85 protein-coding genes (1 of these 85 cut by a window edge) are annotated in these 84,511 nt (G+C 52.5%); 46 read left to right on the top strand and 39 right to left on the bottom strand.

What is annotated here, in order from left to right:
• The first annotated feature begins 179 nt into the window (after positions 1–179).
• The 3 genes from AB7038_RS14835 to AB7038_RS14825 all read left to right on the top strand — a co-directional run bounded on the left by AB7038_RS14835 (position 180) and on the right by AB7038_RS14825 (position 2,704).
• A complete protein-coding gene (locus tag AB7038_RS14835) occupies positions 180–965 on the top strand; it encodes an endonuclease/exonuclease/phosphatase family protein (RefSeq protein ID WP_072872340.1) in 786 nt (261 codons plus the stop codon).
• Positions 966–1,106: 141 nt separating this feature from the next.
• Positions 1,107–2,294: an NAD(P)/FAD-dependent oxidoreductase gene (locus AB7038_RS14830; protein ID WP_004236210.1), complete on the top strand. Its 1,188-nt coding sequence runs from the start codon at positions 1,107–1,109 to the stop codon at positions 2,292–2,294.
• Between the two features lie 14 nt (positions 2,295–2,308).
• Positions 2,309–2,704 (top strand): hypothetical protein, encoded by a 396-nt coding sequence (locus tag AB7038_RS14825; RefSeq protein ID WP_369453577.1) that lies wholly within the window; start codon positions 2,309–2,311, stop codon positions 2,702–2,704.
• Between the two features lie 70 nt (positions 2,705–2,774).
• Here the strand turns inward: AB7038_RS14825 and AB7038_RS14820 are convergent, their stop codons facing one another.
• Entirely contained in the window at positions 2,775–4,136 is a 1,362-nt protein-coding gene (locus AB7038_RS14820) for an amino acid permease (RefSeq protein WP_369453576.1), read from the bottom strand.
• Positions 4,137–4,285: 149 nt separating this feature from the next.
• Here AB7038_RS14820 and queE point away from each other — a divergent pair, with 149 nt between their 5' ends.
• On the top strand, positions 4,286–4,957 hold the full coding sequence (queE, locus tag AB7038_RS14815) for a 7-carboxy-7-deazaguanine synthase QueE (protein ID WP_337153022.1): 672 nt from the start codon (positions 4,286–4,288) through the stop codon (positions 4,955–4,957).
• Here the strand turns inward: queE and queD are convergent, their stop codons facing one another.
• Complete coding sequence (gene queD / locus AB7038_RS14810) at positions 4,958–5,320, bottom strand: 6-carboxytetrahydropterin synthase QueD (protein ID WP_369453575.1); 363 nt, start codon at positions 5,318–5,320, stop codon at positions 4,958–4,960.
• A gap of 201 nt (positions 5,321–5,521) precedes the next feature.
• Here queD and AB7038_RS14805 point away from each other — a divergent pair, with 201 nt between their 5' ends.
• From AB7038_RS14805 to truD, 5 genes are all read left to right on the top strand, one after another.
• Positions 5,522–7,300, top strand: a complete 1,779-nt coding sequence (locus tag AB7038_RS14805; protein WP_369453574.1) for a diflavin oxidoreductase — start codon at positions 5,522–5,524, stop codon at positions 7,298–7,300.
• Positions 7,301–7,381: 81 nt separating this feature from the next.
• Positions 7,382–7,696, top strand: coding sequence for a cell division protein FtsB (gene ftsB, locus AB7038_RS14800; protein ID WP_036408495.1), 315 nt, complete (start codon positions 7,382–7,384; stop codon positions 7,694–7,696).
• 26 nt (positions 7,697–7,722) lie between these two features.
• Entirely contained in the window at positions 7,723–8,499 is a 777-nt protein-coding gene (ispD, locus tag AB7038_RS14795; protein ID WP_368890136.1) for a 2-C-methyl-D-erythritol 4-phosphate cytidylyltransferase, read from the top strand.
• Positions 8,499–8,978, top strand: a complete 480-nt coding sequence (gene ispF, locus AB7038_RS14790; protein ID WP_025154391.1) for a 2-C-methyl-D-erythritol 2,4-cyclodiphosphate synthase — start codon at positions 8,499–8,501, stop codon at positions 8,976–8,978. Before ispD ends, ispF begins: the two co-directional genes overlap by 1 nt.
• On the top strand, positions 8,975–10,021 hold the full coding sequence (gene truD / locus AB7038_RS14785) for a tRNA pseudouridine(13) synthase TruD (RefSeq protein WP_369453573.1): 1,047 nt from the start codon (positions 8,975–8,977) through the stop codon (positions 10,019–10,021). Before ispF ends, truD begins: the two co-directional genes overlap by 4 nt.
• Positions 10,022–10,083: 62 nt before the next feature.
• Here the strand turns inward: truD and AB7038_RS14780 are convergent, their stop codons facing one another.
• Positions 10,084–10,479 carry a DUF5329 domain-containing protein gene (locus tag AB7038_RS14780; protein ID WP_072872331.1) on the bottom strand — a complete coding sequence of 132 codons (396 nt, stop codon included), beginning with the start codon at positions 10,477–10,479 and terminating at the stop codon, positions 10,084–10,086.
• A 165-nt stretch (positions 10,480–10,644) separates the two neighbouring features.
• Between AB7038_RS14780 and surE the strand changes: the two genes are divergently transcribed.
• From surE to rpoS, 4 genes are all read left to right on the top strand, one after another.
• On the top strand, positions 10,645–11,406 hold the full coding sequence (gene surE / locus AB7038_RS14775) for a 5'/3'-nucleotidase SurE (RefSeq protein WP_024472854.1): 762 nt from the start codon (positions 10,645–10,647) through the stop codon (positions 11,404–11,406).
• Positions 11,403–12,029 (top strand): protein-L-isoaspartate(D-aspartate) O-methyltransferase, encoded by a 627-nt coding sequence (locus AB7038_RS14770; protein ID WP_004236198.1) that lies wholly within the window; start codon positions 11,403–11,405, stop codon positions 12,027–12,029. The genes surE and AB7038_RS14770 overlap by 4 nt, the downstream gene beginning before the upstream one ends.
• Positions 12,030–12,170: 141 nt before the next feature.
• Positions 12,171–13,292, top strand: a complete 1,122-nt coding sequence (gene nlpD / locus AB7038_RS14765; protein WP_108655443.1) for a murein hydrolase activator NlpD — start codon at positions 12,171–12,173, stop codon at positions 13,290–13,292.
• 49 nt (positions 13,293–13,341) lie between these two features.
• Positions 13,342–14,334 (top strand): RNA polymerase sigma factor RpoS, encoded by a 993-nt coding sequence (gene rpoS, locus AB7038_RS14760; RefSeq protein WP_108655442.1) that lies wholly within the window; start codon positions 13,342–13,344, stop codon positions 14,332–14,334.
• 91 nt (positions 14,335–14,425) lie between these two features.
• Here the strand turns inward: rpoS and mutS are convergent, their stop codons facing one another.
• Together mutS and AB7038_RS14750 are read right to left on the bottom strand one after the other, a co-directional pair.
• Positions 14,426–16,987 carry a DNA mismatch repair protein MutS gene (mutS, locus tag AB7038_RS14755; RefSeq protein ID WP_368890053.1) on the bottom strand — a complete coding sequence of 854 codons (2,562 nt, stop codon included), beginning with the start codon at positions 16,985–16,987 and terminating at the stop codon, positions 14,426–14,428.
• A gap of 404 nt (positions 16,988–17,391) precedes the next feature.
• Positions 17,392–17,844 carry a hypothetical protein gene (locus tag AB7038_RS14750; protein WP_369453572.1) on the bottom strand — a complete coding sequence of 151 codons (453 nt, stop codon included), beginning with the start codon at positions 17,842–17,844 and terminating at the stop codon, positions 17,392–17,394.
• Between the two features lie 343 nt (positions 17,845–18,187).
• Here AB7038_RS14750 and AB7038_RS14745 point away from each other — a divergent pair, with 343 nt between their 5' ends.
• From AB7038_RS14745 to AB7038_RS14735, 3 genes are read left to right on the top strand one after another with little or no spacing between them, the layout of a single operon-like run.
• A complete protein-coding gene (locus AB7038_RS14745) occupies positions 18,188–19,183 on the top strand; it encodes a hypothetical protein (RefSeq protein WP_368890055.1) in 996 nt (331 codons plus the stop codon).
• Positions 19,183–20,325 carry a BamA/TamA family outer membrane protein gene (locus tag AB7038_RS14740; protein WP_369453571.1) on the top strand — a complete coding sequence of 381 codons (1,143 nt, stop codon included), beginning with the start codon at positions 19,183–19,185 and terminating at the stop codon, positions 20,323–20,325. Before AB7038_RS14745 ends, AB7038_RS14740 begins: the two co-directional genes overlap by 1 nt.
• Positions 20,325–21,476: a DUF4056 domain-containing protein gene (locus tag AB7038_RS14735; RefSeq protein ID WP_369453570.1), complete on the top strand. Its 1,152-nt coding sequence runs from the start codon at positions 20,325–20,327 to the stop codon at positions 21,474–21,476. The genes AB7038_RS14740 and AB7038_RS14735 overlap by 1 nt, the downstream gene beginning before the upstream one ends.
• Here the strand turns inward: AB7038_RS14735 and AB7038_RS14730 are convergent.
• The 5 genes from AB7038_RS14730 to AB7038_RS14710 form a co-directional block, all read right to left on the bottom strand.
• Positions 21,456–21,935 (bottom strand): GNAT family N-acetyltransferase, encoded by a 480-nt coding sequence (locus AB7038_RS14730; protein WP_072872323.1) that lies wholly within the window; start codon positions 21,933–21,935, stop codon positions 21,456–21,458. The two genes, AB7038_RS14735 and AB7038_RS14730, sit on opposite strands and share 21 nt — an antisense overlap.
• Before the next feature lie 82 nt (positions 21,936–22,017).
• Positions 22,018–23,076, bottom strand: coding sequence for a hypothetical protein (locus tag AB7038_RS14725; RefSeq protein WP_369453569.1), 1,059 nt, complete (start codon positions 23,074–23,076; stop codon positions 22,018–22,020).
• Entirely contained in the window at positions 23,073–24,056 is a 984-nt protein-coding gene (locus AB7038_RS14720) for a hypothetical protein (protein WP_369453568.1), read from the bottom strand. The genes AB7038_RS14725 and AB7038_RS14720 overlap by 4 nt, the downstream gene beginning before the upstream one ends.
• 112 nt (positions 24,057–24,168) lie before the next feature.
• Entirely contained in the window at positions 24,169–25,641 is a 1,473-nt protein-coding gene (locus AB7038_RS14715; protein ID WP_004236182.1) for an anion permease, read from the bottom strand.
• Positions 25,642–25,834: 193 nt separating this feature from the next.
• A complete protein-coding gene (locus AB7038_RS14710) occupies positions 25,835–26,773 on the bottom strand; it encodes a helix-turn-helix domain-containing protein (RefSeq protein WP_369453567.1) in 939 nt (312 codons plus the stop codon).
• A gap of 79 nt (positions 26,774–26,852) precedes the next feature.
• Between AB7038_RS14710 and AB7038_RS14705 the strand changes: the two genes are divergently transcribed.
• Positions 26,853–27,449 carry a TetR/AcrR family transcriptional regulator gene (locus tag AB7038_RS14705; protein ID WP_349419130.1) on the top strand — a complete coding sequence of 199 codons (597 nt, stop codon included), beginning with the start codon at positions 26,853–26,855 and terminating at the stop codon, positions 27,447–27,449.
• 24 nt (positions 27,450–27,473) lie between these two features.
• Here the strand turns inward: AB7038_RS14705 and AB7038_RS14700 are convergent, their stop codons facing one another.
• Together AB7038_RS14700 and AB7038_RS14695 are read right to left on the bottom strand one after the other, a co-directional pair.
• A complete protein-coding gene (locus tag AB7038_RS14700) occupies positions 27,474–27,974 on the bottom strand; it encodes an alpha/beta fold hydrolase (RefSeq protein WP_369453566.1) in 501 nt (166 codons plus the stop codon).
• On the bottom strand, positions 27,974–28,327 hold the full coding sequence (locus AB7038_RS14695; protein WP_369453565.1) for a hypothetical protein: 354 nt from the start codon (positions 28,325–28,327) through the stop codon (positions 27,974–27,976). Before AB7038_RS14695 ends, AB7038_RS14700 begins: the two co-directional genes overlap by 1 nt.
• Positions 28,328–28,712: 385 nt before the next feature.
• On the opposite strand from AB7038_RS14695, the gene AB7038_RS14690 reads away from it, so the two are divergent.
• From AB7038_RS14690 to AB7038_RS14670, 5 genes are all read left to right on the top strand, one after another.
• Complete coding sequence (locus tag AB7038_RS14690) at positions 28,713–29,606, top strand: hypothetical protein (protein ID WP_072872345.1); 894 nt, start codon at positions 28,713–28,715, stop codon at positions 29,604–29,606.
• A 511-nt stretch (positions 29,607–30,117) separates the two neighbouring features.
• Positions 30,118–31,416, top strand: coding sequence for a dicarboxylate/amino acid:cation symporter (locus AB7038_RS14685; protein WP_368890063.1), 1,299 nt, complete (start codon positions 30,118–30,120; stop codon positions 31,414–31,416).
• A gap of 444 nt (positions 31,417–31,860) precedes the next feature.
• Positions 31,861–33,519: a fumarate hydratase gene (locus AB7038_RS14680; protein ID WP_025154353.1), complete on the top strand. Its 1,659-nt coding sequence runs from the start codon at positions 31,861–31,863 to the stop codon at positions 33,517–33,519.
• Between the two features lie 26 nt (positions 33,520–33,545).
• Complete coding sequence (cobO, locus tag AB7038_RS14675) at positions 33,546–34,136, top strand: cob(I)yrinic acid a,c-diamide adenosyltransferase (RefSeq protein ID WP_024472838.1); 591 nt, start codon at positions 33,546–33,548, stop codon at positions 34,134–34,136.
• Between the two features lie 173 nt (positions 34,137–34,309).
• Positions 34,310–35,062 (top strand): M48 family metalloprotease, encoded by a 753-nt coding sequence (locus AB7038_RS14670; RefSeq protein WP_368890064.1) that lies wholly within the window; start codon positions 34,310–34,312, stop codon positions 35,060–35,062.
• Positions 35,063–35,106: 44 nt separating this feature from the next.
• Here the strand turns inward: AB7038_RS14670 and AB7038_RS14665 are convergent, their stop codons facing one another.
• The 22 genes from AB7038_RS14665 to AB7038_RS14560 are packed head-to-tail and all read right to left on the bottom strand — an operon-like array spanning position 35,107 to position 53,315.
• The gene (locus AB7038_RS14665) at positions 35,107–36,018 is read right to left on the bottom strand and encodes a LysR substrate-binding domain-containing protein (protein WP_004236170.1); all 912 of its coding nucleotides are present in this window, start codon (positions 36,016–36,018) and stop codon (positions 35,107–35,109) included.
• A gap of 31 nt (positions 36,019–36,049) precedes the next feature.
• The gene (gene cobT / locus AB7038_RS14660; RefSeq protein WP_369453564.1) at positions 36,050–37,111 is read right to left on the bottom strand and encodes a nicotinate-nucleotide--dimethylbenzimidazole phosphoribosyltransferase; all 1,062 of its coding nucleotides are present in this window, start codon (positions 37,109–37,111) and stop codon (positions 36,050–36,052) included.
• Positions 37,112–37,141: 30 nt separating this feature from the next.
• On the bottom strand, positions 37,142–37,768 hold the full coding sequence (cobC, locus tag AB7038_RS14655; RefSeq protein ID WP_368890066.1) for an alpha-ribazole phosphatase: 627 nt from the start codon (positions 37,766–37,768) through the stop codon (positions 37,142–37,144).
• 4 nt (positions 37,769–37,772) lie between these two features.
• Positions 37,773–38,540 (bottom strand): adenosylcobinamide-GDP ribazoletransferase, encoded by a 768-nt coding sequence (cobS, locus tag AB7038_RS14650; protein WP_186850090.1) that lies wholly within the window; start codon positions 38,538–38,540, stop codon positions 37,773–37,775.
• Positions 38,537–39,082: a bifunctional adenosylcobinamide kinase/adenosylcobinamide-phosphate guanylyltransferase gene (cobU, locus tag AB7038_RS14645; RefSeq protein WP_004236166.1), complete on the bottom strand. Its 546-nt coding sequence runs from the start codon at positions 39,080–39,082 to the stop codon at positions 38,537–38,539. Before cobU ends, cobS begins: the two co-directional genes overlap by 4 nt.
• The gene (locus AB7038_RS14640; RefSeq protein WP_368890067.1) at positions 39,079–40,614 is read right to left on the bottom strand and encodes a cobyric acid synthase; all 1,536 of its coding nucleotides are present in this window, start codon (positions 40,612–40,614) and stop codon (positions 39,079–39,081) included. The genes cobU and AB7038_RS14640 overlap by 4 nt, the downstream gene beginning before the upstream one ends.
• Complete coding sequence (locus AB7038_RS14635; protein ID WP_369453563.1) at positions 40,611–41,459, bottom strand: ATP-binding cassette domain-containing protein; 849 nt, start codon at positions 41,457–41,459, stop codon at positions 40,611–40,613. Before AB7038_RS14635 ends, AB7038_RS14640 begins: the two co-directional genes overlap by 4 nt.
• Entirely contained in the window at positions 41,456–42,133 is a 678-nt protein-coding gene (locus AB7038_RS14630) for an energy-coupling factor ABC transporter transmembrane protein (RefSeq protein WP_072872308.1), read from the bottom strand. Before AB7038_RS14630 ends, AB7038_RS14635 begins: the two co-directional genes overlap by 4 nt.
• Positions 42,120–42,398: an energy-coupling factor ABC transporter substrate-binding protein gene (locus tag AB7038_RS14625; protein WP_024472830.1), complete on the bottom strand. Its 279-nt coding sequence runs from the start codon at positions 42,396–42,398 to the stop codon at positions 42,120–42,122. Before AB7038_RS14625 ends, AB7038_RS14630 begins: the two co-directional genes overlap by 14 nt.
• Entirely contained in the window at positions 42,395–43,129 is a 735-nt protein-coding gene (locus tag AB7038_RS14620; RefSeq protein WP_214179289.1) for an energy-coupling factor ABC transporter permease, read from the bottom strand. The genes AB7038_RS14625 and AB7038_RS14620 overlap by 4 nt, the downstream gene beginning before the upstream one ends.
• 15 nt (positions 43,130–43,144) lie before the next feature.
• Positions 43,145–43,870 carry a cobalt-factor II C(20)-methyltransferase gene (locus AB7038_RS14615; protein ID WP_368890069.1) on the bottom strand — a complete coding sequence of 242 codons (726 nt, stop codon included), beginning with the start codon at positions 43,868–43,870 and terminating at the stop codon, positions 43,145–43,147.
• Between the two features lie 9 nt (positions 43,871–43,879).
• Positions 43,880–44,662 (bottom strand): sirohydrochlorin cobaltochelatase, encoded by a 783-nt coding sequence (gene cbiK, locus AB7038_RS14610; RefSeq protein WP_368890070.1) that lies wholly within the window; start codon positions 44,660–44,662, stop codon positions 43,880–43,882.
• A 17-nt stretch (positions 44,663–44,679) separates the two neighbouring features.
• Positions 44,680–45,468, bottom strand: coding sequence for a cobalt-precorrin-6A reductase (locus AB7038_RS14605; protein ID WP_368890071.1), 789 nt, complete (start codon positions 45,466–45,468; stop codon positions 44,680–44,682).
• Complete coding sequence (locus tag AB7038_RS14600; RefSeq protein ID WP_072872304.1) at positions 45,465–46,190, bottom strand: precorrin-3B C(17)-methyltransferase; 726 nt, start codon at positions 46,188–46,190, stop codon at positions 45,465–45,467. The genes AB7038_RS14605 and AB7038_RS14600 overlap by 4 nt, the downstream gene beginning before the upstream one ends.
• Positions 46,184–47,251, bottom strand: coding sequence for a cobalt-precorrin 5A hydrolase (locus AB7038_RS14595; RefSeq protein ID WP_369453562.1), 1,068 nt, complete (start codon positions 47,249–47,251; stop codon positions 46,184–46,186). Before AB7038_RS14595 ends, AB7038_RS14600 begins: the two co-directional genes overlap by 7 nt.
• Positions 47,226–48,005, bottom strand: a complete 780-nt coding sequence (locus tag AB7038_RS14590) for a cobalt-precorrin-4 methyltransferase (protein ID WP_036408525.1) — start codon at positions 48,003–48,005, stop codon at positions 47,226–47,228. Before AB7038_RS14590 ends, AB7038_RS14595 begins: the two co-directional genes overlap by 26 nt.
• Positions 47,998–48,567 (bottom strand): decarboxylating cobalt-precorrin-6B (C(15))-methyltransferase, encoded by a 570-nt coding sequence (locus tag AB7038_RS14585; RefSeq protein ID WP_004239024.1) that lies wholly within the window; start codon positions 48,565–48,567, stop codon positions 47,998–48,000. Before AB7038_RS14585 ends, AB7038_RS14590 begins: the two co-directional genes overlap by 8 nt.
• Positions 48,567–49,178, bottom strand: a complete 612-nt coding sequence (locus AB7038_RS14580; RefSeq protein ID WP_368890073.1) for a cobalt-precorrin-7 (C(5))-methyltransferase — start codon at positions 49,176–49,178, stop codon at positions 48,567–48,569. Before AB7038_RS14580 ends, AB7038_RS14585 begins: the two co-directional genes overlap by 1 nt.
• Positions 49,175–50,332 carry a cobalt-precorrin-5B (C(1))-methyltransferase CbiD gene (cbiD, locus tag AB7038_RS14575; protein ID WP_369453561.1) on the bottom strand — a complete coding sequence of 386 codons (1,158 nt, stop codon included), beginning with the start codon at positions 50,330–50,332 and terminating at the stop codon, positions 49,175–49,177. The genes AB7038_RS14580 and cbiD overlap by 4 nt, the downstream gene beginning before the upstream one ends.
• A gap of 2 nt (positions 50,333–50,334) precedes the next feature.
• Positions 50,335–50,964 carry a cobalt-precorrin-8 methylmutase gene (locus AB7038_RS14570; RefSeq protein WP_004239019.1) on the bottom strand — a complete coding sequence of 210 codons (630 nt, stop codon included), beginning with the start codon at positions 50,962–50,964 and terminating at the stop codon, positions 50,335–50,337.
• A 9-nt stretch (positions 50,965–50,973) separates the two neighbouring features.
• Entirely contained in the window at positions 50,974–51,933 is a 960-nt protein-coding gene (gene cbiB, locus AB7038_RS14565) for an adenosylcobinamide-phosphate synthase CbiB (RefSeq protein ID WP_349419142.1), read from the bottom strand.
• Positions 51,930–53,315 (bottom strand): cobyrinate a,c-diamide synthase, encoded by a 1,386-nt coding sequence (locus tag AB7038_RS14560; protein ID WP_369453560.1) that lies wholly within the window; start codon positions 53,313–53,315, stop codon positions 51,930–51,932. Before AB7038_RS14560 ends, cbiB begins: the two co-directional genes overlap by 4 nt.
• A gap of 778 nt (positions 53,316–54,093) precedes the next feature.
• Between AB7038_RS14560 and cobA the strand changes: the two genes are divergently transcribed.
• The 11 genes from cobA (at position 54,094) to AB7038_RS14505 (ending at position 66,323) form a co-directional block, all read left to right on the top strand.
• Complete coding sequence (gene cobA, locus AB7038_RS14555; RefSeq protein ID WP_004236137.1) at positions 54,094–54,879, top strand: uroporphyrinogen-III C-methyltransferase; 786 nt, start codon at positions 54,094–54,096, stop codon at positions 54,877–54,879.
• Between the two features lie 63 nt (positions 54,880–54,942).
• Positions 54,943–56,025 carry a threonine-phosphate decarboxylase CobD gene (gene cobD, locus AB7038_RS14550; protein ID WP_369453578.1) on the top strand — a complete coding sequence of 361 codons (1,083 nt, stop codon included), beginning with the start codon at positions 54,943–54,945 and terminating at the stop codon, positions 56,023–56,025.
• Entirely contained in the window at positions 56,018–56,878 is an 861-nt protein-coding gene (locus AB7038_RS14545) for a GHMP family kinase ATP-binding protein (RefSeq protein ID WP_368890078.1), read from the top strand. The genes cobD and AB7038_RS14545 overlap by 8 nt, the downstream gene beginning before the upstream one ends.
• Before the next feature lie 369 nt (positions 56,879–57,247).
• Positions 57,248–57,904 carry a bifunctional precorrin-2 dehydrogenase/sirohydrochlorin ferrochelatase gene (locus AB7038_RS14540; RefSeq protein WP_368890079.1) on the top strand — a complete coding sequence of 219 codons (657 nt, stop codon included), beginning with the start codon at positions 57,248–57,250 and terminating at the stop codon, positions 57,902–57,904.
• A 658-nt stretch (positions 57,905–58,562) separates the two neighbouring features.
• Positions 58,563–59,003 (top strand): methylaspartate mutase subunit S, encoded by a 441-nt coding sequence (gene glmS, locus AB7038_RS14535; RefSeq protein ID WP_072872295.1) that lies wholly within the window; start codon positions 58,563–58,565, stop codon positions 59,001–59,003.
• Entirely contained in the window at positions 59,003–60,394 is a 1,392-nt protein-coding gene (glmL, locus tag AB7038_RS14530) for a methylaspartate mutase accessory protein GlmL (RefSeq protein WP_368890080.1), read from the top strand. The genes glmS and glmL overlap by 1 nt, the downstream gene beginning before the upstream one ends.
• A gap of 21 nt (positions 60,395–60,415) precedes the next feature.
• Positions 60,416–61,861 (top strand): methylaspartate mutase subunit E, encoded by a 1,446-nt coding sequence (locus AB7038_RS14525; RefSeq protein WP_004236125.1) that lies wholly within the window; start codon positions 60,416–60,418, stop codon positions 61,859–61,861.
• Complete coding sequence (locus tag AB7038_RS14520) at positions 61,861–63,102, top strand: methylaspartate ammonia-lyase (RefSeq protein ID WP_046892013.1); 1,242 nt, start codon at positions 61,861–61,863, stop codon at positions 63,100–63,102. The genes AB7038_RS14525 and AB7038_RS14520 overlap by 1 nt, the downstream gene beginning before the upstream one ends.
• Before the next feature lie 9 nt (positions 63,103–63,111).
• The gene (locus AB7038_RS14515) at positions 63,112–64,485 is read left to right on the top strand and encodes an acyclic terpene utilization AtuA family protein (protein ID WP_072872294.1); all 1,374 of its coding nucleotides are present in this window, start codon (positions 63,112–63,114) and stop codon (positions 64,483–64,485) included.
• Positions 64,482–64,799 carry a DUF4387 domain-containing protein gene (locus tag AB7038_RS14510; protein ID WP_004236121.1) on the top strand — a complete coding sequence of 106 codons (318 nt, stop codon included), beginning with the start codon at positions 64,482–64,484 and terminating at the stop codon, positions 64,797–64,799. The genes AB7038_RS14515 and AB7038_RS14510 overlap by 4 nt, the downstream gene beginning before the upstream one ends.
• Before the next feature lie 231 nt (positions 64,800–65,030).
• Entirely contained in the window at positions 65,031–66,323 is a 1,293-nt protein-coding gene (locus AB7038_RS14505; protein ID WP_186850103.1) for a dicarboxylate/amino acid:cation symporter, read from the top strand.
• Between the two features lie 128 nt (positions 66,324–66,451).
• On the opposite strand, the gene nirD is transcribed toward AB7038_RS14505, so the two are convergent.
• From nirD to AB7038_RS14480, 5 genes are all read right to left on the bottom strand, one after another.
• The gene (nirD, locus tag AB7038_RS14500; RefSeq protein ID WP_004239010.1) at positions 66,452–66,787 is read right to left on the bottom strand and encodes a nitrite reductase small subunit NirD; all 336 of its coding nucleotides are present in this window, start codon (positions 66,785–66,787) and stop codon (positions 66,452–66,454) included.
• Between the two features lie 2 nt (positions 66,788–66,789).
• The gene (nirB, locus tag AB7038_RS14495) at positions 66,790–69,330 is read right to left on the bottom strand and encodes a nitrite reductase large subunit NirB (RefSeq protein ID WP_369453559.1); all 2,541 of its coding nucleotides are present in this window, start codon (positions 69,328–69,330) and stop codon (positions 66,790–66,792) included.
• A 306-nt stretch (positions 69,331–69,636) separates the two neighbouring features.
• The gene (locus tag AB7038_RS14490) at positions 69,637–70,911 is read right to left on the bottom strand and encodes an MFS transporter (protein ID WP_337153050.1); all 1,275 of its coding nucleotides are present in this window, start codon (positions 70,909–70,911) and stop codon (positions 69,637–69,639) included.
• A gap of 84 nt (positions 70,912–70,995) precedes the next feature.
• Positions 70,996–71,970, bottom strand: coding sequence for a sugar phosphate isomerase/epimerase family protein (locus tag AB7038_RS14485; protein ID WP_369453558.1), 975 nt, complete (start codon positions 71,968–71,970; stop codon positions 70,996–70,998).
• A gap of 17 nt (positions 71,971–71,987) precedes the next feature.
• On the bottom strand, positions 71,988–72,698 hold the full coding sequence (locus tag AB7038_RS14480; RefSeq protein WP_369453557.1) for a UTRA domain-containing protein: 711 nt from the start codon (positions 72,696–72,698) through the stop codon (positions 71,988–71,990).
• Between the two features lie 426 nt (positions 72,699–73,124).
• Here AB7038_RS14480 and eutS point away from each other — a divergent pair, with 426 nt between their 5' ends.
• The 13 genes from eutS to AB7038_RS14415 form a co-directional block, all read left to right on the top strand.
• Positions 73,125–73,460 carry an ethanolamine utilization microcompartment protein EutS gene (gene eutS, locus AB7038_RS14475; RefSeq protein WP_004236109.1) on the top strand — a complete coding sequence of 112 codons (336 nt, stop codon included), beginning with the start codon at positions 73,125–73,127 and terminating at the stop codon, positions 73,458–73,460.
• 27 nt (positions 73,461–73,487) lie between these two features.
• Positions 73,488–73,934, top strand: a complete 447-nt coding sequence (gene eutP / locus AB7038_RS14470) for a EutP/PduV family microcompartment system protein (RefSeq protein WP_369453556.1) — start codon at positions 73,488–73,490, stop codon at positions 73,932–73,934.
• 12 nt (positions 73,935–73,946) lie between these two features.
• Positions 73,947–74,711: an ethanolamine utilization acetate kinase EutQ gene (gene eutQ / locus AB7038_RS14465; protein ID WP_369453555.1), complete on the top strand. Its 765-nt coding sequence runs from the start codon at positions 73,947–73,949 to the stop codon at positions 74,709–74,711.
• Between the two features lie 11 nt (positions 74,712–74,722).
• Positions 74,723–75,568, top strand: a complete 846-nt coding sequence (gene eutT / locus AB7038_RS14460; protein WP_004239002.1) for an ethanolamine utilization cob(I)yrinic acid a,c-diamide adenosyltransferase EutT — start codon at positions 74,723–74,725, stop codon at positions 75,566–75,568.
• Entirely contained in the window at positions 75,558–76,580 is a 1,023-nt protein-coding gene (pta, locus tag AB7038_RS14455) for a phosphate acetyltransferase (RefSeq protein WP_369453554.1), read from the top strand. The genes eutT and pta overlap by 11 nt, the downstream gene beginning before the upstream one ends.
• Positions 76,581–76,618: 38 nt before the next feature.
• Positions 76,619–76,912, top strand: coding sequence for an ethanolamine utilization microcompartment protein EutM (eutM, locus tag AB7038_RS14450; RefSeq protein ID WP_004236103.1), 294 nt, complete (start codon positions 76,619–76,621; stop codon positions 76,910–76,912).
• Positions 76,913–77,056: 144 nt separating this feature from the next.
• The gene (eutN, locus tag AB7038_RS14445) at positions 77,057–77,344 is read left to right on the top strand and encodes an ethanolamine utilization microcompartment protein EutN (RefSeq protein WP_004236102.1); all 288 of its coding nucleotides are present in this window, start codon (positions 77,057–77,059) and stop codon (positions 77,342–77,344) included.
• 38 nt (positions 77,345–77,382) lie between these two features.
• A complete protein-coding gene (locus AB7038_RS14440) occupies positions 77,383–78,819 on the top strand; it encodes an aldehyde dehydrogenase family protein (protein ID WP_025154312.1) in 1,437 nt (478 codons plus the stop codon).
• A gap of 98 nt (positions 78,820–78,917) precedes the next feature.
• Positions 78,918–79,763: an ethanolamine utilization protein EutJ gene (eutJ, locus tag AB7038_RS14435; RefSeq protein ID WP_024472808.1), complete on the top strand. Its 846-nt coding sequence runs from the start codon at positions 78,918–78,920 to the stop codon at positions 79,761–79,763.
• The gene (locus tag AB7038_RS14430; protein WP_072872282.1) at positions 79,753–80,955 is read left to right on the top strand and encodes an iron-containing alcohol dehydrogenase; all 1,203 of its coding nucleotides are present in this window, start codon (positions 79,753–79,755) and stop codon (positions 80,953–80,955) included. The genes eutJ and AB7038_RS14430 overlap by 11 nt, the downstream gene beginning before the upstream one ends.
• Positions 80,956–81,003: 48 nt before the next feature.
• The gene (gene eutH, locus AB7038_RS14425; RefSeq protein ID WP_369453553.1) at positions 81,004–82,269 is read left to right on the top strand and encodes an ethanolamine utilization protein EutH; all 1,266 of its coding nucleotides are present in this window, start codon (positions 81,004–81,006) and stop codon (positions 82,267–82,269) included.
• 2 nt (positions 82,270–82,271) lie between these two features.
• Complete coding sequence (gene eutA, locus AB7038_RS14420; RefSeq protein ID WP_004238997.1) at positions 82,272–83,690, top strand: ethanolamine ammonia-lyase reactivating factor EutA; 1,419 nt, start codon at positions 82,272–82,274, stop codon at positions 83,688–83,690.
• Between the two features lie 11 nt (positions 83,691–83,701).
• On the top strand, positions 83,702–84,511 hold the 5' portion of the coding sequence (locus tag AB7038_RS14415) for an ethanolamine ammonia-lyase subunit EutB (protein ID WP_004236092.1). It continues 552 nt past the right edge of the window; the window shows 810 of its 1,362 coding nt (coding positions 1–810); the start codon lies at positions 83,702–83,704; its stop codon lies off the right edge, out of view.

Genomic DNA, 84,511 nt, shown 5'->3' with positions numbered 1-84,511 from the left:
TGTGAGAGTAGGGAACCGCCAGGTTATTATTAAGTGAAGAAGCCACCCTTTGGGTGGCTTTTTTGCGTTTGGGGAAAGAAAAAATATTTTTCGCCTGAATACGTGTTCTGAACCGGATAGCATGAATCAAAGTTTGCTAAGATAGTGATGGACAGAAGCAAACAGTATCGGGGTCATCGTTGAAAGAGAAAAAAAACTGGTCCGTCCGGTATGTCGCAGGGCATCCGGCACGACAAATCCGTCCCATGTCGGCTGATATGCTGGGTAACGGATTACCGGTTGGTTTACCATTATCTGCACCGGAACAAACTATCCGCGTTGTGGTCTGGAATATCTATAAGCAACAGCGTCCTGACTGGCGCAAAACCCTTGATCGCATTTTACATGACACTCAGTTGGTCCTGCTTCAGGAAGCACAGCCCTCTCCTGAGCTGGTCAGTCTGGCCGGAAAACACCAGCTGGTTGCTGATCAGGTTCCCGCGCTGCATTTTCAGCAGCATCCTTCCGGTGTGATGACACTGGCAACCTCTCATCCAATCTATTGCTGCCCGTTGCAGCAGAAAGAACCTTTATTGCGCCTGCCGAAATCCGCGTTAGTGACGGTATATCCTCTGCCGGACGGACGTCAGCTGATGGTGATTAATGTCCATGCTATTAATTTCAGTTTTGGTGTGGATGTTTACCGGCGCCAGCTGAATACAGTCGGTTCTCAGATCCGCTGCCATATCGGACCGGTGATCCTCGGTGGTGATTTTAATGCCTGGAGCCGGCAGCGCATGAATGCCCTGAAACGTTTTGCCCGTGCGCAGGGCCTGAAAGAAGTGATTTTTCCGCATGATATCCGGACTAAAGCATTTGGCCACCCGCTGGATTACCTGTTTTATCGCGGATTTAAACTGATTTTATCGGACGTTATGCAGACAGATGCTTCAGACCATCATCCTTTGATAGCAGAATTTCAATAACTCGGTTTGTATCAAAAAAATAATATATAAGTATAGATTATATAAGTAAGAATGATTAACTAACTGCTATAGTTAATTCCGTGTTGATGTTGTGTGTCATTTATTTAATTTTAATGTTAAATAATTAACCGGAGAAACTAAATGCAGCGTATTGTTATTGTTGGCGGCGGCGCCGGCGGCACGATGGTCGCAAATATTCTGACCAGAAAGCTGTTAAATGATATTTATCAGAAGAAAGTGGAAGTCGTCCTGATTTCAGACAGTGAATGGCACTATTATAAACCTGCGTTTATGTATGTGGCCTTTAATCTGTATCTGAAAGAGGAATTACGGAAGTCACAACGCTCTCTGCTTCGCCCCGAAATTCAGTTTATTCATGACCGTGTTGAGCATTTTGATTTTGCATCACAGACGCTGCAGGGTAAAAGCGGCACCAAATACGGATATGACTACCTGGTGATCGCGACCGGTTGTCAGCCGAGACCGGATCGGATCTCCGGAATGAAAGAAGCCGCCGATCATTTCTATCAGTATCAACCTGCCCGCCAGCTGGCTGAAAAGCTGGCAAAATTCGAAAAAGGCCGGATTTTTATTACGGTTTCTTTCCCGAATACCCCGAATGTTCCTCACCAGTGCGGTATAGCACCGATGGAAACCACGCTGATGCTGGATGATTATTTCCGTCAGCGCCGTGTCCGTCAGGATATCGAAATCGTTTATACCTATCCGACAGTATCTCAGTTATTACGTAACTGCCTGTTTATGCAGAAAGATGTTTGTGAAGTCCTGCCGGCGGTCTTTCAGGAACGTAATATTCAGGCTCAGCGTGGTTTTACGCTGGAGCGTGTCTGCCCTGAAAAGAAAATTGCGTATTCCAAAGAAGGGGAAGAGCAGCCGTTTGATCTGCTGATAGGTACGCCGCCGATTTCTGCGGTGGAATCGGTACGCAATACCGGATTATCCGACGGTGACCCGGAAGAGGGCTGGCTGCCGACAGATCCGGAAACGTTGCAGGTGTACGGGCTGAAAAACGTGTATGTCCTCGGGGATACCGTGGATCTGCCGATCAGTAAAGCTGCGGGCAGCTGCCATAACCAGTCAACTGTCGTGGTGGATAATATTATCGGCGAGATGCGTTTCGGCTATACCACCGCCATTTATGACGGACGGGTTCAGGCTGTCGCGCAGATGGGGCTGAATGCGGGGATGCCGCTCCAGTATGATTATAAGCATGATGTGTTACCGACACCGGCGACAAAGCTGGGTGGCCTGCTGCGTACCGGTTTTAACCGCGGGCTGTACTGGTCAACCGTTCGCGGCCTGGTATAACGGAGGAAACTGCAATGTCTGCAACAGAACAGATGAATGAACAGACTGCTGTGCCACAGCCTGAATTATCCGCACAAACAGCGGAAAAACTGGCGGTATTAATGCAGCTGAACCGCTTTGATAATGTGATTGATCTGCTGTCTCTGGTCTCGGATCTGGTCGATATTATCGGCAAGAATGAGGTCAATAAACTGGCGGATAATGCGGAATCGGGTATCGCATTATTGTGGGAAAGCGGGCTGGCGCTGAACAAGGCCAAAATGGAAATGATGTACAGTGATGAAAAGTACAATTTCCGCAATACCTATAAATTACTGAAAGATCAGGACACGCTCAAAGGCATCAATATGGTGCTCAGAACGTTACAGATTATGGGTTCCCGTATTCAGCGTATCGACAGCGAACCCTGATACCGGACATAAAAAAAACCGGGTGTTTTATTCACCCGGTTTCGTGTTTTCAGAGCAGTAAACAGTCTGTTTATACCCGTTTTTTAACACCGGCAAAATAACCGACAGTCAGAATTACCACCCAGGCAATCCCCACCATCAGTGCCACACGTGTATCCGGGAAGTAACCCAGAAGGGCGATCACAAAGACCATAAAGGTGATGGTCAGAGCGGGCGCAACCGGCCACATCGGTACCGGGAATTTCAGGGTTTTGACCTCTTCCGGCTTCATCTGACGGCGCATTGCCACCTGAGATAACAGGATCATCAGCCAGACCCAGACGGTCGCGAAGGTTGCGATAGAGGCAATAATAATGAAGATTTTTTCCGGGATCAGGTAGTTAAGCACCACGCCGACCAGCAGAACCGCACTCATCACCAGAACTGTCATCCACGGCACACCGTTTTTGGTGAGCTTCATAAAAGACTTCGGTGCCTGATCTTCCTGCGCCATGCCGTACATCATCCGGCCTGCACCGAAGATATCACTGTTAATCGCAGAAACGGCGGCGGTGATCACCACCAGGTTCAGAATATTAGCCGCGTAAGAGATGTTCAGTTTCTCGAAAATTTGCACAAACGGGCTGCCGTTATGGCCGATCTGGTTCCACGGGAAGATACACATCAGAATAAACAGTGTCAGCACATAGAACAGCAGAATACGCAGTGGTACTGCGTTGATCGCTTTCGGAATGGTTTTTTCCGGGTTCTGTGCTTCACTGGCGGTGATGCCGATAACTTCAATACCGCCAAAGGCGAACATCACAATGGCCAGTGAGGCTATCACCCCGCTTATTCCGTTCGGCATAAAGCCGCCGAATTCCCATAAGTTACTGATACCGGTAGGATGTGCGGTTTCCTGGCCGAAGCCGAACAGCATAATCGCGGCACCGCCGACAATCATGGCGATAATCGCGGTTACTTTGACAATCGAGAGCCAGAACTCCATTTCCCCGAATATCTTCACGTGACATAAATTCAGCGCGCCTATGAAACAGACAATGCCCAGCACCCAGATCCACTGATCGACATCCGGGAACCAGAGTTTCATATAGAAGCCGAAGGCGGTAACGTCCGCGAGACAGACAATCAGCATTTCAAAAACATAGTTCCAGCCGGTGAGGAACCCGGCGAGCGGCCCCATATAATGGCTGGCATATTGTGAAAATGAACCCGGTACCGGATGGTGGACTGCCATTTCGCCCAGCGCACGCATCACCATAAAGACTGCCGCACCCCCGATAAGGTAGGCCAGCAGAACAGCAGGACCCGCCTGCTCAATAGAGGCTGCCGAGCCGTAAAACAGGCCGGTGCCTATCGCCGATCCGAGTGCCATAAAGCGGATGTGCCGCCCTGTAAGCCCCCGTCGTAGCGCCGTATTATTTTCTTTCATGTAATTAATCCTGTCGCTGTCATGATTAGCAGCGTTTTTACTGATGTGAAACGCGGTCAGAGTCAACCCGGTACTTTAACATAAAGAGTCATGCTGACGGGATAATTATCTGCAATAATACGGTCTTAAACGTAAGGAACAGATGAGTGATGCAATACCCTATTAACGAAATCTTTCAGACATTGCAGGGCGAAGGGGTTTTTACCGGCGTTCCGGCGATTTTTGTCCGCTTACAGCGCTGTCCGGTCGGGTGCAGCTGGTGTGATACCAAACATACCTGGGAACAGTTACCGGAAAAAGCCTGTTCAGCAGAAGATATGATGAACAAAGCAGAGGAGGACGACCGCTGGGCCTCTCTGGATGCAGACAGCATTATTATGCAGTTTGAGGCGAAAGGTTATACAGCCCGCCATGTTGTGATCACCGGCGGTGAACCGTGCTTATACGATTTGCGACCGCTGACGGCGGTGCTCGAAGCGCGGGGTTATCAGTGCCAGATTGAAACCAGCGGTACACAACCGGTGCAGTGCAGTGAGAAGACCTGGGTGACCGTTTCCCCGAAAGTGAATATGCGCGGTGGTTATGATGTGCTGACACCTTCACTGCTGCGGGCTGATGAGGTGAAACATCCGGTCGGGCGGCAGCGGGATATTGATGAACTGGATTTACTGCTGGCGAAACTGCCGGGGGATAAACAGCCGGTGGTGGCGTTGCAGCCGATCAGTCAGAAACCGGCTGCCACTGCTCTCTGCATTGAGACCTGCATCGCGCGTAACTGGCGTTTCTCGATGCAGACTCATAAATATCTTAATATTGCCTGATTATTCACCGCGGTAAATACAGCCTGCGGTACAGGTCTCTTTGACCAGCACGGCACTCAGCATCGGCAGCAGTGGTTTGGTCTGCTGCCAGATCCACTCTGCGAGTACTTCACTGGTCGGGTTCTCCAGCCCCAGGATCTCATTGAGGTAGTGATGATCCAGACGGTCATAAATCGGTTTAAACGCCTGTTTGACCTCAGCAAAGTCGATCAGCCAGCCGGTATGTGCATCCACCTCACCACTCAGCTCCAGACGGACAAGAAAGGAATGCCCGTGCAGACGCCCGCATTTATGGCCTTCCGGTACGTGCGGCAGGTGGTGGGCGGCTTCAAACTGGAACTCTTTAAAAATCGTGGTGGTCATAACACTCTCCGGAAAAATGACGATACAGCGGTAGAAAAGCGTCATTTTACGCAATATTCAGTGAAAATGTTACCCGAAAACAGCAAAGCGACCGATAAATGACAGAATCTTTCCTGCTATTTGTCCATCGACAAATCCTGCGCTTTTCTCTATGTTGGAACGTCAGAATAATAACGGATACACTCATTTACCGGGTTTACTATGACATCGCCGACCACAACCTCTCAGCTCTCCGCGCCCGACTGGCAGCATCTGCAACCCTTACTTGACAAACTGACACCGCAACAGCTGAATTGGTTATCGGCCTGGTGCCGGGAACGGGCAGCGGCAATGCCGTCTGCGCCGGGACGGGAACCGGCGGATATTCTGCTGATCGCCGCATCCCAGACCGGTAACGCCCGGCGTGTGGCAGAATCCCTGCGGGATCAGTTGTTCAGCGCGCAGCGGGCGGTACGGCTGGTGAATGCAGGGAATATCTCATTGACTGAATTTCCTGAATCCGCGCTGGTGGTACTTATCTGTGCGACCACCGGAGATGGTGATGCGCCGGAAGATGCGCTGCCGCTGTTTCATTTCCTGCGTTCCGTTCAGGCACCGTCACTGGCCGGTATCCGCTATGCGGTACTGGCGCTGGGCAACCGGGCGTATCCGCAGTTTTGTCAGGCCGGAAAGAATTTTGATAACCGCCTGCATGCCCTCGGGGCGCAGCGGATCCTGCCGCGTGCGGAAGCAGATAGTGATTATCAGGTTACTGCAGATAACTGGATCTCTCAGTTGCTCTCTGAGCTGCTGACCCTGACACCGCCGGCAGATGAAGAAAGGCTCAGCCATCTCACTCACAATACGGTGGTGCAGATTGATTCACAGCCGCATCAGCGTGATAAACCACAGTCTGCGGTTCTGCGCCGCGCTGTGCGCCTGACCGCACCGGAATCGGAAAAGCATGTCTGTCAGATTGTGCTGGATATCTGCGGCACCGGGTTGCGGTATCAGACCGGTGATGCGCTGGGTGTGTATCCGGAAAACAGTCCGGAACTGGTCAGTGAGCTGCTGGGGCTGCTCTGGTTTGACGGTACTGAGCGCGTCACGCTGAAAGGAAAATCGTATTCTTTGCGTAACGCCCTGCTGACGCAGTGTGAGCTGACCATCAACAGCGCACCAGTTGTGGCGGCTTACGCCCGCCTCAGTAATGCGCCGGAACTGCTGGATATGATTGCGGATCCGCAGCAACTGGTATCGTACGCACAGCGCCGGCCGGTGGCGGACATGGTTCGTGAGTTTGCAGTGCAGACCTCTGCACAAGCCTGGGTGGATTGCCTGCCTCCGCTGATGCCGCGCCTTTACTCTATTTCCTCGTCGCCGCTGATCTCGCCGGATGAGGTGCATCTGACTGCCGGGGTGGTGGAGTTCCGGACTGACGGGCGCACCCGCTACGGTGCGGCAACCCGTTACCTGACTCATCAGTTACAGCCCGGGGATACGGTTGCCTGTTTTGTTGAACATAATGACCACTTCCGCCTGCCGGATGACCCGGAAAAACCGGTGATTATGATAGGTCCGGGCACCGGTATTGCACCGTTCCGTGCGTTTCTTCAGCAGCGTGCAGCTCAGCAATCCGGCGGAAAAAACTGGCTGATTACCGGCAATCCGCATGAAAAAAGTGATTTTCTGTATGAGACAGAGCTGAAAGACTTTGTGCGTCAGGGCGTGCTGACGGAACTGACAACTGCCTGGTCACGGGATCAGCCGCAGAAGATTTATGTGCAGGATAAGCTGTCTGAAATGCGGGAAACTGTCTGGCGCTGGCTGGAGCAGGGCGCACACATTTATGTGTGCGGGGATGCTTTCCGGATGGCAAAAGATACGGATGCCGCATTACTGGATATTATCCGCAGTGAAGGGGCGATGTCCGCAGAAGAGGCACAGGTTTTTCTGAACGGATTACGGACAACAAAGCGTTATCAGCGGGATGTTTACTGATCTTCTGTCCGAATAACGGACGGAACAGTAGCATCTGCGCCGATCTTATGGGAAGATTAGCCGATCTTTTCGGGGGCGGTGATGGGTAAACTGACGCTATTACTTTTAGTTATTCTGGGCTGGCTGCAATATTCATTGTGGTTAGGGAAAAACGGTATTCACGACTATGTACAGGTCAGTGAAGATGTTGCTGCATCAGAACAGGTAAATGCGAAGCTCAAAGCCCGTAACGAACAGCTGTTTGCTGAGATCGGCGATCTGAATGACGGGCTTGAGGCCATCGAAGAGCGCGGACGCAGTGAATTAGGCATGATCAAGCCCGGCGAAAGCTTTTACCGGGTCCTGTCCGAAAAACGGACACAGCAGAACGCGCAGTCACAAAGTCGCAGTAACTAATCTCTATGACAATACATTCTTCCGCAATGACCGGCGCACAACCGGCACCGGACTTATCCGGTATTTCTGATGATACTCCGGTCACGGCGCTGATCCCGGCTGCCGGTACCGGTACCCGCATGCAGTGCGAATGCCCCAAGCAATACCTGACAATCGCCGGAAAAACCATTCTGGAACATACCTTAGCTATTCTGCTGGAACACCCGCGCATCACACAGGTGGTCGTGGCGCTGCATCCGCAGGATACAGTTTTCAGTACATTACCGGTCGCGCGGCATCCCCGGATCCGCACTGTCACCGGCGGTGGTGAGCGCGCGGATTCTGTCCTCGCGGGTCTCGATTATCTCGCTGATCATACTCCGGAAAACAGCTGGGTGCTGGTGCATGACGCTGCGCGTCCTTGCCTGCAACTGACGGATCTGAACCGGCTGCTGGCCGTGATGTCAGACACACAGACAGATAACCGTGTGCAGGGGGCGATTCTGGCCTCACCGGTACGCGATACCATGAAGCGGGGTGTGGCATCTGCCGGATATACCGGTATTGATCACACTGTTGAGCGCACACAGCTGTGGCACGCCCTGACTCCGCAATTTTTCCCGCTTCATCTGCTGCGCACCTGTCTGCAGCAGGCGCTGTCTCAGCAGGCGGTGATTACTGATGAAGCCTCCGCACTGGAGTTTTGCGGCTATCAGCCGTTGCTGGTGCCCGGCCGCGCGGACAATATTAAAGTCACACAGCCGGAAGATCTCGCACTTGCCGGGTTCTACCTGTCCAATAACAATAAGGAACAGACAACATGATGAGAATCGGACACGGTTTTGATGTTCATGCCTTCGGCGGCGAAGGCCCGATTGTGATTGCGGGCGTCCGCATTCCTTACGAACAGGGATTACTGGCGCATTCCGACGGCGATGTCGCTCTGCATGCGGCCACCGATGCATTGCTGGGGGCGGCGGCGCTGGGGGATATCGGTAAATTATTCCCGGATACTGATCCTGCCTATAAAGGCGCGGACAGCCGTGTGCTGCTGCGTGAGGCTTTCCGCCGTATTCAGGAGAAAGGCTACAGACTGGGCAACCTGGATGTCACCATTATCGCCCAGGCACCGAAAATGCTGCCGCATATCCCGCAGATGCGGGTGAATCTGGCGGAAGATCTGCAGTGTCATATGGATGACATCAATGTGAAAGCCACCACCACCGAGAAACTGGGTTTCACCGGCCGCAAAGAAGGGATCGCCTGCGAGGCGGTGGCGCTGCTTGTGAAGGTTGAAGCATGAGTCTCCCGGTCAGTTATTTCCACGGTAAACCGGCAGCCACCGGCGTGCTGAAAGCACAGCCGGAAGATTTTCTGGTGCAGGAAGATTTGGGGTTTGAACCGGACGGTGACGGCGAACATGTGATGGTCCGTATCCGCAAAACCGGCTGTAACACGCGGTTTGTGGCGGAAGAACTGGCTAAATTTGCGAAAATCGCCGCCCGTGCTGTCAGCTACGCCGGGCTGAAAGATCGCCATGCGGTCACCGAACAGTGGTTCTGCCTGCAGATGCCGGGAAAAGAAACACCGGATTTCACACAGATGTCGCTTGAAGGCTGCGAAGTTCTGGCGGTTAACCGCCAGAAACGCAAATTACGGATCGGCGCACTGAAAGGTAATCAGTTTACTATTGTGCTGCGCCGGATCAGCGATCGTGCCGCGACAGAACAGCGTCTGCAGCAGATTGCACAGGCAGGGGTGCCGAATTATTTCGGTGAGCAGCGTTTCGGGCGCAACGGTCAGAATCTGCATTTCGCGCAGCGCTGGGCTGACGGCGAAATCAGTGTGAAAGATCGCAGCAAACGCGGTTTTTATCTCTCCGCTGCCCGCAGTGCGATGTTTAACGCGGTGGCAGATGCCCGCCTGACACAGCAGCTTCAGGCAACCGCATTGCAGGGTGATGCGGTACAACTCGCCGGGCGCGGCAGCTGGTTTGCGGTTCAGGCGGATGAACTGCCGGATGTGCAGCAGCGCCTGAATAACCGTGAACTGCGTATTACCGCACCGTTACCGGGTAAGGGCGATTTAGGCTCTCAGGATGCGGCGCTGGCGTTTGAAACGGAACAACTGGCACCATGGCAGACGCTGTGGCAACTGGCGGCGAAAGAAGGGGCGGATAGTGCCCGTCGTGCGCTGATGCTGTATCCGGAACATTTCGCATCTGAATGGATGGATGACGAAACTGTCCGTTTATCGTTCTTCCTGCCGGCCGGCAGTTTCGCCACCAGCGTTATCCGCGAAATTATTGAGCTGGAAGCAGACCAGGCGGCAGAATTCAGCGAATAATCAACTGACTGATTAACATAAAAAAGGGGCGGAATAATTTCCGCCCCTTTTTTAATCTTTTTTTATTCAGATTTTGCCGCGGCGGCTTTGTCTGTTTCCGCCAGCAATTCAGTCAGATACACTTTGGCATCCACCGGATCTTTGCCCGGCAGTTTTACCTGATACGGTGTACCGCTGATGGAGGAGCCCGATGCGACCTTATCCACAAACTGCTCTGCGGTGTTCAGCCGTTTTTTCGTTTTGCTTAATTTCAGGCGCAGATGCGATTCCGCCTCGGCGGCATTATGCTCACTGCCGTTGCGGATAAAAATCAGCTGTTCCTGCTGCCCGACGGCAGTCAGCAGATTCTCCACTCTGGTCTCTTCCTGAGGTGACAGCGCAAATGCCTCTGACACCAGAAGCAGTCCGGCAGTCAGTGCGGTGAACAGGGTTGCAGTGATTCGTTTACAGATAGCCATGCAGAAATCCTTTCGGTGATAAATAACAATAGCAGTATCATGCAGCTGAATATGGAAAAAGCAATCAGACTAAATCTGTTATAACCCTTTTTTATCGCGGCTAACTTGATAAAATAGTTTTCTGTCGTAATAAACGAGCTGCTACTGATAAAAAAGGATACCGTTGTGCTGCGAATTCTGGTGAGTAATGATGACGGCGTCAGTGCGCCGGGGATCCGGACATTGTCTGAGGCGCTGCGGCGTACTTACCATGTGCAGGTGGTTGCGCCTGATCGCAACCGCAGCGGGGCATCCAACGCGCTGACACTCGATCGCCCGCTGCGCACGGTAGTACATGAGAACGGCGATATTGCGCTGGTGGAAGGCACGCCGACGGATTGTGTCTATATCGGCGCTAATCTGCTGATGCGCCCGCGTCCGGAAATTGTGGTTTCCGGGATTAACTGCGGTCCGAACCTCGGGGATGATGTGATTTACTCCGGTACGGTTGCGGCGGCAATGGAAGGGCGTCACCTGGGATTACCGGCGATTGCGGTCTCTCTGAACGGCGAAACGCATTATGATACGGCGGCGGAAATTACCTGCCGTCTGCTGACCATGTTGCAGCAGGTGCCGTTACGGGCCGGTAATATTCTGAACGTGAATGTGCCGGATGTCCCGCTCAGTGAGATCAAAGGGATGAAAGTGACCCGCTGCGGAACGCGCCGGGCACCGGATGTGGTCTACACACAGATGGATCCGAAAGGAAATCCGCTGTACTGGCTCGGCCCTCCGGGGGAAAAACTGGATACCGGGCCGGATACCGATTTCGCGGCGGTGGATGCAGGTTATGTCTCTGTCACGCCGCTGCATGTTGATCTGACCGCCTACAGCGTGCAGGAAAAATTAGAAGACTGGTTACAAAAAGCAGGGGTGATACAGGAATGATCCGCCGGGTGGTACAGGATCTGATTACACAGTTACGTCAGGCCGGGATCCGCGATGAACGTCTGTTACAGGCGATGGCGGCTGTCCCGCGGGAGAATTTTGTCGATGAAGCGCTGACACACAAAGCTTACGACAACACTGCGCTGCCGATCGGCTACGGGCAGACCATCTCCCAGCCGTTTATGGTGGCTAAGATGACAGAACTGCTGGACCCGGCTCCGCAGGCGCATGTGCTGGAAATCGGCACCGGCTCCGGCTATCAGACGGCGATCCTCGCACACCTTGCGGCGCATGTTTACTCTGTTGAGCGGGTCAAAGGATTACAGTGGCATGCCAAACGCCGCTTTAAACAGCTTGATCTGCATAATATTTCCACCCGTCACGGTGACGGCTGGGAAGGCTGGCCGTCCCGTGGCCCGTTTGACGGCATTATTGTCACCGCTGCGGCCAGTGATATCCCGCCGGCGCTGCTCAGTCAGCTGGCGGATAACGGCCGGATGGTGATACCGGTGGGGGAACAGCAGCAGATGCTCAAACTGATCCGCCGCCGGGGCAATGATTTTCATACCCAATCGATCGGAACAGTCCGGTTTGTTCCTCTGATTCACGGCGATCTGGGATAAAAATGGCTATTTTGGTAACAAGACTTTTTCATTTCGCTTAGTATCTGTTTTAATAATACAATCCTGCCATGTGGCCTGCGGCCGCGTGGTGACTTTCTGATTGTCAGTTTTCGCACTATTTCCAGTTTCGGGAGAAGGAATATGAACTCAAGAAACCCTATGAAAACAATACGATGGGTTGCAATTGGGTCACTGATGAGCACGGTTCTGGCCGGATGCTCAACGCCGTATCATGCCGCACCAATCAGCAGTGTGGACGAAAGCAGCAGTGCACCGGTAATGACAGCAGGCAATGATAACAACAGTACATCTGTGTCCACACCGATGCCGGTACGTCCTCAGCTCAGTTCTGCCAATAACACACAGCCGGTCAGCCGGAGTGTGCAGCAGCCGCGTTCTGCCGGTGTGCAGACCAGCAGCGATGGCCGGATTCAGTACAACCGTAATTATGATGCGATCCCGAAAGGCAGTTACAGCGGAAATACCTACACGGTTCAGCGCGGTGATACATTATTTTACATCGCTTATATCTCCGGATCTGACTTCCGCGAACTGGCATCACAGAACAATATTCCTGAGCCGTACAGCCTGAACGAAGGGCAGGTGATTCGGTTAAGCAACGGCGGCGGCAACAATGTTGCACCGGTCAGCAGTGGCACTCAGGTCGCAACAAATAGGAATACTCCGCAAAACGGGGTGGTTGATTCTCAACCAACTAATGCGTATTCTGAATCTTCAGGCGCTAAACCGGCCGGCGGTAAGATGCTCTCATCTCAGGTCACCGCACAGGCAAAAGCGAATAACGGCACTGCTGCCACCACAGCGGCAACAACTGCAGCCGTTACCGCTCCGGCAACAACAACCAGCGCGCCTGTCGCCGTAAATAGTGGTTCCTTTAAATGGGGCTGGCCAGCGGAAGGCAAAGTCATTTCCAACTACACAGGACCTACCAGCGGTAACCGGGGTATTGATATCGGTGGTACACGTGGACAGCCTGTTTTTGCTTCAGCGCCGGGTAAAGTGGTGTATACCGGTAATGCGTTACGCGGCTACGGCAATCTGGTCATCATCAAGCACAATGATGATTTCCTGACAGCCTACGCGCATAACGATTCCATCCTGGTTAAAGATCAGCAGGACGTCGCAGCTGGTCAGAAAATTGCCACGATGGGCAGCAGCGGAACCACATCTGTAAGATTACACTTTGAAATTCGTTACAAGGGAAAATCAGTCAACCCGCTGCAGTACTTACCGCAGCGATAAACGGCAGAACAGCTTGTTCTGCCTGAATTATCGGGGTAGGAGCAAGCTGATGAGCCGTAATCCACTGAACGCTAACGAGTTATACGACGAAGATTTTGCCGCTGAGCAGGCTGAAGATGAAGAGCTGTTTGATGAGAAACAGCTGGCGGAGGAGAGTGAATCTGACGATCCCGGCCCGGACATTGAGTTCGTGCAGAGTGTCAGCCAGCGTGTCCTGGATGCTACACAGCTTTATCTTGGTGAGATAGGCTTTTCACCACTGCTCAGCGCAGAAGAAGAAGTCTTTTTTGCACGGCGCGCCCTGCGGGGTGATACCGCAGCGCGCCAGCGTATGATTGAAAGTAACCTCCGTCTGGTGGTTAAAATTTCCCGCCGCTACAGTAATCGCGGGCTGGCGCTGCTTGATCTGATCGAAGAGGGTAATCTCGGGCTGATCCGCGCGGTGGAGAAATTTGATCCGGAGAAAGGCTTCCGTTTTTCTACCTATGCAACATGGTGGATCCGTCAGACTATTGAACGGGCTATCATGAACCAGACCCGCACCATCCGTCTCCCTATCCATATTGTCAAAGAACTGAATGTCTATCTGCGCACCGCCCGTGAACTGGCACAAAAGCTGGATCATGAGCCGACAGCGGAAGAAATTGCCGAACAGCTGGATAAACCGGTGGATGATGTCAGCCGTATGCTGCGTCTGAATGAGCGCATCACCTCAGTGGATATCCCTGTGGGGGCGGATTCCGATAAGGCACTGCTGGATATTCTGTCTGATGAAAATGATGTCACGCCGGAGAACCGGCTGCAGGACAACAACATGCAGCAGAGCATTGTGAAATGGCTGTATGAACTGAATCCGAAGCAGCGGGAAGTATTGGCGCGCCGTTTTGGTTTGCTGGGCTATGAGGCGGAGACACTGGAAGATGTCGGACGCGAGATTGGTTTAACCCGCGAACGTGTGCGGCAGATTCAGGTGGAAGGTTTACGCCGCCTGAAAGATATCCTGCACAACCACGGGTTGTGTGAGAATTCACTGTTTAACTGAGTGATCCGTAAAACAGCGTTCTCAGGGCAGTTATAAATATGATTCATGCAAAAGGGGGGAATAAATTCCCCCCTTTTCTTTTGTCCGGCTGTCAGAGCATCTCTTTCAGGCGATAGAGCCAGTCCAGCGCCTGACGCGGTGTCAGTGAATCCGGGTTAATGCCCGCCAGCGCATCCAGTGCCGGGGCCGCTTCCTCCGGTGCATCCAGCAGATTCATTTGCGGTGTTTCCACATGGCTTGCCGTCGCATTCAGTGACAGCGATTCCAGCTCGCGCAGTTTCTGCTTCGCGCGTTTAATCACATCACGCGGCACCCCGGCGAGCAGTGCCACTGCGAGGCCGTAACTTTTACTGGCCGCGCCATCCTGCACGCTGTGCATAAAGGCAATGGTATCGCCGTGCTCAACTGCATCCAGATGGATATTGGCCACGCCTTCGAGTTTTTCCGGCAGCGTGGTCAGCTCGAAATAGTGGGTAGCGAACAGTGTCAGTGCTTTGATACGGTTTGCCAGACTTTCCGCACAGGCCCAGGCCAGAGATAAACCATCATAGGTGGATGTGCCGCGCCCGATTTCATCCATCAGTACCAGGCTCTGTTCCGTGGCGTTATGCAGGATATTGGCGGTTTCGGTCATTTCCACCATAAAGGTGGAGCGGCCGGAAGCGAGATCATCCGATGCCCCGACGCGGGTGAAAATCCGATCCACCGGGCCGATAACGGCTTTTTCTGCCGGCACAAAACTGCCGATATACGCGAGCAGTGCGATAAGCGCAGTCTGCCGCATATAGGTACTTTTACCGCCCATGTTCGGGCCGGTGATAATCAGCAGGCGGCGCTGTGGTGACATTGTCAGCGGGTTAGCGATAAACGGCTCTGTCAGTACATGTTCGACAACCGGGTGACGACCGCCGGTGATCTGAATACCGACTTTATCCGTCAGCTGCGGACAGGTGTAATTGAGGGTTTCCGCGCGCTCGGCCAGGTTGGTGAGCACATCCAGTTCCGCGAGAGTGTCCGAACTGAGCTGCAGAGCTTCCAGGTGAGGGAGCAGCAGATCAAACAGCTCATCATAAAGCGCTTTTTCAATCGCCAGTGCTTTGCTCTTGGAGGTCAGAACTTTATCTTCATACTCTTTCAGTTCCGGAATGATATAGCGCTCGGCATTTTTCAGCGTCTGGCGGCGGACGTAATGGATCGGTACCAGATGGCTCTGTCCGCGGCTGACCTGAATATAGTAACCGTGGACACCATTAAACCCGACTTTCAGTGTATCGATACCGAGTTTTTCCCGCTCGCGGATTTCCAGTTTGTCGAGATAATCACTGGCACCGTCCGCCAGGGCACGCCACTCATCCAGTTCCTCATTGTAGCCAGGGGCAATCACACCGCCGTCACGCACCAGTACCGGCGGCGCTTCAACAACGGCCCGCTCCAGCAGAGCCTGTAATTCATCAAACTGTCCTATACGCTGTTGCAGTGTCTGAATATACGGATCAGATACCGCACTCAGCTGTGCCTGAATATCCGGATACTGTGAAAAAGCATGGCGCATCCGCGCCAGGTCACGCGGACGGGCGGTACGCAGCGCCAGGCGCGCCAGCACCCGTTCCAGATCGCCAATCTGGCGCAGAACAGGCTGTAAATCCGGGCTGATTTCCATCAGCGCGGCAATCGCCTGCTGGCGGTTGGCGAGCACCGCTCTGTCACGCAGCGGGGAGTGCAGCCAGCGCTTGAGCATCCGGCTGCCCATCGGGGTTACACACAGATCCAGTACGGACGACAGAGTATTTTCGGTGCCGCCGCTGAGGTTCTGGGTGATTTCCAGATTGCGGCGTGTGGCCGCATCCAGAATCACATTTTCCTGAAGGTTTTCCAATGTCACACTGCGGATGTGCGGCAGTGAGGTGCGCTGGGTATCTTTGACATATTGCAGAAGACATCCGGCGGCCTGTAAGGCCAGCGGAGCATTTTCCACACCGAAGCCGTGCAAATCCCGGGTGCCGAACTGTAATGTCAGCTGCTGACGGGCAGTTTCGAGCTCAAATTCCCATAACGGACGGCGGCGCAGCCCTTTCTGATTCTGAATAATGGCGAAATCCGCCATATCTTCCGGATAGAGCAGTTCCGCCGGGCGGGTGCGCTGTAATTCCGCCGCCATCGCGTCTTTATCTTCTAACTGGAGGATACGGAAACGGCCGGACGTGATATCCAGAGTGGCGTAACCAAAGCCGCGCGCATCCTGCCAGACAGCGGCGAGCAGATTATCCTGACGCTCCTGTAGCAGGGCTTCATCACTGACCGTTCCCGGCGTGACGATGCGGATCACTTTGCGCTCCACCGGGCCTTTGCTGGTGGCCGGATCGCCGATTTGCTCACAGATGGCAACCGACTCCCCGAGCTGAACCAGTTTTGCCAGATATCCCTCAACCGCATGGTGCGGCACTCCGGCCATCGGGATCGGCTGACCGGCGGTCTGGCCGCGTTTGGTCAGTGAAATATCCAGTAACTGTGCTGCCCGTTTGGCATCATCAAAGAACAGCTCATAGAAGTCACCCATCCGGTAAAACATCAGAATATCCGGATGCTGAGCCTTGAGCCGGAAATACTGCTGCATCATGGGTGTATGGGAGTCAAAGTTTTGGTTGTCAGTCATAGGGATTCTGTTAACACACTGAAAGAGTTGCGGTTTATCAACTGTCCGCCCCGGGTACAGTCTTCATTAATGTACCTAAAATAACACAGATTATGATGAAAGAGGGGATTCCTTCCTGCACCACGGTGAATTATTGAAAAGGGTGGAGGAAGATCGCAAAACCGGGGAAAAGATGAGAAAGTCACGCGAAAAGCCGCGCAATATACGTTTACGCGGCTTCACCATTCTGTGTTGTTCTGTTCCCTGAACAAGCACATCAGGTTTATACAAACAGATACTGCTGAGAACTTAATGTACTTTATTGAATTATATTTTAAATGTTAATTAAACATCCGGAGTAATGATTTATATCTGTCTTTAATGTTATCCGGTTGAATTCAATAACTATTACTGGGCTGTTTTTATTATTCCTCAGTTACAACAATTGACGTTACGGTATATTTACCATTTGCATCTTCACCACCCTGGTAATAATACAGACGTCCTTCGATAAAGAAGAAGTTAAAGTTTTTACGGTCATCGATAACATAGTCAAATTCAAATCTGCTGACCAATCCGAGTGTTGTGGTTGAATAAACTTCCATAGTTTTGCCGGCTAAGTCAACCGCACAAATATAAGTGGTGGCAGTCACATCATCATACGCAGCCTGGATAATGTCATAATAACGACCAAAGTTTTTACTGAGGACACTTTCGCCCAGTGTACCGTTTTTATAGACAGGCTTAATCAGGTAATTTCCGCTTTCATCTTCTGCCAGAAGAAACGTTTTATTGCCAACATTATAGATAACTGTCTGCGGATAAATATGACCTAACTCACCTTTGTCAACCATCGTTAATTTTACTTTACGAGCCATAATATTACTCCTTTGATATTAATCGCACTCCGATGTGGTGCGGTTATAGTTATAAGGAAATGGCATGGTATCCGCAATATTGAAAGTTAATGATGTTATTATTTAAATTATGCAATCTAATATAAAATATATAGCATTACTATGCAGGAAATATTGTTCCCTGTATAAATTACATCATCTGTGAGTATTTTTCTGATGGTAACGCTTGGTTACTGTATCCATTGGTAATAATAACGTTACACACATAGCAATTATTGCTTATTATCGCACGTAAAGTCCGGAATTTATCAAAATTAGCCGTTAGAATTCATCACCATTTAATTATACGAAACCGGCTTATATTATGTTACGCCCGATATTCCATACTCTGATTATTACCGGCTCACTGAGCCTGAGCGCTTTTTCTTATGCTGACGGCCCGTCATTATCATTAAGTGTCAGTCAGTCCGGCGGCACTGTACAGAATGAAGATGGCTCTCTTGATGCCACCCGTCCTTCTGAATCCAAATCCCGTATTCTGCCTATCTGGGGTGATGAAGCCCGTGCCCGTGGTTATGATATTCCCGAGCCGTTTGGTGTCGGTTATAACTATATGAATCTGCGGCAGGATATTGTTGTGGATAAAATCGGTTTTATTATGCCGAAAAACCCTGAAACGGCGAGTGCATTATCCGTTGATGCCGGTCATACACGGGAAAAAAGTGAAACCCATATGCTGAAAGTGGATTCCTGGATTTTCCCGTTTATGAATGTGTACGGTTTATACGGGAAAACCAAAGGGAAATCTCACACTATTCTGAATGGCGGGGCCTTTGATCTCGGGTTTACAAAACTGCCGCTGGAATTCCTGGAAGGACAGCCGTTCGATTTGGATTTCGAAGGTAAAACGTATGGTGCCGGTATGACACTGGCCGGCGGATATAATCAGTTTTTCGGAACCGTTGATCTTAACTACACCAAAACCAATCTGGATATCCTCGACGGGGATATTAAAGCACTGGTGATTTCCCCGCGTATCGGTTATGAATTTGTCTTTTCACCATTAATCGCCGGTCAGGGAAATACCAAGTTACAGGTCTGGACCGGGGCCATGTATCAGGATATTACCCAGCGTTTTAAAGGGGATATCAGCGGACTGAGTTTACCGGGACAATTCCAGGATTTTGTGAATGCGCTGGATGATCCGGGAATGAAATTCGATGTTGAACAGCATCTTGCCCATAAATGGAGCAACCTGGTCGGTGCCCGGTTAGAAGTGACCCGCAATTTTAATATAATCTCAGAAGTGGGCTTTAATAATCGTAACAGTTTCTTTATTTCCGGAGAATTCCGTTTTTAATGATATTTCGTTATTGCGCCGCCGGGCTGGCATTTGCCGGTCTGGTGGCGGTTCACACAGCAAAGGCCGGTTATTTACCCTCACGGGAACAAATTGATGATGCACTGGCCGGACTGGGCAGTAATAATCAGTTTGATCGCAGCAAAACCATCGACTGGGGGGTATTACCCGGGCCGTTTTATACCCCTGAACTGGAATTGGGTGTCGGGGTGGCGCTGGTCGGCATGTATCAGGCGGATAGTGATCCTGACAGTAAAATATCCACTTTATCCCTCAGTGGTTTTGCCTCCTCAACCGGGGCCTTCGGGCTTAATCTGAATAATTACACCTATCTGGACAATGATAACTGGCGTTTTTATCTCAGCGGCACAATTAATAACGTGCCGACGGATTACTGGGGAAAAGGGTATCAGGCCGGGCGCGTCAAAGATCATTTCGGTGAATATAAGTCACAGCAACTGCGGCTGACACCGTCACTGCTGCGCCGTGTGGCGGATGATACCTATCTGGGGGTAGGCTGGGATTTCAGTACACTGAATGCTGCCTCGCCGGATAAACCGTTCAGCCGCTATATGGATGAGCATGACTATGACCGGCATGCGGTCAGTTCCGGAGTCAGCGCCACCTTCAGTTATGACAGCCGGGACTTCCTGCCGAATGCCCGTCAGGGGCAGGCGCTGGATCTGCGTTATACCTGGTATGCGCCGTCACTCGGCAGTGATACGCGGTTTAATACCACCGAGATTCAGTACAACTATTATTATCCGCTGGATGATAAAACGGTGCTGGCGTTTGATAACTACGCGCGGTTTGCATCCGGAGATGTGCCGTGGGATCAGTACTCCCGTCTGGGTAACGGGCGGCAGATGCGCGGGTATTACGATGGACGTTATCAGGATAATCATGTCTTTGCCTCACAGGTGGAATACCGGCGCAAACTGAACTGGCGGCACGGTATTGTGCTCTGGGCCGGCGGCGGGACGATGAGTGAGAGTGCGCGTCATCTCTGCGGCGGTCACTGGCTGCCGAACGTCGGTGTGGGATACCGTTTTGAATTCAAACCACGGATGAATGTGCGGCTCGATTTTGGTGTCGGGAAGCAGAGCAGCGGTTTTTATTTCCAGGTCGGGGAAGCATTCTGATGCGGGCATTTATCAGCGCAATTCTCATGATGGTGCTGTTATCCGGCTGCCAGAGCCGGATGACCGACGTGCCGGTTATCCGTGCCGGCCTTTCTCCGCAAACCACGGAAGCGGCGGCTCAGGTATTTCCGGTTGCAGATGATGTAAGTGCACCTGACGGGCTGCGTCCCTGCTGCGCATTTGGTTATGATCTGCGGGCAAAGCTGGGGCCGGTTCCGGTGCCGTTTTACACCATCGGCAATGTGCTGACCGCCGGTGATTTGGGGGAGCATGTCTACAATGACAGCTTCTGGTTTGGCGTGGCAGAAGTTATCGGCCTGAGTAATGAAAACCTCGGGATCATCTATTCCCGCCACGGCGGATTTATCGATATTGCCCATGTACGGGATACCGCTGATTACACTTATTACCTGTTCACACAAATCTATCCGCACCTCGGTGAGGCCCGGATGCTGACGCTGTCGGATGAACTGTCTTCCCGCCGTATTCAGTTCCGCCGTTTTACCCCGCCGCAGGATCCGGCAGAGCGCTATACCCTGAGTGTGTATCTGGCCGCGTGGCTCGCGTTTCGCCTGGCGGCATGGCATGAAATTGCCCAATGGTATGGCTATCACTCGGTTCCCGGTTTTTCTGAGGAAATTTCGGCATTTACCCCGGAAGATCTCTATTCCAACCTGCTGGGTGCGCGCCTTGCCATCACCTTGCTGTTACAGGGGCACGGCGGGTCAGTCGCTGATTTTAACCGGGGTATGGAGGGTATTCTTCCGCAGGCACTGGCACAACTGGATGCACAGCCCGCCGCTGTCACCCGGCAGATGTTTGACAGTATCGACGGGCTCTGGTGGGATAAACGGCAGCGGGTACCGGAGAAGTTTCTGGTGCTGCGCCGGGATTACAGTGTGAGTGATGACCGGCTGCCATCACTGCCAGCGCAGGAAACCGCCGCCGGAGCGCGGCTGGCATTACCTCAGTACTACCGGGGCTGGTCTCTGGCGGATTTGGCATCCTTTGAGCTGTGGCGGACTAATTCTCCCGGAAATCTGCCGGTGACCGCACTGCCGTTTACCGAAGCGGATTTTCCGGCACTGACAGCACATGCGGCGGCTGAGGATAAAAAAACAGCGCCGGTGTCAGTGCAGCGAAATCAGTAACAGCGGGAGAACCCGGCCGGGCAGGGATTCCGACGGTGTTTCCCCGATACGGATAGCCCCCTGGCGGATATAAAATGCCTCCGCATTCGGGTCGGCATCCACCAGAAGTGCGCTGATACACTGTGTCCGGGCGGAGGAAACCGCCCACTGGTACAGTGCGCTGCCGATCCCCTGATGCAGATAATCCGGATGCACAAAGAGTTTGGAGAGTTTTCCGTTCTCTTCCTGGCGGTTGATGGTCAGCTGCACAACACCGGCGATTTTGCCGTTAATTCGTGCGGTCATCAGCCGCGAACGGTCAAAATCAGCGGAGGTAATGGTCAGTTCATCCCGGCAGGTCGCCATAAAGGTCTCATCATATCCCCAGTGCTGTTTTGAGCGCAGGCACAGACGGGTCAGATACTCCGCTTCATCACGCTGAGGCGGGGCGAGTAAAAAAACGGGTGCTTCTGTGGTCATAACGATCGAATCCGTGATTTTGCTGAGACGAATAATAATAGCAGATCAAATGTCAGGCTGCGTAAGCCGGCGGTGTGTTATTTCACCGCAGACGGATGTCATTTTGTACCGGGGTTATCAGCGCGGAAAAGCTGAACGGCTGGTTGTGCATCTGCCCGGTATTACAGTGACGCAGAAAGCGCGATTCCCTGAGCGGCAGCAGATCCGGACGGCCGTGACAGCCCAGCGTCTGTAACTGACCCGGCCAGTGTTTGGCTGCCAGTTTCAGGTGTTCTGCCGGGTCACCGGCGATCAGATTAAAACCGTACGGCAGCCAGTGTGCCGGTTCAAATTTCCTCTGTAATGTCAGCCCCCAGCCGGAGACGGCACTGTAAACCGGCGGCCGGAAATCCGGTGCCAGCACATGGCGGAGTGTCAGCTCCCGTGCCTTCACCATCTGCAGTAAACGGATATGCTGCGGCAGACGCGGCAGTTCATCCGGCACCTGTGACAGCGAGCTGTACAGCCGTTCCGCCATCATCGGGCTGTCGAGCAGAATAAAGCGCGGCGAGTTGCTCACTCCCCTGAAGAACAGACAGGTATCCCACAGGATCAGTTCCGGGGCTGGTAAATCTGAACCACAGATCGCCATAGCGCTGATCTTCGGCCCGTTTTCGGTCAGGCGGATATGCGGCGGGGTGATTTTCCGCCAGTGGCGGATCAGGGCATCGCTTCCGGTCACCACCACGGTATCGGTATTGCGCAGCAGTGCGGCATCACTCTGCGCCGGATCGGCAAATTCACAGATGATATTGCCTGCACCCGGCTGTCCGCACAGCATCGTGAGCCAGTCACTATGATTACGGGTTCTGATACGGACGGCGGTGCCGGTGATATAAGCGGCGATGACCAGTTCCGCCGTGGTCAGCGGGTTATAGCCGTTATCAATAATCAGGACACGTTCTGCCGCATACCATTGTGTGCCGCTGAGGGCGCTTTCTGCCGCGGTATCAATGGCGCGGGTATCCGCCAGACATTGCAGACGCATCTGACAGAAGGAGTGTGTGGCCGGATCGGCGGAAAATAGCGGTTTACGGCTGAGAATTGCCGACAGGTGGTCTTTGATGGCCGCAATACGCGGGCTGACAGCATCTGTCATCATATCTCATCTCCGCTGAGGCCGTCCCGCGCCGTAATACTGCCCCGGTAATACATCCAGGGCAGCATGCTGCCGCAGGCACAGCCGGTACCCTGCTCACAGACATCGGTCGTCAGCAGGCGCTGGGCGGGCAGCGGCGTGAGCAGCGGGGTATTCAGCTGTAACAGACCGGTATTGCCTGCGCCCGCCGGATAGCTATTCTCACCAACCAGCATAAAGCGGGTAAATTGCGGAATATGGAAATGCCCTTCCTGACAGCTGACATAATGCAGCGGGTGTGCCGGTGTGCTGTAGATTTCACGGATGGTGACGGACGGTGCCAGCAGTGTCTGCGGCAGATTATCGGTGATGATCCGGCGGTGGCTGCTCTGACCGTGGCTGCTCAGTATACGGATATCCCCTTTCAGGGCAAAAGGTGCCGGGCTGCGCTGTGCGAACTGCGCGGCATGATGTGCGGCGGCAAAGATATACACCGGATCAGGTTTCTGCGCCCACTCCATCAGCACCGCCCAGGCCAGCACGGTATTCGGCTGACCATCCGCAAACACAGCGGTGACGCACTCTTTTACCGGCGCAAACTGTGTCAGTTCAGGAAACAGCGGGGTGTCGTATTCATTGTGCGGAGAGGTCTGCAGTGATGTCAGCAGCAGGAAACGCGCCGGCCGGGTATCGGTGAGTCCGCTGAGACGGAGAACAGATGCCATCGCCCGTTTGATGGTTTCCGCGTGTTTTGCCTCCGTGTGCGTGGCCGGACACCCGCTGCGGAACAGCGCTGCGGGAATGACCGGCGCGGGCTCCGCGTTATCCAGCAGGGCATAGGACGGATTATAGCGGCAGTGATAACGATCAGTCTGCTCCATCGCTTTCAGATAGCGGGTTTCCGCCGACGGGGTCAGCGGCGCACAGGGCGACGGATTATCCGCGAACTGCTCAATCGCGCCGGTGTCCGCAGATACCGGCTGCACAATCTCCTTTTGCATCATCCCCTCGTGTTATCACTGATAAAAACTGCGGGGTCAGTATATAAGTATTCTTTATGCGATAATTCTTAATTCGGCAAAGAATACGCACAGGATGATGATGCCGGTCAATCTGTTACCAGTATCCGAGGAGTTTCCACCACAGGCTGCCGGCGATAATCCAGATAACCAGGTTAACGATGCTCATCACCAGGCCGGTTTTCCACCATTCACCGAGTGTGGTGTAACCTGAACCGAAAATAATCGGGGCGGTGCCGGTGCCGTAATGAGTCAGTGACATCATCAGCGAGGAGGAAAACGCCAGGGTCAGCCCGAGCAGCATCGGTGGTGCGCCGAGTGCCAGTCCGGCGGCATAAAATGCCGCGAACATGGCGGTGATATGCGCCGTGGTGCTGGCAAAAAAGTAGTGGGAATAGACATAGAACAGCACCAGCAGCAGCATCCCGCCGGTCCAGCCGATCCCGAGATGATCAATACCGCCGCCGACTGTCAGGGAAACCCACTTTATCAGCCCGAGTTTGCCGAGGAATGATGCCATCATCACCAGCGCGGCGAACCAGACCACGGTATCCCACGCCCCTTTGTTTTTCAGCACATCATCCCAGCTCAGCACACCGCTGCACAACAGGGCTGCAAGGCCGATAAAGGCGGCGGTGGTCGGGTTCACATTATATTCACTGCCGAACAGCCAGCCGGGCACGCCGGCCCACAATGCCAGCAGAAGGATAAAGACCCCGAGTGTGATTTTTTCCGGCAGAGACACCGGGCCGAGTTCGCGGATCCGCTCACGGGCAAATTCCGGGGCATCCGGGGTGGCGGTGATCTCCGGTTTATACAGAAAATAGATCACCAGCGGCATGGTAATCAGCGAGATCAGCGCCGGTAAAAATGCGGCCACAGCCCACATCGACCAGCTCAGCTCTGCTCCTTTGCCGGCCTCCTGTACAATCAGGGTGACAATCAGCGGGTTAGGTGCGGTGGCGGTAATAAACATGGCGGACGTGATAGGGTTGGTATTGTAATTCACCAACGCCAGATAACGGCCGATTTTCCCGCTGGTGCCGTCATCGGCTTTTGAACCGAAACTGTCAGCGATAGAGCGCATAATCGGGTGAATGATCCCGCCGCCACGTGCGGTATTGCTGGGGGTAACCGGTGCCAGCACGGTTTCGGCGATCGCCAGGGAATAAGCGATACCCAGTGTTTTCTTGCCGAACAGGGAAATAAAATAGTACCCGATACGTGCCCCGAGCCCGGTTTTATTCAGGCTGAGGGAAACCATAATAGAGACCCCGATAAGCCAGATAAGCTCATTGGAAAAGCCGCTCAGGGCATCAGCGAGCGCAGCTTTCGCGGAGCCGGGATTAGTCACGCCGGTCAGGGCGACAAGGGCAATCGCCACCATGGAAACGGCACCGATAGGCATCGCTTTACCGATAATCGCGGCAATTGTACCGACAAACAGTGCAAGCAGATGCCAGGCATTAGGATCAACGCCATCGGGTACAGGAACAGCAAACCAGATAATACAGGTAATAAGAACAGCGATTAAGGAAGGAACAGGTTTCAGCGGAGTCAGTTTATTCATAGGTCCGTCCGTGGTAATTGTATTTAACTGCCGGAGGGTGACGTATTTATACTGAGTTAATGAAGGTTATAGTATATTACAACAGGTTAATAACCGTGCTGAGATTTACTGACCGTAATCAATATTATGTCAGATACCGGTTATTTTTCTGTAACAGAAAATAACCGGCATGAACAGGGAGAAACGCGGGGAATTAAAGTACCGGAATATAATAATCCACACACAGATGCTCAGGCGGATTATCCGTTATCGCTTCAGTACGGGTATATTTTTCGATATCCAGTCCCGGACGGCGGCATAATCCGAGTTGTGGTAACGCGTATAAATACACATTGAAGGTGAAATCCCGGTAATCACGGAATAAGCCGTCAAAATGGAATTTTGCATATTTCCCGCGGTTGATCACCGCCGGTGTTAATTCGTTTCCCTGCACAATAAAGGCCGGATCATCCACCCCGATATGATAGCCGATAGCAATACATTCCGGTTGATCCGATGTTCTGTCATAGGCGGTGCGGACATAACAATGCGGAAGGTCCGGTGACACCAGACGGATAAAATCACGCCAGAATGTCGTGCGGATCTCTTCATGCAGATGGCCGATTTCATCCAGCGGTGACTGGTAGTGATAGCCTTTTTCCATAACAGCGATATCATCCAGCATAATAATGTCCGGCTGCGGCAGCGGCGGCATTTCCGGTTGTACCGGCGGTTGCAGCGTTGTCAGATCCCAGTTGGGATTACGGCGGTATTCTGTCGGGGTCATATTAAAGACCGCCTTAAAACGCCGGGCAAAAGATTGCTGGGAATCAAACTGATACTTCAGCGCGATATCACCGATGTTTTGTGTGGTCAGCCGTAATTCGGTGGCGGCTTTTGTCAGACGGCGGCGGCGGATATAGCCTGCCAGCGTCATATCGGTAAAGCGTTTAAAAATCCGCTGAAAATACCATTTGGTATAGCCGGAACGTTCAGCCACCACATCCAGCTGCAGTGACTTATCCAGGTTATGCTCAATCCACAAAATAATGTCTTTTATCACACTGAGATAAAAGGCATTGTCATCCTGTTCTTTATCGGTGACCGGTACGGAATCAGCGGATTCCGTGACAGTGTTATCATGTTTAAGCATAAGGATTTCCGTTTGTTGGCACCCAAAAAATACTGTGATACTATTACATACTGATAGTATGTAACAGGGCATTTTTACCATGAACACACTGACCAGGCAACAGGAAAATTCAGCACGGACGCGGCAGGCATTACTGATTTCGGCACACGGACTTTTTATTGAAAAAGGCTATCAGTCCGTTTCGATTGATGAAATTGCCCGTGATGCACGGGTCACAAAAGGGGCGTTTTATCACCACTTTAAAAGTAAAAGTGACCTGTTATTGCACTGCTATGAAATACAATTACAGAAAATCAGTGCTGTCCTCGATAATATTGAACCTCTGGCGGATAAATGGGAAGAGCTGCGGCTTGTTGTCCGCAGTTTCATGAATTATCTGGAACAGCATTACCGGGAACTGATTCCGGTTCAGGAAGTGATGCCGGTCGCCGGGTGGTATGAATTTGAGGATATTAACCGGCGCTATATCAGCAGCCGGGTGGATGATATTATCAATCAGCTGAAAGCAGAGCAGACAATTAAAGAGTATGACTCTTATCTGTTATGCAGCCTGATCCACGGTTTTATGATGCATATTACCCTGAATATCAAAAGTCTCGCGGAATTCCCCGGTTTTAAAGATGATTTCACCGAAATTTATAATAACTTCCTGCAGACACTGAAAAAAACATCCTGACGGAATACGTCTGCTGACATAATGTCAGCGGGCGGATAAAAACCGGGTAATGGCAGGAACCAGTTCCGGGTGCAGCGCCAGCGCCGGGTTATTGTAACTGCCGATGGCCGCCGCACAATCAGCAGGGGTCGCTTTCAGAACGTGATTCATGGTTGCTATCTCCGCATACTGATTATCCGGTGCGGTACGGATAAGCCGTTCGCCGTTTTCCGGAGGGATTTGACAGTCATGCCCACCCTGAATAATCAGCCCCGGAACGGTCACTTTTGCCAGTTCTTCTGCCGGATCATACTGCATCCACACCATAAAATAGCGCTGTAATTCCGGGGCGAACAGAATATTGAGAGACGGCGGGACATTCTCCGTGGTTTTTTCTGCTTTCAGCCGGTCAATCACATCATTGATATAAGCCAGCGCCTCCGGCGGGAATGGCTGAGCACGCATTTGTTTTTTCAGGATAATATCGATGGTATATCCCGCAGGTGAAATCAGGATAATCCCCGCCGGTTTATGCTGCTGTGCCATCAGGGTGGCAAATAACGCCCCTTCGCTGTGGCGGACAGATACACGGGGGTGTCCGGATAGCGCTTTTGCAGGAAATCAAACCATGCCTGATAATCACTCAGATAACCGGCAAAGGTGATATCTGCAGGGTTAATGGTTGCCGCACCGGCACCCGTTCCTGCTTTGTCGGTCCGCAATGTGATATAACCGGCAATAAACAGGATGACACCTTTCGGTTTGCTGTTTTCCGGTAGTGTCAGTGTGCCGTTAAGGCCGTTTATTTCAGCCGGGATATTTTTCCCGGCAGCAGCCGTCTGCAATGAAATAAAAATAATCAGCAGGGCGGTAAAACAATGGCGTAAAACAGCAGTCACGGTAATATCCGGTATAATAATATGAATAAAAAAACATATCACTGAACCGGGGATTGTCATACAGAAATATTGCCGGGGTGCACATAATGCGCGATAACATCACCGGATGACGAATAGTTAAATATTAATAACGAATTAAAACAATCTGCTTTTTTGCTATTCTGCTGTTTATGACAGTAATAATGCAGATTGGCGATAACAGAAAAGAAACTGCGGAAAAAACACAATAACGCCTGATGATATAAGTCATCATTCTGTTATTTTCCGGCTTTGCCTGATTATTGTGTTTTGCTGCCCCGGCGTTTGCCGGTAATTTATCCTATGCCGGGGAAATAAGGATTGATAATATCGGGACTGTGTTCAGAACAATATGATGAGACCGATTATGAAAACCGCAATAAAACTAAGTGTATTAGGTTCTGCCGTATTATTAATGGCCGCCTGTGACAGTCTGGATCCTGACAGCACTAAAAATGAATTCTGGTACAGCAACCCGACTGACACCACACTGACCTTTAAAGTGGATGACAAGGAATACACCACCGAACCGGGTACCGCCGCGAAACTGAAATTATCACCGGGTATGCACAGCATTGAGAATGCGAAGGGTGAGAAACAGAATTTTATGGTGTATGACAATAACAGCGGCGGCATTATTAACCCGGATAATCACGTCTATTATATGTTGTCTGAGGTTTATGCGGTGGAAGGGCAGAGCGATCGCTTTAAACCGGCGCTGTATGAGGTCACCATTAACGGCCATGATTTGCAGATGCCGGTGCGCAGCAGCAATGCCACCCTGATTGACCACAATCTGTTTAATTGCAGTTACCCTGTCGGTACGGCGTTCCCGGCAGAGATTACCACCAGTAACCGCCAGTCTGTCGGCAATATTAAAACCAAGTGTTTTGATAAAGCGGAACTGGTGGCCTATATCGAATCGGATTACGGCGAAAAATTACAGCCGGTTGCACCTGGTGATGAGCTGAAAGATTCCGTCAATATGACTTTCGATTACGCCATTCCGGAGCCGCAGTTTAAAGATGCGGAAACACAGAAACAGGCGCTGAAATTAACCGGCCTGCTGAAGCAGATTAACGAATCGGATAATCCGGACATTCACGACAAGCTGAATAAAGAGATCCACCAGACCACCATGGATCTGGTCTCCGCGTCTGCCGGGTCCGCGTCATCCAATACGGTGGCGGAAAATGAGTATTACAACACTTTTATCACACAGACCGGCAATTTCCGTGCCTTCGGGGTTCTGCCGAAATAAGTGATTTTTCATTCAGTTCCTGAAAGGGCGGCATTTGATGCTGCCCTTTTTTATTAATTTTTTTTATGAAAAATAATAGGGTGCTTATTTTATCAGCAACAAAAAATTAAACAATAAAGAGAGGGACATCAAATAAAAAAGGAGTATGATTTCAGGAGAGCCGTATTTTTCATCTGAAAACCGGCCGGCAGTATAAAAAAACAACATCGGCGTTAATCCGATGTAAATAATAGTTTAAAACACACTTTATTACGTAACATCTGTTACGGAATCCTTTATCTGCAACAAAGTAATGGCGGAATAATGTACGGTCCGCCCGGTAAAATAGCACATCACTATGTCAATAGCGGTGTATTTTATTGTTTATTTTGTTAAAGGCAGATGTCAGTTTTGTTCTGAACTCCCTCACTTTCTGCTTATTATTTTTTCTGCTGCCGTCAGGCTCAGAAGAAATTAATCAGATTTTTTAAAGTCTCCGGGGGATTAAGTACATCAGCATTATGGAGATAGTATGAAGTCAAGAAGTTTAACGACCTGGATTGTGGCTGCGTTATTTATCGGGGTGATTGTCGGCTTTGCGCTGAACAAACTGGCCACTCCCGGGTTTAATCAGCAATATTCTGCTGATATCTCAGTGGTGACAGATATTTTCCTGCGACTCATTAAAATGATTATCGCGCCGCTGATCCTCTCCACGCTGGTAGTGGGTATTGCAAAAATGGGGGATGCGCGGACACTCGGCCGGGTTTTTTCCAAGACGCTGTTTTTGTTTGTCTGCGCTTCTTTTATTTCCATCACTCTCGGGCTGGTGATTGTTAATCTGCTTAAACCGGGGGCGGGAATTAACTTTGTGGCACCGGCGGATACGGTGGTGGACAATGTGGCGACCGCCGCGTTTTCGGTGAAAAACTTTATCGCCCATCTGATCCCGACCAGTATCGTTGATGCTATGGCCCGTAATGAAATTTTGCAGATCGTTGTTTTTTCTATTTTTATGGGGATTGCCCTTTCCGCTATCGGTGAAAAAGGTAAGCCGATTCTGACACTGCTGGAGTCGGTGGTCAGCCTGATGCTGAAACTGACCGGCTATGTCATGCTGTTTGCGCCGCTGACGGTTTTTGCCGCCATTTCCGGTATGATCGCTGAGCGCGGGCTGGTGGTACTGCTGGAAGCCGGTATTTTTATGGGTGAATTCTACCTGACGCTGGCCACATTATGGCTGGTGTTAATCGGCCTGGCTGTTCTGATCACCGGGCGCTGTATTCTGCGGCTGACCAAAGGGATCACCGAACCGGCACTGCTCGCGTTTACCACCTCCAGTTCTGAAGCGGCGTTCCCGGGCACACTGAAGCAGCTCGAGCAGTTCGGGGTCTCCAATAAAATCGCCAGCTTTGTGCTGCCGATTGGCTACTCCTTTAATCTCGTCGGCTCAATGGCGTACTGCTCTTTTGCGGTTATTTTTATCGCCCAGGCCTGCAATATTGAGATTTCCATGGGGGATCAGATTACGATGCTGCTGATCCTGATGCTGACATCCAAAGGTATGGCGGGTGTGCCGCGAGCCTCGCTGGTGGTGATCGCCGCCACACTGACGCAGTTTAATATCCCGGAAGCCGGGTTAATTCTGCTGATGGGGGTCGATCCGTTCCTGGATATGGGCCGCTCCGCGACCAACGTAATGAGTAATGCGATGGGCGCGGCGATTGTCGGTCGCTGGGAAGGCGAGCATTACGGGGAAGGCTGTCACGGAAAACCGCCGGTAACGGTTGTTGATATGGCAGAGCCGGAGCCGCTGAAAAAAGCAGGCTGAAGAACATATTCTATGTATGAAAAAACACAGGTACGGATTTTTACCTGTGTTTTTTTATATCCGCAGTTTGCATCTCATGACCCGCTTAACACTTTTACATTTTCATTATTCTGTATTTCCGTATTAAGATCTCATTTTTATTAAAATAAACTTTAGTTTTTTATTTTATAAATTTAATCCAATCATTAAATGTAACAATAATATGTTATTTTCTCATTTTAAAATCGTTAATTTATAGTTTATTGATTTGTTTTTAAATGGATTTTTTAATAATATTAAAATGCTGTGATACGTATCTGTTCCTTCATGAAATTCACCAACTTCTTCATTTTAATCATTTGTTTTCGTGCATAATAAGCCACCATAATCGGGACAGGTAATTTTATTTTTTAAATTGTGAGTCAATAGGTTCTTCATTTTTCTGATTTAATACGAGTGAATATAATGACAAATAAAACTTTTGAGTATCAGGAGCCATTCCCGTTATCGGAAGATAAAACGGATTATTATCTGCTGAGCAGGGAGCACGTTTCCACGGCGACATTTGAAGGCCGTGAGATGCTTAAGGTTGAACCTGAAGCGCTGACGCTGATTGCCCAGCAGGCCGTGCATGATGCTTCCTATTTCCTCCGCCCGGCACACCAGAAACAGGTTGCTCAGATTTTAAGCGATCCTGACGCCAGCGAAAACGACAAATATGTCGCGCTGCAACTGCTGCGCAATGCGGAAATCTCTGCCAAAGGGGTTCTGCCGAACTGTCAGGATACCGGCACCGCGACTATCGTGGCGAAAAAAGGCCAGCAGGTGTGGACCGGCGTCAATGATGCGGAATGCTTATCCCGTGGTATTTACAACACATTCCAGCGTGAAAACCTGCGTTATTCACAGAATGCGGCGCTGGATATGTACACGGAAGTGAATACCGGCACCAACTTACCGGCACAGATTGATATCCTGGCCACCGAAGGCGCGGAATATCACTTCCTGTTTATCAACAAAGGCGGCGGCTCTGCTAACAAAACCGCGCTGTATCAGGAAACCAAAGCGATTCTGGAACATGATCGCCTGAAAGCGTTCCTGATCGACAAAATGAAGTATCTCGGTACCACTGCCTGCCCGCCGTACCATATTGCGTTCTGTATCGGCGGCACCTCACCGGAAATGAACCTGAAAACGGTGAAACTGGCATCGACCAAATATTATGACAATCTGCCGGATACCGGTAATGAGCTGGGACGCGCCTTCCGCGACCGTGAGCTGGAGCAGGAGCTGCTGGAAGCCACCCGTGAGTTCGGTTTCGGTGCCCAGTTCGGCGGTAAGTATTTCGCCCACGATATCCGTGTGATCCGCCTGCCGCGTCACGGTGGTTCCTGCCCGATTGGTCTGGCACTGTCCTGTTCGTCTGACCGTAACATCAAAGGCAAGATCACCAAAGACGGGATCTGGCTGGAGAAACTGGAATACAATCCGGCAAGTTACATTCCGGAATCCATGCGCAAAGAGAATGAAAGCGACATGGTCAGCATCGATCTGAACCGGCCGATGGCAGAAATCCTGAAAGAGCTGAGCAAATATCCGGTCTCCACCCGCGTTTCTCTCAGCGGCCCGCTCATCATTGCCCGTGATATCGCGCATATGAAACTGAAAGAGCGCCTGGACAGCGGACAGGGATTACCGCAGTATTTCAAAGATCATATGGTGTACTATGCGGGTCCGGCGAAAAAACCGGAAGACCTGGTCTCCGGCTCCCTCGGCCCGACCACCGGTAACCGGATGGATCCGTATGTGGACTTGTTCCAGTCGCAGGGCGGCAGTATGCTGATGCTGGCAAAAGGAAACCGCAGTCAGGCGGTGACTGATTCCTGTAAAGCACACGGCGGCTTCTATCTGGGCAGCATCGGCGGTTCTGCGGCGATTCTGGCTCAGGAATATGTGAAGAGCCTGGACATTCTGGAATACCCTGAACTGGGTATGGAAGCCGTCTGGAAAATGGAAGTGGAAGGGCTCCCGGCCTTTATCCTGGTGGATGACAAAGGGAATAACTTCTTCGAACAGGTTCAGACGAAAAAATGCGAGAAATGCGTGGCAGGCCAGCCTGCCTGAGCCAACACTTTCCCTGAGGAGTTTGCATGAGCGACGAACGTTATCAACAACGGCAACAGAAACTGAAAGAGCATGTCGACGGGCGCGTTGCCGCGGCTCAGAAGACCGGCGGGGTCCTGATGGTCTTCACCGGTAACGGGAAAGGGAAATCCACTGCGGCTTTTGGTACCGCGACACGCGCCGCCGGACACGGTATGAAAGTGGGCGTGGTGCAGTTTATCAAAGGCCAGTGGGAGTGCGGCGAGCGCAATGTGCTGGAAAAACTGGGGGTTGAGTTCCATATTATGGCCACCGGTTTTACCTGGAACACGCAGGACAAAGAAGGCGATACCAAAGCGGCACAGGAAGTATGGCAGTTCGGCAAAGCGATGTTGCAGGATCCGTCCTATGACCTCGTGGTGCTGGATGAACTGACTTACATGGTGCGCTACGGCTATATCGACCTGGATGAGATTATCAGTTACCTGAAAAATCGTCCTGAAAACCAGAGCGTGATTATTACCGGCCGGGGATGTCACCGCGATATCACTGATCTGGCAGACACCGTCAGTGAACTGCGTCCGGTTAAACACGCGTTTGACAGCGGTATTCAGGCACAGAAAGGTATCGACTGGTAATTCATCCCGCAAATACAGTCTGTCATTACAATCGCTCCGTTGATACGGGGCGATTTTTTTTGCCGGTACGGCAGCGCTGCGCCGTATTTTTCGGAATAGACTGCTGGCAGCGGATGAACATAAATTGATACCTTTGCATTCGTAAAAATACCGAATAAACGGAAACAAACAGAATGCAATTAAAGACGATCGCGGCCCTTGCAGTATCCGCTGTTGTTCTGGCCGGTTGCCAGAATATGAATTATGACACCCTGGCGCAGTCCGGCGGCCAGTTATTTCAGGCTGCCACCTTAACTGATGCGGATATGGTGAAACTGACTGACGGTGCCTGCAAAGAGATGGATGCAAAAAATAACATTGCACCGGCCTCCGGAAAATACGCGGCACGCATGGACAAAATTGCCAAATCATTAGGTTCCGATGTGAACGGCACCAAAGTGAATTACAAGGTTTATATGACCAATGAACCGAATGCCTGGGCGATGGCGAACGGCTGTGTCCGTGTATACAGCGGTCTGATGGATATCATGAATGATAATGAAATCGAAGGTGTCCTGGGGCATGAGTTAGGACACGTCGGCCTGGGTCACACCCGCAAAGCCATGCAGGTTGCCTATGCTGCCGTGGCGGCAAAAACCGCGGCGGGTTCAGCGGGCGGTCTTGCGTCTGAGCTGAGTAATTCCCAGTTTGCCGATATGGGTATCAAACTGGTTAATGCGCAGTTCTCACAGCGTCAGGAAACGGAAGCGGATAATTATTCCTATGATCTGCTGAAAAAACGCGGCATTTCTACTGAAGGTCTGGCTACCGGGTTTGAAAAGCTCGCGAAAATGGATAAAGGGCAGAACAGCATATTTGATTCTCACCCGCCGACCGCAGAGCGCGCAGAGAATATCCGTAACCGGATCGCGGCAGATAAACAGTAAGTGTGATTCATAATAAAAAAGGTGGCCCGGGCCACCTTTTTTTATCAGGACAAAATCAGTTCTTTTTCCCGTGATTTCTCGTGGATCCAGTCACTGAACTTCCGCAGGTTGAGTGATCCTTTTTTGTCCTCTTTATAAGTAAGGACAAAGCGGTTGCCGGTGCTCATCGGCAGGTCGCACGGGATCACCAGGTCGCCGTTTTCCAGATCTTTCTGGATGGCAAAACGCGGCAGCAGCGCCACACCGAGATTTGAGCGGATAGCGGAGATCAGCATCGAAAGCAGATCAAAGCGCGGGCCGACCCGGGTTTTCGGGTTGTGAATGCCCGATAGCTGGAACCAGTCACTCCAGGCATCGAGGCGGGTGGTCTGGTGCAGCAGAGTAAACTCTTCCAGCACCTGGCTGGTGGTGAGCTTGATACTGTCATCCCGCCACAGCATGCGGCTGCAGACCGGCACCAGCTCTTCCTCAAACAGATATTCAAAATCCGGCCACGGATTACAGAAATCCTCACGCATGATCGCCGCATCGTATTTCAGGCTGGTAAAGTCCGCCGGAGTGGTTAATGCGCTGATACTTAATGCGATTTCCGGATGCTTCTCCCGGAAGCTTTGTAAATTCGGGATCAGCCAGTGTGTACTGAAGGTCGGCGTTACCGCCAGCTCAAACAGCTGCTGTGAGGATTGCCAGGACATAATATCCTGGGTATCTTTCTCCAGCTTATCCAGCGTGTCATGCACCAGCCCGAGGTAATGTTTTCCGGCATCACTGAGGAAAATACGTTTGCGGACGTGATGAAACAGCGACACATTCAGAAATTCTTCCAGCGCGGCTATCTGACGGAAAACCGCGCTCTGGGTCAGTGATAACTCTTCCGCTGCCCGGGTGTAGCTTTCATACTGTGCGACAGCTTCAAAGGTGATCAGTAAATCCGTTTTCGGGATCTTCTTTCGCATAGCGTTTTACTCCCTAAAAATATAATCCATTTTACCGGATGGGGGATGGCGGCAGGGTGAAACCGCTGCCGGCCTGATGCCCCATATGACAATACATGCTGCATGCGGCATTAATAACGGACATGGCTAATGCCGCGCCGCTGCCTTCACCCAGCCGGAGATCCAAATATAAGAAAGGTTTCAGACCGAGCTGCTCAAGCGCAATACCCGCGCCTTTCTCGGCGGAAAAGTGGGACGGGATCAGATAGTCCCGGACAGCAGGGGCCAGACGGCAGGCTGCGATAGCGCAGGCGTAAGATAAAAAGCCGTCGAGCACGACAGGAATACCGCAGACGGCGGCACCCAGAATCACACCGGTCATCCCGGTCAGATCATACCCGCCGACTTTGGCGAGTACATCAATGGCATCTGCAGGATCCGGCTTGTTCAGCGCGATAGCCTGTCTGACGATCGCTTCTTTGTGCGAGACGCGATCCAGCGGCAGATTGGCACCGATACCGACGGTATCATGCGGATCAAGCCCGCACAGGACGCTGATCATCGCAGACGCCGGGGTGGTATTGGCGATGCCCAGTTCCCCGGTGCCGACAACGCGGATCCCGGCGGCAACCCGCTGTTTTACCAGCTCTGCACTGACGACCAGCAGATGCTCTGCATCGGCATAAGACATTGCCTGGCCTTTGGCAATATTGCCGCAGCCGCGTGCCAGTTTCAGGGAAATCATGTCATCAATCGGATCGCAGTCAATGCCGATATCCACCGGCAGCACGCTGGTACCGTTGCTGCGGGCAACCGCGCAGACACCGGTCAGCTGTTTCTGGATATTGCGCGCCTGGATAGCAGTGACTTCCTGTGGGGTGACGGCGACACCTTCTGCAAATACGCCGTGATCCGCACACATCACAATAATTTCTTTCGGCAGATTATCCGGATGGTCAATCCCCGGCATTCCGGCAAGGTGTACCGCCAGATCTTCCAGGCGGCCGAGACTGCGCGGCGGCTTGGCCAATCCGTTGATATGCTGCTCTGCCGCCTGCATGGCCGCGTGATCCAGAGGCGGGATCGCGCGGATCAGGTCTTTCAGTGTTGTCATTGTTTTTATGCTCACATTATATTTTTATAATCAAACAACAGGCGTAAAACGTGATCGCCCGTTAAACACAGCTAACGTCATAAATCCGTCGCGGCATTCCGCCACACTGTAACTGTCCTGTTCACAGGGGAATTGCCACATGGCCTCTGCGGGCAGGCCGAACCAGCGGGTGATGATAAGCCCGAGCACGCCCTTGTGGGCGACAATCAGCCGGGTTGCCGGGGTTTCTGATGCTTCCCGGCGCAGTTCATCCGCCACCGCCTGAACCCTCGCCGCAAACTGCGGAAACGGCTCGCCGCCGGTCGGCGCAGCATGCAGCCAGTCATTCATCCAGATCTCCCAGTCCGCCGGGTAACGGGCGGCAATCTCACTGTAATGCTGCATTTCCCACTCCCCGAAGTGCATTTCATTGAGACGCGGGTCGCACTGGTAGTGATGAGTTTCCGGGGCGCGGATGTATTCCGCTGTCTGTCTTGCCCGCTGCAATTCACTGATCAGTATAGTATCTATCTGAATATCCCGCAGATAAGCGGCCACGGCGGATGCCTGGCGGTGGCCGTGTTCCGTCAGCGGTAAATCGGTGCTGCCGTAGAATAAACCGTCTTTGTTCCCGGCGGTTTCCCCGTGGCGGACAAGAATAAATCGGCTGATACTCATCCGCTTACACCCAGAACAGCGCGAGCAGGAAGATAATTTCCCCGCACTCTTCAGCGGCACCGAGTGTGTCCCCGGTTTGTCCGCCGAGGTGATGGCGGAAATAACGCCCCAGCCCGTAAATAATAAAGGCGGTGATAATCAGTGCGCCGAGGGCTTTCATCCCGCCTGCAACAGTGACAATCACCGCGCCGGTGGCGAGGGTGATGACAAACTGGCGCAAAGTGATACGGCCGATATAAATATTGCCCATGCCTTCCCCTTCGCGGGCGTAGCGCTGGTTGTACATCACCAGTGACATACAGGTGCGGCCTGCGACCGGGGCGCAAATCAGCAATCCGGCAGCGGCGGTCAGGGACAGGGAAGAGGAGGCGAGAAGCTCATACGCGGCAGCGGATTTTGCCATCAGGGCAAAAATCAGTGCCAGACAGCCATGCGTACCAATGCGGCTGTCGCGCATGATCTCCAGCATTCTTTCGCGTTTGCGGGCGGAGAAAATACCGTCACAGGTATCTGCCAGGCCATCGAGGTGAAAACCGCCGGTGATCAGGATCAGTGCCAGCACATAGCCCAGTGCGGCGATCAGCGGACTGTGAGTCGCCTGGGCAATCCACACTGTCAGCAGTGCTGCAATGATCCCGGCAATCAGTCCGACCACCGGAAAAAACGGCACACCGCGCCCGTACTGCTGAAACTCCGTACCTTCACTCCAGCGCTGCGGCACCGGAATCCGGGTAATAAACTGGAGTGTCGCCCACAGGTATTTCAGGTTCATTTGATCTGAACTCCGATTCCGGAGACCACCAGCCAGACCTGTTCGGCCTGACGGGCGAGTTTCTGATTAATGCGTCCGGCGATATCGACAAAATGACGCGCCAGCCGGTTTTCCGGTGTGATGCTCATGCCCAGTTCGTTGGTAACGATATACACCGGGCACTCACTCTCTTTGCAGGCATCAATAATATGATCGATTTCGCTGTTGATGCCGATCTCCAGCTGCGCGTAATCGAGCGTGTCCGGATCCGCGCCGCCCGAGGCATCATAAAGCAGATTGGCAATCAGCGTGGTGATACATTCCAGCATCACCCCTTCGCCGGGTTTGCGTTCATAGCGGATAGCATGGGCAATGTTTTTAAAACCTTCCCACGTGCGCCAGTGCTGCGGGCGATCGGCCTTATGACGCGCCACACGGGCAGCCATTTCATCATCCGTCACCACCGAGGTGGCGATATAGAGCGCACTGTGACAGCGGTTATCCACCAGTTCTTCAGCAAAACTGCTTTTACCGCTGCGGGCGCCGCCGGTGATTAAAATCATGCTGTTTTCTCCTTATGCGCACGCATCAGACGGCAGATTTCATCAATATTGAGGTGTTCCCGCATCTGCTGCGCCAGAATATTAAACTGCTGTTCTTTATGCAGTGCATAGTCAAACGTGCTCTCCGGCAGCGGCTCCAGCCCTTTCTTTTTCCGCAGCTGATTGAGCAGCGGACGGGTGAAATTGTTGCGGTCAAAAATGCCGTGCAGATAAGAGCCCATCACACTGCCGTCCGGGCTGACCGCGCCGTCGGCATGGTTGCACGGCTCGCGGTTTTTCTCATGCATCTGTGCAAACGGGATGGCATCCGCACCGGTTTCGGACACACCCATGTGGATCTCGTAGCCGCTGATCGGTTCACTCTGACAGGCAGACCAGATCCCCGGCAGTGCACCGCACACGGTTCCGGCGGTTTGGGTGGTATTTTTTTCCGGTGAGAAGCGGGTGGTGATATCGAGCAGTCCCAGGCCCGGTAAGTCGGATAATCCGGATTCGACATCATCATAAATATGTTTACCGAGGATCTGATAGCCGCCGCAGATCCCGGCGACCGGTGTGCCCTGTGCATGGCGGGTGAGAATGGCTTTATCCATTCCTTTCTGACGCAGCCACAGCAGATCACCGAGGGTATTTTTACTGCCCGGGATAATCAGCAGATCCGGTTCACCGACCAGCAGCGGATCGGATTCATAACGCAGACGGACATCCGGCTGGGCGGCAAGGGCATTGAAATCGGTGAAGTTGGCAATGTGCGGCAGCTGAACGACCACAATATCCAGCACTTCCTCCGTTTTACCATCATATTTGCCGACCTGCAGCGCCACGCCGTCCTCATCTTCCAGATCCACATCCAGCCACGGCAGCACGCCGAGCACAGGAACGTGAGTCAGATCTTCGATTTGTTTAATGCCCGGCATTAGCAGAGCGACATCACCGCGGAATTTATTGATGATCACGCCGATCACCCTGGCGCGTTCGTCATCGGTCAGCAGGGCGAGTGTGCCGTAAATCGAGGCGAACACACCGCCGCGATCGATATCCGCGACCAGGATCACCGGTGCGTCGATCATCTCCGCCATGCCCATATTTACAATGTCGCCGTCGCGCAGATTGATCTCCGCCGGGCTGCCCGCGCCTTCCAGCACAATGATGTCGTGCTCAGAAGCCAGGTCATTGTAAACATCGCGGATCATGGCTTTCAGCTGCGGTTTGTAGAGGTGATACTCCGCTGCATCCATATTCTGCGCAACTTTTCCCATCAGGATGACCTGGGATTTGCGGTCAGAGGTCGGTTTGAGCAGAACCGGGTTCATGCGCACATCCGGTTCGGTACCGGCAGCTTCCGCCTGAAAGATCTGAGCACGGCCCATCTCTTTGCCGTCACGGGTGATCCCCGAGTTCAGTGCCATATTCTGTGATTTGAACGGTGCACAATGATACCCGTCCTGAGAAAAAATCCGGCAGAATCCGGCGACTAATACACTTTTTCCGACATCGGAAGCCGTACCCTGGATCATCAGTGAAAATGTCATGCCATTACCTCGTGTGTTCCGGCGGCGGGGGTTGTCTGCTGCTGCAATTGTGCAAACAGCGCCTGTTCAGTTTTGCACAGCGGCAGTCCGGTTTCGCAGTGGAGTTTGACCAGCCACGGCTGTTCCAGCCCGGCGGCGGTGATCATCTCTTTTTGCAGGAAAACGGATTCCGGCGTGCCGTGGCCGCACACTTCGCCGTGCGACATCACGTAAATACCATCACAGACCTGATAAATCAGATCAATGTCATGGCTGGAAATCACTATGTGTTTACCGGCGGCGGCAATACGGGCCAGCAGATCAATCATCTGCTGACGTCCGGCAGGATCCAGCCCCGCAGTCGGTTCATCGAGCAGCAGATAGTCTGACTGCATCACCAGCGCCCCGGCGATTGCCACGCGTTTTTTCTGCCCGAAACTCAGGTGCTGTACCGGTTTGTTGCGGAAGGCGAGTGCATCGACCAGCCGCAGCGCCTCATCTGTCCGGCGTTTGATCTCATCTTCTTCTACCCCGAGATTTCGCAGGGCAAACGCGATATCACTGTCGACATCGGTGTAGAAAATCTGCATATCCGGGTCCTGAAAGACGGTCACCACATGCTGGCGCAGTTCCAGCAGGGATTTTTTGTCGTATTTCAGCGGATTACCCCGCCAGTTCACCTGACCGTCCTGCGGTTTCAGAATACCGGACAGGTTCATAAACAGGGTAGATTTTCCGCAGCCGTTGGCACCGATAATCCCGGTGACCTGGTGCGCGCCGAAATCCATCGTCAGGTTTTTCAGGATATTATCGTCCTGATAGCGGAATGTGAGACCGCTGACCGATAATTGCGGATGATGATTCATAGGTGGAAATCTCCCTGATAGAGCTTCACATTCAGTGCGACGGACATTTGCTGATAGCGCATCATCACGCGGGAAAACAGCATGGTGACCAGCATCGCCAGTGAGCGGTAGCCGGTGCGCAGATTGCGGTAGCCGAAGCGCAGGGATTGTGCGTGATAAATAGTGGCGGCTTCTTCCAGAAAGATAAAGATAAAGCGCCAGGTCAGCAGGATCTGCTCGATCAGCACCAGCGGCAGACGGCCGCGTTTCATCAGTTTAATCAACTGCTCAAACGGCATATTGAGCATAAACCAGAAGGTGGCAGCGAGAGCCGCCATGCTGCGCCAGAAGGTCTGATTAGCGGTTGCAAGACCGGCGGGGTCGAAACCCACCCAGTACTGACCAATCTGAATGCCCCACAGCAGACTGTCTGGTGTGCGGGCAAACGAAATAATAATGGCCACCAGACCCACCGCCAGAAAACTGAACGGGATCAGCAGCCATTTAAGATAGCGGAGCGGCGATACCCGCAGTAACCAGCAGGTAAACGCCGCAATACACAGCAATAAAGCCGCCTGGCCTGCCGGCGGCAGGCTCATTGCCAGAACCATCATCACAACCCAGAAAGCGAATTTCGCTACCGGATCGCGCTGGCGCCAGCGGCTTTGATAACTCAGCGCATCAAGGCTTTGCATTTTTCCGGCCGCTGCGGTAGTAACCGAGCACGTAGAAAATCACTGCAGTGCCCAGACAGCCCTGTAATGTGAACAGCAGACTTTCGATTTCACCACTGGCCGGTTCGTACAGAGACTCAAACCAGGGTTCATAATCCGGCGCGATAGCGAGGATCTGCTGCTCTGCCTGATCGTCTGAGCCGCCGTATTCACCGCCGTGGTCGATAAAGAACGGGATGATAAAAATCGCAACAGTCAGAAACAGTAAAATCAGTGTCTTTTTCATGCCCGCACCTCGTTACCCACCAGGTTACGTTTCACCAGCTGATCATATACCAGTACCGTCAGCAGACCTTCCGCAATCGCAATCGGTACCTGGGTCAGACAGAAGATACCCATGAATTTCAGGATCGCCGCACCCATCCCCATCTGCGGATCCGGGAAAGCAACCCCGAGCTGCACCGAGGTGACAAAATAGGTGGTTAAATCCGCTATCACCGCAACAAGGAAGACGCAGACATCCTTACGCCAGCCCAGTTTGGTGGTAAAACGCCAGACCAGATAGCCGACAATCGGTCCGATAACCGCCATCGACATGCCGTTGGCACCGAGGGTGGTCAGGCCGCCGTGTGCCAGCAGTAACGCCTGGAACAGCAGCACGATGGAGCCGAGCACGGCCACCACGGATGGCCCGAACAGGATCACCGCCAGTGCCACCCCGGTAGGGTGAGAGCAGCTGCCGGTCACTGACGGGATCTTCAGCGCGGAAAGCACAAAGATAAAGGCACCGCACAGTGCCAGCAGAACTTTCTGGTTGGCATCTTCCTGAACAATCGCTTTAAGGCGGACAATCCCCGCACCGAGGAACGGCAGGAAAATCAGCCACCAGGCAATCGCCCACATCGGTGGTAAAAAGCCTTCCATGATATGCATGGCAAAGGCTTCCTGAGGTGCAATCATCAGCAGAATTGTGACGGCGGCACCGGTTAACGAGAACTTCGTGAGTTTCTGTTGCATAACAACCTCACCGAATTATTTCCGGGTTTTATTAATTAATACCGTTGAGAAATAAGGCAGTGTCTGTTCGTCGTCGATCTCATCCAGGCGCCGCCAGCACTGTTCTGTTTCCAGTGTGGCATCGGCCATCAGGATGGCATGATCAAACAAATCATGGCGGCGGAGCAGATCGCGTACCTGTTGTAAACGACCATAGACTTTCATTAACACAATGCATTCATGATGCGTTATCGCATGCTCCAGTTCTTCAGGGGATGCGGTACACGACATGACAGCAAGGCTCTGGTGTTCCATTGCCAGCGGGACAACCGCCCGTGATGCGATAGCGGCAAAGGAGGTCACGCCCGGAATCACTTCCAGCCATGGCTGATTGCCGATACGCTCCAGCAGGGAAACCCAGGTACTGAACAGCATGGAATCGCCCAGGGTGATAAAGCCGACTTTTTTACCGTCAGCCACATCGTCCTGAATCGCTTGCGCGACTTCATCCCAGACTGCTTCTTTCGCTTCCTGCGAGGCTTTCATCAGGAAGTGATAGGTTTTCACCGTGGTTTTACCGGTGATATACGGGGCGACAATGGTATGTGCCAGGCTCGGGGCATCTTTTTTACCGGCCGGTGCATACAGGATATCCAGCTCACCGATAATCCGTGCGCCGCGTACCGTGATAAGGTCACTGGCACCGGGACCGGTGCCGATAGCGTAAAGTCTGCCCTGTGGTTTTTCTGTTTGCTGACTCATGTGCGGATATTACTCCCCGTTATCCATTGTCTGCGCCAGGTGTTCGACAAACATCTGACGGATCATATTGTTCTCACCCATACCCTGTAACCACGCGGTTGCCTCAATTCCGGCCTGTTCCAGCTGTGTTTTCCAGGAGTCTTCCTCATCGGATGCCATATCATTGATGGCGTGGTCACCGGCAACCAGCATCAGTGGCATCAGGTGTACTTTGCGGACGTTTTCTGCTTTCAGACCTTTAATAATCAGGTCGATTTCCGGATAGCTTTCCACCGCACCGACGCGGGCCGGGAAGCCGCTGCCGGTCATCATATGATCCAGACAGGCGTAGGCAGAGAAGGCATGGTGAGTGGCACCGTGACCCATAAAGACCACGCGCTCATCTTCTTTCAGTTCCGGCATCTGGGAGTGCAGGGCATCAATCAGGAGGGAATAATCCTCAAAACTGCTCAGCAGCGGTTTGCCCACGCGCAGATAGCGGAAGAACGGACGGTATTTTTCAACCTGGCCGACAATCTTTTCGTATTCGTCCCCGTTAATCACATGCAGTGACTGGATAGCCACATCCTCATAACCCTGCTCGTGCAGATGGCGTAATGCCTCTTCAGGGTTATCGATATGCAGGTTATCGCGCTCTTTTAATTTGCGGATAATCATGCCGGAGGTGAAGGCGCGGAAAAAATCACGGCCGGGGAACGCTGCCGCAAGCTGCTTTTCACAGCTTTCGATATTTTTTTCACGGGTTTCCGCGTAACTGGTGCCGAAACTAATCACTAATAACGCTTTTTTCATCTCATAACCTCAGTAAATCAACAGACAGAAAAACGGGATGTCAGATACTGCTCTACCCCGCAAAGATCCTGCAATTCAGTCACATCACCGGACACCCGGGTCTGCGGGCGTACCACGACAATGCAGGGAATTCCCAGCGCCAGACAGGGGGCGACTTTTTCACTGAATCCGCCCTGTGTGCCGGACTCTTTGGTGATCACCACATCCGCACCGCAGTAGCGGTAAAACGCTTCATTAAACTCCGCCGAAAACGGCCCTTTGAGGGCAAAAATCTGGTCAATGGTCATCCCGTAAGATTCGCACTGCGCCAGCACTTCCTGTGTCGGCAGTACCCGCGCCAGCACGGTTTTTCCCGGCAGACGGGCAATATAATCCGCCAGCTGCTTGCTGCCGGTGGTCAGCAAAATCCGCTGACCGAGTGTCATGGCAATCTCACAGGCGCTGTCAATGGAGTCCGTTTTGTAAATCAGCGGGTTATCAACCGCGTCAATATCACTCGGACGGTTATAGCGCACCAGCGGAATACCCAGTTCGCGCTGCACCTGCAAAATTGTGTCGCTGAGCACGGCGGCGTAAGGATGCGAGAGATCCGCCAGCAGGCGGATCCCGTGACGGCGGCAGTAATCCGCCATCGCCTGTGCATCCATCCGGCCTTCCCGGATCTCACCCTGTAATCCGGCTGCCTGCTGACGGCCTGCAGCGGTGGCGACCGAGAGCCGGTAGCGGACTCCCTGTGCATCCAGGCGCTCACAGAGCAGACGGGCATCACTGGTCCCGCCGAAAATCAGCAGTCTGCCGTCATTCACAGTTTGTATCCCCGTGGGGTGATCATCAGATCATCACTGATATAGGTGGATTTATTACCGACAATCACCAGGCTGGTCATATCGACGCGGTCATATTCCATCTCACCGAAGGTGGTGATCCATTTCTCTTCTTTCTTACGGGCAGCGGCTTTCACCACGCCGACCGGGGTGGTGGCGGCTTTGAACGGTGCCATCAGTTCAAATGCACGGGCCAGATGACCTTCGCGGCCCAGGCTGCGCGGGTTATAGAAACAGATAACAAAATCGGCTTCGGCGGCGGCTTTGATGCGTTTCTCAATCACCTCCCACGGCGTGAGCAGGTCGCTCAGGCTGATATGGCAGAAGTCGTGCATCAGCGGCGCACCCAGCAGCGACGCGGCGGCGATACTGGCGGTAATGCCCGGCACCACACGCACCTGAATATCACGCTTCTCTTTGGTGACGATTTCGAGGATAAGCCCGGCCATACCGTAAATCCCGGCATCACCACTGCACACCATCGCCACGTTTTTCCCTTCCTGTGCAAGCTCAATGGCCAGATGGCAGCGTTCGATCTCTTTGCGCATGCCGGTTTTGATGACTTCTTTGTCGCCCACCAGAGGTTTCACCAGATGGGTATAGGTTTTATACCCGACGACCACTTCCGCTTCTTTCAGTGCGGTGACGGCTTCTTCGGTCATCATGGCTTCACTGCCGGGGCCAATGCCTATAACGGTTAACATACTGTTTCTGCTCCTAACGTAATGGTGATCCCCCGGGTCTTACAGGTTTGCCCTATCAGACAGCCTTTGCTCATCAGCCAGGCGACCGGCCGGGATACACTCCCGACCCCCGTGGTTTTTTTAACAAATTCCGATTCCGGGAACTGTGCCGCCACAGGGGCCAGCTCCTCAGCACTGAATACGGTAAACGGCACCTGATAACGGGCAGCGAGCGCCAGCAGGGCGGGCTCCTGCGCTTTCAGGGTAATACTGCCGATAGCGCGGACGGCTTCCGGCAGCAGATTGTTCTCAGCCAGTTGTTCAGCAAACAGTTGCTGAACCTCGTCTGCCCCGGTATCTCTGCGGCAGCCCATACCGGCAATAATCCGGCGCGGTATCAGCTTATAAACCGGCACCGGCAGCATAATTTCCTCGCGGCGGTAACTGACACACACCAGCGCATCCAGTTCCGGCAGAGTGCGCAGATCCGCCACCGGGATAAGCCCCGGTAAGGCGTATTTATCCTGCTCCGCCGCCATATCCGGATGCCACCAGATGCCGATGCGATCCCCGCTGACCATCATCTGGTTCAGGGTTTTGACGGTGGCGCGGAAATCGGTGAACGTGGCATTCATCTCCTGCGCCAGCAGATCAAAACTGGTGACCTGATTGACATCGGTGGCGGTGGTGATCACCGCCTGTCCGCCGATCCGGCCCGCCAGCCAGGTGGCCAGTTCATTGGCCCCGCCGAGATGGCCGGAGAGCAGACTGATCACATGCTGTCCTTTCTCATCCATCACGATCACGGCCGGGTCACTCATTTTGTCCTGAATCACCGGAGCCAGCACCCGCACGGTAATACCGGTTGCGGCGATAACAATCAGGGCGTCATTCTCTGCAAAGGCCTGCTGTAAGGTGGCCGCAAAGCTGTCCCGGAACGGCTCAAAGCCCTCTGACACCAGTTTTTCACTGGTGTAACAGGTCACCGGCAGCAGCGGGCGGATTTTTTCCGCCAGCGCTTTGCCGCCCGGTGTCAGGCAAAACAGCGCAATGCGCTTACCGCGAGGCTTTGCGGTACTCATGGCTGAAGCCTGCGTCATACAGTTTTGAATAGTGATACTCGTCGCCGAGGAACGGCCCGACCAGAATCAGTGCGGTTTTGCGGATTTTTGCTTCGCGTACGGCAACGGTGATCTCCGCCAGTGTGCTGCGCAGCACCTGACAATCCGGCCAGGTCGCCTTATACACCACAGCAACCGGGGTGGTTTCCGGATAACCGCCTTCGGTCAGTTGCTCCACCACGCCTTTGATATCCTGAACTGACAGGAAAATCGCCATAGAGGTCTGGTGAGCGGCAAAGCTGCGCAGACTTTCTTTCGGCGGCATCGGTGTGCGGCCTTCGATACGGGTGATAATCAGGCTCTGGGACACTTCCGGTACGGTGTATTCCACACCCAGTTCGGCGGCGGCACCGAGGAAGGAACTGACACCCGGGATCGCGCTGAAACCGATATTATGTTCTGACAGCACTTCACCCTGTTCGCGGATAGAGCCGTAAAGGGAGAGGTCGCCGGTCTGCAGGCGCACCACCAGTTTGTGGCTTTTCACGCCGTCAACCATCACGGTGATGATGTCGTCGAGGGTCATGGCGGCGCTGTCGTAGCTTTCGACGCCGTCTTTGCAGTAGTCCAGCAGATCAGTATTGATAAGCGAACCGGCATAAATGACGATGTCAGCCTGTTGTAAAATACGGTAGCCTTTCAGGGTGATAAGACTGATATCCCCGGGACCGGCTCCGACAAACCAGACTTTCTGACGGTCAAACTGTTCAGCCACAACGCGCCTCCTTACGGCAGGAAATAAGATAGGTAGGATTATTCGGTTTAAAATAATAACTGTGTCCGAGCGCGGTCATATTTCCGGCCTGTAATTCACAGCAGTCCAGTTCGCTCACCGCACACTGTTTCAGGTGTGCAATGGCTTGTGTCAGGTTATCCAGCAGGATAAAGGTCATTACCAGGGTGCCGTCGCTGTGCAGATGATCGAGAGACCAGTCGATAATCTCCGTGAGATTGCCGCCGGTACCGCCGACAAAAACGGCATCTGCTTTTTCAGCCAGTTCTACCGGCGCATACGCGTCAATCACGCGGATCTGCGGGCAGCGGAAATGGAGGCAGTTCTCTTTGATAAGCGCAATGGCTTCCGGTTTTTTCTCGATGGCAATAATCTCAAGCGCCGGGTGGCTGAGTGCCGCCTCAACGGAAACACTGCCGGTACCCGCACCCACATCAATCAGGCGCTGTGCGCCCTGTAAATCCAGCCGCGACAGGGCGAGTGCCCGCACCGGCTCTTTGGTCATCGGGATCTGTTGTCCGCGCAGAAACAGTTCGTCTTTCATCAGGCCACACTGCCTTGTTTATCAATTAACACCACATTCATGTCGTAATCCCCGGTGACATCGTCCGCATTGAGGATGGTGATCCGTTCATTGCGGCCGGAGAGGTTTTCTCCGATGATCATCCGCCGGGTCTGGCCGCGCTGAAGGATTTCGGCGGCAATTTCTTTCGGGCCGATCTTACTGTCCGTCACCATGCCGATACGCTCATGGGCGAGCAGCCAGTCAAAATCCGGGCTGCGGTTGTGGCTGCTGGTGAGATAAATATCATTCATATCCATCCCCGCGCGGGAACACAGATATTGTACGGAGCTGATGCCCGGCACTATCTGAACCTGCTCCGGTGCGAAGGTTTCGCTGATGCGTTTGCCGATGCCGAAAAACATCGGGTCACCGGAGGCCAGAATGACAATGCGGCGATCAAGACGTTCTGCTATCCAGTTCATCAGGCCGCTGATATCCGCATCAATGACACGGGTTTCGGCAGTCAGCCCGGCAAATTCATCCAGATGGCGCTGCCCGCCGATTAAAATATCCGCGCCGGAAATCACGTCCGCTGCCCGCCGGGTCAGATAGGCTTCTGAGCCGGGGCCCACGCCGGTCACATAAATCATCGGAATCCCTCCGTTATGGCGCTGAGCGGACGGTTGGTCCCCAGCACCTGATTATCAAATGAGAACAGAATGGCATCACAGTGCGGCGGCTCATCGGAGAAACGCAGCATCTGATTAACCCGGTCACAGATTTTTTCCGCGATCCGCGGATAGACCGCCTGCCAGCCCTGCGCGTTAATCAGTTCAATCGCGGCTTCGGTGGTGGTACAGCCATCCACGTCCTGTAATAAAGAGAGCGGGGCACCGATCAGGGCGAGATTAGCGATCAGAGTTTCCATCCGCGCATCCGCAATATGGCTGTGGGTATGGAAAATGCCTGCCGCGATTTTTACCAGCTTGCCGAAGTGCCCGAGGATCACCACCTGCTCAAACTTCAGTCGTGTGGCTTCCTGCAGCATATAGCCGACAAAATTACTCATGGTGACGACATACGTGCCGTCCAGTCCGAGCTGTTCGCTGACAAACCGTTCACCGTGGTTACCCGGTACCAGGAAAACGCGGGTCATACCCTGAGCGCGTTTCATTTCCAGTTCGATGGACAGGGAGCGTTTCCAGCTCTCTTCCGACATCGGCGTGACAATGCCGCTGGTACCGATCACAGAAATCCCGCCGAGAATACCGAGACGGCCGTTATAGGTTTTCTTCGCCCGTTCTTCCCCTTCCGGGGCAAAGATGGTGATATCCGCTCCCCGGTTCGGGCCGATAGCTTCACGCACCGCTGCTTCAATGGTCTGACGCGGGGTTTTGTTGATCGCAGCGTCACCGATCGGCAGACCAACACCGACCTTCGTCACCCGGCCGACACCTTCGCCGCCGTCAAGGGTGATAATGCCGCTGTCATTGATGGCGACACGGGCAAAAATCAGCATACCGTGTGTGGCATCGATATCGTCGCCGCCATCTTTACGGATGGCAGCGGTGGCGGATTGTCCGCAAATCAGCGGCTCTTCCACATTCAGGTTCAGTGTCACGCCGGACGGCGTGACAATCGACACCTGCTGAATCACTTCCTGGCGTAACACCATCAGCGCTGCCACTTTGGCGGCGGCAGTGGCACAGGAGCCTGTGGTATACCCCTTGCGCAGTGCCTTGCCTTTGTGCCAGACGACGCCGGTGCCGTTATCGTCAGGTGCTGTGGTGTTTTCCTGCGTCATGATTACGCCTCCGGCATCCGGTAGAGGATGGCGTTGATAATCGCGGCGGCCACGTTACTGCCGCCTTTGCGGCCGAGTGCGGCGATGCACGGCAGCGAACTCTCCGCCAGCGCATCTTTGGATTCTGCCGCGCCGACAAAACCGACCGGCACACCGACAACGGCAACCGGCTTTTCTGTGTGTTCCAGAACGCGGAACAGGGCGGTCGGGGCATTGCCGAAGACAAAAATTTTCTCACCCGGCTCCTGCATGGCGATATCCACGGCGGCCATAGAGCGGGTCATCTGCTGCTCTTTGGCGGCAGCGACCACACGCGGGTCACTGACATAGCAGCGGCACTCTGAGCCGTATTTCGCCAGGCGGGTTTTGTTGATCCCGGACAGCGCCATAGTGGTATCGGTATAAATGGTGCAGCCGCGCATAATGCCGTCACGGAGGATTTCAATCACGCCATCAGAAAAATGCAGAATATCCAGCCAGTCAAAATCGGCAGTGGTATGGATAGCGCGTTTGATAATCGCCGCGTGATCATCACTGGCGAAACGGTATTCCGGCCGTGTTTCGCGGATAATGTCATCAATGATCAGAAAACTGTTTTTTTCGATTTCCTGCGGCTGTTGTATGTAACTCATAATTTTCCCTTACAAAATCCACTGTGCCAGAAGATGAATGACGGCAAATAACGCCAGTGCGGCTGAAGAGGCAACCCACATCAGCCGGATGGTGCTGAGAATATCGTCTGCATTGATGTCACGGGTGTTGTCACCGATCCACGGTTTATCAACCAACTGCCCGAAATAGGTATTCGGTCCGCCCAGGCGCACACCCAGCGCCCCGGCGACAGTCGCTTCGGACCATCCGCTGTTCGGGCTGCGGTGATTGGCATGATCACGTAATCCGGTGCGGAAAGCCTCACGGTAACGGTATTTCAGAACAAAGGCGGCGAAGGTGAACAGCAGCCAGCTCAGACGCGCCGGGATATAGTTAGCGACATCATCCGCACGGGCGGAAAACATACCGATATCGCCGTACTTTTCATTTTTATAGCCGACCATCGAGTCCAGGGTATTCACCGCTTTATAGGCCATCGCCAGCGGCGCACCGCCCAGTAATAAGAAGAACAGCGGGGCGATGACACCGTCGGTGGTGTTTTCCGCGACCGTTTCGGTTACTGCGCGGGTGATCTGCGGTGGCATCAGCTCCCGGGTATCACGCCCGACGATCCACGATAATTTTTCACGGCTCTCAGCCAGATCATCTGTTTTCAGCGCGTCATACACCCGCATCGCCGCATCCTGCAGACAGCGGGTGGCAAGGACGGTGTAGGTCATCCAGACAGTGACGAGCCAGCCGAGACTGGTTTCCAGATAAAATGCCAGCGCCAGCACACCGTAACTCACCGCCCAGGTGCCGCCGACGATCACAATCCACAGCACGGCTCCGCCCCGGCGCAGTGCCGCGCCGCTCTGACAGCGGCGGCGGATCACACCTTCGGTTTTACGGATGGCGTTGCCAATCCAGCGAATCGGGTGCGGCCAGTGCTCCGGATCACCGAGGCGCCAGTCGAGCAGGAAAGCTGCCAGCCAGCTGAGCAGTGTCATAACACACTCCGTGCCAGAGAAAACCAGTGATCCAGTAACCCCGGACGCTGGGCAAAATGCACATGCAGATAACCGGCAAAGGTGTTCCCGACCTGATAACCGCCGTGCCAGCGTTTGAGGATTTCGCCGTCACGCTCTTTGATAAACTCAAAAGCAGGCGGCAGATCAGTGACAAAATCAGAATAATGAAACTCGTGGCCGCGCAGGCGTTCACCGGCACGAACCAGTGTGGTATCTGTCTGTGCGCTGCCTTCGCAGTAACCAAAGCGTTTCAGACGGTTACCCATGGTGCTGTGTCCGGCAATGATACCGGTCATCGGGAAAGTGTTGCCGCTGCTGTCTGTCAGGGTTTCACCGAGGTACATCAGCCCGCCGCACTCCGCATAAACAGGAATACCGCGCTGATGCGCCGCCAGCAGTGCGTCCCGCATCGCGGTGTTAGATGAAAGTTTTTCAGCATAGACTTCCGGATAACCGCCGCCGATGTAAATCATATGGCACGGATCCGGCAGAGCGCTGTCATTGAGCGGAGTGAATGTGACAATCTCCGCACCGCTCTGACGCAGTAAATCGAGATTATCGGGATAATAGAAGTTAAAAGCGGCATCATCCGCTACTGCGACAGTCAGCCCGCGTCCGGCACCCGGTGTGGCGAGTTGTATTGGTGTGCTGTCTGCCGGTGCCTGCCAGTGTGTCAGGGAAAGCAGCTTATCCACATCAACGGTTTTTTCTATCTGATCGGCCAGGCGCTGCCAGCGCTCAGTCTGCTGTGCCTGCTCCTGCGGCGGGATCAGCCCCAGATGACGGGAAGGAAGTTCAATATCGTTCATCACCGGCACGTAGCCGATCACCGGCACATGGCAGTAGTGTTCAATCGCGTGTTTCAGGAGCTGAAAATGGCTGTCACTGTTAACCCGGTTAATCAGCACTCCGGCGATATTCAGTGACGGATCAAAATGCTGAAATCCCATTACCGTGGCGGCAACAGAAGTGGAAACCGCTTTGCCGTCGACCAGCATAATCACCGGGCAGTCCAGTTGTTTTGCCATCGCGGCGGTGCTGCAATAGTGCGGATCGGTGCCGAAACCGTCATACAGACCCATCACGCCCTCAATCACACCGGCATCGTTGTCCTGCATATAATGACGGAATTGCGGGGTCAGAACGGACTCCGGCAGCATAAAGGCATCCAGGTTACGGGAAGGTACGCCGGTGACGGCGGTATGCCAGCTGCTGTCGAGGTAATCAGGGCCGACTTTGCAGGGCTGGACACGCAATCCGCGTGCACTGAGTGCCCGCATGATCCCGAGGGTGATGGTGGTTTTTCCGCAGCCGCTGCTGGTGCCCGCGATCACGAAGACCTGTTTTTGTGCCTTATTCATACGCTACCTTTGACACGGTGTTGTTGCCAAAAAAACGTCCTGATACCAGGAAAGCAAAAAAGGTTAAATAAATTAACCCGGTGAACTGTCTTTTTATTTTCATGATCATAAGCAACACGGAATATTGCTGAACAGCGACACGAAAATGTAATGATCATTTAATTAACATTGCCGATTTTTGATATAGTAATTTTTTTACGGCTATTTATATTCGGGTTTAATAAAACATAAAATGCTGCTTTTATATATCTGCTTATTACAGTTTGTGAGTTTCTTCACATAAATACTTGATTTGTGATCAAGATGAATAAAATGCAACTATTTTATTTTTATAAACATATGCAAATATGTTAATTAAATGATCTTGTTTTTATTATTTGTTAATGATAATTTCATAAATGGCGGTTTCTTTGTTGATTATAATAACCTGTTTTTATGAGGTTAATGTAAAAATTCATTTATTTCAGTCGCTTGAAAGTGCATGATCTACTTGATTTTTTTTCATGAACTCTTCCGCCACGTGAACGTATTATTGGGATATTAGTCATATATTTTTTCCTGTGATTATTTAATAATACAAAATATTAAACAGAATTGTCTTTATTACGCATTTATCGTGAATAGATCAAAGAATAAAGTTCACGGGTAATTAATACTGCTGTCCAACTACAAAACATCATTAATAAATAGTATTTTTTATCGCCACCAGATGTTGTGCATAATGAATAAAATGATGTGATTTTTCCATGTTGATTAATCTGATTGATAAGGCAATAAAATGAGCAAAGGTAAAGTATGGCTGGTCGGAGCCGGACCCGGAGATGCATCATTAATTACCGTAAAGGGACTTCACTGTATACGTCATGCCGAAGTGCTGGTGCATGACCGTCTTGTCAATCCTGAGCTGATCGCCTGTGCACCGGCGGACTGCAAAATCATCAATGTCGGTAAAACGCCGAATCACCATCCGGTGCCGCAGGAAGAAATCAATGCCATCCTGGTGAAATATGCCGCAGAAGGTAAAAATGTGGTGCGCCTGAAAGGCGGGGATCCGTATGTGTTCGGCCGCGGCGGTGAAGAAGCGGAATCCCTGGCGGAAAACGGCCTCGATTTTGAGGTTATCCCGGGCATCAGTTCCTCCATCGGCGGGCTGGCATATGCGGGGATCCCGGTCACTCACCGTGATCACGCATCAAGCTTCCATGTGGTCACCGGCCATATGTGCCAGGGGAATGAGCCGCAGAACTGGAACGCACTGGCTGCCCTTAACGGCACGCTGGTGATCCTGATGGGGATGACCCGCCTGGCCGAAATCAGCCAGCTCCTGATCGACGGCGGAAAATCACCGGATACCCCGGCTGCCGTGGTTATGTATGCCAGCCAGCAGCGCCAGCAGGTGGTCACTGCCACCCTCGCCACCTTACCGGAAGAGGCTGCGCGTCATAAATTACATCCGCCGGCACTGATTGTCGTCGGTAATGTGGTGAATCTGCACCAGATTCTGGCATTTGCCGCCACACAAATTGATATTACGCAGGAAGCCCCATTAGAAGCTGCGTCATAGTATTATCCTTAAAATAATAAGCATCCGGCTGTATGCAGGTGATACTGTGTGCAGCCCTTACATTTGGAGGAGGCTATGAGCGAACACGGTGGTAATGTGGTAGAGGTGGCTGAGCTCCTCGGCATCTCACCCGCATCTATCTTCGATTTCAGTGCCAATATTAACCCGCTGGGGCCGCCCGAGAGGGTTAAAGCCATCATCCGCGATAACCTGTCTGTTATTGAACGCTACCCGGATATTGAATACCGCTATCTGCATGCCGCACTGGCCAAAGGTGCCGGTTGTGAGCTGGGGCAGGTCATTGCCGGTAACGGAGAGACGGAACTGATTTACGCGCTGGTGCGCCATCTCAATCCTCACAGTGCATTACTGTTAACCCCCGGATTTGCCGAATACCGCAGAGCACTGGAACAGCAGGGCTGCGATATCATCGAACACCCGCTGACGGAAGATAATGATTTCCAGCCGGATGAATCCCTGCTGGCGGATATTGAAGCCCGCCGTCCGGACTGTGTATTTATCGCCACGCCGAATAACCCGACCGGCCTGATGCCGGACACCGCGCTGCTGCACAAACTGGTGTCCCTGTGCGAATCCCGCCATATTCATCTGATTGTCGATGAAGCGTTTATTGATTTTATGCCGGAAGGATCACCGCTGACAGCGCGTCTGCCGGAAACCCGCTACCTTTATCTGTTGCGTTCGCTGACAAAATTCTTTGCGATCCCGGGTCTGCGCCTCGGTTATCTGCTGTGCGGCGACAGCCACATCATCAGTAATCTGAAAGCCTGGCGTGAACCGTGGACGATCAACGGTCTGGCGGCGCTGGTGGGTGAGGTGCTGCTGGATGATGAAGCATACATCCGCAAAACACAGGAGTTTATTGCCGCCCAGCGGGAATATCTGTGTAACGAATTGCGGCAGTTCCCGCTGCTGAAAATCCGTCAGCCGGCAGCAAACTATATCTTTATCCGCTGCCTGAACGGCGTGGAACTTCAGTCTGCTCTGCTCAAATATAAGCTGCTGATCCGCCGCTGTCAGAATTACCCGGGGCTGGATGGCTCTTACTACCGGATCGCTGTCCGCAGTCAGGCAGAAAACCGTCATCTTATCGGCGCATTAAAACAGGTATTTCAACATGGCTGAGGCACATTGTCCGGCATCCTGCGGAGAATTGTTGCAGGGATGGATCCTCGGGGGCGAAAAACTGGTTTCCTGCCCCATCAACTGGTACAGCTATGTCTCGGTGGAAGAGGGTGTTCCGCTGGGGCTGGAACGGCCCCGCATGCGCCAGATGCTCGAGCAAGTGCTGAAACATCTGGATATTGTCCCTGAAGCCACCGGTATGCTGCGGATTGAATACGAATCCACCATTCCTGTCGGCAAAGGGCTGGCGAGCAGTACGGCAGATATTGCCGCCACCGCCCAGGCGACCGCGCGTTTTTACGGTCATGAATTATCACCGGAAACCCTCGCAGAACTGTGTGTGGCGGTTGAACCGACAGACAGTACGCTCTTTTCCTCCCTGACACTGTTTGATCACCAGACGGCTGAGACACAAATATCACTCGGCTGGGCGCCGGATCTGAAACTCCTGCTGCTGGAAAGTCCGGATGTGGTACTGACGGAAGATTTCCACAAACGCGACCGCCGGGCCACGCTGCTGGCGCGGGAACCTCTGCTGGCTCAGGCCTGGAAACTGCTTATCTCCGCCTGTGAACTGCAGGATCCGCAGCGCCTGGGCGAAGCGGCCACTCTGAGTGCGATCGCCAGCCAGGATCTGCTGCCCAAACCCGGCTTCAGTGAGCTGCATGCCCTTGCCGATAAAGGAAAGATTTACGGCCTGAATGTTGCCCACAGCGGCAGCGTCGCCGGGCTTATCTATGATGACACCCTGCACGACAAAGATTTTATTTATGACTGGATCCAGCGGCATCAGCTGGACAGATTCTACCCTCAGGTGCATGAGGTGAGTATGGCACCCGGCGGCGTCCGCTAATCCTCCTCCATCCGCGTCATTCTTCAATCCGCAGCTGTGTTGGCTGCACTCAATAAACCGGGTCACATACTGATGTATGCTCCCCGGTTTCTTTCGTTTGCCGCCTTGCTGCAAATTGAATAATTTAGCGGATGACCTCCGCGCTGATTTTTATTCAACATCACATCCACGGTTTTCATCATGTCAAAGTAAAATGCAGATAACCGGCAAAGAAACGAAAAGCATGCGCGTCATGGATGACGGGGCTGAGCATTCCCCCTCAATTTAACGCGCTGCCCCACAAAGTACGTTCCGCTTTGCTGCGTCCCGGTAACGGGCAGGATATGATTCAGACAACTGATTCTGACGCTGTCCGCAAAAGGAGACACTATGCTGCGTTATCCGCTTTTTTGTGATTTACAGGGAAAAACCTGCCTGATCGTGGGGGGAGGGGAAGTCGCCGCCCATAAATGCCGGACACTGTTACAGGCAGGGGCTCATGTTACGGTGATTGCGCGCTGGTTCCACAGTGATTTCACCACACTGGCGGAAAACCCGCATCTGACCCTGACAGAAGCCGCCTTTGATGCCGCACTGTGGCCGCAGGCGTGCTGGCTGGCCTTTGCCGCCACAGACTCGCCGGAGGTGAATCAGCAGGTACTGGAACAGGCCAATGCCCGCCACTGCTTCTGTAACGTCACTGACGCGCCGGAAAGTGCCTCATTTATCTCCCCGGCCACCATTGATGTGCCGCCTGTTCAGATCGCGCTGACCTGCGGCGGAAACCCGGTCTATACACAGTTCCTGAAACACCGTGTCATGCAGGCGATTCCGGCGGATGCTCCGGTGAAACTGCGTGCCGCCGCACGGCTGCGTGAACAGGTAAAAGCCACCAATGCTTCCCGCGATGCCAAACGGCTGTTCTGGCAGAAATTTTTTACCGACACCGCCCTGGAACAACTCCTGCCGCTGGAAGACGAGGAACTGCTGACTGACTACCTCAATTACCTGCTGGCTCAGTTTACCGAAGAGCACGGAACTCACTGAAAAAATAAAACCCCGGCACCGTAATAGCGGTTCCGGGGTAATTATGTGAGCTGAATGGCTTATTTCAGCTATGGAATAACAAAAATAAGACAGTGCTATTATCATATTAATAATAAGTTATTTACTTTTCCGTATCATTTATTTTCTTATTCCTCTGTGGCATTTCGTTGCATACTTTAATAAGATGTTCATCACACTATTTCGTCATTTTTTATCAAAATATATTCATATGGAATATACTATAAAATATAGTTTAAACATTAAAAATTAATTGCTATTTACGGTGAATTTAATAATATAACAATGATCACAAAATCAGGATTGATTTATTTGTCATTAGGTTTAAATAATTGTTAATTAAAGTTTTTGTTTGTTGTTTTTGATGGTATCTATATGATTTTAAATGGAATTTAAGTGTGATCTGCATCGTGTTTTATCCCCCACCGAAAACCATTCCGTTTTTGCAAGATATCCTTACTTTATATCAATTGTTTTTAAATCCCCCGAATTGCACATTATCATCAGTGGAAAGTTAAGGAATTAAATAGGGATGAATACCTGATTTGTACTTAGATACTTTCTTAATTAATACCAAGCGGATTTAACCGGTTTTGTTTTAACTTTAATTCCGAACATTCAGTTTATTTAGAGGTATATCATGCAGAAGCCTACCATTGTTATTGGTGTAATTGGTGCCGATTGCCATGCCGTCGGTAACAAAGTTTTAGATCGCGTATTTTCCCAGCACAATTTTAATGTGATTAACCTGGGTGTCATGGTCAGCCAGGACGAATATATCGACGCCGCTATTGAAACCGGCGCACAGGCAATCGTTGTTTCCTCTATTTACGGTCACGGCGAAGTGGACTGTTTAGGTATGCGTGAGCGCTGCATCGAACGTGGTCTGGGCGAAATTCTGCTGTATGTCGGCGGCAACCTGGTTATCGGTAAACAGGAACCGGCTGAAATCGAGAAAAAATTCAGCGACATGGGCTTTAACCGCGTGTTCTTCCCGAACACAGACCTGGAATACGTCTGCGATATCATGCAAAAAGATATCGAAAAAAGCCCGGCCCGCAAAGAAGGAATGACCGCGTAATGATCAACGTCTCGATAGATATCGGTTCAACCTGGACAAAAGGTGCCGTGTTCGACGTGGGAAGTGATGATCATATTGAATTAAAGAATTATGCCCTGACCCCCACGACGATTGATCATCTGGCAGACGGATTTTTCACTGTACTGAATAAAATCCTCAATGTGTCCGATGCGCGTCCTTTACTGGAAGCCGGGAAAGTTAACATTAACTATTCCTCTTCTGCCAAAGGCGGGTTAGCGGTAGCGGCACTGGGTCTGGTTCCGACGATTACCCTTGAGTCAGCAAAAGTCACTGCTCACTCAGCGGGCGCAAAAGTGTCTCAGCACTTTGCGTACAAGCTCAACCGGACTGATATCCGCAAACTCGAACAGACACCCCCGGATATTTTCCTGTTCACCGGCGGGACGGATGGCGGAGATGTCGGATACGGATTACAAAACGCGAAAATGCTGGCGGAATCCGATCTGAACTGCTCCATCATTTATGCGGGTAACCGTGATATTCAGGACGATATTGCTGAGATCCTCGGCCATAAAGAACTGACTGTCGTTAACAACATTTTACCGAGTCTGGATAGTCCGAACCCGTTTGATGCGCGTAAAGCTATCTGTGACATCTTTCTGAAAAAGATTGTGAAGGGCAAGGGACTGGACGTCATTGTTGAACAGACCGGCGAAGAGCCGCGTCCGACACCATTCTCTGTCTTTGAGTTAGTACAGCAAATCCGTGACAACGTTCCCGGCTGGGAAGAGTTTGTGCTGATGGATATGGGTGGCGCAACGACGGATATTTATTCGTCCTGCAACAACAGCTTACTGCCGGATACCATTTTACACGGGATTCCGGAGCCGAAAGTGAAGCGGACTGTGGAAGGTGACCTTGGTATGCGTGTGTCGGCGGTGATCGCCGGTGAAGCAGGCCGCGAATTAGCCGAAGCGCAGTTTGTGAATCATCCGGAGCAGCTGGATGCTTTTTACCGCTACACCCATTACATCAACGCACATCCCGATTACCTGCCGCAGACAGACGAGGAACGTGTTTATGACCATCTGTTAGCCGGTATTTGTGTCGCACTGGGAACTGAACGCCATGCGGGCACAAAACAGCAGGTGACCACCTGTGCAGGTACGGTGGATTTACAGATTGGCCGTGATTTATCACGGGTCAGCAAAATCATCGGTACCGGCGGCTGGTTGTCGCGGACAGCTGATTTTGACATCAAACAGTATATGCGGTACCGCAAATTCGATAACAAAGGCCGTCAGATTCTGCTGCCGGACGAATTTGAGTACTACCGGGATTCACAAGGGTTATTTCCTCTGTTAGCCAACGTCGCCTGCCGGTATCCGAAAGCAGCAGCTCAGACCGGCGTGCAGATTTTGACCAGATAGCAAGATTATTGGAGCCATTAAATGGAACTGAAGAATAAAAAAATTGCAATCGACGACTTCATGGCCGAGCGCAAAGACGTATTAAAGACCTGGGTGACAGGGAAAGACGTGGAAAACTTTGAAGATGGCGTCAAATATCAGGCGACTATCTCTGAAGATAAAAACTTTGCCAAAAAATTATTCGAAGCTGACCGCGACGGCATCACATTAAGCCAGCCGCGTGCAGGTGTTGCCTTAATCGAAGAGCACATCGAGCTGCTGAAAAAACTGCAGAAAGAGTGTGACCTGCTGCCGACCACTATCGATGCGTATACCCGTCTGAACCGTTATGAAGAAGCGGCAGTCGGTATCCAGAAATCTGTTGAAGCCGGTACATCCAAACTGAACGGCCTGCCGGTGGTTAACCACGGTGTTGCAGCCTGCCGTCACATCACTGAATCCCTGGATAAACCACTGCAGATCCGTCACGGGACTCCGGATGCACGTCTGCTGTGTGAAATCTCCATGGCGAGTGGTTTCACCAGTTACGAAGGCGGCGGTATCTCCTATAACATCCCTTACGCAAAACGCGTCACCCTGGAAAAATCCATCCGTGACTGGCAGTACTGCGACCGCGTAATCGGTTTATATGAAGAAAACGGTATCCGTATCAACCGCGAACCATTCGGTCCGTTAACCGGTACGCTGATCCCGCCATTCATTTCCCACACTGTGGCAATTATCGAAGGTCTGGTGGCGCTGGAGCAGGGCGTTAAATCCATCACCGTCGGTTACGGCCAGGTCGGTAACTTAGTGCAGGATATCGCGGCAATCCGCTCCCTGCGTGAACTGTCTCATGAATACTTCCGCGCTTACGGCTACGAAGATTATGAGCTGAGTACCGTATTCCACCAGTGGATGGGCGGTTTCCCTGAAGATGAATCCCGTGCGGCAGCAGTTATCTCCTGGGGTGCGGCGGTTGCCGGTATGTCCGGTGCAACCAAAGTAATCACCAAGTCTCCGCATGAAGCATTCGGTATCCCGACTGCGGAAGCGAACTGCCAGGGCCTGCGTGCCTCCAACCAGATGCTGAACATGGTCCGCGACCAGAAATTCCCGCCGTGCAAAGACGTGGATCTGGAAGTGGAACTGATTAAACGCGAAGTCCGCGCAGTGATGAAGAAAGTCCTTGAACTGGGTAACGGCGATATTGCTGTCGGTACTGTCCGCGCATTCGAAGCCGGTGTTCTGGATATTCCGTTCGCTCCTGCGATGTGTAACTCCGGCAAGATGATGCCTATCCGCGACAACAACGGCGCAATCCGTGTGTTCGACGCAGGCGCGGTTCCGCTGCCGGATGACGTTCTGTCCATGCACCATGATTTCGTTGCCGAGCGTGCCCGCGAAGAGGGTCGTGAAGCTTCATTCCAGATGATTATTGATGATATTAACGCAGTATCTCACAGTAAATTAGTAGGAAGACCATAATGAAAATTAAACAGGCATTGTTCACGGCGGGTAACTCATCCTTCTATTTTGACGACCAGCAGGCTATCAAAGACGGCGCAGGTCACGACGGTTTCGTTTACACCGGTAAGCCGGTCACTCCGGGCTTTACCGCAGTGCGTCAGGCGGGTGAGTGTGTGTCAGTCCAGTTAATCCTGGAAAACGGTTCAGTGGCAATGGGTGACTGTGCCGCAGTTCAGTACTCCGGTGCGGGTGGTCGTGACCCGTTATTCCTGGCGGAAAACTTCATTCCGTTCCTGGAAAAACACATCAAACCGCTGCTGGAAGGCCGTGATGTCAGTGAGTTCCGCAATAACGCTAAGTTCTTCGATGAACTGAAAGTGGAAGGCAAACAACTGCATACCGCTATCCGTTATGGTCTGTCCCAGGCTCTGCTGGATGCAACCGCACTGGCAAGCAACCGTCTGAAAGCTGAAGTTGTGTGCGACGAGTGGCATCTGCCGGTTGTGGCTGACCCGATTCCTCTGTTTGGTCAGAGTGGTGATGACCGTTACAACGCTGTGGACAAAATGATCCTCAAACACGTTGACGTTCTGCCGCACGGCCTTATCAACAACGTGGATGAAAAACTGGGCCGTCAGGGTGAAAAACTGCGCGCTTATGTTGAGTGGCTGGCCAAGCGTATCGTTGAGTTACGTACAGAAGACACTTACAAACCGTCTCTGCACATCGACGTTTACGGCACCATCGGTTTAATTTTCGACAAAGATCCGATTCGTTGCGCAGAGTACATCGCAAGTCTGCAGGAGCAGGCCGGTGATCTGGAACTGTACATCGAAGGTCCGGTTGACGCAGGTAACAAACCAGACCAGATCCGCCTGATGAAAGGCATTATGGATCATCTGAAAAAACTGGGTTCCAAAGTCAAAATCGTTGCTGACGAATGGTGTAACACCTGTCAGGACATCATCGACTTCACGGATGCCGGCTGCTGTGACATGGTTCAGATCAAAACTCCGGACCTGGGTTCTGTTCACAACATAGCTGACGCGGTGCTGTACTGCCAGAAACACGGTATGGAAGCATACCAGGGCGGTACCTGTAACGAAACCGACGTCAGTGCGCGTACCTGTGTGCATATCGCGATTGCGACACGTCCGATGCGTATGCTGATCAAGCCGGGTATGGGCTTCGATGAAGGTATGAACATTGTTCATAACGAAATGAACCGCACACTGGCTGTACTGAAAGCAAAAGCATAAGGAAGCATTATGTCCAGGACATTTAAAATCCTGTCCCCTACTGCCATCCTGGGGTACGGATTTCCGGAAGAGAGTTTTATGAAGGCGATGGAAGAATCGCCGGATCTTATCGCCGTCGACGCCGGGTCTTCTGACCCGGGTCCTCACTACCTCGGTTCCGGTAAAGCCTTTACCGACCGTGCCGGGGTAAAACGCGACCTGCGTTATATGCTGAAAGCCGGTGTGAAAAACAATATTCCGGTTGTCGTCGGAACTGCCGGTGGCTCAGGCGCACAGCCGCATCTGGAATGGTGCCGTGAAATCATTCTGGAACTGGCAAAGGAAGAAGGTCTGTCATTTAAGATGGCCCTGATCCCGGCGGACATTGAGAAGAAAACGGTTCACGAAGCGCTGGATGCAGGCAAAATCACGCCGCTGGCGTTTGTGCCTGAACTGACGCATGAAGTGATCGACGAAAGTACCTATATCGTTGCTCAGATGGGTGTCGAGCCGTTCCAGGAAGCACTGGCAGCCGGTGCACAGGTTGTTCTGGCCGGCCGTGCTTATGACCCTTGCTGCTTCGCGGCACTGCCGATTATGAAAGGATTCGACGAAGGTCTGGCACTGCACTGCGGTAAGATTCTGGAGTGTGCGGCAATCGCAGCCACCCCGGGTTCCGGCTCCGACTGTGCAATGGGTATTATCGACGAAACCGGTTTCACCCTGAAAGCATTCAACCCGATCCGTAAGTTTACGGACACCTCAGCAGCGGCTCACACCCTGTATGAGAAATCCAACCCGTATGTATTACCGGGACCGGGCGGCGTGCTGGATCTGAAAGAGTGTAAGTTTGAAGATCTGGGTAACGGACAGGTTCGTGTAACCGGTTCACGCCATGTATCAACACCGTATACCGTTAAACTGGAAGCGGCACGTCCGGTCGGTTACCGCACCATCACTATCGCCGGTACGCATGACCCTATCATGATCGCCGGTATGGATAAGATTCTGGTGGAAGTGCGTAAAAGTGTTGAGAAAAACCTCAGCATCGACCCGGACAGTGTGAAAATGAATTTCCATCTGTACGGTAAAAACGGTGTGATGGGTGACGCAGAACCTGAAACTGTCACCAAGAGTTATGAGCTGGGTATTTTACTGGATGTTGTTGCTCCTACCCAGGAGCAGGCGGACAGTATCTGTTCCCTGGCACGTTCCACTATGCTGCACTACGGGTATGATGGCCGTATCGCCACCGCAGGCAACTTAGCCTTCCCGTTCTCTCCGTCGGATATCCGTGCCGGTAAAGTGTATGAGTTCTCCATCTATCATCTGATGGAATACACCCCGGATATTAAATTCCAGTTCCGTATGGAGAATGTAACACCTGAAGGAGTGGCGAAATGAAAAAGTCAATTTTAGAATTAGCCAAAGTTGTGCGTTCTAAAAACTCCGGTCCGTATGAAATTGTGATGGATATTTTATTCAAGGATAAAGAAACTTATACCGCGGTAAAAAATTCAAAACAATTTAATAAAGACTTAGTCGCCGGTCTGTATTGTGTGAAACCTGACTTTATCGATAATATTGTCTGGTTTGACCCGGCGAACGCTGTGAAAATTGTAATGCCGAGACATATTGTTTCTGGTGCTGTCGGAGATACCGATGTTTATGGTGCCCAGCAACATGCGCCTTTATTAAAAATGGAATTTGATATTTAACAATATCACTCATTCAATATCTCATTAGTACGACAACTCGGTGTGGCGTGCGGGTATCCCCGCGCTCCACATCGATTTCAGAAACAGAAATCGTCATTTTTCTCAGTGTGATGTATAAAATTATTTAATATTTAAAGCCACGGAAGGCTGGGTAAAAATAACTGAAATAAAATTTCAGAGGATATTAAGTAAGTTGAGAATAAATGCGACCCAACACAGAATGGAATTATTATGAAATCGAAGAGTTTAACCACTTGGATAGTCATTGGTCTTATTGTCGGTGTGATTGTCGGCTTCAGCTTTAATGAAATGGCATCTGCTGAATTTAATAAGGTCTATGCAAAAGATATTTCGATTATTACCGATATCTTCTTACGCCTGATTAAAATGATTATCGCCCCATTGATTATATCAACATTGGTTGTTGGTATCGCGAAAATGGGTGATGCGAAAACGTTAGGTCGTGTTTTTTCTAAAACACTGTTCTTATTTATCTGCGCATCTTTTATCTCAATCCTGTTAGGTCTGGTTATTGTTAACCTGTTCCAGCCGGGCGCAGGTATTAACTTCGTTGCGGATACTGCCGCTGCGGTTGAAGGTATGGTGGAACCTGTTCCTTTCTCCTTCAAAACCTTTATTGCTCATGCGATTCCGACCAGTATCGTTGATGCAATGGCGCGTAACGAAATTCTGCAAATCGTTGTATTCTCAATCTTTATGGGTATCAGCCTCTCCGCTATCGGTGAGAAAGGCCTGCCGATTGTGAATGTGCTGGAATCCCTCGTCAGCCTGATGCTGAAATTAACCGGTTACGTCATGCTGTTCGCTCCGCTGACTGTATTTGCCGCTATCTCCGGTATGATCGCTGAGCGTGGTCTGGGTGTACTGGTCAGTGCCGGTATCTTCATGGGTGAATTCTACTTCACACTGGCGATGCTGTGGGTGATTCTGATTGGTCTGGCTGCGGTGGTTGTCGGTCGTTGTATCTTCCGTCTGACCAAAGGTATCACTGAACCTGCACTGCTGGCATTCACCACATCAAGTTCTGAAGCGGCATTCCCGGGAACCCTGGAAAAACTGGAAGAGTTCGGTGTTTCCAACAAGATTGCCAGCTTCGTACTGCCAATCGGTTATTCCTTTAACCTTGTTGGTTCAATGGCTTACTGTTCATTCGCAGTTATCTTTATCGCTCAGGCATGTAACATCACCCTGTCTATGGGTGAGCAGGTTACCATGCTGCTGATTCTGATGCTGACCTCCAAAGGGATGGCGGGTGTACCGCGTGCATCTCTGGTGGTTATCGCGGCGACGCTGAACCAGTTTAACATTCCGGAAGCGGGTCTGATTCTGCTGATGGGTGTGGATCCGTTCCTCGACATGGGCCGCTCTGCCACTAACGTGATGAGTAATGCTATCGGTGCCGCAATGGTCGGTCGCTGGGAAGGTGAGCACTACGGTGAAGGCTGCCGCGGAAAACCAAAGTCAGTCATTGAACCTCCGGTGTCACAGGCAACATCAGCCTGACCGGGCGTTCAGAATAAACAAGACAGGCGCGGTACAAGGGATGCAGATACCGCGCAACAATAAAAAATCAGTTTTATGTATTAAGCGCAAAATGCCCTCAGTCATTTTGCGCTTTTTTTTGTATGGAGTTACTGCGGCACTGCGGAAACACTCACCGTTCCATCCGTCACCTTAACCGCAAAGGCGGCGACGGAATAGGCGGCGTCTTCCGCACATAAGCCGTCTGTCAGCCGGAAACGCTGTTTTTTCAGCGGGCTGACAATCCACAGTGCGCCGTCATGCTCTGCAATTAATCCGCGCGACAGCACGCTGGCCTGCGCAAAGGGGTCGATATTACTCAGGGCGAAAATGCGCTCGTCCGGATAAGGACGAAACAGTGCTACCTGTTCACCCTTTACCAGCGCACACACCCCGGTTCCCGGGGTGATATCACTGACCTGACAAACCGTAATCCATTGACTCATCATTATTCCTCCCCGATCAGAGTGACCGCAATCCGCTCTTCCGGGCGGGCCGGACGATGTTGTAAGCGCTCACTTACCATTTGCACATTCGGATCCGGCAGCGGGCTGTTAACGAAGTGACTGAAGCGTTTGCGGGCATGCGGGTTGTTCACTGTTTCCTGCCACTCGCAGATCACCTTTTCGCGCAACTGCGCCAGTTCCTGTTCCAGTTGTGTATTGAGCCCCAGTTTGTCGCTGACAATCACATCCCGCAAATAATCAATCCCGCCTTCGAGGCTTTCGAGCCAGGTGGATGTCCGGCTGAGTTTGTCGGCGGTGCGGATGTAAAACATCATAAAGCGGTCGATGTAGCGTATCAGGGTCTCTTTATCAAGGTCAGCCATCAGCAGATCGCCGTGGCGCGGTTTCATGCCGCCGTTTCCGCAGACATACAGGTTCCAGCCTTTGTCGGTGGCGATAATCCCGATATCTTTGCCCTGCGCCTCAGAACACTCGCGGGTGCAGCCCGAGATACCGAATTTCATTTTATGCGGGGTGCGGATGCCTTTATAACGGTGTTCCAGCTCAACGCCCAGCGCGGTGCTGTCACCGACCCCGAACCGGCACCATGCCGTGCCGACACAGGTTTTCGCCATCCGCAGTGCTTTGGCATAGGCGTGCCCGGTTTCAAATCCGGCGGCGATCAGTTTTTCCCAGATAGCCGGTAAATCCTGCTTTTGCGCCCCGAACATCGCAATGCGCTGTGAGCCGGTAATTTTGGTATACAGATGATATTCCTGCGCAACCGCACCGATGGCCAGCAGACCTTCCGGGGTAATTTCGCCTCCCGGTGAGCGCGGGATCACCGAGTAGGTGCCGTCCTTCTGCATATTAGCGAGGAAATTATCGTTGGTATCCTGTAACGGTACCAGATCGTCGCGGAGAATATAGTCATTCCGGCAGGAGGCGAGCAGGGAACCGATAGTGGGTTTGCATACTTCACAGCCGTAACCTTCGCCATAACGGCCCAGCAGCTCATCAAAGGTTGTGATTTTCTCCACACGGATCAGGTGATACAACTCCTGGCGTGAATACGCAAAATGCTCACAGAGGTGATGATTCACCTCAATACCCAGATTGGTCAGTTCGGCATTCAGTACCTGTGTGATCAGCGGAACACATCCGCCACAGCCGGTTCCGGCTTTGGTTTCCGCTTTGATATCCGCAACCGTCTGGCAACCGTTATGAATGGCCTGAATAATGTCTCCTTTGGTAACATCAAAACAGGAGCAGATTTGCGCGCTGTCCGGCAGGGACTCCACGCCGATTGCCGGTTTGCTGCCGGCGTGGGCAGGCAGGATCAGAACATCCGGATTTTCCGGCAGTTCGATACGGTTCAGTGCCAGTTGCAGCAGATTGCCGTAGTCTTCGGTATCCCCGACCAGCACCGCACCCAGCAGATATTTATTATCGTCGCTGACAATCAGCCGTTTATAAACCTCATTGGCTTCATCGAGATAAATATAACTGTGACAGCCGTCGTCTGTCGCATGTGTATTGCCGATACCACCGACATCCACACCCAGCAGTTTCAGTTTTGCGCTCATATCCGCGCCGGTAAACTGATTTTCCTGCCCCAGCAGATGATCCGCCGCCACCTGTGCCATTTTGTAGCCCGGAGCCACCAGTCCGTAAGTTCTGCCGTGCCATGATGCGCACTCCCCGATTGCATACACATCCGGGTCAGATGTCTGACACTGGTCGTTAATCACCAGACCACCGCGCTCCGCCACGGCCAGTCCGCACTGGCGGGCAAGCCGGTCGCGCGGGCGGATCCCGGTGGAGAAAACGACAAAATCAGTCTCCAGCGACGAACCATCGGCAAAATGCAGCACTTTGCGGCTCTCTCCGCTGCCGGATACGGTAATTTCCGTGGTGTTTTTGCCGGTATGTACCGTTACACCCATCCGCTCAATTTTTTGTTTCAGCTGTTCACCGCCGAGCGCATCGAGCTGTTCTGCCATCAGGACCGGCGAAAACTCAATAACGTGGGTCTCAATACCCAGATTTTTCAGGGCCCCGGCGGCCTCCAGTCCCAGCAGACCGCCGCCGATCACCACACCTTTACGGCTGCGGCGGGCACAGGCTTCAATGGCATTGAGATCTTCAATCGTCCGGTAAACAAAACAGTCGCGGGTATCACTGCCTTTGATCGGCGGGATCCACGGATAAGAGCCGGTCGCCATCACCAGTTTGTCGTAATGCACGGTGCGGCCGGTATTAGTATGCAACACCTTTTCCCGGCGGTTAACGGTAATCACCCGCTCATTGATTAATACCGAAATATTGTGTTTTTCATAGAAACCGGGTTTAACCAGGGATAGTTCTTCCGCCGTATGATGAGAAAAATAGGAGGAGAGATGCACGCGGTCATAAGCGACACGCGGCTCTTCGCAGAATACGGTGATATCGAACTGTCCGGCGTCCGCTTTATCGGTAAGCTCTTCGGTAAAGCGGTGGCCGACCATACCGTTACCAATGATTGCTAACTTGACGTTGCTCATTTCAGCCTCAGATTTTGTGTGGATTAAGGCTAAAAATACGGCGATCCCGGTTTTTCTCATTGATGTATATCAAATGCAGCTTAATCAATTCAGCTTATGTAATTCATTGCTTTAAATAATTTTTGTCAATACTCCTTAAGGGGTAGTGATGTATTGGTTTTTCAATCGGTTATTTTACGGCATATGACACCGTTCCCTGATTAAAAGAAATATATTTAACTGAAGGGAGATATCTGAAATAACCATCCGGAAAACAGAAACGGATAACACCACCATATATCAGGGGATGTTATCCGTACGGAATGATTAGTGAGAGGATGCCATCATGTCAGCGCGTGCTTTGCGGTTTTTAATACTGATAATCAGAATACCGGAAGCGAAAGCGCCGCAGCAGGCAAACAATGCCATCAGGCCGAACACGATTTTGTAACCAGTCATGCCCGGATAGCTGTCGAGAATATGGCCGTAGAGGCTGAAGCAGAACATCGCCGGGGCATAACCGATAAAGCTGCCCAGTGCCATTGCGGCCCCGGTGCTGGATTCTTTGATATTGGCTTCACCAATTGGTGCGAAGAAAATCGCGCGCTGAGTGAAAACAATGGTACCGAAGCCCAGTGTGCAGACCATACCCAGATACACCGGCATACTTTCGTGCGGCAGGAAAATAAAGGTGACCAGGACAATCACACTGATAATAAAGGTATAAAACAGGTATTTGGTCGGTGATTTTAAAATCTTATCCGCGATTAATCCGCCGATTGGGCCACCGACCATTTTCAGGCAATACTGATTCAGAATACCGTAAATACCGACCAGTGCGACAGGCAGTGCGTAGATATTACTCAGGAACGGGATAAAGAACGTCAGTCCGCAATATACCGCGTAGACAAAGAAAATACTCAGGGCAATCAGCCAGACGGTGCCGTCTTTTAATACCGCGCTGACACCGGGTTTTTTCTCTTTATTTTCACCTGATTCATTCACCGGTTCGGTGACGGCGTGTTTATCATCTTTCAGGAACAGGAAAATAATACCGCCGACCAGAATGGCCACGCCGGAGTAAAATAAGATCCCCATTTTAAAACCGAGATAACCGCTGCCGAACCAGGCAAAGACCGCAAGGGCGGAGAAGGCCACCACGGTATCGACCACACCACGACCGGTTTCAAAGAAGCCGAATATCCGGCCCTGCTGTGAGCTGTTGCCCAGCAGACTGACGGATTTTAATAATACCGGCCAGTTGAGCATATCGCAGGTGACACCAAATAATGCCCAGACAAATAAAATGCCCCAGTAGCCCGGCATGGTGGATAAATACACACCCAGAAGACCGGTTGCAATTAATGAGAATGAAATTGTCAGACGACGCGGTAATTTGTCAGAAAAATAAATAGATAAAAAGAAACCAATGGTTGTTACAATTGAGTTAACTGACATGGCATTACCAATCTGACCATTTGTCAGATGGAAATATTCCTGCATCGGAACATAAAAGGCATCTTTCAGTGACGGTAATTTATAGATAGTCCCGCCGCACAGAACTAACAGGCTGAATATAGCCCATCTTTTTTTATCAAGCATAGTGTGCCTCCCGACCAGAAAATAAATTCCGGCCAGTATTGAGTGTAGTGTTTAAATTTAATGGTGTGTAGTGCTGATGTTTTTTTATTTTTCAGTAACGGCGATTGCCTCTGATTTTATTTCATTAATAATTTTACGGACATAAAGCAGCTGATTGACTGCATCTTCTTTTTCACGGGTGAGACGTTCTTCAATTTCATTTTCAGGTAACGGTGTTTCACTCAGCTGACGCCACGGGATCCACGGATCATTTCCTTCATTTTTAAAACGGAAGGCCGGGGCATAATAATCCACTTCTTCTTCCAGTCCGTAGGAAATAACCTGCGGTTTCTCTTCACCCAGACATATTAACGCCTGCAGCATCTCTTTAAACGGCAGATTACCTTCCCCGGAACGGCAGGCGGTATGGCCGAAACCGTCACCTTCTTCCAGAATCACCGCATCCTTGATATGCACCTGAGTAATATGATCCTGCATGACTGCCAGGGCTTCCATCGGTAATTCACAGGCATTAATCATATTGCCGAAGTCAAATAACAGCGTCAGTTGCGGGAAATCAGCCTCTTGTATCAGCTTAACCAGTTCGTGGCTTTTTAAATCTTCATGCTGTTCCAGAACAAATGTCAGACCGGAGTACTGATAGTGTGTTTTTAAATAACCGATATCTGCGGAAATACGGCGCAGCACTTCAGACAGCGCACCTTCATAGCGCGGATAAAAACGGACAGAACTTGCTCCGGTTTTCAGTGCGATTCTGACAGCATCATCCAGGGTTTTATTATCAGAGGCGCTGGTTTCGATATTAATATCCAGATGATAACGTTTTGCTTTTTCTGCAAATGCGTCAAGCTGATCATCGGTCATAGTGGAAAGCGATTGCGTTTCGCCATCCAGCACATGTATTTTGACGCCCGGTAAATGCTGTTCGTTTGCAATATCAAGTAAGTCACCCGGTAATATCTTTTCAAAACGCATATTCAGATGATAGGCGTAGGCGTGCAGATATAACGGTAATTGATCTGCACGTTCAATAATCCGGCGGGCATCATCAGTATTCATGATTCAGATTCCTGTGTCTAAAGCTCAACAAAAAAATAAACAGATTCAAACCGCCAGTATTCAATGTCGATCTGAACAATATTATGTTCCGCATCACAGCGGTATTTTTCCACCCGGATACCCGGGGAATTTGCGGTACAGCCGATGGCTTTGCTGGCTGCTTCCGGTATCCGCGCAGGTTTGAAAGCCAGCCGGGCTGTCGTTGTGATGATGTTATATTCGTTTTCCCAGATAGCCGCAAAAGAGTGGTTATCCAGTTTTTCCGCAAAATCCGGGGCAACAGACGGATTAATGTACGTCTGGTGCCAGAAAACTTTATGGCCGTCCAGTGCGCCCCAGCCGCTGATACAGCACACCGGATCGCCGGCGGCCAGTCCCAGTGCTCCGGTGATTTCTGCCGGAACGCCGGTGAGCATCTGCTTGTCTGTGTATTCCCACGATGGCAGACGACCCTGTGCCCTGGCAGCCTGGTTGAAGCTCGCCGGGGATTTCGGGTTGTAATTAAATTTCGGCAGCGCGGCAAACCAGCCGCTGCGGTTCTTACGGAAAATTTTCCCGTCACTTTCCAGACTGAGTAACGCCTGACGCAGTGACATCCGGTTGACGCCGAGTTGTTCGGTCAGCGGACGTTCGGCAGGCAGTTTGTCGCCGGGGGCGATAACGCCGGCGGTCAGCATGGCATCGAGTTGTTCTCTGGCAAGATCAGTTGCAGTTTGTGTTGTTTTCATCGGATGATCCTTTTTGGTTTAAACCAGATTGGTTTATACGTTACGTGAGTGTCATGATCCGTTCAAGTGAGCCATGCGGGGATAATGTCAATTTGAGAGTTACCTCACACAATAAAATACAGAAATAAAAAAAGCAGAACCGGTTTTAATAAGTGAATGTTTTTACCGTTACATTTCTTATTTTCCGGAAAATGACGTTATGAGAATACCTTATTTATCGTAAATTTATCTTTTTTGTCACAATAGCGCCACTGTCAAACCGTACTATTCCATTTCTGTGTTCTTCCGGTGTTAAAAATTAACAATTCTGTCAATTAGTGATCTGTTTCAACATTTAATCGTGGTTGCCGATTTTTGTTATCCCCTTTTTCAGAGTGTGACTAGGATTGAATCAATTCTTATGAGGAGAGTGACGAGGTAAGCACGATGGAAAAGGAACGTATTATCCAGGAATTTGTTCCCGGCAAACAGGTCACGCTGGCGCATCTGATTGCGCATCCGGGCAGTGATCTGGCGAAAAAAATCGGGGTTCCCGGTGCTGAAGCCATCGGCATTATGACGCTGACACCCGGCGAAACCGCAATGATTGCGGGTGATCTTGCCACAAAGGCCGCTGGTGTGGACATCGGCTTTCTTGACCGTTTCACCGGTGCTCTCGTGATTTACGGCTCTGTCGGCGCAGTGGAAGAAGCATTAATCCAGACTGTACGCGGGTTAAGCCAGCTCCTCAATTATGCCGTTTGTGATATCACCCGCAGCTGAGCGGGTGCAGTTAAGGATGCCGTCTGAATGAAACGAATTGTGTTTGTGGGTGATGTGGGTGCAGGAAAAACGACATTATTCAATGCGTTGCAGGGGGATTTTGATCTTGCGCGTAAAACACAGGCGATTGAGTTCAATGATGAGGGCAGTGTTGATACACCGGGTGAATATTTCAGCCATCCCCGTCTCTACCACGCGCTGATTAATACGCTGGCAGATTGTGATGTGCTGATTTATGTCCACGCGGCAAATAACCCGGAGTGCCGGATCCCAGCCGGGTTACTCGATATCTATCCCCGTATGCGCCGCTTTGCGGTTATCAGCAAAGCCGATGCACCGGATGCGGATGTGCCCGCCGTGTGCGAGCTGCTCTCCACGCGGGGATTTGAGGAACCGTTACTTGCCATCAACAGCCTTGATCCTGATGACGTCCTGAAAGTGAAACAGTTTTTGGCCACAGCCGACAGCCAATAAGAGGAATATCCGATGAAGAAACTAATAACGGCCAATGACATCCGGGAAGCACACGCAGCGGGCAAAACCCGTCTGGATGTGGTGCTGAAAGAGAGCATTGTCACGCCGGAAGCCCATGTTGTGGCTGAACAATTGGGCTTTGTGATTTGTGAGGTGGATGCCGCGCAGAACAGCGCACCGGTCGCCGCACCGCTGGCCGCAACCGCCGGAACAGAACCCAATATTTCATCCGCAGAGCGTCAGAAAATCCGCGAGTGCATTATCGCGCAGCTGCCTGATGGCAATGTCACCGAAACCCTGATTGCACAACTGGTCGATAAAGTGGTGCAGGAGCGTATCGCGCAGATTAAAGCGAAAGTGGCGGCATTCAAACCGGCGGAAGAGAACACCGATACCCCGAATACCCAGAGTTACCGCAGTGTCACCGGCAAAGGCGGCATTAAAGTGGTCGACAGCAGCTCGGTGAAATTCGGTAATTTTGATGGTGCGGGCCCGCACCGTGTCGGGATTGCGGATCTGATCACCGCGCAGGACAACAGCAGCATGGCGGCCGGGTTTATGCAGTGGGAAAACGCATTCTTCCCGTGGACCCTGAATTACGACGAAGTGGATCTGGTTCTGGAAGGCGAGCTGCATGTGCGCCATCAGGGCGAAACCATGATCGCGAAAGCCGGTGATGTGATGTTTATCCCGAAAGGCTCCGCGATTGAGTTCGGCACACCATCCACTGTCCGCTTCCTGTATGTGGCCTGGCCGGCTAACTGGCAGGATTGCTGAGGGGTATCGCCATGACCTTTATCACTGAAGACTGGCTGCGGGATAACTTTACGCTGAGCGAAGGCAGTGAAATTCATCTGCCTGCCGACAGCCGGATGACACCATCCGCCCGCGAGCTGATCGAAAGCCGCCGTTTACAGGTGAAATTTCAGGATAAACAAGGTCGTCTGTTTGTGGAAACGCCGGATGAGTCCGGTAAAACCGAAACGGCTGTCCCTGACCTGAAAGCGGTACACGGGTTAACCAGTAAGGATAAAGCGGATGTCGCGGCCTGCGAATTATGCCATCAGCCGGTGGCGAAAAAGCCGGACACGCTGACACACCTTAACGGCCACACCATGGTGGCGAAAAATGATCCGCGCCTGGCGTTCCGCGCCGCGCTGGATGCCACTATCGCTGAAGCTGTCTGGTTACAGACTGAATTTGCACAGACGCCGCTGAAAGGCTGGCTGGCGGATATCCGCTCTGTGCTCGGCAATATTATGCGCGCCGATGCGCTCAATGAACCGCTCGGAGAGCAGAGTATTGCGGATCTGAACGCGGATGAGCTGCACAAGCTGTCCCATAATCCGCTGAAATACCTGGGTCATGATCATATCGTTCCGGATGTGAGTCACGGCCGTGATGCGGCGGCGCTGAATCTGCTGCGGACCAAAGTCCGTGAAACGGAAGTCAGTGCGGCACGTATTTATATCGATTGTTATTTTCAGGTCATCCGTCCTGACATTATGCAGGCGCTTAACCGCCTCTCCAGTGCGGTGTATGTCCTGATGGTGATGGTGGTGCGCGAAGGCGGTGTAATGACTACACAGGCACTGAAACAGGCACTGATGCAAGGGGGAACACATGCTCATTGAACGATGCCGTCAGCAGGCAAAACTGAACCCGCCGCGGGTGGTTCTGCCGGATGCGCTGGATGAGCGCGTGATCCACGCCGCCCGTTATCTGAAACAAAATGGTCTGGCGGAGCCCGTTCTGCTGGCAAACCCGTTTGCGCTGCGTGATTTCTCGCTGCGTACCGGTGTCATTATGGACGGTCTGACGACGATTGATCCGGACAGTGCGGATGAGTGGCGTGCAGAGTTTGCGGATGCCATCACCGCGCGCCTCGGCGAAAAAGCCCCGGAAGATGCGGATGAGGCCATGCGTCAGCCGCTGTGGTTCGGTGCCGCCATGGTTGCCGCCGGAAAAGCGGATTTATGTGTGGCGGGGAATATCTCGTCAACTGCCGCTGTTCTGCGGGCCGGGCTGAAAGTGATCGGCCTGAAGCCGGGCGTGAAAACATTATCATCTATTTTCATCATGTTGCCGCCGGGAACGGAAGGCAATGTACTGGGTTTCGCTGATTGCAGTGTCGTACCTCAACCCACTTCTGCACAGCTGGCGGATATTGCGCTGAGCAGTGCGGAAACATTTACGGCAATCACCGGTGAAACCGCGCGTGTGGCGATGTTGTCTTTTTCAACAGCAGGCAGCGCGAAACATCCTAATGTGGCGATGGTGCAGCAGGCGGTGGAAATCATTCATGCGCGCGCTCCGCAGTTACAGGCAGATGGTGAATTGCAGTTCGACGCGGCATTTGTGCCGGGCGTCGCTGCGCAGAAAGCCCCCGACAGTGAGTTAAAGGGGCGGGCAAATGTCATGGTCTTTCCGTCACTGGAAGCAGGCAATATCGGTTACAAGATTGCCCAGCGTCTCGGCGGTTACCGGGCACTCGGTCCGCTGATTCAGGGATTAAATGCACCGGTGCATGATTTGTCACGCGGCTGTAATGCCCGCGACATTATTGAACTGGTGCTGGTAGCACAAACACAGTTAGCTCAGGCCGGACAACCTGTCCGCTGCACTGAAGCAGAAAGCGTTATTTAAACCGGTCCCTGATGGGATCTCAATGAGAGGAAAATATCATGGAAGCATTAGGACTGATCGAAACTAAGGGTCTGGTTGCATTAATCGAAGCATCCGATGCGATGGTCAAAGCAGCACGCGTTAAATTAGTCGGTGTTAAACAAATCGGCGGTGGTCTGGTAACAGCCATGGTGCGCGGTGATGTTGCAGCATGTAAAGCAGCGACTGACGCAGGTGCGGCAGCAGCTCAGCGTATCGGTGAACTGGTCTCTGTACACGTTATTCCTCGTCCGCATGGCGATCTGGAAGAAGTGTTTCCTATCAAAATGTCCGGCGATAAATCAATCGATTAATCGTTATTAGCGTGGCGTGCTTCTGACGCCACGCGATTTTAATCTCCCCGGTTTTTTTGCTGTCACTCAGACGGCAGGGGATTTTTTTACCTGAAATCCGTAGCCGGCTGTATTCAGGCTGCTGAAATATAAAGAGAGGTGAACATGAAACTGGCTGTCGTTATCGGACAAATCGTGTGCACCGTGCGTCATCCCGGACTGGAATCCGACAAATTACTGCTGGTGGAAATGATTGACCGCCAGGGGCGTCCTAACGGTGAGGTGGCCGTCGCAACCGACAGTATCGGTGCGGGTAATGGTGAATGGGTGCTGATCGTCAGCGGAAGTTCGGCGCGGCGTGCTCAGAGCAAAGAAGCGTCACCGGTCGATCTCAGCATCATCGGCATTGTGGATGAGGCCGTTATGGAAAGTCAGGTGATTTTTCATAAATAAATCGCCGCAACGAGTCACAGAAAGAGGCGTGGGTGAATATGGATCAGAAAGAAATTGAGAATGTGGTAAAAGCGGTTCTGGCCAGCATGAGTGCGGGCACACAACCGGCGGCTGCATCAGCGGCACCACAGCAGGCGGCAGCCTCACAGAATAACGGTTTCGGGGTGTTTGAATCCCTGGATGATGCCGTTCTTGCCGCCAAAGAAGCACAAAAATCATTAAAAACCGTTGAAATGCGTAATCTCTGCATCGGCGCAATCCGCCGTGCGGCAACCGAACATGCCCGCGAACTGGCGGTTCTGGCTGTTGAAGAGACCGGCATGGGCCGCGTGGAAGATAAACTCGCGAAGAACTTAGCACAGGCAAACGGCACCCCGGGTGTTGAGTGTCTGCGTCCTGAAGTGTTAACCGGCGACCACGGTTTAACCTTAATCGAAAATGCGGCATGGGGTGTTATCGCCTCTGTCACACCATCCACTAACCCGGCAGCGACGGCAATCAACAATGCCATCAGCATGATCGCCGGGGGGAACAGTGTGATTTTCGCACCGCATCCGGCAGCGAAAAAAGTCTCACAGCGCACTATCACCGTTCTGAACGAAGCCATTGTTGCCGCAGGCGGCCCGAACAACCTGCTGGTGACTGTCGCCAAACCGGATATCGAAACCGCACAGCGTTTATTCAAATATCCGGGGATCGGCCTGCTGGTCGTGACCGGGGGTGATGCGGTGGTGGAATCCGCCCGCAAACACACCAACAAACGTCTGATCGCTGCCGGTGCCGGTAACCCGCCGGTCGTGGTGGATGAAACTGCCGATATCGAACGTGCGGCGAAAGCCATTGTTCACGGTGCATCATTCGATAACAACATCATTTGTGCGGATGAAAAAGTGCTGATTGCGGTTGACTGCATTGCAGACAAACTGATCACCGAAATGCAGCGTAATCACGCGGTATTACTGACCCGCGAACAGAGCGAGAAGCTGATCCCGGTTCTGCTGAAAAATGTTGATGAAACCGGCCACGGCACTGTCAGCCGCGACTGGGTCGGCCGTGATGCAGCGAAAATTGCCGCCGCTATCGGTATGACTGTGCCGGCAGATACCCGTCTGCTGATCGCGGAAACCGACTGCAAACATCCGTTTGCCGTCACCGAACTGATGATGCCGGTTCTGCCGATCATCCGCGTGAAAGATGTGGATCAGGCCATTGACCTGGCGGTGAAACTGGAAGGCGGTTGCCATCATACCGCCGCGATGCATTCCAATAACATCAGCAACCTGAACCGCATGGCGAATGCCATCGATACCAGTATTTTCGTGAAAAACGGACCGTGTATTGCCGGTCTGGGACTGGGCGGCGAAGGCTGGACAACCATGACGATCACCACACCAACCGGTGAAGGTGTGACCTGTGCGCGGACGTTCGTCCGTCTGCGCCGCTGCACCATGGTGGATTCATTCCGCATCGTGTAAGCCGCTGCGGTGGGGCCTGCGGGCTTCACCGCTTTTTTCCCGGTTAGTGTGAGTTGTTCACGTTAACCCTGACGTTATGTTTTAAACCGGAGGAACCAATGGTTCAACGCAATCAGGAATGGCTGGCATCGCGCTTACAGCGGGCAGCGGAAATCTGTAATCAGCCGCAGGCGGGTGATCACAAAGATGCGCCGTTGTGGCTGGGGATCGATCTCGGTACCTGTGATGTGGTGTCCATGGTGGTGAATGCGGAAGGTCAGCCGGTCGCGGTGTGCCTGGACTGGGCAGATGTGGTGCGCGACGGTGTGGTCTGGGATTTCTTCGGTGCGGTAAAAATCGTTAATAAGCATCTGGATGTGCTGGAAAAACAGTTCGGTTTCCGGTTTGAGGTGGCGACAACGTCATTCCCGCCGGGAACAGACCCGCGTATTTCCGTGAATGTGCTGGAATCCGCCGGTCTGGTGGTTGCCAGAGTGCTGGATGAGCCGTCTGCAGTCGCTGACATGATGGGGCTGGATAAGGCTGCCGTTGTGGATATCGGCGGCGGTACCACCGGGATCGCGATTGTGCAGAAGGGCGAAGTGACCCGCTCCGGCGACGAAGCCACCGGCGGCCACCATATTTCCCTGACCCTGGCGGGTAACCAGCGCATTGAGCTGGAAGATGCCGAGCAGATGAAGCGTGAGCGCGGTGAAAGCATCTGGCCGGTTATTCGTCCGGTATACGAAAAAATGACGGATATCGTTGACGATCATATCCGCGGTGAGGACGTGACCGAACTGTGGCTGGCGGGCGGCTCCTGTATGCAGCCCGGTGTGCAGCCGCTGTTTCAGGCGCGTTTTCCGCATCTTACCGTGGTACTGCCACAGCATTCTATTTTTATGACGCCGCTGGCGATTGCCGTCTGCGGTGTGTCTCAGGGAGAAAACCGTCATGCCGGATAATCGTTTACCCGCGGCTGAGGTTCAGTCCGCTATCTATCAGGCGCTTGATTTGGTGAATGCCCGTCAGGTGCGTGAGTTTTCTGTCCCGCCGACCACATTAATCGGCCCGGGTGCTGTCGGCCGCAGCGGGGATGTTCTCGCGGAGCGCGGAATTAAGCACGTTTTTATTATGGTGGACGGCATGCTGTTACAGGCCGGTCTGACTGATGTGCTGGAGCGCAATCTGAGCCGCAGCGGTATTGCGTATGAAATCTGGCCGTGCCCGCCGGGCGAGCCGATGGATAAAGATGTGTTCCGTACCGTTGAGCATCTGCTGAAAGTGCAGTGTGACGGCATTATTGCCCTCGGCGGCGGGTCGGTGCTGGATGCGGCGAAAGCCGTGGCGGTGCTGGCTGCCAATCCGGATCTGCCGCTGGCTGATATGATGCCGGGTGCGGCGCTCAATCCGCGTCTGCCGTTTATCGCTATCCCGACCACTGCCGGTACCGGTTCGGAAGCGACCAATGTTTCCGTGATTATTACTGCGGAAAACCATATCAAACTGGTGCTGGCACACAGCCAGTTACTGCCTGATCTCGCCATTATTGATGCCTGTCTGACACTCGGTGTTCCGCCGCATGTGACAGCAATGACCGGTATCGATGCGTTAACACATGCGATTGAAGCGTATGTGGCGAGCAACGTCACGCCGCTGACTCAGGCGCTGGCACTGCGGGCGATCTCCATGATCAGCCACGCGCTGCCGATCGCTGTCGGTCAGGGGCATGATATCAAAGCCCGTGAGGACATGATGCTGGCTTCCTATATGGCCGGGATGGCGTTCTCCAATGCCGGTCTGGGGCTGTGCCACGCGATGGCGCATCAGATTGGCGCGGCATACAACATTCCGCACGGCAAGGCTAATGCCGTCATGCTGCCGCAGGTAATGCGTTTTAACCGCCTGGTCTGCAAACAGGCGTACAGCGAAATTGGTCATGCGCTGACTCAGCGGCCGATGACCGACATGGAGGCCATTGAGGCCGTGGAACAACTGATCAGTGACGTGGAACTCGCGCAGACGCTGCCATCCCTGGGCGGAAAACGTGAGGATTTCGAGGGTTTTGCCAAAGCGGCATTGCAGGATATCTGCATCAAAACCAATCCGCGCGCGGTCACAGCGGCTCAGATAACGGCGATTTACGAGTCAGCCTGAGTCAATCAATAAGAACAGCCTGCGCGACAGGCACGGAAGGAGAAGGGTATGGGCATTAATGAAATCATCATGTACATCATGATGAGTTTTATGCTGATAGCAGCCGTGGATCGTATCTTCAGCCAGTTCGGTGGCTCAGAGGCAATCCTCGGTAAAATCGGCCTGGGTAAAGTCGGGAAAGGCATTGCCGGTTCCGGTGAACAGTTCGAAGAAGGCTTTATGGCAATGGGGGCGCTGGGTCTGGCAATGGTCGGTATGACCGCGCTGGCACCGGTGATCGCCATGCTGCTCGGGCCGGTGATTATTCCTGTCTATGAAATGCTGGGTGCGAACCCGTCTGTGTTTGCGGGCAGTATTCTGGCTATCGATATGGGCGGCTTCTTCCTCGCGAAAGAGTTGTCCGGCGGTGATGTGGCAGCGTGGTTATATTCCGGCGTACTGCTGGCATCCATGATGGGTGCGACCATGGTGTTCTCTATCCCTGTTGCGCTGGGCATTATTGAGAAGAAAGATCGCCGCTTCCTGGCACTCGGTGTGCTGGCGGGTATCGTGACCATTCCGGTCGGCTGTATCGCCGGTGGTCTGGTGGCGAAATTCTCCGGGGTGGAAATTGACGGTCAGGTCGTGGATTTCAGCATGACCATGCTGCTGGTCAATATGATCCCGGTGATTATCGTGGCGGCGCTGGTGTGCCTCGGTCTGAAATTCATTCCTGAGAAAATGATCAACGGCTTCCAGATCTTCGCCAAAATCCTTGTCGGTATCATCACTATCGGCCTGGCGGCGGCAGTAGCGAAGTTCACGGTGGGCTGGAACCTGATCCCGGGCCTTGATCCGATTTTTATGGCGGAAGGTGATGTGCCGGGCCAGGTGATGCGCGCCATCGAAGTTATCGGTTCTATCTCTGCGGTGCTGTTAGGGGCGTACCCGATGGTGCTGCTGCTGACCCGCTGGTTTGAAAAATCCTTTATGAAGATCGGCAGCCTGCTGAAAATCAACAACATGGCCGCAGGCGGTATGATCGCGACTCTTGCGAACAACATCCCGATGTTCGGCATGATGAAGAAAATGGATACCCGCGGCAAAATCATCAACTGTGCATTCTCCGTATCCGCAGCCTTTGCGCTGGGTGACCACCTGGGCTTCGTGGCCGCCAACATGGCTCCGATGATCTTCCCGATGATTGCAGGGAAAATTATCGGCGGTATCACTGCGATTTTTGTGGCCATCATGATGATGCCGAAAAATATTGAGCAGGAAGATGCCGCTGCGGCCGCTGAAGCTGCTGCTGAAAGCGCCGCAGAGGAGAAATAAGCATGAAAACCCTCGAACTCTTAAGTGTCGGTATTGACGTGGGCACCACCACAACACAGGTGATTTTCTCCCGTCTCGCTCTGGTAAACCGCGCGGCGGTGTCACAGGTGCCGCGTTATGAGTTTGTGGATCGCAAAATTATCTGGCAGAGCCCGGTTCTGTTCACGCCGGTGGATAAAGACGGCCACCTGCGTGAGGAAGAGCTGCTGGCGCTGGTGCTGGATCAGTACGCCGCCGCCGGGATGGACCCGGCGACGATCGACTCCGGTGCCATCATCATTACCGGTGAAACTGCCAAAACCCGCAATGCACGTCCGGCAGTGGTCGCGTTATCCCAGAAACTCGGGGATTTCGTGGTCGCCACCGCCGGGCCACATCTGGAATCGGTGATTGCCGGTTTCGGATCCGGAGCCCAGACACTCTCTGAGCAGAAGATGGCGCGGGTACTGAACATTGATATCGGCGGCGGCACAGCAAACTACGTGCTGTTCGAAGCCGGTCATGTGATCAGTTCCGCCTGCCTGAACGTCGGTGGCCGTCTGTTCGAAACAGACAGCAGCGGACGCGTCACTTATGTGCATGCGCCGGGCCGTCTGATCGCCCGTGACTGCTTTGGTGAACAGACCGATCCGATGTCCCTGACACCGGCACAACTGAACACTATTGCCGATCGCATGAGTGAGCTGCTGTATGAAGTGATCAGCGGCAATCTCACCCCGCTCGGGCGTGAGCTGCTGATGACGGATGGCCTGCCTGCGGAAAGCAGCTTTTATGCGGTCACATTGTCCGGCGGTGTCGGGGAGTGTTACAGCAATCCGGAAAGCGGCAATGATTTCCGTTTCGGCGATATCGGGCCGCTGCTGGCACAGGCGATTCACCGCAATGCGGATTTCAGCGCGTTACCGATGCAGACTCCGGCACAGACTGTCCGTGCCACGGTGATCGGCGCCGGTGCGCATACGTTATCCCTGTCCGGCAGCACCATCTGGCTGGACAGCATTACGCTGCCGGTCCGCAATATTCCGGTGGTACATCCGGCGCTGGGCCGCGCGGATGATGAAGATCTGGTGAATACCTGGAGCCGTGCCCTGACGCAGATGGATCTTAATCCGCAGCAGGATCTGTACGCGCTGGCCTTACCGGAATCACTGCCGACTAACTACGCCTCGGTACAAAGCTGTATCGATGCTCTGGAACGCTTTACCAAAACATACCCGAACACCATGCCGCTGCTGGTGATCGCGGGACAGGATTTCGGTAAGGCGCTGGGCATGCTGCTGCGTCCGCTGATGAACGGCCGCGAACTGGCTGTTATCGACGAAGTTATCACGCACACAGGCGACTATATCGACATCGGCACGCCGTTATTCAGCGGCTCTGTCGTCCCTGTTACTGTTAAATCACTCGCATTTCCTTCCTGAGGGAACGTAATATGAAATTGAAAACCACGCTGTTTGGTCAGACCTACCAGTTCCGGGACGTGAAAGACGTTCTCGCGAAAGCTAACGAACTCCGCTCCGGGGACATCCTGGCGGGTGTCGCAGCCAGTAACGCCCAGGAACGTGTGGCAGCAAAACAAGTGCTGTCTGAACTGACGATTGCGGATGTCCGCAACAACCCTGTCGTTCCGTATGAAGAAGACTGCGTAACCCGTCTGATCCAGGACGATATCAATGAAACCGAATACAACCGGGTCAAAAACTGGACTATCGGTGAGTTGCGTGAGCATGTCCTGAGCGACACCACCTCTCTCGATAACATCAATCTGCTGCGCAAAGGCCTGACCTCAGAAGTCATCGCCGGTGTGGCAAAAATCTGCTCCAACGCAGACCTTATCTACGGCGCGAAGAAAATTCCTGTCGTGAAACGTGCGAATAACACCATGGGTCTGCCGGGCCACTTCAGCGGCCGTTTACAGCCGAACGATACCCGTGACGAAGTGCAGAGTATCGTGGCACAGATTTATGAAGGTCTCTCTTACGGCTGCGGTGATGCGGTGATCGGTGTCAACCCGGTAACGGACGATGTGGATAACCTCAGCCGCGTGCTGGATGCTGTCTACGGCATCATCGATAAATACGATATCCCGACTCAGGGTTGTGTGCTGGCACACGTTACCACACAGATGGAAGCCATCAAACGCGGTGCGCCGGGCGGCCTGATTTTCCAGAGCATCTGCGGCAGTGAAAAAGGTCTGCGCGAGTTCGGTGTTGAGCTGGAAATGCTGGACGAAGCCCGCCAC

It is taken from the genome of Morganella morganii (genome assembly GCF_041099235.1).
Taxonomy (GTDB): domain Bacteria; phylum Pseudomonadota; class Gammaproteobacteria; order Enterobacterales; family Enterobacteriaceae; genus Morganella; species Morganella morganii_E.
The sequence above is the reverse complement of the archived record's forward strand: the minus strand, read 5'-3'. Positions and strand labels throughout refer to the sequence as shown.

What these genes read in the sequence shown, in the direction of transcription:
- AB7038_RS14805 (WP_369453574.1), top strand. Translation starts at nt 5,522, where the DNA reads ATGACATCGCCGACCACAACCTCTCAGCTCTCCGCGCCCGACTGGCAG.
- AB7038_RS14750 (WP_369453572.1), bottom strand. Translation starts at nt 17,844, where the DNA reads ATGGCTCGTAAAGTAAAATTAACGATGGTTGACAAAGGTGAGTTAGGT.
- AB7038_RS14540 (WP_368890079.1), top strand. Translation starts at nt 57,248, where the DNA reads ATGCTGCGTTATCCGCTTTTTTGTGATTTACAGGGAAAAACCTGCCTG.
- AB7038_RS14735 (WP_369453570.1), top strand. Translation starts at nt 20,325, where the DNA reads ATGCGGGCATTTATCAGCGCAATTCTCATGATGGTGCTGTTATCCGGC.
- ispD (WP_368890136.1), top strand. Translation starts at nt 7,723, where the DNA reads ATGACCGGCGCACAACCGGCACCGGACTTATCCGGTATTTCTGATGAT.
- cobU (WP_004236166.1), bottom strand. Translation starts at nt 39,082, where the DNA reads ATGATTTTAATCACCGGCGGCGCCCGCAGCGGTAAAAGCAGTTTTGCT.
- AB7038_RS14720 (WP_369453568.1), bottom strand. Translation starts at nt 24,056, where the DNA reads ATGATGCAAAAGGAGATTGTGCAGCCGGTATCTGCGGACACCGGCGCG.
- AB7038_RS14820 (WP_369453576.1), bottom strand. Translation starts at nt 4,136, where the DNA reads ATGAAAGAAAATAATACGGCGCTACGACGGGGGCTTACAGGGCGGCAC.
- truD (WP_369453573.1), top strand. Translation starts at nt 8,975, where the DNA reads ATGAGTCTCCCGGTCAGTTATTTCCACGGTAAACCGGCAGCCACCGGC.
- AB7038_RS14620 (WP_214179289.1), bottom strand. Translation starts at nt 43,129, where the DNA reads ATGCAACAGAAACTCACGAAGTTCTCGTTAACCGGTGCCGCCGTCACA.
- ftsB (WP_036408495.1), top strand. Translation starts at nt 7,382, where the DNA reads ATGGGTAAACTGACGCTATTACTTTTAGTTATTCTGGGCTGGCTGCAA.
- AB7038_RS14615 (WP_368890069.1), bottom strand. Translation starts at nt 43,870, where the DNA reads ATGAGTCAGCAAACAGAAAAACCACAGGGCAGACTTTACGCTATCGGC.
- AB7038_RS14665 (WP_004236170.1), bottom strand. Translation starts at nt 36,018, where the DNA reads ATGCGAAAGAAGATCCCGAAAACGGATTTACTGATCACCTTTGAAGCT.
- AB7038_RS14490 (WP_337153050.1), bottom strand. Translation starts at nt 70,911, where the DNA reads ATGCTTGATAAAAAAAGATGGGCTATATTCAGCCTGTTAGTTCTGTGC.
- AB7038_RS14680 (WP_025154353.1), top strand. Translation starts at nt 31,861, where the DNA reads ATGACAAATAAAACTTTTGAGTATCAGGAGCCATTCCCGTTATCGGAA.
- pta (WP_369453554.1), top strand. Translation starts at nt 75,558, where the DNA reads ATGCTCATTGAACGATGCCGTCAGCAGGCAAAACTGAACCCGCCGCGG.
- AB7038_RS14485 (WP_369453558.1), bottom strand. Translation starts at nt 71,970, where the DNA reads ATGAATACTGATGATGCCCGCCGGATTATTGAACGTGCAGATCAATTA.
- eutS (WP_004236109.1), top strand. Translation starts at nt 73,125, where the DNA reads ATGGAAAAGGAACGTATTATCCAGGAATTTGTTCCCGGCAAACAGGTC.
- eutP (WP_369453556.1), top strand. Translation starts at nt 73,488, where the DNA reads ATGAAACGAATTGTGTTTGTGGGTGATGTGGGTGCAGGAAAAACGACA.
- AB7038_RS14830 (WP_004236210.1), top strand. Translation starts at nt 1,107, where the DNA reads ATGCAGCGTATTGTTATTGTTGGCGGCGGCGCCGGCGGCACGATGGTC.
- AB7038_RS14480 (WP_369453557.1), bottom strand. Translation starts at nt 72,698, where the DNA reads ATGAAAACAACACAAACTGCAACTGATCTTGCCAGAGAACAACTCGAT.
- cobS (WP_186850090.1), bottom strand. Translation starts at nt 38,540, where the DNA reads ATGAACCTGAAATACCTGTGGGCGACACTCCAGTTTATTACCCGGATT.
- glmL (WP_368890080.1), top strand. Translation starts at nt 59,003, where the DNA reads ATGATCAACGTCTCGATAGATATCGGTTCAACCTGGACAAAAGGTGCC.
- nlpD (WP_108655443.1), top strand. Translation starts at nt 12,171, where the DNA reads ATGAACTCAAGAAACCCTATGAAAACAATACGATGGGTTGCAATTGGG.
- eutM (WP_004236103.1), top strand. Translation starts at nt 76,619, where the DNA reads ATGGAAGCATTAGGACTGATCGAAACTAAGGGTCTGGTTGCATTAATC.
- AB7038_RS14580 (WP_368890073.1), bottom strand. Translation starts at nt 49,178, where the DNA reads ATGATTTATGTGACCGGCGTGGGCCCCGGCTCAGAAGCCTATCTGACC.
- AB7038_RS14725 (WP_369453569.1), bottom strand. Translation starts at nt 23,076, where the DNA reads ATGATGACAGATGCTGTCAGCCCGCGTATTGCGGCCATCAAAGACCAC.
- cbiD (WP_369453561.1), bottom strand. Translation starts at nt 50,332, where the DNA reads ATGACGCAGGAAAACACCACAGCACCTGACGATAACGGCACCGGCGTC.
- AB7038_RS14515 (WP_072872294.1), top strand. Translation starts at nt 63,112, where the DNA reads ATGTCCAGGACATTTAAAATCCTGTCCCCTACTGCCATCCTGGGGTAC.
- eutJ (WP_024472808.1), top strand. Translation starts at nt 78,918, where the DNA reads ATGGTTCAACGCAATCAGGAATGGCTGGCATCGCGCTTACAGCGGGCA.
- AB7038_RS14505 (WP_186850103.1), top strand. Translation starts at nt 65,031, where the DNA reads ATGAAATCGAAGAGTTTAACCACTTGGATAGTCATTGGTCTTATTGTC.
- AB7038_RS14640 (WP_368890067.1), bottom strand. Translation starts at nt 40,614, where the DNA reads ATGACATTTTCACTGATGATCCAGGGTACGGCTTCCGATGTCGGAAAA.
- AB7038_RS14525 (WP_004236125.1), top strand. Translation starts at nt 60,416, where the DNA reads ATGGAACTGAAGAATAAAAAAATTGCAATCGACGACTTCATGGCCGAG.
- AB7038_RS14710 (WP_369453567.1), bottom strand. Translation starts at nt 26,773, where the DNA reads ATGCTTAAACATGATAACACTGTCACGGAATCCGCTGATTCCGTACCG.
- AB7038_RS14780 (WP_072872331.1), bottom strand. Translation starts at nt 10,479, where the DNA reads ATGGCTATCTGTAAACGAATCACTGCAACCCTGTTCACCGCACTGACT.
- AB7038_RS14690 (WP_072872345.1), top strand. Translation starts at nt 28,713, where the DNA reads ATGAAAACCGCAATAAAACTAAGTGTATTAGGTTCTGCCGTATTATTA.
- rpoS (WP_108655442.1), top strand. Translation starts at nt 13,342, where the DNA reads ATGAGCCGTAATCCACTGAACGCTAACGAGTTATACGACGAAGATTTT.
- cobC (WP_368890066.1), bottom strand. Translation starts at nt 37,768, where the DNA reads ATGAGTATCAGCCGATTTATTCTTGTCCGCCACGGGGAAACCGCCGGG.
- glmS (WP_072872295.1), top strand. Translation starts at nt 58,563, where the DNA reads ATGCAGAAGCCTACCATTGTTATTGGTGTAATTGGTGCCGATTGCCAT.
- cobA (WP_004236137.1), top strand. Translation starts at nt 54,094, where the DNA reads ATGAGCAAAGGTAAAGTATGGCTGGTCGGAGCCGGACCCGGAGATGCA.
- cbiK (WP_368890070.1), bottom strand. Translation starts at nt 44,662, where the DNA reads ATGAAAAAAGCGTTATTAGTGATTAGTTTCGGCACCAGTTACGCGGAA.
- AB7038_RS14600 (WP_072872304.1), bottom strand. Translation starts at nt 46,190, where the DNA reads ATGTTAACCGTTATAGGCATTGGCCCCGGCAGTGAAGCCATGATGACC.
- AB7038_RS14585 (WP_004239024.1), bottom strand. Translation starts at nt 48,567, where the DNA reads ATGAAAGACGAACTGTTTCTGCGCGGACAACAGATCCCGATGACCAAA.
- AB7038_RS14745 (WP_368890055.1), top strand. Translation starts at nt 18,188, where the DNA reads ATGTTACGCCCGATATTCCATACTCTGATTATTACCGGCTCACTGAGC.
- AB7038_RS14705 (WP_349419130.1), top strand. Translation starts at nt 26,853, where the DNA reads ATGAACACACTGACCAGGCAACAGGAAAATTCAGCACGGACGCGGCAG.
- AB7038_RS14595 (WP_369453562.1), bottom strand. Translation starts at nt 47,251, where the DNA reads ATGAGTACCGCAAAGCCTCGCGGTAAGCGCATTGCGCTGTTTTGCCTG.
- eutN (WP_004236102.1), top strand. Translation starts at nt 77,057, where the DNA reads ATGAAACTGGCTGTCGTTATCGGACAAATCGTGTGCACCGTGCGTCAT.
- nirD (WP_004239010.1), bottom strand. Translation starts at nt 66,787, where the DNA reads ATGAGTCAATGGATTACGGTTTGTCAGGTCAGTGATATCACCCCGGGA.
- AB7038_RS14730 (WP_072872323.1), bottom strand. Translation starts at nt 21,935, where the DNA reads ATGACCACAGAAGCACCCGTTTTTTTACTCGCCCCGCCTCAGCGTGAT.
- AB7038_RS14440 (WP_025154312.1), top strand. Translation starts at nt 77,383, where the DNA reads ATGGATCAGAAAGAAATTGAGAATGTGGTAAAAGCGGTTCTGGCCAGC.
- AB7038_RS14825 (WP_369453577.1), top strand. Translation starts at nt 2,309, where the DNA reads ATGTCTGCAACAGAACAGATGAATGAACAGACTGCTGTGCCACAGCCT.
- cbiB (WP_349419142.1), bottom strand. Translation starts at nt 51,933, where the DNA reads ATGACACTGCTCAGCTGGCTGGCAGCTTTCCTGCTCGACTGGCGCCTC.
- AB7038_RS14670 (WP_368890064.1), top strand. Translation starts at nt 34,310, where the DNA reads ATGCAATTAAAGACGATCGCGGCCCTTGCAGTATCCGCTGTTGTTCTG.
- eutT (WP_004239002.1), top strand. Translation starts at nt 74,723, where the DNA reads ATGACCTTTATCACTGAAGACTGGCTGCGGGATAACTTTACGCTGAGC.
- AB7038_RS14570 (WP_004239019.1), bottom strand. Translation starts at nt 50,964, where the DNA reads ATGAGTTACATACAACAGCCGCAGGAAATCGAAAAAAACAGTTTTCTG.
- cobT (WP_369453564.1), bottom strand. Translation starts at nt 37,111, where the DNA reads ATGACAACACTGAAAGACCTGATCCGCGCGATCCCGCCTCTGGATCAC.
- eutQ (WP_369453555.1), top strand. Translation starts at nt 73,947, where the DNA reads ATGAAGAAACTAATAACGGCCAATGACATCCGGGAAGCACACGCAGCG.
- nirB (WP_369453559.1), bottom strand. Translation starts at nt 69,330, where the DNA reads ATGAGCAACGTCAAGTTAGCAATCATTGGTAACGGTATGGTCGGCCAC.
- AB7038_RS14715 (WP_004236182.1), bottom strand. Translation starts at nt 25,641, where the DNA reads ATGAATAAACTGACTCCGCTGAAACCTGTTCCTTCCTTAATCGCTGTT.
- queE (WP_337153022.1), top strand. Translation starts at nt 4,286, where the DNA reads ATGCAATACCCTATTAACGAAATCTTTCAGACATTGCAGGGCGAAGGG.
- AB7038_RS14635 (WP_369453563.1), bottom strand. Translation starts at nt 41,459, where the DNA reads ATGAATCATCATCCGCAATTATCGGTCAGCGGTCTCACATTCCGCTAT.
- ispF (WP_025154391.1), top strand. Translation starts at nt 8,499, where the DNA reads ATGAGAATCGGACACGGTTTTGATGTTCATGCCTTCGGCGGCGAAGGC.
- queD (WP_369453575.1), bottom strand. Translation starts at nt 5,320, where the DNA reads ATGACCACCACGATTTTTAAAGAGTTCCAGTTTGAAGCCGCCCACCAC.
- AB7038_RS14510 (WP_004236121.1), top strand. Translation starts at nt 64,482, where the DNA reads ATGAAAAAGTCAATTTTAGAATTAGCCAAAGTTGTGCGTTCTAAAAAC.
- AB7038_RS14625 (WP_024472830.1), bottom strand. Translation starts at nt 42,398, where the DNA reads ATGAAAAAGACACTGATTTTACTGTTTCTGACTGTTGCGATTTTTATC.
- AB7038_RS14700 (WP_369453566.1), bottom strand. Translation starts at nt 27,974, where the DNA reads ATGGCACAGCAGCATAAACCGGCGGGGATTATCCTGATTTCACCTGCG.
- AB7038_RS14520 (WP_046892013.1), top strand. Translation starts at nt 61,861, where the DNA reads ATGAAAATTAAACAGGCATTGTTCACGGCGGGTAACTCATCCTTCTAT.
- AB7038_RS14685 (WP_368890063.1), top strand. Translation starts at nt 30,118, where the DNA reads ATGAAGTCAAGAAGTTTAACGACCTGGATTGTGGCTGCGTTATTTATC.
- AB7038_RS14770 (WP_004236198.1), top strand. Translation starts at nt 11,403, where the DNA reads ATGATCCGCCGGGTGGTACAGGATCTGATTACACAGTTACGTCAGGCC.
- AB7038_RS14430 (WP_072872282.1), top strand. Translation starts at nt 79,753, where the DNA reads ATGCCGGATAATCGTTTACCCGCGGCTGAGGTTCAGTCCGCTATCTAT.
- AB7038_RS14740 (WP_369453571.1), top strand. Translation starts at nt 19,183, where the DNA reads ATGATATTTCGTTATTGCGCCGCCGGGCTGGCATTTGCCGGTCTGGTG.
- AB7038_RS14630 (WP_072872308.1), bottom strand. Translation starts at nt 42,133, where the DNA reads ATGCAAAGCCTTGATGCGCTGAGTTATCAAAGCCGCTGGCGCCAGCGC.
- cobO (WP_024472838.1), top strand. Translation starts at nt 33,546, where the DNA reads ATGAGCGACGAACGTTATCAACAACGGCAACAGAAACTGAAAGAGCAT.
- eutH (WP_369453553.1), top strand. Translation starts at nt 81,004, where the DNA reads ATGGGCATTAATGAAATCATCATGTACATCATGATGAGTTTTATGCTG.
- AB7038_RS14560 (WP_369453560.1), bottom strand. Translation starts at nt 53,315, where the DNA reads ATGAATAAGGCACAAAAACAGGTCTTCGTGATCGCGGGCACCAGCAGC.
- eutA (WP_004238997.1), top strand. Translation starts at nt 82,272, where the DNA reads ATGAAAACCCTCGAACTCTTAAGTGTCGGTATTGACGTGGGCACCACC.
- mutS (WP_368890053.1), bottom strand. Translation starts at nt 16,987, where the DNA reads ATGACTGACAACCAAAACTTTGACTCCCATACACCCATGATGCAGCAG.
- AB7038_RS14545 (WP_368890078.1), top strand. Translation starts at nt 56,018, where the DNA reads ATGGCTGAGGCACATTGTCCGGCATCCTGCGGAGAATTGTTGCAGGGA.